This window comes from Roseibium sp. QJM3NY_11, from assembly GCF_056173175.1.
Genome location: NZ_CM149660.1, coordinates 1,754,870 through 1,868,765, shown reverse-complemented (window position 1 = coordinate 1,868,765; position 113,896 = coordinate 1,754,870). Strand labels below are relative to the sequence as shown.

Below are 113,896 nucleotides of genomic sequence, written 5' to 3'. Positions count from 1 at the left end.
ACACGTCCGGAGCGAACGAAGCCAGCCCGCGCAGAGCGCAATAGTCCTCGATGCGGGCAAGGCCGCCTGTGGCGATTTCCCAGAGACCGCTGTCGTTCATCATCCGGAGCGCCGCCGCCGCCAGGGGCGCACGCAGCAGGCGCCGCATCTCGTGTCCGATCCGTTCCGCGGACAAGTGCCGCAGGCCGTCGCGCTGGCGCAGACACGCGTCGCGCCCCGCCGCATCGATGGCGCCTTCACCATAGGCGGCATAAATCCGGAAGAACCGCAGAATGCGCAAATAGTCCTCCCTGATCCTGCTGTCCGGATCCCCGATAAAGCGGACCCGGCGGGCCAGGCAGTCCGCCAGTCCGCCGAGCGGATCGAACAGCTGGCCCCGCCGGTCCGAATAGAGGGCATTCAAGGTGAAGTCCCGGCGCTCCGCGTCCCGGACCCAGTCCCTCCCGAACACCACCTTCGCCTGACGCCCGAAGGTCTCCACATCCTGGCGAAGCGTGGTGACTTCATAGGGAACCCCGCGGCTGATCACGGTCACCGTACCGTGGTCGATGCCTGTGCCCACAGGCTTCAGACCCGCGTCGAGCGCGCGCTGCATGACGGTTTCGGGCCGCGCCGTGGTCGCGATATCGATGTCTGGCACCGGATGCCCCAGCAGCGTGTTGCGGACCGCGCCTCCGACCACGCGGGCCTGATCGCCCTCCAGTTCGAGGGCGGAAAACACCGCCTGGATGCCGGGCGTGTTCAGCCAGTCGGCCCGGCCGAGCATATGATTGACGTCCGCGGTCATGCCTCTATTCGAACCGGCCCGGGACAAACACGCCATCGCGCATATGGGAGGGAATGAAGTTGGCTTCTTCCGGGCTCTTGCCGAGCGTCGCCATGCTTACGAGGCCCGCGATGACCAGGGCGAGCCCGGCGAAGGTGAGCCAGGCGATCGGCCCCCGCGACCAGCGTTCCGGATGGTTGCTCTTCTGGCTCATCCAGAGCCAGAGCGCGTAACCGAAAAAAGGCAGCAGGAACAGCAGCAGATGTGCCAGAAAAACACGAAGCATCAGCGATAGACCGTTTCGTACAAGGAGCGGATAATCCCCGCGGTGACGCCCCATATATGGCGCTCACCGAAGGGCATGGCATAAAAGTATCTCTGTCGGCCCTGCCATTCACGGCTGAGCTTCTGGTGGTTTGCAGGATCCATCAGGAACCCCAGCGGCACTTCGAAGACAGCCTCGACCTCGCCCGGATTCGGCAGGAAGGGCGCGTCGCCGCTGATCACCCCGACCACCGGAACGACCCGGTAGCCGGATCCGGTCAGATAGGGAGCAAGGTTGCCGAGCGTTTCCACCCGCGTCGGTGTCAGGCCGATCTCTTCATCCGCCTCGCGCAACGCCGCGGCAACGGGGCCGCTGTCGACAGGATCGATCTTGCCGCCCGGGAAAGCCACCTGGCCGGCATGGGACTTGAGGTGCCCGGTCCGCTGCGTCAGCACGACACTGGGCCCGTCGTCACGGTCCAGAATACCGATCAGGACAGCCGCCTCACGCGGCGGCCCGTCCCACCTGGCGTAGGGGCCCAGATCCGGATTGAGCACATGATCGCCGGTTTCGTCGAGAGGGCTGCCGGCGGATTCCTTGAGGGTCTCGCGCAGCCGGTGCGACCAGTCGGTCAGCTCGAACCTGTTTCTTGTCAACGGTGCAGTCATGCGGTCGCGTCATCCGGTCGTTTGTTTGTCTTCATCCGGTCACCCCGTAGTTCCGTTGGCCCGTAGTTCCGGCGGGAAGTCACACAGCACCGTCCATGAGCTCGGGACTGACCGCGAAAAATCGTCCACCGCTCCAGACCCCCGTCTCCATGTCGTCATCGCTGCCACGCACTTCCATCAGGTCCGCCAACTGGTACATCAGGGCTCTGGTGAACAAGGCCTCCAGCCGTCCCCTGACCAGAACATAGGGTTTCAGTCCACCGCTGTCCGGTTCTTTTTCGAACCTGAGCGGGTGCTCCGGCCCGATCTTCACGAGATCACCCAGATTTGTACGCACTGTCAGCAACCGCGTCTCCAGCCGTCCCTCGCCGGCCGTCTCGACCGCCATTTCCACGGCAAGCAGCGGGGCGTCGTCAACGGTGATGCCGATTTTCTCCACCGGTGTCACCAGGTAGTGCCTGCCGTCTGCGTCCTTGCGCAGCACCGAGGCGAACAGCCGGACCAGCGCAGGCCGGCCGATCGGCGTGCCGAGATAGAACCAGGTGCCGTCCCGGGCGATCCTGATATCCAGATCCCCGCAAAACGGCGGATTCCACTTGTCCACAGGCGGCGGCGACCTGTCACCGGCATGCGCACGGCTCATCAGCGCCTTCAGACCTTCCGGCATTCCCGCCTGCGAATTCGCCGGACTTTCCGCCATTGTTCTCCTCGCTTTGGTCTTTTTCAATTCGGCCCACCGGAAAATCTGACAATTCCCGGACCGGGCAGATCGCTTTCACCCGAGACCCCGTCTTCCGGGGCCCCACCTTTTCCCCAGCGCATGAAAGAATCTTGGCGCTTTCCACTGTATGGCGCACAATTGCGCCTTATGTACTGAATTATATGGTGTCAGACTGGAAGAGTCGCAGCAACCGGGGATGCGGGCCCAAAAAGCTCGAAGCGGGATCCGGGCGCCGTGTCTGGAAGCCGAACGATTTTTACGGGAAAGGTGTTTCATGAGCGTTGTTTCTCACACGAACCCCAGCGAAGAAGACCTCGCCGCCGTTGCCGAAAACGCCGAGCGTGCGGTGAGCCGGATCAACGATGCCAAGACGGATATTGCCCGGATCATCTTTGGTCAGGAAAAGGTCGTCGAGCAGTCGATCGTCACCATCCTGGCCGGCGGCCACGGTCTGCTGGTCGGCGTTCCCGGCCTCGCCAAGACCAAACTGGTGGAAACGCTCGGCACCGTTCTGGGCTTGGATGCGCGCCGGATCCAGTTCACGCCGGACCTGATGCCTTCCGACATTCTCGGAGCCGAGGTGATGGAGCAGAGCGCCGACGGCAACCGTTCGTTCCGCTTCCTTCCCGGACCCGTGTTCTCGCAATTGCTGATGGCCGATGAAATCAACCGCGCCAGCCCGCGCACCCAGTCTGCCCTGCTGCAGGCCATGCAGGAATACCATGTCACCGTCGCCGGTCATCCCCACGACCTGCCGCGTCCGTTCCATGTGCTCGCGACCCAGAACCCGCTCGAGCAGGAAGGCACCTATCCGCTGCCCGAGGCCCAGCTCGACCGCTTTCTGATGCAGATCGACGTGCATTACCCGGACCTGGAAGCCGAGCGGCGCATCCTTGTAGAAACCACGGGAGCCGACCAGGCCCAGGCCCAGGTCGCCATGACCGCCGTGGAACTGCAGGAGTACCAGCAGCTCGTGCGCCGCATGCCCGTCGGCGAAACCGTCGTGGAGGCCATCCTGAAGCTCGTCCGGTCCGCAAGGCCCGAAGACGGCGGCGGCACCTCGGATGTCACCCGGCTGATTGCCTGGGGACCGGGCCCGCGCGCGAGCCAGGCGCTGATGCTGACCGTGCGCGCCCGCGCCCTGGTCGACGGCCGGCTTGCTCCCTCCGTCGACGATGTCCTGGCGCTGGCCGAACCGGTTCTTCAACACCGCATGGCCCTGACCTTCGCCGCGCGCGCGGATGGCCACACTGTGCGCAACGTCGTGCGCAGGGTGAAAGAGCAGATCGCCTGACACGCCCGGCTTCGCCCGGTTTCGCGTCGTGACCGCACCAGGAGAGAGAATGCATGGACGCCCCCAGCACCAACGCAGGCCTTGACCCGGCAACATGGCCGAACGTCATCGGCGAGGCCCGATCGGTCGCCGACGCCTTGCCTGCCCTGCTGGTGGAGGCAAGCCATGTCGCCAGTTCGATCATCGCCGGCTGGCACGGGCGCCGTCGGGCGGGGCCGGGCGAAAGCTTCTGGCAGTTCCGGCCGTTCAACATGGGCGAGCCCGCCAAGCGCATCGACTGGCGCCGCTCCGCCCGCGACGATCATCTTTATGTGCGCGAGCGCGAATGGGAGGCGGCCCACACGGTCTGGCTCTGGGCCGACCTGTCGCCCTCCATGGTGTTCCGCTCGCGCCTGTCGAATGTCACCAAACGTGACCGCGCCATCGTGCTCATGCTCGCCATGGCCGACATGCTGGCGGAGACCGGCGAGCGGATCGGCCTGCCTGGCCTGACCCGCGCCTTTTCGGACCGACGGGCCGCCGAGCGCCTTGCCGATGCGCTGGCACATCTGTCGAAGCCGGTCGCCCTGCCCGATACCGCTTCGGTGAAACGCTTCGCCGATGTGGTCGTCGTGTCGGACTTCCTGGATCCGCTGGAGGACATCGCCGCCTGGATTTCCCGCGTGGCCGCGACCGGCGCGCGCGGGCATCTCGTCCAGGTGCTCGACCCGATCGAGGAGACCTTTCCCTTTGACGGGCGGATCGAGTTCTCCGACCCCGAACTGGGTCTCCGCCTGACGGCCGGGCGCGCGGAACAGTGGCGCGAGGACTACCAGAACAGGCTGGAAGCCCACCGCGCGGAAGTGCGCGACATGGCCCGCCGGGCCGGCTGGACCTATTTTCTGCATCATACCGACCGCCCGGCATCGGAACCGCTGCTGGTCTTGCACAGTGCGCTGTCCGGCGCACTGGATGTCATGCAAAGCGGAGGTGCCTGAGCCGTGTTCGCAGGCCTGCCCCTGACCTTCATCACGCCCTGGATCCTCGCCGCGCTCGCCTTGCTGCCGGTCATCTGGTGGCTGCTGCGCCTGACCCCGCCACGCCCGCGGGAAATCCGCTTTCCGCCGACCCGCCTGCTGCTGGGCATCGACCAGCACGAGCAGACGCCCCAGCGCAGTCCCTGGTGGCTGACGCTGTTGCGCCTGACGCTGGCGGCGCTGCTGATCATCGCCCTCGCCGGCCCGATCTGGCGCTCGCCCGAACCCGTGCAGACCCAAGACGGTGTGTTGTGGGTTCTCATCGACAACGGCTGGACATCTGCGAAGGCCTGGGACGCCCAGACCGGCGCCGCCGAACAGATCCTGACCTCCGCCGAGCAGGAAGGCCGGCCGCTCCTGTTCGCCGCCACCGCGGAAGGCCCCGGACAGGCCTTCGCGCCGGAGGCTGCGACCGCAGCGCTGGAAAAGCTGCGCGCCCTCCAGCCGCGCCCCTATCCGCCGCAACGCGCGGAACTCGGCATCGGCCTGCGCAAGGCAGCGCAAAGCAACCCGCCGGGTGCGATCATATGGCTGTCGGACGGTGTCCGCTCGAACGGCGCTTTCGTTCGGGACCTCGCCGCTATTGCGGGTGACGCCCCCATCACAGTGTTCACCGGTCTCGACACCCCGATGGGACTGAAAGACCTGAGGAACGATGCCGAGGCCTTGTCCCTGACAGTGGTGCGGCATCCGGACCAGAAGCTCGGTACCGCAAATATCAGGGCCCTGGATCTGAAAGGTCTCGTGCTCGGCGAAGTGCCGGCCAGTTTCACAGCCGGCGCGACGGAAACCGAAGCCCGCTTCGAATTGCCGACAGAACTGCGCAACGACATTGCCCGGGTTGAAATTTCGGGCGAGGCGGCCGCGGGAGCGGTTCAACTGGTGGACGACAGCTGGCGCCGCCGCACGGTCGGCCTGATTTCCGGCCAGTCCGGCGATCTGGACCAGCCGCTGCTGTCGCCGGTCTATTATCTGGAACGGGCGCTGCTGCCGTTCTCCGACATCCGGCGGCCGCGGGTCAGCGACATTGCCGAAGCCGTGCCGTCCCTGATCGACCAGGGCATTTCCGTGCTCGTGCTGGCGGACGTCGGCCGGCTGCCCGACACGACCACGGAGATGCTCCGCGACTGGATCCGGAACGGCGGCACACTGGTTCGTTTCGCCGGTCCCAAGACCGCCGGCGGCAGCGACGATCTCATCCCCGTGCGCCTCAGGGCGGGCGACCGGTCGCTCGGCGGATCGCTCAGCTGGAAACAGCCGCAGCATCTGGCCGATTTTCCCGAGGGCTCCCCGTTTGCCGGCTTGAAGACACCCGAGGAGGTCACCGTGACCCGGCAGGTGCTGGCGGAACCGACCTCCGATCTTCCCGACCGGACCTGGGCCATGCTGGAGGACGGCACCCCGCTGGTGACGGCGTCACAGGTCGGCGCCGGCACTCTGGTGCTGTTTCATGTCACGGCGGACAGTTCTTGGTCCAACCTGCCCCTGTCAGGCGTTTTCCTCAACATGCTGCGCCGTGTCCTTTCGGTGTCCAACGTGGTTGCCGCTTCCGAATCTCCGGAAGACGGCAGCTCGACGACAAGCGTGTTGCCGCCGCTCAGGCTGCTGGACGGCTTTGGACGTTTCGGCTCGCCTCCGGTGGAAGTCACCCCCGTCAGCGCGATCGCCTTCCAGCAAGCTGCCGCCAGCCGCCGCACCCCCCCGGGCCTTTACGGTACGGAAGACGGCTTCCGGGCCCTCAACCTGATGGAAAAGGAGGACGAACTGGCCCCTCTTGACCTCAGCGCGCTCGGCGGCAAAGCAAGCGAAACGCCCTACCCGGCGACCGATCCGCTGGATCTCAGATCCGCGTTCTTCACGCTGGCCTTCCTTCTCATGATCGCCGATGCCATCGCCGTCTTCCTCCTTGCGGGCGGTCTCGGCCGGGTCGGCCTGCGCGGCCACGGCAGCAGCGCCGCCGTCGCCGTGATGATCGGCGTGGCCCTGCTGCTGGGCCCCGCCCTGGGGCCGGCCGACGCCCAGTCGGCCTCCAGCGATCTGGATGCGCTGGAATCGACGCTGGAAACCCGGCTGGCCTATGTGCTGACCGGCAATCCGGAGATCGACGACGCCAGCGCGGCGGGCCTTTCCGGGCTCTCCCAGTTTCTGTCCGAGCGCACCGCCCTGGAGCCCGGATCACCGAACGGGCTGAACATCGAAAGCGACGAACTGGCCTTCTATTCCCTGCTTTACTGGCCGATCGATCCGGCCGCGGACAAACCCGACGACCGGACGATCGCCCGCATCGACACCTTCATGCGCAATGGCGGCACGATCCTGTTCGACACCCGCGACCATATCAGCGCCTCGGCCAGCGGCTTTTCCTCCACACCGGCAACCCTCAAGCTGCGCGAGATCCTCGAGGATCTCGATGTGCCGCCCCTCGAGCCGGTGCCGCCCGATCACGTGCTGACAAAAGCCTTCTATCTGCTCGACACCTTTCCCGGACGCTACGCCACCAGCCCGCTGTGGGTCGAAAGCCTGGAGGAAATCACCGCCCGCGGCGATCGCCCCGTGCGCGCGGGCGACGGCGTTTCCCCGATCCTGATCACCGGCAACGACTTCGCCGCCGCCTGGGCGATCACCAACACGGGAGAATTCATGTATCCGACCGTGCCCAACAACCCGGTGCAGCGCGACTACGCCTTCCGCTCCGGTGTCAACATCGTCATGTACAGCCTGACCGGCAACTACAAGGCCGATCAGGTCCACATTCCCGCCCTGCTCGAACGACTCGGACAATAGGAGAAAACTGAAAACCTATGGTCTGGTCCCTCTCCTTCGATCCGCTTTTGCCCCTGTGGGCGCTCGCTGCCGGCGCCGTCGTCACGGTGCTGCTCACCGGCCTGACGGGCTTTCTCAAGCTGCGCGGCTGGCTGCTGCGCTCGCTGACCATGGCCCTGTTGCTGCTGGCCCTCGCCAATCCCGCCATCGAGCGGGAGGAGCGGGAACCGCTCTCCAGCGTCGTCGCGCTCGTCGTCGACAAGAGCCAGAGCCAGCGGCTTGGCGGACGCGAGACGACCACCGAGGAGACCGCCGCCGAAGTCCGCCGCCGGGTGGAGGCACTCGAGGGATTTGACCTGCGTGTTCTGGAGGCTCGCAATTCAGGCAGCGGCGACGGCACCCAGGTGTTCCAGACGTTGTCCAGCGGGCTCGCGGACGTTCCGCCGGAACGTGTCGGCGGCGCCATCATCATCACCGATGGCCAAATCCACGATATTCCGGAAAGCGCCGGGTCGCTCGGCTTCGACGCGCCCGTCCACGGTCTCATCACCGGCGAGGTGGGAGAGCTCGACCGCCGCATCGTCCTTGAAAAGACGCCCCGTTTCGGGCTCGTGGGCTCCGAGGAAACGGTCAGCCTGACCGTGGTTGATCAGGGCCGGGGCACCGGTCCGGGCGACCAGGTGCGCCTGAGCGTGAAACGCGACGGCGACATCGTCACCGAGCGGATGGCCCGTACCGGTGAAAAGATCGACATTCCCGTCGAGATCGCCCATGGCGGCGACAACATTTTCGAGTTCGAGGCAGCGCCGCTTTCAGGCGAACTGACAACGCTCAACAACCGGGCCGTCGTCACCATCGACGGCATTCGCGAGAACCTGCGCGTTCTGCTGGTGTCCGGCTCGCCCCATGCCGGCGAGCGCACGTGGCGCAATCTCCTGAAATCCGATGCCTCCGTCGATCTCGTGCATTTCACCATTCTGCGCCCGCCGGAAAAACAGGACGGCACACCGATCAACCAGTTGTCGCTGATCGCCTTTCCGACCCGCGAACTGTTTTCCGTCAAGATCGACGAATTCGACCTGATCATCTTCGACCGCTACGTGCGCCGCAATGTTCTGCCGATGCTCTATTTCGACAACATCGCGCGCTACGTGCGCAATGGCGGCGCGGTCCTGCTGGCCGGCGGCCCCGACTACGCCGAAGGCGGCAGCCTGTACCGCACACCGCTGGCGTCGATCCTTCCGGCACGGCCCACCGGAACCATCCTTGAACAACCCTTTCACGCAACCCTGGCCCATCTTGGAGAGCGTCACCCGGTGACCCGGGGACTGCCCGGTTCCGAACAGGATCCCCCCGCCTGGAGCCGGTGGTTCCGCGCGGTCGACACGGAACTCGATGCCGGCCAGGAACTGATGTCCGGCCCGAGCGACACACCGCTTCTGGTCCTGAACCGGGAAGGCGAAGGCCGGGTGGCCATGCTCCTGTCAGACCATGTCTGGCTGTGGGCGCGCGGTTTCGAGGGCGGCGGCCCCCATGTGCCGCTGTTGCGCCGTCTGGCCCACTGGCTGATGCAGGAGCCGGATCTGGAGGAAGAGGCGCTGAATGTCTCCCTGCGCGGCTCGGAACTGGTGATCGAACGCCAGTCGCTCGGCGAGTCCGTCGGCGATGTCACTGTGGTCTCACCGACCGGCGACCGCACCGAGTTCGCCTTGAGCGAACAGGACCCGGGCCTGTGGCGCGGCGGCCTGCCGATCTCGGAAACAGGGCTGTTCTCCATTTCCGAGGGAGAGATGAGCGCACTCATTCACGTGGGCCCGCCGAACCCGCGCGAATACACCGATGTGTTGTCGACGCCCGAGGCGCTGGCCCCCCTCAGCGAGGCCACCGGCGGCACTTCCGAGCGCCTGCGCGACGTTGGCGGTGCGTTGAACATACCCCGCATCGTGCCCGTCCGGCCGTCGGCGAGCTACGCGGGCAATGGCTGGGTCGGCCTGAAGGCGACCGAGGCCAGCGTTCTGAACGGCATTGACCGCTATCCGCTGATGATCGGCCTGTTCGGCCTCGTCCTCCTGCTCGGCGCTCTCTCCCTGACCTGGTACCGGGAAGGCCGGTAAACCGCATGTGATCCCGGCATTCGGAACCGGGCAGGCTGAGCCCGGTTTACTGTTCAGATGAAACAGTCAGGCCGGAGGTCACATGCTGTCTGCCACCCAGGAACAAATTTGCAGTCAGGCCGGAGAGATCGGCGCCGGACTGTCAGCGGTGCTGGTCAACGCGTCGCTGACGCATCCCTCGCAATCGTCCCACACCGACACGTTGCTTGATGTCGTCGCGGAGATCTTCAGGACCCAGGGCACGGCCGTCGACCGGGTCAGGCTCAGTCAGTACCGGCTCGCTCCCGGCGTATACCCGGACATGACGGACCATGGATGGGAGTTGGACGAGTGGCCGAAGATTTCCGATCGTGTCTTGGGCGCCGACATCTGCGTGCTCGGCACGCCCATCTGGCTCGGTGAAAAAAGCTCCCTTGCCCAGGCCTTCATCGAGAAGCTCTATGCCCATTCGGGACAGACCAACGACAAGGGCCAGTATCTGTTCTACGGCAAGGTGGGGGGATGTATCGTCACCGGCAACGAGGACGGCATCAAGCACGTCGGCATGGGCGTTCTGTATTCCATGCAGCATGTCGGCTACTCGATCCCGCCGCAGGCGGATGCCGGCTGGGTCGGCGAAGCGGGGCCCGGCGCATCTTACGGCGACGCCCGGGACGACGGCACCCGTGCAGGCTTCGACAATGCCTTTACCCAGCGCAATACGACATTCATGGCCTTCAATCTGATGCACCTTGCCAGGCTCTACAAGGAAAACGGCGGCCTGCCCGCGTGCGGCAATATCCGCGCGCAATGGGACGACGGCAGCAAGCCTGGCTGGCCCAACCCGGAACACCGGCTCGACACGTAGCCTCAGGCAGGTCCGTGCGCTGCGTCTCCGCTGCCCCCGTGGACCGGGCCTTCCGGCATGTCGGCCCCGTTCAGAAGCGCGACGAGCAGACGCGCCGGATCAACCGGGCCCGGCAGCGTGATCCGCCCGAAGGGAACCTGCTGAAAGCCGAAGGGGCTGTAATAGGGCGCATCGCCGACCAGCAACACCGTCGTGTCTCCCGCCCGGGCTGCCGCTTCCATGGCCGTGTTCATCAGGGCCTTGCCAAGGCCCCGGTTCTTGAAATCCGGTGACACCGTGAGCGGGCCGAGCAGAAGCGCGGCCGTTTGCCCGATCCGGATCGGGCTCAGCCGGATCGATCCGGCCACCTGCTGACCGGCAAGTCCGACGAAGGAAAGATCCACTCTGTGCGGCACGTTTTCACGAATGAGAAAGGCGGTGCGGGCAAACCGTCCAGGGCCGAAGGCATTGGCCTGCAGCGTGTCGATTGTGATCGTGTCGGCGGTGTGTTCGGGCCGAATGACCCATTGCATCTGTTTCATGTCTCTGGTTCCGGAAGGCTGTCTTTTTCAGAAAGCGCGCCTGCCGGCCCGGAAGAAAAGTGTCTTTGACAATCCGGGAACGGGTCAGCCGCGACGGCGCGGACGAGAAAAATCTCGTCGGCTGCTTCGTCGTCGGAGTGTCAGACCTGCGGTCATGATGCCCAGTTTCGATTTGCTGCCGGAAACCAACTGGGAACCCGGCGTTGTCTCAATGAGGAGAAGCGGTTACCACGCATTGGCGACACCGGTCCAGCGTTTTTTGCCTCGTCGGCCCAGCCGGTCGATTGTTCACCAATCCGGAACGGTGCATTCAGGCGATTGATTTCCGCACCCGCGGACCGACTTAGATCAATGGTGACGGAGCGTGCCGCGTCCAATCGGACGCAACATGCTCGTCAACGGGACTGCAACACAGGAGCACATTATGGGATTGCTGGTCGACGGTGTCTGGAAAGAGCAATGGTACGACACGTCATCGACCGGAGGCCGCTTCGTCCGAAAGGACGCTGCCTTCCGGAACTGGATCACCGCGGACGGGTCCCCCGGGCCGAACGGCGCCGGTGGCTTCAAGGCCGAGCCCGGACGCTATCACCTGTTCGTCTCCCATGCCTGCCCCTGGGCGCATCGCACCATGGTCTTCCGCAAGCTGAAAGGCCTGGAGGATCTGGTTTCCCTGTCTGCCGTTCAGCCCCTGATGCTGGAAAACGGGTGGGAATTTACCGAGATCGATCCGTTGACCGGGGCGAAATTCGCCTGGCACGTCTACCTCAAGGCCGATCCCCACTATACCGGCCGCGCAACCGTGCCGATCCTGTGGGACAAGCACCAGCAGACCATCGTCAGCAATGAGTCCTCCGAGATCATCCGGATGTTCAACTCCGCGTTCGACGGACTGACCGGGTCCGCTGCCGACTATTATCCGGAGGATCTGCGCACGGAAATCGACGACATCAACGAGCGCGTCTATCACACGGTCAACAACGGCGTTTACAAATCCGGCTTCGCGACCACGCAAGACGCGTATGAGGAAGCCGTCACAGCCGTGTTCGAGACCCTGGACGCCCTGGAAGATCGCCTGTCGCGGCAGCGCTATCTGGCGGGCGAGCGGCTGACGGAAGCCGACTGGCGCCTGTTCACCACGCTTGTGCGCTTCGACCCGGTCTATTTCGGCCATTTCAAATGCAACATTCGCCGGATAGTGGATTATCCGAACCTGTCGAACTACCTGCGCGAGCTCTACCAGGTGCCGGGCATCGCGGAGACCGTCGACATGACGACGATCAAGCAGCACTACTACGGCTCACATGAAAGCGTGAATCCGACCCGCATCGTGCCTGTCGGTCCCGAGCTCGACTTCACCCGCCCGCATGACCGGGACCGGCTGCAGGCAGCAGCCTGAGGGGCGGTTTTGTGGTTCTCCTGAAAACACCGCAGCCCGGGCGCTGAGCCGGGGCTGGTCCGGCCTGTGGGCCGGTTCCCGGTCACGGCCCCTCCAGGTGTCACCACCTGCCCGAGACCAGCAGTCCCGATCGAAACTCGATCAAGCGTTGCCCGGTGGCCCTGGTGAGGCCATCCGGCAGGGCATCCGGTGCGAAGAAACCGGCTTCGGCAATCTCTGAATTGGGCGCCAGGAAGCTTTCGGTTCCGGACCAGCTTGCCAGATGGAACAGGCCGACATGATCCCGGCCGGTTGCCCCTTCGTTCAGATAGACGCTCAGGAGCCGCGGGGCTTCTGCCGCGGCGATCCCGGCCTCCTCGTGAACCTCCCGGCGGGCCGCTTCCGCCATCGTCTCGCCCTTGTCGACACCGCCGCCCGGCAGATACCAGCCGTCGAGGTAACTGTGCCGCACCAGCAGCACCCTTTTGACCTCATCTTCCACGATCACACGGACACCAAGCGTGTACGGATTGCGGACCAGTCCGATCTGCTGAATAAGACGGCGTGTCCAGTGCGCAGGCAGGAGGGACAAGAACTTCAACATTTCCCGAAGGTTACTCCACGTATTTTGCAGATAAGACCTTGTTAACCCATGCAATCCCTGCAGGGCTGATCTCCAGTAATAACGCTCCTCCTTTTGGCAGCGCATGCATATATATCGTGCAAGTTGATTATTTTGAGGGCAAGGCGCCCTATCCCCTGAAGGAATATGTCCATGTTCAATGCTCTCTTTGGCAGACGCCGCCGCCGTGCCGCCCAATTCCACTGGAAGCCGGCTCTCGATCTCAGCAACCCGCGCGTTGCCAGCACCCTGACCACCTTCCCGACCAACTGATCCCCATCCTCGTTGGCAGCAGGTTCTGAACGGAGAAGAGAACATGTTCGGATTCGTTAATGTTGTTGGCGCGACACTGCGCGAAACCACCCGGACCACGGACAGCTCCGCACCGAAGGTGCGCAAGCCCGCCAAACCGGCAAGGTAACCACTCCGGCACGTTTTTGGCACATTGCATTCGTGCCGCGCATTCGGGCGTTGCGTCATTTATCCTTGACGCGGCGCCTTTTGCTTTGATGATGCGCCCCATGTTCAAACTCGCGCATCTTTCCGATCCCCATCTCGGCCCCCTTCCCGACCCGAAGCTTCTGCAGCTTTTCTCAAAGCGTCTGCTCGGCTATCTGAACTGGCACCGCAACCGGTCCCGGATCATGGGTGGCAGCTATCTCGACCAACTCGTCGCGGACATGAAGGCGAACCTTCCGGACCATATCGCGGTCACCGGCGATCTGGTCAACATCGCCCTGCCTCTGGAGATCTCCGGTGCCCGCACCTGGCTGGAGGAAATCGGCAAGCCGGAGGACGTCTCGGTCGTGCCGGGCAATCACGATGCCTATGTGCCGGGAGCTGTCCGCCGGGCCCGCGCCGCCTGGTGGCCCTACATGAGCGACGGCGACACCAAGGCACCGCCTGCCGGATCCCGCCCGGAAGCCACCTTTCCCTATGTCCGAAAGCGCGACGGCATCGCCCTGGTCGGCGTGACCACGGGTCGCGCCAGCGCGCCCTGGTTTGCCACCGGCCGGGTCGGCAGCGATCAGAGCAAGCGGCTGCGCGCGGTTCTGGAAGAACTCGGCAGGCAGGACCTGTTCCGCGTCGTGATGCTGCACCACCCGCCGTTCAGGCACGCAACGCGCTGGCACAAGCGCCTTTCCGACGCCTCTCGGGTGCGCGCGGTCGTCAAGCGGGCCGGTGCCGAACTGATTCTGCACGGACACACCCATGTCGACAGTTTCGAAGAGATCGACGGCCCGAACGGCCCCGTCTCGGTCGTCGGCGTTCCCTCGGCCACCAGCGCGCCCGGCGGCCATAAACCGGCGGCCCGCTACAATCTTTTCAGCATCGAGAAGACACAGGACGGCTGGAGTTGCGCAATGCAGGAACACGGCTTTGACGCGCCGGACGAACCGGTGAAATTGCTCAACGAGCGCAGCGTCGTGATACCTGTGGCAGGTCAGCTCACGGGTTCATAAATGAGCATGATATGGTCTGAAGCGCATTGCGCGTTCTCGGCGCCGCGAAAGATTTGAAAATGGACACCCGTCACATGGGGTTGGCGAACCAGGCATAGGCCATCAGTCCGACGATGCCGGCAGCAATGCCGATGCCGAAGGCGCCCGCCACCGCCAGCCACGGCGTGCGGCTTTCCCGGACCCGAACGACCTGGCTTTCGCGCGCCACTTCCCGCAAGCGGTTGTTGAGCCAGTCCCCTTCCAGGGCTTTCTCGCGTTCCAGCACCCGCTCGGCGATATATTCGGTGAGGCAATCGGCCATGTCGTCGATATTGGCGGTTTCCAGGATAACGACCCGTCCCAGGCGCGTGTCCTTCAGGAAACGATAGGTGCGCCGGTCTCCACCGACGGCGACATGGCTTGTGGCATCGATCCACAGCCGCGGTGTCGAACCGGAAATGATCTGAAGCGAAAACTGGTCGTCGTCTTCCGGGATCTCCCTGAAAACGTCCTTCAGTTCATCCGCGAGCATGTCGAGGCGGGCCCGTTCGGTATCCTGCAGTTCCACCACCACATCCGAACGCTCGACCTCGCCGAGCTGAACCTTCCGGATCGCATCGCGCAGGGAGCGCATGCGTGTATGGGGGACAACGTTATCCTGCATTTCAGACATGTGGTGCCCGACTCCGTTTCACTGCCTTGGCCGCGACCCGGGAGGGTCACGATTCGTCGTGGTCAATAGAGTCTTAACCGACTCTCACCCGGTCGAAACAGGCACACGGCCCTAACCGGCGGCTATCCACCGGCAATGCTTCGAAAATGGTTAACGCAGATTAAGGTATTTTTGAATGCCGTGCCAACGGTCATTGTTTTTATCCCGTCGGCCGCAATTCCGGTCCGTTCGGCACCGCCTGATTCGCGCACCTGTGCACCGGCTTGCGGCCTTGCCCCTCATGACCGGGCGGGCACCCGCGCTGGCCACCCGCCCCGGACATGGGGTATGCAGGTAGGATCGGCGCTTACCGGAGGGCTACGCCATGAATGTGGACGGCACGAAATATCGCACCATCTGGCTCGCCGAAGACGGCGCCTCGGTCGAGATCATCGACCAGACGAAATTTCCCCATGCTTTCGAGATCGCACGGCTTCACACGATGGAAGAGGCCGCCCACGCGATCCGCGTCATGCAGGTCCGGGGAGCGCCGCTGATCGGCGCAACCGCCGCCTATGGTGTCGCCCTGGCCATGCGCGCCGATTCGTCCGACGACAATCTGCATGCCGCGTGCTCGGCGCTTCTGGAAACCCGTCCGACCGCCGTCAATCTTCACTGGGCCCTCGACAAGGCGCGCAAGGCGTTGATCCAGGTCGCACCGGAGGTCCGCGAACAGGCCGCCTTCAAGTTCGCCGCCGATATCTGTGACGACGACATTGCCATCAACATGCTGATCGGAATGTACGGCATGGACCTGATCGCGGAGATCAGCCGGTCCAAGCGTCCCGGAGACCCGGTCAACATCCTGACCCACTGCAACGCGGGCTGGCTGGCCGCGGTCGACTGGGGCACGGCGACCGCCCCGATCTACATGTGCCATGACAGCGGTGTTCCGGTGCATGTCTGGGTCGACGAGACCCGTCCGCGCAATCAGGGCGCCTATCTGACCGCCTGGGAACTGGGTCAACACGGCGTTCCGCACACCGTGATCGTCGACAATGCCGGCGGGCATCTGATGCAGCATGGCGAGGTCGATATCGTCATCACGGGCACGGACCGGACCACGGCAACCGGCAACGTCTGCAACAAGATCGGCACCTATCTGAAGGCCCTCGCGGCAAGGGACAACGAGATCCCCTTCTATGTCGCCCTGCCTTCGCCGACCATCGATTTCTCGTTGTCGGACGGCCTGCGGGAAATACCGATCGAGGAGCGCGGCGGCGCGGAAGTCAGCCGGATGACCGGGCGGACCGACCAGGGCACCATCGAGACCATCAGCATCGTCGCCGATGGATCGGAGGTCGCCAATCCCGCCTTTGATGTCACCCCGTCCCGCCTTGTCACCGGACTGATCACCGAGCGCGGCGTTCTGGAAGCCAGCCGCAAGGCCATCGCGGACGCCTTTCCCGAGCGCGTCAGGGCAAGCGCGTGAAGCTCTGGGCCCACCGAACTTTCACCAGACGGTTTCGCACGCCACTGAATGCCTTGCGCCCTCACCCTGAACAGGGCGAAGCGGAAACCGGTGGCTGAACTTGAGGGCTTGGTCGAAGGTGTCTGTGTCGAGCCTATTCGATCACCGGCACATGAGACGCCCTGTCCCTCTGCAACAGGCCCAGCAGCCGCGGATCGTCAGCGACCTCTATCGACCGTTTGTAAGGCGTGAAGCCGCAGGAAATGTAGAAGCGGATTGCCTGCGGGCTGTCGCCGGTGCAGGTGTGCAGCAGCAGGCGTCTGGTTTCCGGCCGCGCCCAGGCCATTTCGGCCGCCTGGCTCATCAGCCAACGCCCCAGTCCGCCGCCAATGGCATCCGGCACCAGCCCGAAATAGGCGATTTCAGGTTCCTGCGGGTTTGCATAGTCGATTTCCAGCGTGCCGACGGGCCTGCCGTTCTTCACCGGCAGAAAATTCTCGCGCGTCGGCTCTGCAAGCAATGTCTCCAGCACCGCCGGTTCCTGGGCAAGGCGCCCGAACCAGAGCCAGTCCTCGCCGATGTCCCGGAACAGCTTTCGATAGGTGGCGACATCGGGCGCGCTCCAGCGCTCCAGTGTGACGTCTTCGCGCGGCGGCGCCAGAGGCTCGCCAGGCTGTTCCCGCATTTCCAGAAATGTCACCACGAACGCGATCTTGCCGTCGGGAATGTCTGTGTAGCCATTGAGGTCCAGCATCTGTCCCATCATCCTTTCTCCGGTATCCGCAAGACAACATGCGGGTTTTGCGCGGCGGCCGGCCCCGTCCGATACAGGGATCCCGGGTTGCGGAATGCGGCTGGTTAACCGCCTGTTAACCACGTCCTGACACAGTCGAACCCGTATCCAGGAAAGATGCTGACATGCCAAAAATCGGGAACTACGTCCAGCGCGACTATCACAGCCGCTATCGATCCCAGAAACAATCGACGTGGTCCGACTACAACAAGTCCTGGGCGTCGCGTCGTCAGGCATCTGCTCAGAAAATGCAGGAGCTGCGCACCATCGCTTCCAATTTCAACGTCATCGGAGTGCAGGCCTATCAGGCCAACACCATGTACGTGATGCAGAATCAGGGGTCGCTTGGCGTCAACGCCAACCAGACCGCGGCCATGGCCCGCATCAGCGTGCTGGTTTAGGATTCCAGCTTCCGGAACGACGGATCTCCGGCCTCTGGGTCTCCGGCGGTTTCAATGTTCAGCAGAAGCGCAAAACATCCAGCACGTCACAAAGCCATGCCATTGGTCTCATCCCCTTCTGCACAATCGTCGCAGGCGCTATCGTCACCTGCTCAATTGTCATCGGCCAGGGAGCCAAAGGGCGATCTGGGGAAAGGCGACCAGCAGCGCGACCAGCAGCAACGAACAGCCGATAAACGGAAAGGCTGAGGTGTAGATCGTTCGCATGGTCGTTCCGGGCGGCGCCACCCCTTTCATCACGAACAACAGGAGCCCGAACGGCGGGGTGGTGAAGCTGATCTCCAGGGCCAGAAGCATGATCAGGCCGAACCAGATCGGGTCAAATCCCAAGGTCAGTGCCAAAGGAAAGAAAATCGGAACGGTCAGGAGCATGATGGATATCTGTTCCATGAACATTCCCAGCAGCAACAGGACCGCAAACATCACCAGTAGCATGGCAATCGGTGCCAGTTCAAAGGATGTTGCCCAACTCACAAGACCGCGCGAGGCGCCGGAAAAGGCCAGAAGCTGACTGAAAGTGGCCGATCCGAACACAATCAGATAGGCCATCAGGGTCACTTTCAACGCTCCCTTGATGGACTTGTGCATGGCCTCCACGGTCAGACACCTGAACACCGCGGCCAGGATCAGCACACCAAGCGCACCGAAGGCAGCAGCCTCGGATGGCGTCACAAATCCGTTGATCATCAGGATGACAATCAGAACCATCACGCCGACCATCGGGACCACTTCCCGCAGGAGCAGGCCGAGCTTGCCTTTAAGGGACAGCGGCTCGACGTCATACGCCGGGGCCGCTGATGGATCGATCCTGGTCTGGAGCCAGATGGTCCCGATATAGAGCGCCGCAAGGATCAATCCGGGAATGATACCTGCGATCAGCAAGGCACCGACATCGATTTGAGCCAGGGTTGCGAGCAGAACGGCAAGAGCCGACGGCGGAATGATGATCGCCAGCCCGCCGGTGCCCAGGATGGGTCCTATGCTCATGTGAGGCTTGTAACCCCGCTGCCCCATCTCGGGCACCATCAGCGATCCGAGCAGGGCCGTTGATCCCATCGATGATCCGGACAAGGTCGAAAACGCGGTTCCTCCCAGAACAGTGACGTAGCTCAGCCGGCCGGGCAGCCGGCCAAGAAGCTGGTCAATGGCATTGAACATGCGTCCACCCAGGCCGGTATGGAAGAATATTTCTCCCATCAGCAAGAACAGGGGGATTGGAACCAACGCGAATTTGGTCAGGGATCCAAGACCATTGTTGAGCAACTGGCCGATACCGCGTTCGCCGCCCATGAAGACCCAGGCACCGATGATGTTCGCTGCCAGAAAAGCCAGCGCGATCGGCATGCCCATGGCCATGAAAAACACGATGACCCCGATAAGCAGGGCAAGCGCTTCATACCATTCCATTATTCGTGGATCCCTGCTTCGCCGGAGTGCATCAGCTCTGATCCGAAGACAAAGCGCAGAAATTCCACGGCCATCAGCCCGAAGCTGAGCGGAAAGGTGATCGTCAGCAGCCAGCGCGGATAATAGTAGGCGCGGGTGTCATAATCGCCCCGCTCGATGTTCTTCAAAAACAGTTCAAGCCCTTTCCAGGCGAGAATGACGCAGACGAGTACACAGGCGATCGCGACCAGCCGGCTGACCACATGGCGCGCTTTTTCGGGCAAGGTCGATGTCACCAGTTCGATGTGAACATGCCCCTTTTCCCGCACCAGCCAGGGGGCTCCGAGCATGGTCATGTACAACAATCCGTATTCGGAAGACGTGAAAAGCCAGGCAAATGGCTGCAAACCGAGGTTGCGCATCAGGACCGAGACCACAACCGAAATCATGAGCCAGACAAGCGTGGCTCCTGCCACAAAAGCCATGGCGTACAAGAATGTGGAATAGGTCTTCGCGATGGACGTCATGAAGTGGCTCCGGACCCCAGATGTGCAGACCCGCCGGAAGAGCGGGCCTGCGATTTCGTTATTTGGAGGCGTTCAGATCGTAAAACAGTTCGATCAACCGGTCATAGTTTCCGGTTCCACCGGGCTGTTCCGCCATCAGGCCCTTCATGCGCTCCCAGGTTTTGTCCCGGGCAGCCGCCAGATAGTTGGCCTTTGCTTCGCCTTCGAGAGAAATGGTTTCCATGCCTGCGGCATCCAGTGCGGCGAAATCCTCGTCGCGTTTGGCGCGCAAGGCTGCGACACTGTCGATCTCATGCTGAATGGCAACGTCCTGCAGGATCTTTCTGGATTCGTCAGAAAGTGAGTCCCATTTCTCCTGATTGACGATCACGCCGAGATCAGTCGAAAAGAAACAGGGTTCGATCCGGTAGTTCAGGAACTCGTTCCACTTCAGATCAATCAACCCGATCTGTGTCCAGCCGGTCGCATCGACCACTCCGCGCTGCAGCGCGGCATAGACTTCGCCGGTCGGCAGATCGATCACCTGAGCGCCAAGGTAGTTGGTGAAGAATGCATTGTAGACGTTGTTGCCGCGAAGCTTGATACCGTCCACCTCGAGGTTTCCGTCTGCATCGAAACTCGGTTTGTCGCGGGTCCACAAATTGTAGCACACGCCACTGTCGAACCAGCCAAGATACTTGAGGCCCATCTTCTCCTGATGGATCTCGTCGATCAGCGCAATACCACCGTTCTCGCGCGTTTCGACGGCTGTCAGGTTGGACGCCACCATCGCGTCTTTTTCCGGCAATGAACCGCCGTAGAAGGACCCGGGCGTGTAGACCATGTCGACAATGCCATCGCGGACGGCATCCGCCTGCTGGAACATCCCGATGGCTTCCGGTCCGCCCCTGACGTCAATCTGGATCACGCCTTTTCCGGCTTCATTCACCTTGTCGACGAACGACAGAAAGCTCTTGGTGTAGATCAGTGTTTCCGGAAACGCATGCACAGCGGAAATGGTGTCTTCCGCCTGCGCTGCTGCGCCGAAGAGAGTTGAACCGGCAACAAGCCCGGCAAGAACAGTTCTCATCATAGCCTTTCTCCACTTTTCGGGACCTGCTTTTGCAGTGTCCCATTGGCTGTGAGGCAACGTCCTTGATGCCTCACACTGAATTCCTCTACGGCCAAGACCGCCCCGCCTTGGGTCGCACCCAGGAATTGTCATGCATCTGGTTTGCCCTGTGACGCGCAATCTCGGGCAAGTGATGAAGCGTCAGGTCGATGTCGTCCCAGCCGTTGATCAGCTTGGTGCGCCAGCTGGGCTCCAGAGTGAACCCGAGGTCCAGATCCCCCAGGCTGATCCGGCCGGTTTCCAGCTGGATTCGCAAAGGTCCGGACGCTTCTTTCAGCCTGTCGATCAATGCGGTCGCATCGTCCTCAGATACCTGGGCCGGCAGCAGACCGTTGTTGACTGCATTCCCGGCAAAGATTTCACCAAAACTCGGGGCGATAACCGCGCGGATCCCCGCATCAACCAGTGCGTAGACAGCAGCCTCACGCGACGAACCGCAGCCGAAATTATGTCCGGCGACAACAACGCTGGCGTCCGGGTGTCGGTTCAACGGAAAGTCGGCAAGCTCATCTCCGCCCGCATCACGGCGCAGATCATGCAGAAGAAAGCGTCCATAACCTTCGCTGCGAGAATGCGTCATGAACCGGGCAGGGATAAGCTGGTCCGTATCCACGTTCTGCAGCGGCAGGGCGACCGCCTGGCCAGCATGTTCCGACCACCCCGCCATCACGCGGTTCTGCCTGTCAGGAGCGGACGAACATCCGTGATGGTGCCGGTTACGGCGGCGGCGGCAACCATGGCCGGTGACATCAGATGCGTGAGGGCACCGGGGCCCTGGCGGCCGCGGAAATTTCGATTTGTTGAAGATGCGCACCGTTTTCCGGGGGCCACCAGGTCGCCATTCATGCCGACACACATGGAGCAGCCCGAAGCAACCCACTCCAGTCCCGCCTGGATGAAGACCTGATCCAGTCCCTCTTGCTCGGCCTGCGCTTTCACCAGACTGGATCCGGGAGAAACCAGTCCGGGCACTTTCGATTTCCGCCCGGCCAGGACTGCCGCGGCCGCCCGCAGATCCTCAATCCGGCCGTTCGTGCACGACCCGACGAACACCTGGTCCACCGGAGTACCTTCGATGGGTCGCCCGGCTGAAAGACCCATATAGTCCAGTGCGTCGCGCACTGCCTGGGCATTGCCATGCACCTCGGATCCGGGGTCCGGGATATTGGCCGTGACCGGGAGCGCCTGTTCGGGGCTGGTGCCCCAGGTGACCGTCGGCGCAATGTCGGCGCCGTCGATATGGACATCCCTGTCGAATTCGGCGGCGTCATCGGAGCGCAACTGCGCCCAGGCTTCCACCGCCCTGTCCCACGCAGACCCACGAGGGCTGAACGCGCGCCCCTTCACATAAGAAGCCGTGGTCTCATCCGGTGCGATCATGCCCATCCGGGCACCGCCTTCGATGGACAGGTTGCAAAGCGTCATTCGCCCTTCCATCGACAGGTTCCGGATCGCGGTCCCGGCATATTCGATTGCGTGACCTTTTGCGCCGCCCGTACCGAGCCGGGCGATCCAGTTGAGAGCAATGTCCTTTGCACTCACCCCCGGTCCAAGCGCTCCGTCGATTTGCAGGCGCATCGCGGCGGGTTTCATCTGCCAGATCGTCTGGGTCGCCAGAACATGGGCGACCTCGGTTGCGCCGATGCCGAAGGCAAGAGCGCCAAATGCTCCGTGTGTCGACGTATGGCTGTCACCGCAATTGATCAACAGGCCCGGCAAGGTCAGCCCCTGTTCAGGCCCGATCACGTGGACAATGCCTTGCTCGGGATCGTCCAGATCAAACAGGCGTATCCCGTGATCTTCGGCATTGCGTCGCAGGGTTTGAAGCATGCGTTCAATTCGGGGATCGGCGATCTGTCCGTGCCGGCGTGTCGGGGCATAATGATCAACAACCGCAAACGTCAATTCCGGCTCGGCCAGTTTCGCACCGCGTGCCTTCAGTTTGGCGAACGCATGGTGGGAGCCTTCGTGCACCAGGTGGCGGTCGACCCACAGAAGCGACTTGCCATCCGCGTGCGAGACAATTTCATGAGCAGCCCACAACCGGTCCAGAAGCGTGCGCGGCGGGCTCACCGCGTGTCCTCCGAGGATTTGCCGATCGCAGGCTGCCAATGCCGCGCACCGCCGTCGCCAACCCGGGTCAGCGGCATTTCAAGCTGAAACATGTCGGGCCGGTAAAGTCCCGAGAGGTATTCAACACCGTTGCCATCGACATCGCGCACGACACGCCGCAAGGAAAGCAGCGCCGATCCGACGGCGATACCGAGCGCATCAGCGACCTCCGGACCCGCCAGGGACGCGGAAACGGATTGATGCGCATCGCGGATCTGAACGCCACTAAGCTCCAGCAGCTTGAACAGGGGCGTCGTCGCGAGATCATTTTCCGAATAATTGCTTGCGATCGCCGCGGGCACATAGGTTGTCAGGTGAGAGAAAGGTGTCCCGTCGGCGCTGCGCACCCGGATTGCGACCTGAACCTGCTCACCTGACTCGATCTGCAGTGCGCGGGCAACAAATTCAGGTGCGGTATCGTAGGAAAACGACAGAAGACGGGCTGTTGTGTTGCGCCCCATCTCGACGAGTTGCGGCATCAGGGTGGCCAGGTTCATCGCCATTGGCCTGTTCGGCTGACCCGAGGTGCTCACCGTCGTTCCGCTGCCCGCGCGGCGCGTCACCAGTCCGGCTTCGGCCAAGGCATCCAGCGCCCGCCGGATTGTCACGCGCGAGACCCCGAATATCTCGGTAAGCTTTTGTTCCGCAGGCAAGGTCACGCCGTCCGCCAAACGCCCATCGGCAATTTGGTCACGCAAAGACAGATAGACCCGACGCGCCTTGGCACCATCAGGAAGTCGCGATTTTGCCGGCTTGTTCACGCAACAAATTCCTTCCTAAGTCGGCCTCGATGTTACAGCTCGATTTTAAAAACTCAAGCTTCTGTCCGATAATTTTCTAATTTTCTGTATTAACAAGCGATTCAAATTGGTATTATAGATAGTACAAATTTCTCGGGAGGGCAGCATGCCGATCGTCGAACTACATGTCTTGCAAGGCTATGGGCCCGAAGAAAAGCGCCGGTTGTGCGAGGCCCTGACAGATGCGGTTCGTCTGGTCGTTCCCGCTGCGCCGGAGGCCATCACCGTCATGATCCATGAAATGCCACCGGAGAACTACGCGCGCGGCCGCAGGAGCCGTGCGGGGGCTCCGGCGCTTGCCGATCCGGCAGAGATCGTCAGGGACTATCTTCAGGCAATGGAGGCGCGTCAGACCGACGTTGCCCAGGGGTTTCTCGGGGACGGTTTCACCATGCGTTTTCCCGGCGCGCCACCGATGTCCCGATTGCAGGAGCTGATCGACTGGGCCAGACCGCGCTATCGCTTCGTCAAAAAGTCCTATGAAGGTTTCGACGCGATGCAGAGCTCCGGTTCGGCAGCATTGGTTTATTGTCGCGGATCCCTGTCGGGCGAGTGGCCCGATGGCACCGCTTTTGACGGCATCCGGTTTATTGACCGGTTTGAGATCGAGGCCGGCAAAATCACCCGTCAGGACGTTCTGGAACGACATTGCGGAGGTAAAGTCGACGGCATGAGCGAGATTGACCCAATCACATTGTCGGTTCTGGCCGGCCGCATGGAACAAATTGCCGATGAAATGGACGCGACCCTGTTTCGCGCGGCCTTCAACCCGATCATCGCCGAGGCTCACGATGCCAGTCACGGTCTTTATCATGCAACCAATGGGGACACCCTGGTTCAGGGCAAATCGGGTCTGCCCATCTTCGTGGGGGTCATGTCGTTCGCAGTCAAGGCCGTGATCGAGAAAGCGGGCGCGAGCGGCGATCTGCAGGACGGCGACATCTATATTTTCAATGACGCCCATATCGGCGGCACGCATCTGTCCGACATGCGTCTTGTCCGTCCCTATTTTCGTGATGGTGAGTTGTTCTGCTACCTCGCCTCGGTAGGTCATTGGCACGACGTCGGCGGTGCGGTGCCCGGCAATTATAATCCGGCGGCAACGGATGTCTTCCAGGAAGCGTTTGTCCTGCCTCCGGTGCGATTGGCCCGGGCCGGCGAAGTCAATCAGGACATCATCGACATTCTCCTGCGCAACACGCGCCTGCCGCAATCGGCCATGGGGGATCTGAACGGACAACTGGGTGCGCTCGATCTGGGAATAAGGCGCATGGATGAATTGCTGGATGAATATGGCGCCGCGACCGTCCATGCCGGGCTTGATGCCCTCGGACACCGGGCCGAGGCCTTGATGCGATCGGAGCTTGAAGAATTGCCCGATGGCCGCTGGGAAGCGGAAGACTTTCTCGACAATGATGGCATCACCGACGAACCGCTGGCAATCCGTGTTGCGCTGGAAATCAGCGGCGATCAGATGACACTCGATTTTGCCGGGTCCGCACCGCAATGCGCCGGGCCCGTCAACATTGCTCTGCCGACCACCGTCGCCACCGCATATGTGGCGATCAAGCACATCTTCCAGGATTTGCCGGCCAATGCGGGCGTGATGCGCCCCATCAGGGTGCTGGTTCCGCAGGGATCGCTTCTGTCCTCGGAATTTCCGGCTCCGACGGGCGGTTACACGGAAACAATTCTTCGGATGATCGACGTGATTTTCTGCGCCTTCGCCAAGGCTGCGCCCGATCGCGTCGTTGCCAATGCCTATGGGACGATCAATGCCTTGTCGATTGCCGGAAAACGCGACAATGGCCAACCCTGGGTGATGTTCAGTTTCTACGGTGGCGGCCATGGCGGATCGCCGGAATGCGACGGTCTGAACCACGGCAATGCGCCCATTTCCACCGCGACCATACCGCCAATGGAAATACTCGAAGCCGCTTATCCGGTGATGTTTCGGCAGTGGGCGCTGAGGCCGGACAGCGCCGGAGCCGGTGCCCATCGCGGTGGCATGGGGGCTATCTACGAAATCGAGGTTCTGGAAGAAAACGGAGCGGAAGCCTTCCTGTTTGGCGAACGTGGCCGTTTTGCCCCCCAGGGGATCGTAAACGGGCAAAGCGGAGCCCTCAACCGCTTCACCTACCAGCAGGACGATGGCTGGAAGACACCGCCCCTGGCCTCGAAGATGCGCGGGATCAAGCTCCGGAAGGGACAGGCTGTGCGCCTGGAAACACCCGGTGGCGGCGGCTATGGCGACGCTGCCGATCGCACGCCCCGCGACGTGGCCCGCGATGTGGCCCGCGGTCTGGTCAATGCGGAGGCTGCCGATGAGCACTACGGAAACGCCTGGCGCGAGGTAACGATATGAGCGGGCGCATGATTGGTGTCGATGTCGGCGGCACATTCACGGATGTTTTTGTCCTGAACGAATCCGACGGCAGCGCGTCCGTGGCCAAGGTGCCGACAACACGTCCGGACCAGTCCGGCGGGTTCCTCGACGGGATTGGACGTGAAGTGTCCGATCTTTCGAAAATCTCGGTTGTCGTGCACGGCACAACGGCCGGCACCAATGCCTTGCTGGAACGCAAAGGCGCGAAAACCGGCGTGATATGCACACAGGGCCTGCGCGACGTTCTGGAAATGCGCCGCCGGGACCGTCCGAGAACCTGGGGCCTGAGAGGTGATTTCGAACCGGTCGTCGATCGGAGAAATCGACTTGAGGTCCCTGAGCGCACGCTTGCGGACGGCTCCATCCGCACACCGGTGGATCTTGATGCTGTCCGGGCAGCGGCCGCCCGATTGCGCGATCAAGGCTGTGAAGCGGTTGCGATCCTTTTTGCCAATGCCTTCGCCAATCCGGAAAACGAAGCCGAAGCGGTCTCCGCCGTTCGCGCTATCTGGCCCAATCCGCATGTGTCGGCGTCGTCCGAGATCCTGCCGGAAATCCGCGAATTTGAACGTTTTTCCACCACGGCGCTCAACGCTTACCTGCAGCCCGAAGTGTCCGGCTATCTTGACCGGCTGGAACAGGCGCTCAAATCCGGCGGGTTTGACGGCGAATTCATGATTGTCCAGTCCAACGGTGGCGTCATGGCGGTCGATACCGCCTGCAGGCTTCCTGTCCGCACAGCGCTGTCGGGGCCGGCTGCCGGTGTCATTGCGGCGGGCTATATTGCGGAAACCGCCGGGTTCGACAACATCATCACCGGCGATATGGGGGGCACCAGTTTTGATGTGTCGCTGATTGCCGGGGGACAATCGATGTTGTCGCCGCAGACGTCCATCGACTTCGGCATGGTTGTCCGAAACCCCATGATCGAAATCACGACAATAGGCGCTGGCGGTGGCTCGATTGCCTGGGTCGACAAGGGGGGATTGCTCAACATCGGCCCCGAAAGCGCAGGCTCCGATCCCGGCCCTGTTGCCTACGGGCTCGGCAATGATCGGCCGACGGTAACCGACGCAAATGTGGTTCTCGGCCGGATCGATCCTGAAAATCCGATAGGCGGCAAGCTCGCGCGGCTGGATGTCGAGGCTGCTGCAAAAGCAATCGACACGCATGTGGGCGCTCCTTTGAAGCTCGATACGCTCCAGGCGGCCGAAGCCATTTTGCGGGTCGCGAATTCCCGCATGGCCGGTGCCATTCGCCTTGTCAGTATCGAACGTGGCTTCGATCCCAAACGGTTTGCTTTCATGCCCTTTGGCGGTGGCGGTGCCCTGCACGCAGGTGCAATGCTGGCGGACGTTGGCATCGCCCGCGCCATCGTCCCGCGTTATCCCGGCGTGACCTCCGCCATGGGCTGCGTGATCGCCGACATGCGTCAGGATTTCGTGCAGACGATAAACTCTCTCGTGAGTTCGCTCGACGAAAAATCTCTCGGAAGCTTCATGCAAAGCCATGCCGATCAGGGCATGGCCTTGCTGGATGCGGCACGCACCACTTTTGAAGCACGGCAGGTGAGCTTCGAACTGGACATGGCCTACATCGGCCAGACGCACACGGTCTCGGTCCCACTCGCTGTCACGGTCGAGGGCGGCAGGGTGATACCGCCGACCCGGGCGGAGATCGAAGCGGCCTTCGACGCTGCCTACCTGGCCACCTTCGGGCGGTTGCTGGACAAAGGCGTGCGCCGCATCCTGAACCTGCGCAGCGCAGTGACCGGCAAACGGCCCAAGTTCGATCTGCACACCCTGGCTCCGACCACGACCGGACCCGTTTCGGCCAAATCGAACCGCCCGGTTCATTTTGGTGGCTCCTGGCACGAGACAGCGATATACGACCGCCTCGATCTGCCGGTTGGCACCGTGATAAAAGGACCGGCGATTCTGGAACAGCCCGATACGACGGTGCTGGTGGAACCTGGTCTGCTCGCCCGGGTCGACACTTTCGGCAATACGATCATTGAACCTTCGGAGGATCTGTCATGAGCGATTGGAAATCATGGGACTTGACCCGCACCGCGCTCCTGACGATCGATCTCCAGAACGACTTTCTCCACCCGGAAGGTGCCTATGGACGCGCTGGCCAGTCCTCTGAAAACATCCTGTCGCTGCCGCGGCACATCGCCCCGATCGCAAAGGCGCTGCGGGCCAAGGGTGGCCACTACATCTCGGCTCAGTTCACATTGGTGCCGGATGCCAGTGGTGAACCTCTTGTTTCGCCGCATCTGAAAAAACTGCGCCCCTTTCTCGGCAAAGGCGATTTTGCGCCGGGCAAATTTGGACATGACCTGGTTGATGAGCTTGCGCCTGCCGACTATGTGGTCGAGAAGGTTGCCTATTCAGCCCTTTATCAGACACGGCTGGAATACATCCTCAAGGCGGCCGGCATCGACACTTTGATTGTCGGCGGCATCGTCACGAACGGCGGGGTGGCGTCCACCTTGCGTGACGCGCACCTGCGCAATATCGAAACGCTCATGTTGACGGATGGGTGTGCGGCTTTTCGGCAAGAGGTCCACGACGCAACGCTTCTGTCGCTGGCGACGGTCACCGAACAAATGAGCTGTGCTGATACGTTGGCATGGCTGGAGAGTGCAGCATGAGCCTGAAGACACGCCTTTTGCAAAAAGAGATTCTTCTGGCACCCGGTGTTTACGATGGTTTGACGGCCACTCTGGCCACCGATGCCGGCTTCGAGGCGCTTTATCTCAGCGGTGCTGCGGTTGCCTATACCCGTCTTGGCCGTCCGGACATCGGGCTTACGTCCGTAACCGAGATGGCGGACACCATGGCGCTGGTCGCTGACCGAACCGGGCTGCCGGTGATCATCGATGCGGATACCGGCTTCGGCAACGCGCTCAATGCACAGCGCACCATGAGGCTTTATGAGCGCTCTGGTGCATCCGCCCTGCAAATCGAGGACCAGACCTATCCGAAGCGCTGCGGTCACCTGGCCGACAAGTCCCTGATACCGGCAAGCGAAATGGCGGGGAAGGTGAAGGCCATGGCCGATGCCCGCAAATCCAGTGAAACGCTGATTATTGCACGCACCGACGCCATTGCCGTGGAAGGGTTCAATGCCGCGATCGATCGCGCCGAGGCTTATCTCGAAGCCGGCGCCGATGTGCTCTTCATAGAAGCCCCTCAGACGCGCGAGCAGCTGACGGACGTCGCGCAACACTTCGCCAATCGCGTTCCCTTGCTGGCAAACATGGTCGAAGGCGGGGCCACGCCGATCACGGGCGCTGACGATCTGGAAGAACAGGGCTTTTCGATCGTGATCTTTCCCGGCGGAATTGTGCGCGCCATCGCTCGAACGGCCTGTGAATACTATGAAAGCCTTCGCGACAATGGCAGCAACAGGCCGTTTTCTGACAGAATGTTCGATTTCGACGGCCTCAACAAAGTGATCGGCACGCCCGCGATGCTTGCCCAGGGCGTAAAATATGATCGAAACCAGAGCTGACACCGCGCCACCGCCTGCCGTATTCGACCTGTCATGTGAAACGCTGATCATTGGTGCAGGCGCAGGCGGGCTGGTTGCCGCACTTGCCGCCCATGAAGCCGGCCAGTCTGTCCTGGTGATAGAAGCCGATGCCGTCCCGAGCGGCTCCACGGCCCTGTCCGCCGGCCTCATCCCCGCTGCGGGTACCAGGGCGCAACAGGCAACCGGCATCGACGACAGTGCCGAGCTCTTTGCAATCGACATTCAGTCGAAAGCCAACGGCGAGAACCAGCAGGATCTCGTGGACCGGCTGGCCAGCCATTCAGGACCGTTGATCGACTGGCTCAGCGACACCTATGAATTGCCGTTTTCCGTTATCTCCAATTTTGACTATCCGGGCCACCGCAGACGGCGAATGCACGGTCTCCCGACACGGTCCGGGACGGAGCTGATCGACGCACTCCGCGCGGCCTGCGAGGCCTGCGGCATCGACATCATTTGCGAACGCAGGGCGCACCGTCTGTTTTACGAAAACGGCCACGTCCATGGCGTGTCGGTCACCCGGCCGGACGGCGGTGTCGAGACAATCGGCTGCGGGAGATTGATCCTTGCCTGCAATGGATTTGGCGGAAATCGCGAACTGGTCAGCCGCTTCATACCTTCGATTGAAAACGGGCTGTGGTTCGGTCACGACGGCAACCGCGGGGAAGCGCTGTTATGGGGTCAGGAGATCGGTGCCGATCTGGGTCACCTGGGATCGTATCAGGGCCATGGAAACGTCGCGCACCCGCACGCAATCCTGATCACATGGGCGGTGATTGCCGAGGGCGGTGTCCAGGTCAATTGCAGTGGCGAACGGTTCTGGAATGAATCGCAGGGCTACTCCGAGGCTGCGCGCGTTGTTCTGGCGCAGCCCGAAGGTCAGGCCTACTCGATTTTCGACAGCCGGATCGCCGCAGTGGCGCGCCAGTTCGAGGACTTCAAGCGGGCAGAAGCGGCCGGAGCGATCAAGACGAGCGATACGCTGGAGGGCCTGGCCCGGCAATTCGAACTGCCGACCGACGCCTTTCTGAAAACGATAGAAAGCATTCCCGAGAACGGGACCGATGCGTTCAATCGAAAGTTCGGAAACGAACCTCTCAGGCCACCCTATTGCGGTGTGCGCGTTACCGGGGCCCTGTTCCACACGCAAGGCGGCCTCAAGACAGATGAACACGCCCGGGTCTTGAACGAAAACGGCGTGCCTTTCCCCAATCTCTTCGCCTGCGGAGGCGCTGCCTGCGGTGTATCGGGACAGTCTGACAGCGGCTATCTCTCCGGAAACGGCCTCCTCAGTGCGGTCGTTCTGGGCAAGCTGGCCGGCCAGTCTGAATAGACGGACCGGTCTCTCACCGGACCTTCCGGGCGCTTCCAGCGCCATCTGAAATTCCCGCCACTTTGACCCCGGACGGGACCAAAGCCTCTCCCCTACCGGTCATCGCCGCATTGTTCTGTGGGTGGCGGTTCTGTCGCGAAGAGCGTCGTGTGCCCGGTCAACGGGCCCCGAGCCTGAAACAAACGCCCTGCCGGGCACAGGTATCGGATGTTCTGATACGCCGGCCCGTCCAGTCAGATCGAGCCGATGGTCTTCAGCTTGATGCGCGGATGCACTTCCGCCTGACTCATGATGGTCGTGTGCGCGCGGAAGCGTTCGACGATGGAGCGCACGAACGGGCGGGTCTGCGGTGAGGTCAAGAGCACCGGAACCTCGCCCTGCTGGGCGGCCTCCTCGAAGGCATCGCGCACGCGGCCGACGAATTCCTGGAGTTTGCTCGGCTGCATGGCAAGCTGCCGGTCGTCGCCCTCGCCGACGATCGCCTCGAGGAACGCCTGCTCCCATTGGGGCGACAGCGCGACCAGGGGCAGATATCCGCCCGGCGACAGATTGGCGGCGCAGATCTGGCGGCCCAGGCGGGTGCGCACGTGTTCGGCGATGGTATCGGTGTTCCGGGTCATGCCGGTGGCCTCCGAGACCCCTTCCAGGATGGTTCCCAGATCGCGCACGGAGATCCGCTCGTTGAGCAGGGTCTGCAGCACACGCTGCACACCGGACACCGTGATCTGCGACGGAATCAGATCCTCGACCAGCTTGGCCTGCTCGCCTTCCAGCTCCTTCAGGAGTTTCTGGACATCGCCATAGGTCAGCAGCTCGCTGATATTGGCCTTGATCGTTTCCGTCAGATGGGTGGACAGAACGGTGGCCGGATCGACCACGGTATAGCCGCGCAGGGACGCGTCCTCGCGGTACTGGGCCTCCACCCAGGTCGCAGGCAGGCCGAAGGTCGGCTCGGTGGTGTGCGTTCCCGGCAGCTTGACCTGACCACCGGCCGGATCCATCACCATGAAGTGGTTCGGATAGAGCACGCCGCGCCCGGCCTCGACCTCCTTGACCTTGATCACATAGTCGTTCGCGCCGAGCTGAATATTGTCGAGGATACGCACGGGCGGCATGATCACGCCCATGTCGCCGGCGACCTGGCGGCGCAGCGCCTTGATCTGTTCCGTCAGGATGTCGCCGTCGCCCTGGGCTTTGCCGTTGATCAGCGGCAGCAGCGCGTAGCCCAGCTCGATCCTGAGTTCGTCCATCTTCAGCGCATCGGTGATCGGCGGCTCGGGCGGTGGCTTGGGCGCTGCCTCGACCGCCTTGTCCTTGGCGACCTTGACAGCGTCCTGCTTCTTCTTCGAACTTGTCTTGTAGGCCAGATAGCCGGCCAGACCGGCCAGGCTGATGAACGGAAAGATCGGCATGCCCGGCAGCAGCGCCAGGACCACCATGACCGCCGCGGACATGCCGAGCGCCTTCGGATAGCCGGTGAACTGGCTCGTCAACGCCTTGTCGGCGGCACCATGGACGCCGGCCTTGGAGACCAGAAGGCCGGCCGCGGTCGACACGATGAGCGCCGGGATCTGGGAGACCAGACCGTCGCCGATGGTCAGCAGCGTGTAATTGTTGGCCGCCTCGCTGAAAGACAGCTCCATCTGGGCAACACCGATGAAGATGCCCCCCAGGATGTTGATGAAGGTGATCAGCAGACCAGCGATGGCATCGCCGCGCACGAATTTGGAGGCACCGTCCATGGCTCCGAAAAAGGAACTTTCGTCCTCCAGGGCCTTCCGGCGCGACTTGGCCTCGCCTTCGTCGATCAGGCCCGCGGACAGATCCGCGTCGATGGCCATCTGCTTGCCGGGCATGGCGTCCAGCGTGAACCGGGCCGCCACTTCTGCGATACGGCCCGAGCCCTTGGTGATCACGACGAAGTTCACGATCACCAGGATCGCGAACACGATGATCCCGATGACGAAATTCCCGCCCATGACCAGGTTGCCGAAGGACTGGATGACATTTCCCGCCGCCGCCGTCCCTTCGTGTCCGTTGGCCAGGATAAGCCGCGTCGAGGCAATGTTGAGACCGAGCCGCAACATGGTCGCGATCAGCAGAACGGTTGGAAACGACGAGAATTCCAGGGGTCTCTGGATGAACAGGCCGGTCATCAGGACCAGCACCGAAAAGATGATCGACACGGCCAGGAACATGTCCAGCATGACCGGCGGCATCGGCAGGATCAGGAGCGTCAGGATCACAAGGATGCCGGTCGCCAGACCGATATCGCCCTTGCGCAGGGTGTCGATCAGCTCCCGGAGGCTGGGCAGGCCGGAAAAGCCGCCCCCCTGCGGGGGAACGGCAACCGCTTTCTGCTCCGGTGCGGCTCCGTCTTGTCCGCCTGCTGCCGTGTCCGACATTCCGCTTCGGTATCCTCAACTGCGCCAAAAGGGTGTTCCCGGCGCCGATTTCATTGCCCCGGGGTCCGACCGGGCCGATTCTGTTGTTTCGGCCCTTACCGGGCCGGGGTCTCACATGCGGGCTTCGCCGGGAGCCGGAACGCTGACCCCTTCATCGGTATATTGATTCAGCTTGTTGCGCAGGGTGCGGATCGAGATTCCCAGAATTTTCGCCGCGTGGGTCCGGTTTCCGAGGCAGTGATCCAGCGTGTCCAGAATGAGATCCCGCTCCACGTCGGCGACGGTGCGCCCCACAAACGAGCGTGTCACCGCTTCCGCCGTCTGGGCGGCCCGCTCCGCCGCGCCCTTGGAGCCGCTCAGTGGCGAGCCGTCCGGCATGCGGATCGCCTCGACGCCGATATCTTCGCCGCTGGCCAGCAGGATGGCCCGGTGGATGGTGTTTTCCAGTTCGCGCACGTTGCCCGGCCACGGATTGGACATCAGCGCCTGGCGCGCCTCGGCGGAGACCGGCCTGATCGGCACCCCGTTCGCCTCGGAATAATGCTTGATGAAAAACTGGGCGAGTTCCATGATATCGGCCGGCCGCGCCCGCAGCGGAGGCAGCTTGAGGTTCACCACATTCAGCCGGAACAGAAGGTCTTCACGGAACTGGCCCTGACGGACGCTGTCGGCCAGATCCCGGTTGGAGGTCGCCAGGATACGGATGTTGACCGGCACCGGGCGGGTGCCACCGACGCGATCGATCACCCGCTCCTGGATGGCGCGCAGCAGTTTCGCCTGCAAGCGCACATCCATCTCGGAAATCTCGTCGAGCAGCAGCGTACCGCCGTCGGCTTCCTCGAACTTGCCGATCCGGCGCGCGACCGCTCCGGTGAACGCGCCCTTCTCGTGACCGAAAAGCTCGGACTCCAGAAGATGTTCGGGAATGGCGGCACAATTGATCGAAATATACGGCTTCGACGCTCGGTTGGAGCACTTGTGAACGTGCCGGGCGATCACTTCCTTGCCGGTCCCCGACTCGCCCGTGATCAGCACGGACGCCTCCGAGGGCGCGACCTGTTCCGCCAGTTTGACAACCGACGCCATGGAGTCGTCCCGGTAGATCAGGTCGCCGCGCTCCTGCGCGACCGCTGCCAGCACGGCGGCGATCAGTTCCGGATCCGGCGGCAACGGAATGTATTCCTTGGCCCCTGCCCGGATGGCGGACACGGCCGCCTGCGCATCCGTCTCGACGCCGCAGGCAACCACGGGCACATGCACGCGTTCGCTCTGGAGTTTGGCGATCAGGCCGGCAATATCGAGATGCACCTCGACCATCAGGAGATCCGCGCCACGCCCGGACCTGAGCACTTTCAACGCGCCCTCGACATCGTCCGCATGGGTGACCTGAGCCCCGCCCTGCATCGCGATCTTTGAGGCCATTGTCAGCTGGCCGCCGAGAGTTCCGACTATTAACAGACGCATCCGCTGTTCTTCCTATCGATCCGTCTTGATTATTTCCGTCATGGTCACGCCCAGCTTGTCCTCCACCAGGACAACTTCCCCGCGCGCGACCAGACGGTTGTTCACATAGATGTCGATGGCTTCACCGACTTTCCGGTCGAGTTCGAGAACGGTTCCGGACGCCAGTTTCAGAAGCTCGGACACATGCATTTTCGAATGCCCGAGAACCGCCGAGATCCGGACCGGGACGTCGAACACGGCTTCGAGATCCGCCGCAGACTGGGCCACGAGCGGCTCACCGTCATCGGCCGGACGCTCCGGTGCTTCCAGCTCGTCGAGCGGGATGTTTGTGTCCTGTTCGTCGCTCATTCGTCAGTTCCCTTTTCCGCCGGTGCGACGGGTGCCTTTGCGCGTTTTTCTGAACTTCGCGCCCGCAGGTAGGTGCGTATGCTCGCGTCGATCTCTGTCTCGAGTGCTTTCCGGTCCCGCCGGATGCCGCCGTCCGCCCATTCGATATGGCAGTCCCCGCGACTTATTTCGGGTTCTCCGAGGATCACCAGACGGCCTTCGAAGCCCTTCTCGTCCACGATGGGATCCACCTGGCTCTTGAGCGCCTCGACGTCTTTTTCCGCAATACGGATGACGAGATGCGGAGCATTGCGCAACGGTCCCAGGCATTCTGACACCAACGCCACCGTTTCCGCCAGCGGCTGGCGTGCAATCAGGTGTGCACACAGGCGTCTGGCCACAAGAAATGCGAGGCTGATGGCGTCTTTCTCGCGGGTGGCCTGCACGTCATCGAGAGTTTTCAGGACATCGCCGACCGCGGACACCAGGTGGCCGACTTCCGCGGTCAACAGAGTCTCCTGCTTGGTCTGCAGATCCTCAAGCGCCTTCGCCCGGCCTTCCTCGAAGGCCTGGGCCTTCGCCGTCTTCAAAAGCTGCTTGTGTTCACCGACCGGCATCATCGGGATTTCCGGTTCGGGCGGCGCAACCACTTCCGGCTCCTCCGGTTCGGAGAAGTCCATGTTGAACAGATATTTCGACGGGTTGGTCATGCTGCCCATTCTGTTGTAGCTACCTGCCGGCTCACGCATCAGTAAATGATCTCGTCATCGCTCTTGGATTTGGAAATCATGATCTCGCCCTTCGCGGCCAGATCCTTGGCCTTGTTCACCATGCTCGTCTGCACTTCGTCCACGTCGCGCAGCCGGACGGGTCCGAGCGCGTCCATGTCGTCCTGCAGCAACTTCGCCGCCCGCGACGACATGTTGCCGAAGAAGAAGTCCCTGGCCGCATCGGTGGAGCCCTTGAGCGCGATCGCCAGTTGGTCCTTTTCCACGTGGCGCAGCAGGGTCTGGGCGCTTGCCGCATCCAGCTTGAGCAAGTCGTCGAAGGTGAACATAAGCGTCTTGATGCGGTCGGCCGCCTCGCGATTGTCTTCCTCGAGCGCCGCCAGGAACCGGGCTTCCGTCTGCCGGTCGAAATTGTTGAAGATCTCGGCCATCATCTCGTGGCTGTCGCGCCGCGAGGTGTTGGTCAGGTTGGACATGAATTCGACCCGGAGCGTCTGCTCCACCTTTTCCAGAACATCCTTCTGCACCGCGTCCATGCGCAGCATGCGGCTGACCACTTCCAGCGCCAGCTCTTCCGGCAGAATGCCGAGCACCCGGGCCGCATGGTCGGAATTGATCTTCGACAGCACCACCGCAACCGTCTGCGGGTATTCGTTCTTCAGATAGTTCGCGAGAACGTTCTCCTGCACATTGGAGAGCTTCTCCCACATGTTGCGCCCGGCCGGACCCCGGATCTCCTCCATGATGACGGAGACCTTGTCGCCGGGAAGAAAACTGCCCAGTAGCCGCTCGGTGGCGTCCACGTTTCCGGTCAGGGCGCCGGTGGAACTCACACGCCGGACGAAGTCCTTGAACAGGTCCTCCAGCATGGTGGGGGTGACGGGACCGAGATTGGCAAGCGCGGCCGATACCTGGCGCACCTCGATCTCGTCCAGTTTCTGCCAGATCGGAGCGCCATGGGTTTCTCCGAGGGCCAACAGCAGAACAGCGGCCCGCTCCGCGCCCTTGAGCTCGCGATCCTCCTCGTCGGCATTGACCTGAAGCTGGTTCTGTAATTGATCGCTTGCCATCAGGCCGCCTGCTCATCCAGCCAGCCGCGGACGATGGTCACCGCTTCGGTCGGATGGTCCTTGATCATTTCGCCAACCTTGGTAATCGAGCTTGCCTGCATGGCGCCTTCCTGCTTGGCCTGTTCGAGCCATTCGATGACGAATGCGTCGTCTTCGGCGGCTTCCATAGGCACCTCCGTTTCGACCACAAGCGTGCCGTCCGGTCCAATCATCAGTTCCTGGGGCTGCTTTTCTTCCGGTGTGACGATCCGGCGAAGCAGCGGGCGGACCACGAACAGCAGCAGCAGCAGCGCGATCAGGAACAGGACGCCCAGTTCGGCAAACCGGATAATGTCGTCACGGGTGAACTCGAACAGGCCGTCTCCCTCGGCCAGAAGATCGCCCTGCGGCGGCATGGCAAACTGCAGGTTCACCACTTCGACACTGTCGCCCCGGCCCTGGTCGAAGCCGACTGCGGAGCGCACCAGAACGGCGATCCGGTCCAGGGTTTCCTGGGACCGGGGCGTGTAAACGTTGTCGCCGTCGCCGTTTGGCTCGTAGGTGCCGTCGACCAGGACGGCCACGGACAGGCGCTTGACCTGACCTGCCTCGACAATTTCCGTCCGGGTCGAGCGGGAAATCTCGTAGTTGACGATCTCTTCGGTCAGCGTCGCTGTATCGCGCTCGCCTTCGCCCTGCCCCGCGTCCGCATTGGGAAGCTGGTTGCCGACCGTCACCTGCCCGTTCCGGGACACGGCGGAGGAGGCCTCTTCCTTGGACTGGGTCGAGCGCACCACCTGGCCTTCCGGGTCGAAGGTTTCAGTCGTCTCGGTCAGGCGGTTGTAGTCGACTTCCGCATTGACCCGGACCCGGGCCCGGCCCGGACCGACCACCGAATTCAGGATCTCCTCGATCTGGTCGCGCAGCCGGGTCTCCACCGCCACGGTCCGCTCCTGCAGGGAGGCGGAAACCATGCCGTCCTCGTCGTTGCCCACGCCAGAGGCCAGCAGACGGCCGCTTTCGTCGACGATCGACACCCGGTCCGGGTCCATTCCGTCGACGGCCGTGGCGACCAGGTGTTGAACCGCGCGGATTTCTCCGGGGCCGAGAGCACCGCGCACATTCAGAACGATGGAGGCGGAGGGCGGACGGCGGTCCTTCTGGAACAGCTGCCGCTCCGGAATCACCAGGTGGACGCGGGCGGCACGAATGCGGTCAAGGGAGCTGATAGATCGGGCCAGCTCACCCTCGACGGCTCTGAGATGATTGATGTTCTGAACGAAACTGGTCGCGCCGAGCGTGTCGCTCCGGTCGAAGATCTCGTAACCGATGGAGCCGCCCGTCGGCAGGCCTTCAGCGGCCAATTGCATCCGCAGCCGGTCAACCTGCTCCCTCGGCACAAGAATGGTCGATCCCTGCCGCTTCAGCTGAAACTGCACGCCCTGGCTTTCCAGCTGGGAGACGACGCCCGCGGAATCCTCCAGCGTGAGTTCATTGTAGAGCGTGGTCATCTGAGGCGCCGTAACCCGGAAGATGATGAACGCGAACACACCGATCAGGATCGCGGCAACCGCGCCCATCGCAGCTATGCGCGTTGGCCCCAAGGCTTTTATGAAATCTGTCAGTCCGTTCACGAATGCCCGCCCGCATTTGAAACATGCCACTACCGTTATTAGGGGAGTCGGCTTGGCACGCCACACCTTCGATGGGCAAAATTTGCCGCCCAGACGGTTAACAAGAGGTTAACGACCCGGGCTGCGCGATCGCGAATTGGCGGCTTTCCGCGTTTTCGCTTAATGCAAAACGCAACTCAGGTGGGGAAAAACTGCCTACCGCGTTAATGTTTGGATAAGTTTTGCCCGGACTTCGCTCGGCGGCCCTGTCCGAACACACCGGGCATCACGGCTCCGAAGGCGCGCGCAAGCGACACGACCGCGCCTGGCCTGAAATCCATGTGGCCCCGGAAGTCACTTGAGCCCGGCGGCACACATGGCCGTCGGCGATGGCCCTGATTGCCTCGGCGCGGACAAAAACCGGACAAAAAAAAGGCCGGCACAGCCGACCCTTCCAAGGCGCAACGCGCGCCTTGTTTTCCGCAATGGTCCCGGTTAGTTCCGGTATTGCTGGACTCTCGTTGCCCGCAAACCGGCCAGGCCGTGCTTTTCGATGGAGCTCTGCCAGGAGAGGAATTCCTCCACTGTCAGAGTGTATCTCTGGCAGGCCTCCTCCAGAGACAGAAGACCACCGCGAACAGCAGCGACAACTTCCGCCTTCCGGCGGATGACCCACCGTTTTGTCAACGTCGGCGGCAGGTCCGCTATGGTGAGCGGGCTTCCGTCGGGTCCGATGACATATTTAACACGCGAACGAATTTGTTCGGTCATTGTACTCTCACACTAACCATGACCAAGGTTTAGAGAGATTACAGGATGTCGCTTAACAAACGACTAAAGCAAAATTGAGTTTTTATTAACTATAAAATCCAAATTTAATGAATAGTATTTACGATTTTACGAAAAGATATACTCCAATTGTAAATGCCCATAACAGGTTTTGTTAACCATGTTTACCTGCTCGTGCAATTTGCGAGGCAAAGCGAACAGACTCGCAAATTGCGCAAGCGCCATCCACGACCCCTGATCCAGATCCGTCTCATCATTTTCGGGAGTCAATCGAGCAGAAGGCCTTCAGCGCCCGGCCCGCCCTTGTCCGGCCGAAACGCCAGTTCTCCGGCCCTTCCGGTACGAAAGCCGTACCGACCGCCTTCAAACCGGTCGGCGGAGAGCGCCGCCCGGACGGACCCACGGAAAATTCAGGCGCGCCCGGGAAAGTGGCTCAGCTCCCGGGCAGGTCAGAATGCGGCAGGACGCGTCAGGACGGGCGAGCGACCGACATGACGGCACTGACGGGGAAACGCTGATTGCCCACCTGCAGGATGGGCTCGCCACTGGACCAGTCCACACTGTCGACAACCCCGGAAACGGTCGTCCGCACGGATTCCGACCGGCTGGACGCGTCCTTGACGTCGAAGGAGATGGTGTAGAGCCCGTCGACGGCGTCCTGACCGGAATCCGTCTGGCCGTTCCAGTGGAAGGTTCCACTGCCCGCGTCCAGCTCCACATCGCCGCTGTAGACGACCGCTCCACCCGAATTGCGGATCTCGAAGGTTCCGGTGGCGGCTTCGGTGATGTCGTAGTCCCAGCTTGCCTGGCTGCCCGAGAGCGCCGTGGTCGAGGCATCGGCCGTGACTTCATTGCCGATGTAGTTGACATAGCTGAGGCTCTGGCTGCTTTGCAGCGAAGCTATGATTTCCTCGAGATTCTTGTTCTGCTGAATCGACTGTTCAACATTCGAATATTCCACCAGCTGCGACGTGTATTCCGCCGAGTCCAGCGGATCGAGCGGATCCTGATTCTGGATCTGCGTCGTCAGAATGTTCAGAAACAGCTCGTAATTCGCGATCAGGCCCGACTGGCTGCCGGCGGCACTGCTGCCGGCGGCAGCTGCGGATGTCGAAGGTATTGTGGTCATGTTTCACTCCTGGGCCGGATACCGTGCCCTCTATACTTTCATGTCCAGGCCGCCGCGCTGTTCGGCGAGCATCAGCCGGACCCTGTCGCCGGCCTCCTGATCTGTGTCGGACGATCCGTCGGACGCGTCCTCTGCGGAAGCCGATTGCCGGTCGCCATCGCCCTGGCCGGAAGCGAAGTCACCGCCGCCGTCCTGTTTCAGGGAGAACTGCAGGTCTCCGGTGTCGGCGGACATGCCTGCGGCTTCCAGGGCCCGTTCCAGGCCCCGCTGGTCCCGCAGGAACATGTCGAGCGTCTCCGGCCGTTCAACGATCAGATGCGCCTGAACGCTGCCGTCGGCAGACACCTTCATGTTGACGTCCACACGACCGAGTTCCGGCGGGTCGAACCGCACCTGGAACCGGGTGTGTCCGTTTTTCAGGTTCCGGACGATTTCGGCCGCAACCTGTGTGGCCGCGTGAGAGGACTGGGTCTGGGTGGGCGTTTGCAGGCTTTCCGTGCGCATGGCGCCGTTCAGGTCGCCGCCGCGCACGCTCGCCGTGATGAATTCCGTGCCCGCTCCGGGCTCCGGTGTGCCGGCGGGAAGCTCGGCGTCCTCCGGCAGCAGAGCCGATGCTGCAGCAAGGGCGGCCTGAGGCCCGGCGGCACCGGCCTGAGCGTCGAGGCGCGCCGCCGGCCCCCGGCCGGTTTCAGCCCCGCCCTGACCGGCGCCGGGAGATGCCGGCCCGGTGGCCGTTTGCGACGTACCGGCCGCGAGCTTGTCGGACGCCCCGCTCTCGCCTCCGGCGGATGAACCGTTTTCAGGCAGCGGCGGCAACAGCCCGCTCGCCGCATCCCCGGAAGACGCCGCAGCCCCGGCCGCAACCGGAGCCGGCGCAGCGCCGGTCTGGGCAGGACCTGCCGTCGTCGCGGCAGCCTCACCCGTTGCGCTCCCGCCGGACGGCGCCGCCGTCACAGGTACGGTGGCAACCGGCACCGGCAGGGCCTGACCAGTGGCCGGACCGGCACCCGCCGGACCGGACTGGTCCGGTTTCGACCCGTTGCCGGCCGGCAGCGCTCCGGCATTCATCGTTGCGAGGGCGGCCTCACTGCCCACCGGCACACCCGCTGCTGCCAGGCCGGCAGCTGCAAGGCCGGCGGAAGCCGCCGCCGGAGTTGCAGGCACCTGAACCGGTGCGGGTGCCCTGAATTCCTGGGCCAGTTCGTTGGTCCAGCGCCGCCCGGCCTTGACCGCATCCTGACCGGAGGCATCCACCGAAACGGCCGGGCCTGCGCCCTCACCTGCCCCCTTCGTGCCTCCTGCGACCCCTGCCGCTGAAGACAGCTGCGGATCTGCGGCCCCGCCGCCGGCAGCAAGTGCAATCCCGCCGGCCGCGCCTGCCACTGAACCGGCGCCATTCCCAGTTCCATTCCCGGCGCCAGTGCCGGCACCCAAAGGCGCCGCGCCCGAAGGCACCGGCCCCGAAGATGCCAGACCCGGCGCAGATACAGATGAAGTTCCGGAACCGCCCCCCGGCACGGCCGCATCAGGCAACGCCGCTTCCGCGCCAGGAAATACCGGCGCCATCGCGGCTACGGCCGGAACGGCCTCGCCGGGCATCGGCATGTCGGAAGTCTGCTCGCCTGCCTGTTCTTCGCCCGGTACCGCATCACCCTCCGGCACCGCACCCGTCGCGGCCGCCTGCGCGGCCCCGTCCGGACCTGCCCCCTCGGCCGGATCTGTAAGCAGGGCCACCGTCAGCGGCTGAGACGGCGCCGCAGCGTCTCCGGCGGCCTCGCCCAGCACCCGGATCGCGTCATTCGCCGAGCTTGTCTGCGGCTGCCCCTGCGCGACGGCTCCAGCCTGAGTGGCCGCGCCCGGATCGGCTGCCGCAGCGTCCTGCGCGCCAAGCGCCTTCAGCTCGTCGGCAAAACCTGTCTCCCGCGCTCCGGGCCCGGAATTCGCGGCAAGCCCACCGGCGACCGCGCCCGCAGCCCCCGGCACTTGCCCGGCACCGGCAGCAAGCGCCCCGGCAGATACATCCGTTGTAAGTCCAAATGGCAGCACGTGCGCCCCCGAAATCTTCGCCCGTCACTGCGGGCACATGTCGTCGGAGGAACAGAAGCAAACATCGGGCCAACCTGATACTTTCAAAAGACGACTGAATTCATTGAGGAAATACTCACCTGCCTGCCCGGGAATGCGGGCGGCGGGCGGCAAGCTTTGCCGGTCAGGCAATGCGTGCCTGCCATGTTGGCCCCGTGTGCTGACCCCGCGTGCTGCCCTGTTATGCAGAGAGCGCATTTGGCATCCTCCGCCCATATCTGTATAGTGCCGTCAACGATACGTATTGGCCCGGGGAAGCGTCCCCGAGATCGGCCCGCGTCCTCCTGACCGGAGCGGGCGGCCCGGATGCGCAAAGCGTCCGGTGCGCATGATCGGCCAGGATTTCTGGAAGCTTGAGAGAATGCGAAACAGTCTGGATCTGCCCGGCCGCCCGGAAGACACGCGCGTTGTCGTCGCCATGTCCGGTGGTGTCGACAGCTCGGTCGTTGCCGCCCTGATGAAGCAGCAGGGCTATGATGTCGTCGGCGTCACGCTGCAGCTTTACGATCATGGCGCCCTGGTCGCCAAGGCGAAGTCCTGCTGCGCCGGGGTCGACATTCACGATGCCCGCCGGGCGGCGGAGACAATCGGCATTCCCCATTACGTTCTGGATTATGAAAGCCGGTTCAAGGAACAGGTGATGGACCGCTTCGCCGACAGCTATATTGCCGGCGAGACGCCGATCCCCTGCGTGTCCTGCAACCAGACGGTCAAATTCACCGACCTCCTGAAGACCGCGCGGGACCTGGGCGCAGACGCCCTGGCCACGGGCCATTACGTGCGCTCCGAGGCGGCGGGCAACAGGCGCGCGCTCTACCGGCCCGCCGATCTCGACCGGGACCAGAGCTATTTCCTGTTCGCCACAACCCAGGAGCAGCTCGACTTCGTCCGGTTTCCGCTCGGCGGCATGCCCAAGTCGAAAGTGCGCGAACTGGCCGCCGGATTCGGCCTGTCGGTTGCGGGCAAGCCGGACAGCCAGGACATCTGCTTCGTGCCGGACGGCGACTATGCCGCCGTCATCCGCAAGCTGCGCCCCAACGCGGCTGAACCGGGCGCGATCGTCCATATGGACGGCAGGACCCTCGGCCGGCACGACGGCATCATTCATTACACCATCGGCCAGCGCCGCGGCCTCGGCGTCGCCACCGGCGAGCCGCTGTATGTGGTTCGCCTCGACCCGGAGGAACGCCGTGTGGTGGTCGGCCCGCGCGCCGCGCTGGCGACCCGGACGATCCTTTTGCGCGAGATGAACTGGATCGGCGACCAGCCCCTCGACGAGGGCGACGAGATCGAGATCTTCGCCAAGGTCCGCTCCACCCGCCCGCCGGCGCCGGCGACCTTGCGGATCCTCAACGGCAAGGCCTTTGTCGACCTCTCCAGCGCGGAAACCGGCGTCGCCCCCGGCCAGGCCTGCGTCTTCTTCGACGGCGACGATGAAACCGCCCGTGTTCTGGGCGGCGGCTGGATCCACAAGACCGAGCGCACCGGCTCCTGGACCATCGATTTTCCACAGGACGAAGCGCCGGTTACGGCCGCCTGACGGGCCCGGCAAAAGAATGCGCGCGGGCGCAAGATCCACGCTTGACGCCCGCCCGCAGCCTCACTATAAGCACCCCACGTCGCGAGGGGCCTTCCACGGTCCTGCCGCATGGATGGCGGAGTAGCTCAGCTGGTTAGAGCAGCGGAATCATAATCCGCGTGTCGGGGGTTCAAGTCCCTCCTCCGCTACCATTTCCCTGAAAATATGGAAATTTCTGTTTTCGACGTCAAAACCGTGTTGCGCACCCACGTCAAAACGCGCGTTACAAAAACTGTTGCGAGCACCTCTTTCGTTGGCATAGACGTGTCCCGAAAAATGGACAGTGCCACCTATGTAGCCTCAAAATCCTTTCCCCCACGCCTCCCCCAGAGTTCTTTGATCATGGCGCAGCCCGCCCGCGTGCGTTTCCACAGCACAGAGACTGAGTGACAGGGTCCAGGGCATTGAAGCCGTTGAGGAACTGTAGGAAAGCAATCCTTTTGCCGCAGCCGCGACACTTGTAAAGTGTCCTGACATTGCTAGGCTTCGGATTGCAACCGGAATGAAGTGCCCGGGGAGGTACAAGGGCGCATAATCGGAACAGACCTGCAGGGGCGAACATGTGATCGACGAACGCGCTTCAAACGAAATGAAAACGCCAGCCGAAGAGGCAGGCCGGAAGGCCGGCGGTAGGGTGCACGGGCCTGCGAGGACCAGCGTCAAAATTCGGCTTGCGGATAGCTCGGAGGCGGATTGCCTTGCCGGGATCCATCTGGCGCGCGAGGCGCACGGGTGCACGATTTTCCGGGACATTCCGTTTTCCGAAGACAAGGCCCGGGCGATCTTTGACAAGGCCGTGGCGCAGCCGGAGCGGTTCGGGCTGATCTTTGCTGTGCCGGGCGGCGACATGCGGCTCGCCGAGGACGGTCTCCTGGGCTTTGCCTCGGTCCATGCGGGCGAGCATTTTCTGGGCACCGGCACGCTGATCGCGACGGTGCAGACGCTGAATATTTCCCAAAAACTTACCTGCACGCTGCTCGGCGGCAAGGTCGCCCTCCGACTCGTCCAGGCGGTGCGGCAATGGGCCAAGGAAAGGGGCTGCGCGCATCTGCTGGTGCATGTGACCAATGGTGAGAATGCGGAAGACGCGGACCGGTTTTTCCGGCGCTGCGGGATGGTCACGGTTGGGGGGAATTACTTCGACAAACTTAGAGTATTTTAGAGCTGAAAATTGAATTAATATTTGGGGAATGTAATTGAAATACGCTTGGATCATTGTTGCAATAAATGCTGCAATAGCAATTTTTTGGCTTAGCACAAATGTGGGCAGTTTTTTCTGCACGAACTATAATAGTGTTAATCATATTCCTGTTGTAGAAGAAAATTATAGAAGATATTTAAATTACGATCTTCTGAATGGAAGTGTTTGTTTTATTTCCTCATATTATATTATCCAAAGTTCTCTAGCAATTGCTACACCTATCATTTTGGCAATTGCATACCTAAGTATTTTCAAAAAAAGATATCAAATAACAATGGAAAGTATTATTTCGTCTATTTTTGCGACACTTCTATCATTTTTACTGTCATTTTTTGTTTGCTACAAATTATCAAATGAAACAGATTTAACAAAGCTTCAATTAACCTACGGATGGTATAGTATATTTCACTTTTTTATAACTTTTACAACTTTCTCAATATTCTTTTATGCATTTCTGTTGAACGTGTTCGGCGCAATTTCACACAAGGGTAGTAAAAATGGGTAGCGGCCTCGCAGTTATGGCGGACGACGCAAATGGTATGATCTCCTCAGTCTACGGAGCGGTTGGCGGTGCACTACATCACTTTAGTATGAGAGGGCTTGGTTATTCTATCGGGGCAATGGGTGTCACGGAGTCAATCGAAGTAATCGAAGTAATCGAAGTAATCGAAGCTTACAAATCGGGTATACCCGGACAAGCGCAAGTCCAGGCAGGTGGCTGGGTTGGGGGGCTTTCTGGGGCTACGCTTGGCGCTGCATTTGGCGCTGAATTTGGTGGCATCGCGACGGGGGGAGTCTGATTGGAGCAGTGTTTGGTGGAGCTTTCGGAGCATATCACGGGGGCAAGCATGGCGAAGCCGCGATGGAGCGGATTGTAAAACACGTTTATGAAGGCGGTCTTTCTGGACACCCAAATACCTTCCCTGACGCTTATGAAAATGTTCCACTACAGGAGCTCATCTGGTCCCAGTTTTTGCATGGAATTGAATTACGTTTTGTTGACTTCGGAACGCGATGTTTTGAGGCAGGAACGCGGATCTGCCTAGAGAATTGCGATACGAAAAACATTGAAAAAATTGTTCCCGGTGACAAAGTTATATCCTTCGACCCTATCGGAGACAACGGTCGCGGTGCCCTCGTTCCCAACAAAGTTCTCCGCACTTTCACAAACATCACCGAAGAGTGGCTACGTCTGACTTGGTCGGAAAATGGCGAGGCAAAAGAACTCGTCACCACTCCAAGTCATCAATTCCTGACCACCCATGGTGGATTTCGCGAAATCGAAAGCCTCGTTGCCGGCGGCAAAGGCACCGTGGTTCTGGCCGACGGCTCCGAGACAGTGGTCTCCTCCGAGCGCATCGTCTATTCCGCCGAAACCGCCGACATGTTCGAGCAGGCGGAAGGCTATGTGTACCCGGAAAACGGCAATCTGGCGCTGAAGCCGGTCTATAAAAAAGGCTGAAAGACCTACAATTTCGAGGTTGAGGACTTCCATACCTATGTCGCCGGCGGTGTGCGGGTGCACAACGATTCCTACAATAACGGCACAGGCTTTGAGTACCCCGGTTGGGAACAACTTGACGGCCAGGCGACTGTTGAGCTGAGCAATGGCGGCTTGATGCCACTGAACGGAAATCTTGTCATCGGATACCGCTTCGGGCAGGCCGAGACTTACAGAAACACCCCGACCGCGATAGCGGAATCCGTCGCATTCGGAATGGGTGCCGCGGGGGCTTCCGGTACCGACATAGCTTTTGCCTCTTGGCGAGAACAAACGTTGCATCGTCAGACGGCAAAGCAGAAAGATGCAGGACTGCTTCCGGAGCCGATCACCGACCCACACGAATTTTCCAAAATCGAAGCTGCAATCAAGCACGCTCGCAACAAGGGTGAGAGCGTTGCCGCCGCGTCCGGCGCGGATCAGAATTCGGGACAGGATCCCGAAGGTGCGCGCGTCGATACCAGCCAGTCGCGCACGACGGGCCAAGGCACTGGCGGTCTAGGAGACTATGACAATAACGGTGTTGTCAGCGCGAAGGAATTCCGTCGGGCGGAGCAGGAAGATCTTTACGACAACAAGAAAACCAAGAAGTCGGGCGGAGAGAGTGACACCAGCACAAAGCCCGTCCTCCTCGACCTGGACGGCGACGGCCTTGAGGTCACGGCCCTGGACCGCTCGACGGTGTTCCTCGACACCGGCGGCGACGGCTTTTTGCATCGCACGGCCTGGGCCGGCGAAGGCGACGGGGTGCTTTATTTCGACCCGGACGGGCGCGACGAGATCACGGAAAAGCGCCAGTTCGTCTTCACCGAATGGGACCCGACGGCGACCAGCGACTTGGAAGCTCTGGCCTCGGTTTTTGACAGCAACGGCGACGGTGTGCTGAACGCGAGCGACACGGATTTCCAGAAATTCAAGGTGATGGTCACCCTGCCGGATGGGTCAACCGTTTCCAAAACACTCGCCGAACTCGGCATCACCGAGATCGACCTGACGGCGGATGCGAGCAACATTGAGCTTTCCGACGGGTCCGTGATCACCGGCAAGACGACCTTTACCCGCTCGGACGGCACCACCGGCACGGTCGGCGACATGCTGCTGGCCTCGGAGGCCGAGGGTCACCGGGTGGAGCAGGTGGAGGCCGTCAATGGCGACCGGCCGGTCTGTGGAAGGAGACGCAGACGGGATCTGAGGGCTGGCCGGCAGCGCGCCCGGCGCCAGGTCGAGACCGGAACGTTGAACCAAAACCGGCGAAGCATCCCTGGAAATGGCGTGGCTCGCGTGCGCGCGTTTCCACAGCGCAGGAGCGGTGCGGCGGGGTCCGGGACATGGAAGACGCCGGGGAATGGGTGGAAGACAGCGTTTCCGGGGCAGCCGGGGTGCTTGTAAACAGTCCCAACATTGCTAAGGTCCGGATTGCAACCGGAATGAAGTGCCCGGGGCGGTACAAGGGCGCATAATCGGGACAGACCTGCAGAGGCGAACACGTGATCGGCGAATGCGCTTCAAACGAAATGAAAACGCCGGCCGGCGTAGCGGGCCGGCAGGCCGCCAGTAGGCCGCACAGGCCTGCGAGGACCAGCGTGAAGGTTCGGCTTGCGGATGGCTCGGAGAGCGATTGCCGGGCCGGGATCCATCTGGCGCGCGAGGCGCACGGGTGCACGATTTTCCGGGACATTCCGTTTTCCGAAGACAAGGCCCGGGCGATCTTCAAGACGGCGACCGGCCAGCCGGACCGCTTCGGGCTGATCTACGCCGTGCCGGGGGTGGACGAACCGCTTGCCGAAGACGGGCTTCTGGGTTTTGCATCGGCGCAAGCGGGTGAGCATTTCCTGGGCACCGGCACGCTGATCGCGACGGTGCAGACGCTGAACATTTCCCAAAGGCTCTCCGGCACCCTGCTCGGCGGCAGGGTTGCCCTGCGGCTGGTGCAGGCGGTGCGGCAATGGGCCAGGGAAAGGGACTGCCGGCACCTGCTGGTGCATGTCACTAGCGGCGAAAACGCGGAGGATGCGGACCGGTTCTTCCGCCGCTGCGGGATGGTGACGGTTGGGGGGAATTATTCTGATTTGTCGGCGGAATTCTAAAATACTTCGTCGTATTTCAATCGATAATTCTTGGCACATTCGAGTTAAAGAAAAGAATGTGGCAAGCATCTTGAATATGGGAGTGTTGCCTTGAGGAACCATCTATCAACATTAATACTATCAATTTTATTCGCCATGAGCGTAAGTGCGGGAGGTGCCCGCGGCGATGTTAAACCAATCAACCCTGTTTGGTCTGTCGACGAAGACTATATTCGGAACTTTCTGATTTCTATGATCCGCGTCTATTCGTTTTATGGCGAGGTAAAGGAGAAACCAAATTCTTCCGATTTCATATTCGTATCGGGTGACCATTACTTAAAAGAAGGGAAGATGAACTTACAAAAGGTAGCAAAATTTTTTCCGGATTTGAGGCCTGAAGTAGCGCTTAAGTTCCAAGGAGAATCGGATTTTTGTTTGATCATCAAGTTGCAGAACGAAAATTTAGTTAGAATTGTTGGCATAAACGATTCAAGCGCTGGTGACAGACCGCAAAATTTAAGCTGTGTTTTGCAGGTTTTTGCATACAAGCTTACAGAAAACAAAGATTTTCTTCTTTCTGGAAATAGCGTTGAGGGCAAGGCAAGAAATTTCATTGATCTATTGAGAGAGAAATACTGATGGAAGGTATATTTACTAGGACGCAGTCCTACGATCCCTATGATTACCATGATTTTAGATTTTACTCGCCGGGAGATGCAGGAATATTCACTAATCAAACGCGCTCCAAAGAAGCAGGACCATTTGAATTTGGAATAAACAACGAAACAAAATTCTCAATAACAGGCGACGTAAAGAAGAGTACTAAGTACGAAGGTTCTTTAGATTTTAAGGCTATTAATGGAACTGTAGCAACCGATGGGAAGGTCACGGAGTTGGGTCTAGGGAAAGGCCCTCTTAGCGTTACCATCGATACCGATGCTACTCTAGGACTCACTGCGCAGCTTCCGATTGCAAAAAATATTGATTTTGGCGCCTATGTGGAAGTAAAAATCAGGAGCTTCTATGATAATTTTTTAAGTTTTTCAAATATACTGGTTGCGCTTGATAAGGCGCTTAATAAAGCAATTCGTGAAAAGGCCTTTGAGAGCGCGATAAACCATTGCTTTGCACAGGGAACCAAAGTCTTACTTTGCGAAGGGGAATCGATTTCAATTGAGGAAATAGAGGCTGGGGACCGTATATCCGCGTTTAATCCAAGCAATGGAGACGGTCGCAGTGCCCTCGTTCCTAAAAAAGTTGTCCGCACCTTCACCAACATCACCGAAGAGTGGCTGCGCCTGACGTGGATCGAAGATGGCGCCGAAAGAGAACTCGTCACCACGCCGGGGCACCAGTTCCTGACCGCCCATGGCGGCTTCCGTGAGATCGAAGGCCTCGTTGCAAGAGGCAAAGGCACCGTGGTGCTTGCCGACGGGTCCGAGGCCGAAGTGACCTCCGAGCGCATCGTTTATTCCGCTGCAACCGCCGACATGTTCGAGCAGGCCGAAGGCTACGTTACCCCGGAAAACGGCAACCTGGCACTGAAGCCGGTCTACAAAAAAGGCTGGAAGACCTACAATTTCGAGGTCGAGGACTTCCATACCTATGTCGCCGGCGGCGTGCGGGTGCATAACGATTCCTGGACCGATCGCCAAGGATTTGACTTTGGTCCTCATACTGAATTTGACGGCCAAGTATGGACGTTGAGCTATGGGCAGGTCGACAAGGACGGCAACCCTACGCTTGCTTCTCTCGATGGGAGGGCATTGAGTGTCGACGTAAAGGACGTCACAGATTACTTGACGGATCTCGACCCCGGTTATCGCGACAGCCGATATGGCCGCGCGGAAGCAGCCGGATATGCGACTGCAAAAGCCGGTTACGACAATGCCTCGGTTCGGGCTGCGGTCGTTGCCGAATACATGGCAAGAGGGGGCGGGAACGAGAGCCCCATCGACATCATTTTTCAGGATAGAGCCCATCGGAATGCTACCGCAGCCGCGTCCGGCGCGGATCAGAATTCGGGACGGGATCCCGAAGGTGCGCGCGTCGATACCAGCCAGTCCCGCACGACGGGTCAAGGGAGCGGCGGTCTCGGCGACTATGACAACAACGGTGTTGTCAGCGCGAAGGAATTCCGTCGGGCGGAACAGGAAGAGCTCTACGACAACAAGAAAACCAAGAAGTCGAGCGGCGAGAGTGACACCAGCACAAAGCCCGTCCTGCTCGACCTGGACGGCGACGGCCTCGAGGTCACCGCTCTGGACCGGTCCACCGTGTTCCTCGACACCGGCGGCGACGGCTTTCTGCATCGCACGGCCTGGGCCGGCGAAGGCGACGGGGTTTTGTACTTCGACCCGGACGGGCGCAACGAGATCACGGAAAAGCGCCAGTTCGTGTTCACAGAATGGGACCCGACCTCGACCAGCGATCTGGAAGCCCTGGCCTCGGTGTTTGACTCCAATGGCGACGGCGTTCTGAACGCCGGCGATGCCGACTTCGGCAAGTTCAAGGTGCTGGTGACCAATGCGGACGGGTCGACCACCTCAAAGACCCTGGCCGAACTCGGCATCACCGAGATCGACCTCACTGCCGACGCCTCCCAGATTGAACTTTCCGACGGGTCCGTGATTACCGGCAAGACGACCTTTACCCGCAGCGACGGCACCACCGGCACGGTCGGCGACATGTTGCTGGCCTCGGAGGCCGAGGGCCACCGGGTGGAGCAGGTGGAGGCCGTCAATGGCGACCGACCGGTCTGTGGAAGGAGACGCAGACGGGATCTGAGGGCTGGCCGGCAGCGCGCCCGGCGCCAGGTCGCGACCGGAACGTTGAACCAAAACCGGCGAGGCATCCCTGGAAATGGCGTGGCTCGCGTGCGCACGTTTCCACAGCGCAGGAGCGGTGCGGCGGGGTCCGGGACATGGAAGACGCCGGGGAATGGCTGGAAGACAGCGTTTCCGGGGCAGCCGGGGTGCTTGTAAACAGTCCCGACATTGCTAAAGTCCGGATTGCAACCGGAATGAAGCGCCGGGGCGGTGCAAAGGCGCACAATCGGGACAGACCGGCAGGGACGAACGTGTGACGGGCGAACGCGTTTCAAACGAAATGAAAACGCCGGCCGACGCGGCGGCCCGGAAGGCCAGTGGTGCGGACGCGCCCTTGCGGACCAGCGTCAAAATCCGGCTGGCGGATGGCTCGGATGCGAATTGCCTTGCCGGGGTCCATCTGGCGCGCGAGGCGCATGGGCGTACAATCTTCCGGGACATTCCGTTCTCCGAAGCCAAGGCCCGGGCGATCTTCGACAAGGCCATGGCCGAGCCGGAGCGGATCGGGCTGATCTATGCTGTGCCGGGGGCGGGTGAGCCGCTCGCCGAAGACGGTCTTCTGGGTTTTGCCTCGATCTATGCGGACGAGCATTTTTTAGGGCAAGGCACGCTGATCGCGACAGTGCAAATACAGCAAAGTAGAGTGCAATGAGAAATTTTAAGCAGAGAGTGCCTGATGCAGTATTTCTGACTATTTCTATTTTTTTTCTAATTTTAGTGATGTCAGGGATCTATGGTTTTTTTTATGTTCCGCAAGATGAAATAGAGATATATCATATTCTCCTGGCTTTACTGATGTCTTTTATTTGCTTTATTTACTCGCGGCGTGAAATTCTGGTGCAGGTAGATGAGGAAAAGCATGAGTTGAGTATTATGGAAAACGATGAGGTTATTTTAGATGCAAAAATTGAGAGTGGCCTGATCAATGTGAACTTGTCTTCGGCAAAGTATTCTGTTTCAGAATATAGAGTGGAGAAAATTCCCATAATATACAGATACAACTTCATTATGCCGAAATCAAAAGAACTGATTTTCAGCAGGTTTTTTCTTAAGGAAATTTCAAAATGAGTATTTTTGGCGCCGCTTTTTCTTTTGCCTTGGGTAAATTTGCTCAAGGCGCGGCAAGTAAAGTGGCTGCGCGCATCTGCTGGTGCATATCACCAATGGCGAGAACGCGGAAGACGCGGACAGGTTCTTCCGGCGTTGCGGTATGGTGACGGTTGGGGGAAATTACGTAGACACAAGCCCTTAGCGTTGAAGCCAACAAAGAAAATTACAGGCAAATTTTATGAGTGATATAAGTTTTTTAGGTATTTGGGAGGCCGCATTCCCATATATGCCTGTTGTATTTTTTAGTTCTTTTGTGATAATTTTCGTAATTATATATAAGTTATTTGGAAGAATATTAAAAATTCAAGAAAAATATGGAGTCAATAAATGGATATACAGGATTATTTCTTTTACAATTACTGTGATCGTTCTGGATGCTGCGATTTTTGCGTTCGTTATCGTCGTTAAATTTTATCTCACAGGAGAATTTGGTTTATGAGTTCTGAATCAATCAATTGACCTGCCACGGGATTCTCCCTCGACCTTTGATGAAAGGCTGACCCAATTTGACAAATTCCCCGGCGTGTCCCGGGGCCGGACTGGAATTTTCCGGTATCAAGGCAGCGACTGGTTTGATCCGGAACCAGGTTTCGTCGAGCTTTGTTTTCCGCCGTCGTTCCGTCGGCAGAGCTTTGCCTGATCGATAAAGTCGCAAGGCAATCCGTTCGGGGCGGCACCACGGGGCAATTCCCGGTCCAGATGCGTTTCGATGAAGGCCTTCACGACGTCTTCTGAAAGCATGTAGTCGCTGAATTTCAGATGCCGGTGCACTTCGGTATGCTGATTGAGGGCGCACAGGTGTGCGAGATGCTCCGGACAATTCAAAACCTGCGCATAGGATCGATCGCCACTTTGCCCGGAGCCGCAAACCGCGGATTTTCCCGGGTCTCTCGGAACCGTTTTTTTCGGCTCATCACAACGGACTGTCTTGCGCCCGCCAGGGCTGTAGCGCTGTGTTTTTCCCGCCTGGGCACATTTCAGCTTTGCGGAAAGATCCTCCGGGAAAGTCAGGCTTGTCACGCTGTCATTGCCTGCGAAGGGAAGTTCGCTGTTCCAGCCGAACGGATCGCAGGGAAACGACATGACAAGCGCGCGCAAATCGGGCGGCTGACCGGCATCCATGGCAAGATGGGTGTCGTGCTGCCGCCGCATTTCGTTTTTCCAGGTTTTTCCTACCTCGTCTTTCTTCTTTCCATTTTCAGGGTTCACATCACAAACCGGGTGCCGGCACTGCCGCGAGCTGCGCTTGCCTTCGAAAGCGGGGGCCGTGACGATGACACCGTTGAAAAGACCGGGATGCCAGCGTTTGATCAGCAGGCTGGCCCAGCCTCCCGCTGAATGTCCGCCCACGAAGATCCGTTCGGGCGGATAGCCACGCTTTTTAGCATCTTCGATTGTTTGCAAGATCAGTTCAATCCGTTTGCAGACCCAGATTTTGCCGCCACAACCGTCTTCGTCGTGAGATGTGCCCAGCACGGTGCCAGTGCAAGGTGTCTCGACCCGAACCCTCAAACCTCGAATGATCTTCCCGTCGAGATGCCGAACCCAGTGTGGTCTTGAGTTGAGCAGCCAGTAGCAATCATGGCCGAAGTTCTTGTTGAACACTTCGGTCAGGACGTTCGTCGACGACCCGTGATTGAATATGAACAGAATTTCGTTCGAGCTGTTCGATCGGGCCAGTGCGGGACCCGGGTTCCCAAGACCGGTCAAAACCAGCACACATGTCAGGAAAAGCAAAATCAGGTTCGCTCTGCAGCTCATCTACCCCCCATGGCACGTCTTCAAAGGTCCCGTGTTCTGCCGACCCGCCTGTATTTTACGCTTCAACGCGTCCTGCGCCCCGCAAGTGACCTACCCGCCCTGCCCGTTTCCGCAGTCTCGCCAATTGATTGAAAATTGCAACTTTCAAGTTTTCTTGGCACTGCCTTTTTCGGCGCCTGTGCCTTCACAGGGTCCCGAACGGGCATCCTCCGGCAAGGTACTTTTCGATCTGCCGCCCCCGTCAGCGAGAATTTTCCACCCCCGGCGACCGCGCCGCCGGGTCTCCGGTCGCGGCACCCCGACTGGAGACCGCCAACCATCGTCCGGATACGCGAAAAGCGCGCAAATCCGCGCGTTGCCACCGGTCTCGCTCCGGTATTCATGCCATTGAATTCCAGTCGGAAACGGCCGTGTCACTTCGCCTGATCCGGATCGCGGAAGCCTGGGGTGCGTGACCCCCGTCCCCATTTGGGGATCGAATTAAGTTCAAATTTTCTGCATTTCAGGTTTGCAACCACGAACCTTCATACGGCCGGAACAGGTCGAAGCAAGGTCGCAACGACAACAAAGCTTCAGGCTTGCCCCGTCCGTTTACTGTGCAGGACGTGCTGGCCACCTTGACAAGAAGGATGCCCGAATTGGCACGCAAGGACCCCATCGATCACGCTCTCATGGCCGGCGAACCGCTGGCCCCCACGGCCTATCGGCTCGTACCGGTCGCGGCAACCGGGCTGCACGAAGTCCCGGGCGCCGCCGTGCTGGCGGCTTTTGTGACCGGCGATGCCGGCGGCACGGACCCGGCGCCGGTTTCCGCGCAGGATCACACGGCCCCCGAACCGGACATGAGCGAGGCCTATCAGAGCTGGCTCTCGCTCCTGTCCCGCTACACCGGCGGCCTCCACTGAGCCGTCCGGGGCTTTTCCCGATCCTTTGACAAGAAAACAAGCGCAAGTCCGAAACCTGCAGGTTTTCAGGCCTCCGGCCGATCCCGGCCGGAGGAATGCGGACACGAATGCGCATCGGAGGCGACATGACCTGGTTCTATAATCTGCGACTGACAAACAAGCTTTTTTGCGCCTTCGGCGTTCTTCTGACCCTGTTCGCGTTTCTGGGCGGCACCTTCGTGGTGACCCTGAGCGTGCTTGACAAGGAATTTACCGAATTCTCCGATCAGGGCAACGTTCTGGCGGCCACCGCGGAAATCACGCGTTCTTTCGCGAACCTCGAGGGAAGCACCAAGGAATTCATTTCCCGCTCCAGCTCCGAAAAAATGTCGGAGGCCGTGGCCGCCTATCATGAAGCCACCGTCCTGATCGAAAACAAGCTGAAGATCATGCACGATCCCCGCGAACTCGATCGGCTCAAGGATGCCCGCAAACATATCGATGCCTATTGGACGAACTTTCTGAAGCTCGCGGAGGAAAGAGGGCAGCAGAGCGAACTGATCGACGACAGGCTGCACAAGGCCGGCGACACCCTGCAGGAAGATTTGGAACTCGTTTTCGAACATGTTCTTGCAGGCGAACTGAAAGGCAGCAAACCGTCCGGGGCGCTCTCACTCGTGACAGATGCAATCATTCATCTTCTGATCGCCCGCGATCACGCCAACAGGTTTGTCTATGCCCACCAGAACACGAATCTGGACTACGCCCTCGCGGAAATGGACCGGGTAAGAAGAGATCTGACCGACAGTGCCATCGACAATATTTCCTCCAAGGACCGCGCCCTGATCGAGGACGCCATCAAACAGCTCGACATCTATATCGACGCCCTCGGGACATTCGAGATGCTTGATGACGACATCCGCCGGCTTGAACATGAGGTCATGGTCGAGGAAGCAAGTATCATTTCCAAAGACCTTGAGGAAATCAATGCCATCGCGGTCGCGTCGGAGCACGCGATCGAGGAACTGGTGCATGCCCAGACGAGCACCGCCATCGTGTTTGCGTCCGCCGCCACCCTCGCCGGCCTCATCATCGGCTTCGTGACGGCCTTCAGCCTCGGGCGGCTGATCAGCCGGCCCGTGGTCCGGCTGGTGCAGGTCATGCAGGACCTGACGAACAACCGTCTCGACGTCAAGATCGACACCCCCCGGGGCCGGGACGAAATCGCGGAGATGAGCCGTTCGGTGATCGTCTTCCATGAAGCCCTGGTCGAGCGCCAGAGACTGCGCGACGAACAGGCAGCAACCGAAGAGACCGTCGCGCGCCGCCGCTACGAACTGGACCAGATGATCGACGTGTTTGGAAACACCATTCGCGGCATCTTCCAGCGCATGTCCCGGTCTTCGTCGGACATGTCGGCATCCGCCGGGTCGCTCACCGAGATGTCCGCGATTACCGTCGACCAGTCCGCGGTTCTCGACAAGGACGCAACCGAAACCTCGAGCATGGTCCAGACCGTCTCTTCGGCGGCAGAGGAGCTGATTTCGTCGATCGAGGAAATCAGGCGCAACGCGGATCAGTCGGCGGAGATCGCCTCCGGTGCCTCCACCAAGGCCGAACAGACCCGCGACAACTTCAATCGCCTTCTGACCGTCGCCGGCCAGATCACCAGTGTGGTCGACCTGATCCGCGAAATTGCCGATCAGACCAACCTTCTGGCACTGAACGCGACGATCGAAGCCGCCCGTGCGGGCGAAGCCGGCAAGGGGTTCGCGGTGGTGGCCGCGGAAGTCAAGGAACTGGCGGCACAGACCGCCCGGGCGACCGCAGATATCAGCGAACAGGTCGGCGCCGTCCAGGAGACCGCTCAGAGCGCCGAAATGTCCATGAGCGAAATCTACGAAGCGATCGGCAACGTGACGGAAACCGCCGTCAGCATCGCCGCGTCGGTCAGTCAGCAGAAGGATGCCACCACGGAGATCGCGCGCAGCATGGAAACCGTCTCCCAGAATGCCTCCCGGGTGCAGGACAGCGTCTCGCTGATGCGAAGCAACGCCGACACCAGTTCCGAGACGGCGGACCACGTCATGACCGGCAGCAATGTGGTCTATGACGAGGCCGTCGTGCTCGGCTCGGAGGTGGAAACCTTCCTTGAGGCCATTGCCAGCCGCGGGGATGAAGAGACCTACCAGGTGCATGAGGTGAACTGGCCGGCGCGGGTCACCATGGACGCGCACACCGACACCGTGACGATGCGCAAGGTGACGTCCGCATATTGCGTGATCGACGTTGCCCTGGAAGGGGACGTTGGAACCCCGGTCCTGTTGCAGGCCGACGCACTGTCCGCACCGCTCGACGCCCGCATCGCAAAGGTGGAGGACGGCACCACCACGCTGCAATTCCCGCTCAAGCGCGACCATATCGAAAAACTGCACGCGGAACTCGAGCACAGGCTGCGGCAAGCCGCCTAGAGCATCTGCCCGCATGCGGGCGCATGAAGCCCAGGCGTCAGGGACGCCGTTCGGGACCGCGCATCGAGGCCACCGCCTCGTCGCAACAAACGGAGGGACCTTCCCCCACAAGGGACCTCCGGCTCCGGGGCCGGCAATTGTTCAGGCAAGCGCCGGCCCCGGGGCACCTTTCAGGAATGAAAACAGATCCGACTGCCGGGAGACGACAAGATGGTGACCATTGCATCCGCCTCGAGCCTGGACCGGGACCCGCGCACCGCGGTCCGGGACTGTCTCAGCCAGCTTGAAGCAGGCGCTGCGCCGGATCCGGGCCAGGACCCGGACAAGGCCCCGGACAAGGCCCCGGATCCGGATCCGGACCTTGTCATGATCCAGGTGAACGCCGCGCTCGACGTCGACATCATCCGGGAATGCCTGCGCGATCGTTATCCGTCCGCCGCCCTTCACGGCGCAACCTCCTGCCAGGGAACCATGACCGACAAGCGTCTTTGCTCGGCACCGGACGCGGGCATGGCGATCTGGACCTTTCGTGATGGCGAAGGAGACACCGGCACCGGCCTGCGCGACTACAACGGCGACCCTGGAGAGGCCGCGGCACATGCGATCCGGGACGCCATGGCATCCGTCGACCGGTTCGGAGAAATCCCGCAACTGGTGTGGGTGAGCGCCGCTCCGGGAGACGAGGAGGCGATCATTGCCGGCATTCAGTCCGTGGTCGGCGGCGGCGTGCCGATTGTCGGCGGCTCGGCGGCGGACAACACGGTTTCCGGCGGCTGGCAGGTCTTTGACAGGGACAGCACCACCGCGGCCGGTCTCGTCGTCAGCGCCTGGTTTTCCCCTCTGCGGATCGGCACGGCGTTTCACAGCGGATACCGGCCGACGGACCGCAAGGCGACGGTCACCAGCGCCCGCGGCAGGGTGGTCTACAGCCTGGACAACCGCCCCGCCCTCGATCTCTACCGGGAATGGAACGGCCCGGCGATGGACGCTCCCGGCGCAAATCCGATCCCCGATCCGGCTTCGCACACCGTCAATATCCTGCAGGCAACGACGCTTTCGCCGCTCGGGCGGCGCAGGGGCAATCTGGCCGGTGCGTCCATGTTCGTGCTGAGCCATCCGGAAACCGCACGGCCCGACGGCGGCATCAGCCTGTCCACGAATGTGGCCGAGGGCGAGGAATTGCACCTGATGGAGGGCACCGTTGAATCGCTCATTCACAGGCCCGGGAATGTCTGCAGGTCGGCGATGGACATGATTGAGCTCAACCCCGGCGACATCAAGGGCGCAATCCTTGTCTATTGCGCCGGCTGCATGCTCACCGTCAGGGACCGGATGAACGAGGTCCACGGCCAGATCACCCAGGCCCTTCCCGGCGTCCCCTTCATCACCGCATTCACTTTCGGAGAACAGGGGCCTGTTCTCGACGCGGAAACCCGGCACGGCAATCTGATGATTTCCGCCGCGCTGTTCGGAGAAACATGATGACCTGTCATGAGGAAGATTTGCGGGACGCCCTGCTGGAACTGGACCGTTTGGGCAAGAAGGAGACCTTGCGCAGGCGCGAGAGCGAATGCGTGATGCAGGTTCTCAAGGTGCTCACGGACGAGTCCGACGAGGAAGGCCTGCCGCAAATCATGCTGAACTGCCTGTGCCGGCTGTTCGAACTCGACGAGGCCGCCATCGTCTTCGACCCGGATGCACCCTTGGCCGCCGCGGACAGCCATGGAACCACGCCCGCCCTGACTTCGCCCGAAACCGCCGACTACTGCTTCTGGCCGGAGTTGCCCGCCTTTCGCAAGTACCTTGAAAAGGCGCCCCGCATCATCGCGGACAGCACTCGGGTGCCCGGCCTCCAGGACACCAGGACCAGGCACGGCTCCTTTCTGGCCGGCAGGCTGGGCTTGAGCGACGCGCGCGCGCTTCTCGTACTCTACAGGTCGCCCGGCCGGACACTTTTCAATTCGCAGGATCTCAGCCTGTTCCTGCGCATCGTCCCGATTGTCGACCAGGCTCTGAAACGCCGGCAACAGGGAGAGATCAGGTCGCGGCTGGAACTCGAATTGAGCGACCGGCAGAAGATGGAAAGCCTCGGCACGCTTGCCGGCGGCGTCGCCCACGAGATCAACACGCCGCTGCAGTATGTGACCAACAATCTCAGCTATCTGGCTGATGCGGCGGATCAACTGCTCACCTATGCCGGCGATCTGCGGACCGCCTTGGCCGAGGCACCGGCGGATGCGGCGGCGCTTTCCGGCCTGAAACAGTGCGCCGACCGGAAATGGACCGAAATGGACGGCGACTTCCTCACCGAGGATCTGCCGGACGCTCTCGACCAGTCCCAGGTCGGGCTGGAACGGATCAGCAAGATCGTCCGCGCCATCCGCGAATTCTCGCATCCGGCGGGCGACAGCGACGGTGAAATCGACATCAACCGCGAAATAGAAAACGCGGTCACGGTTTCCGAGAACCAGTGGAAATATGTGGCCGGCGTCGATCTGGACCTGTTCGGTGACCTGCCGTTCATCAGGGGCGCGTCGGACCATATGCGGCAGGTGCTGATCAACCTGATCGTCAACGCGACACACGCGATCGAGGACCGCAAGGAAGCCGGCCTCGAGGCACACGGCAAGATCGGCATCTCGACCTTCGTGACCAAACGCAACGCCGTGGTGACCGTGACGGACAATGGTGCGGGCATGCCCGAAAGCGTGCTTGCGAGGGTGTTCGACCCGTTCTTCACGACCAAGGCACCCGGCCGGGGAACGGGACAGGGGCTCTCGCTCTGCTACACCATGATCGTGCAGAACCTGAAAGGCCGGATCGACATGGAGTCAACGCCGGACAAGGGCACCACGGTCCGCCTGACCCTGCCCCTTCGCGCGGAAAAAGCGTTCGCCGACCAGGTCACGCACTCCTGAATGAAGACGACATGGCGTCGGCAATGTCGGAACCCCGCCAACAAGCGTGCAGAAAGCGGGCCCGTGCCCGGTCAAACACTCTGACACCGCGAGGCGACGCCATTTCCTTGTTCTCCGCAGTTGACCTATGTGTACGCAGTGGGCTTACCCGGTTCATGCGCGGTCCCGAAATGCGCAGGACCAGGGCCACAGGACGTGGGACCAGGGCCTGGGCCAGAGCCTCTAGGGTCACGGTACGAAGGACGGTGGACGAGGGATTGAGGACTGTGGAGCCGGAACGGCTCCGTCCCGCAAGATCCGCTCTCATGGAAGCCTGAAAATGACGGAAGGCCTGAAGCGGCCCGCCGGAAGACTTTCACTGGGACCCTTGCGCCGCGCGCGCGATCCACCCCACCGCGATTCGCGGCACCGATCATGCCGAGTGCCTCTTTCCAAGCTGCAAACCGGTTCCGGTCAATTGCAAAAGGCTTCGCAGTATTTCGTTGGCCCGGCCTCTGCCGGCCGGGTGTCAGGCGGCCTCGGAGCGTGCTGTGCCGGTCAGGTTCGGGCTGCCCGGCGTGACCGGGATCTTGACCACGAATGCGCTGCCTTCACCGCCATCGGACCGCACACGCAGCTTGCCGCGGTGCTTGATTTCGACAATGGATTTGCAGATGGCCAGCCCCTGACCGGTGCCCTTGCCCGGCGGCTTCGTCGTGAAGAACATGTCGAAGATCCGGCGCAGGTCGTCCGCCTGAATGCCCGGCCCGTTGTCCCGCACACTGATCGTGCAGACCTCCTCGTCCCGTTTCAGATCGATCCTGATCTCGCCCTTGCCGCCGGCGTAGTCCTGGCTCTGGGAATGTTCGGAGATCGCGTCGGCCGCATTCACGATCAGATTGATGATCACCTGCGACATGTCCCCCGGATAACACGGAACGATCATTTCCGAGCAATCAGGCTCAAACACCAGATCGGCGCTGTGGCGCCATTGGGACCGTGAGACGGTGGCGGCGTTCTCGATCAGCTTGACCAGGTCGGTCTCCGTGCATTCCGTGTCGTCCGGATGCGCGAATTCCTTGATCGACCGCACGATCTTTCCGATCGACTCGACACCTTCGGCCGCTTCCCCGAGCGCTGCGGGAATTTCATCCTTCAGGAAGGACCAGTCCATGTCTTCGAGCCGGGCGGCCCTGTCCGCCGGAGACTGCGTGTCCGCCACATCTATGAAGTCAGCCAGGTCCGTGAAGGACTCGCGCAGAAACTTGAGATTGTCGCCGATGAACTGGGTCGGCGTGTTGATCTCATGAGCGACACCGCTCGCCAGCGTACCGAGTGACTCCAGTTTGTGCGTTTCCATGAGTTCCAGCTCCAGCCTCCGGTTCTTCTCGTTGGCTTCGTAAAGTTCGCTCACATCCGTGTCGACCATGACAAAACCGCCGGAAACGATCGGCCTCTGTGTATGCAGCAGGGCCCTGCCCTCCATCCAGACGCTTTGCCAGCTTTGCACCGTTCCGCTTTCAAGCCGGCTGAGGCGGTCCTGGACGACCTCGGCCTGACCGTCGGCCTCCGCGGCCGGAGCCGCCGCATAGGCGGTCAGCAGAACATCTTCGAACAGATCGCCCGGTTTGCAGCGCTCGCTGTCGAGATCGTAAAGATCCAGCGCGGCCCTGTTGACGAACCGGAGTTCTCCGGATTCTCCTACGATGAAAATGGCTTGCGACACGCTGTTGATGGCATTGTGCAACAGGGTTTCGGCGAACTTCCGGCCGGCTTCCGCCTCGTCCTTCTCGTTCTTCGAGATCCGGTCATAATCCGCCAGTGCGGTCGACATCTTGTTGAACGCCCTGGCCGTGTGCGCCAGTTCGTCATTGCCCCTGACCGGCATGTGATAGCCGAATTCACCTGCCGCGACGCGCACGGCTCCGTCCCTGAGATGACTGAGTTGCCGCGTCAGGACCGTGCCGAGCAAATAGCCGAAAATGGCGACCAGCAACACTTCAAGACCCGCGATCGTCAGCATTCTGCGCGTGCCGGCCGCAACCACATCGTTCAAAAGAGAGGTCGACAAACCGATCCGGACCGAACCGAAGCCGGTCTGGCCGACTTCGATCGGCACGCTGACATCGAACCGCTCGTCTTCCACGTGGATGTCCTCAAGGGTGCCGACGTCATCCGGCAGGCCGACGGGAACACTGCCGCCTTCGGCAAGCACCAGCCCGTTCGAATTGCGGATCTGGACATAGATCAGTCCGTCATTGGCAAGCGCCTGGTCCACGAGCACGTCCAGGGTCGCCAGATCGAGTGCCACCACCGCATCGCTGGTCATCGTCGCAAGAAGCTTGGCGGAGGTCTGCGCCCGGGTGCGCAGTTCATTCTGGTTCGAGGACCGCAAGTCGTTGAGGCTGGTCAGGACAAGAATGCCCAGAACGAACACCTCGATCAGGGCAATGCCGAGAATGGTCTTCAGTTTGAATGACATGTCTCTTCTCCTGCCGACGCGATCTCCGTCTGGCCGGCGGTCAGGTTCAACGCACGCACATCATCCCAGGCGGCATCTCCGGCCGGGACGAAACCGGACATTCCGAGCGCTCCGAGCACGGCATCGTCGGCCAGGCCTGTCATGGCCGCCGCAACCGTTTCACGCACGTCAGCCGGCACGGCCGGCGCGGCCGCGAAAGCATGCGGCGTATAACCCTCGGTCCGGTAGAACACACGGAGCTGCGATTTGAGATCTTCGGGAAGATTGCCGAAGGTTCTCAGCACACCGCCGCCGGCCGGAAAGACGCCAAGCGCCACGGCACGATAGACCGAGTCGTGTGACTTTACATAGGCCGCTTCGAAACTGACGCCTGCCGCGCTCAGTTCGGCTCTCGGTATGACACTCGCGCCAAAGGCCGCCGGCGACGGAAACGCCAGGGTGTGACCCTCGAGATCTTCCAGTGCGGCCACGGAACTGTCGGACCGGGTCACAAGGATCCCCTTCAGTTTCTTGTCGGCCTGATGCGCGAACGCTTCATAGCCGGCCGTCTCGTGGACGACCGTGTAGTGATAGGGATTCATATAGGCAAAATCATAGGACTGGTCCGAAAGGCAGGCCTCGAATGTCGGGATATCCTTGGCGGTCGCGAACTTGAACTTGTAACCCGTTTCGCGCTCGAGCCGGTCCAGAAACGGGATCCAGATCTGGGCGAGACGGGTCGCCGACTGCTGCGGGACGACACCGAGGGAATAGACCTTTTCGGCGGTCGCTGTCCGTCCACCGGAAAAAAAGACTGCGGACGCACCCAGGAGCAGGGCGCAAATCCGCAAAGAGTTGAGAGGCTTGGAGAGTGTAAAATGATGCCGCATGGGGGTTCCTTCCGGTTTTCAGAAGCGTATCAACCGGTCTCCTGTGGAACGATCCCCATTTAGGGATAGATTGTCCTCCTTTCTGTGATGGTGAATTTTCAGGTAACGGAGGCCGGGTCGCTTTCGGTCTCGGACGGCGCCACGCTCTGGCGCCAGACCACGATCTGGGCATCCTGCTCGCCCAGGGATTCCACCGAGCGCAATCTCTTGATGGTCACTGCGCTCAACGGGCTGCCCGCGGCCAGCAGAAGCCGTCCTTCCGCATCGCGAATATCGGAGGCAAGCGTGTCGCCGGCAGCAAGTTCCGTGACCGAAACCTTCACTTTTTCCGCTTCTGCATTCCCGGCGAACACCTGATCTCCGCCGAGAGCCTGGTGCATGGCTTCCAGGATGGCCGGATCGTAGCGCGGCGCATTTTGTTCCAGCTCCGCCATGCACTCCTCGAACGAAGGTGCAGGCCCTGTCGCCACTTCGGCGAGATCGATGAGCGCGCACAGGATCCTGGCCGCCTCCGGCAGGTTTTCCCCTGCCACATCATCCGCCGGAAAGCCGCTGCCGTCATAGCCTTTCCTGCAGTAGTAGATGGCATCTGCGATGCCTTCCATGCGGGGAATGTTCAGCACCAGGTCGCGCGCCTGGGCCGCCGCCTCGTTGACGACACGCTTTTCCTCAGGTGTCAGGCTGTCGCCGTTCAGGTAGCGGTCGGCAAGACTGTCCGGCAGTGTCAGATAACCGAGTGTGCACAGCATGGCCGAGATTCCCTGCTCCAGGGAGGGTTTCGATCCGAGCGCCTTGTTGACCATGCGCGTCCACCGTTGAATGAGCGAGGCCCTGAGATGTGCGTGGGGGCGGGACATGGCGACAATCTCGACCAGCATCTTGATGCTGCCCGACAGGGTCTGTTCGAGCAGTTCGCGCTCCGCGACCATGGCCTGATGATGATCGATCCCCGCTTCGATGACCTTTTTCAGATCCTCGGAATCGCAAGGTTTCGTCACGAAGCGGAAGATGCGGCCGTCGTTCACGGCGCTCACCGCCGTTTGTTGGTCGTTGTTGCCCGTCAGCATGACCCGCGTGGTCGACGGTGCTTTCCGGGCGATGATCCCGAGCAGCTTTATGCCGTCGACCCCCGGCATGTTCTGGTCGCTCACCACAACCGCGAACGGCCCGTTGGTCTGTATCTGCTTGAGGGCTTCCTGGGGACCGTCCGCGGTCGTCACGTCGACGAATTTCCGCAGGACCCGGCTTGCCGCGTGAAGGACGTGAACTTCGTCGTCCACCAGAAGGACTTTGCGGTTCTCGCTCATGTGACTGCCTCGCTCGATAGGGTCTGGAATTCTTGCGCGGCGATGGCGCCCGCGATCAGTTTCGGCCAGTGTTCCTGGGGAGCTTGCGCATTGGTTTCGGCAAGCCCGAGAAGCGTTTTTCTCAGAATTTCCGGCAGTCCGAGAAGAACCGTCAGAAAGGCGGCGCGCAACGCGGCCTGCGCAAGCGTGCCGGAGGCATCGACCGCGCTGCAGCGAAGCCCCAGGCCGACCACATAGGCCGCCGACAGCGAGTCGGGCTTTTGTGTCAGCTCGGCGCAGGCGTCCATCGTCGCCCTGGCCAGGCAATGCGCTTCCGTAACGGCAGCGTTTTCGCCCGCTTTCGCCCGGCTCTGCTGACCGAGCCTGCCGGCCTCGAGCAACTCCCGCAGCCTGTCTGCGCCCACATGCGAGACGGCCTTTCGGATGCTGCACGTCGGGAAGGGTTGCTTGAAATAGGCCGAGTTGCACAACTGCAGCATGCGCAGGGACAGGCTCGGGTCCTTGCGGACGATATCGGCGATCCGGTCCAGGCAAGGTTCCTCCTGTTCCAGATGCGCCTGCAGTTCGGTGACGATGCCCGGCGGGGTTCCGAGCCTGTCCAGCATCGACATCTCGACCGCGCCGTTTTCGAGCTGGTCGTGAAGCTGGGCATCGACGACATCACGAATGCCCGCCACGATGGCTTCCGGGGAGCAGGGTTTGGCAAGAAAACGGTGACTGCGCCCGACGATGCGGTAGATCTCGTCGGGCTTCGCTTCGCCCGACAGCACGAAGCGGATAATCTTCGGGTGATGTTCGGAGATCCACTCGAGCAGCCGGGTGCCGTCGACTTCCGGCATCTTCATGTCCGTCACGATGATGTCGACGGTCTCGCAGGTGATCACCCTGACCGCTTCGACGCCGCCCTGCGCGAAATGGAGATCCCATTCATCGCGGTATCGGCGAACATGCCGGCGCACCGCGCTCAGGATGTTCGGCTCGTCATCGACAAACAGGACGCTCACCTTTCTCGTCATCGCAGTTCTCACGCTCCTTCAGGGTTGTTGCGCGCGAAGATAGCGGGGACGGGAAGCTCTGCGTATCCCCAATTGGGGACGGTCCGCAGGCAAGCTCCTAACGGGACCGGATCAGAGCCGCCGGCGTTGTCAGGATCAGCTGCACCAGGTCGACCTGACGTCTCACGCCCAGTTTCTGGAAAATGCGTTTCAGGTAGGTCCGAGCGGTCTCCAGGGTCACATTGCAGTTCGTCGCCGCGTCCTCGACGGTTCCCCCGCTTGCGATGGTCTGGGCAAGCACCGCTTCAACACGGGTCAGGCCGAACAATTCGACAAGGCTGTCGACGGACGGCGGCACGGACCGGCCGGGAACGGTGAACATGATCGCTGCCCGACCCTGGCCCACCGGCGTGATCACCGCCATCAGCGGTTCGAAATCCTCCGGATCGGACACCGTGACGAACTTCGGCGACACGTCCATTTCCTCGGCGGCTTTTTTCACCGCCTCGCGGAATTCGGTGCGGGCCTGGGTCCCGGACACGTACACCGTGCCGTTCCTGTCGACCACGATGCCCCGGTGGGACTTCAGAACCTCATCGGCGCTTTCATTGAAATAGACGACCTTGCCGGCACCGTCGACGACCGCAACGGCGGGGGTCATGGCCGCAAGAGCCGCCGTCGCCATGTGGCCCGGTTGCTCCCGCCGGGCCGCCACCGCGGCCAGGGCCACCTCGATGGCCTCGATCAGGTTCTCCGACGCACAGGGCTTTGTCAGGAACCGGAACACCCCCGTTTCATTGATCGCATCGATCGCGGAGGCAAGGTCGGCGTTGCCGGTCAGCAACATGTATTCGGTGTCGTTCGAGCCTGTCTCGCGCATTCGGCCGATCATCTCGATGCCGTTCAATACCGGCATCCTGAGATCGCTGACGATCACGTCGAACCGCGTTTCTCTCGCAAGCTCGATTGCCGCGCGCGGATCGCTCTCGAAGCGCATGTCCCAGCGTTCCTGCTGCGGTCTCAGGACCCGCCGCAGGGAACTCAGCATCATCGCCTCGTCGTCAACGAAAAGAACAAGCTTCCTGTCACCACTCATCCCGCGACGTTAGCTTCACAAGGTAAGCAATTGTATAATGATCGACCTCTCCTGAACCGAAACCTGTTTGCCTGTGTTGCCGGCCTGTGTTGCCGGCCTGTTTTTACGGCCTGGGTTGACGGGACCCTGTCCGACCTGTTTTCGTTCCGTCTTTCCGGATTTCCGGCTTTCCGGAAAGCTGGAACGGTCTGCGGGAGTGGTCGGACAAGGTCCCATCAAGCTCGAGTGTTCTCAGTTGAGCCGATCACGGGTGGTCAGCACATAAGGCGAATTGTTCATTTTACCGAAGGACAGCGGCTTGCTGTAGAAGTACCCTTGGGCAACCTGATAGCCGATCGAGGCGAACAGGTCCCGCTGGCCGGATGTTTCGATCCCTTCCACGGTCAGGCGCGCATCCATCTGCTTCGCCAGCGCGCCGACCGTCCTGGCAACGTCCCGCGCCCGGTTGCTCTGCAGCGCCTTGGCGACGAAACTGCGATCGATCTTCAATTCGTTCCAGTCGAAGTCGGTCAGATAGGACAGCGCGGAATAGCCCGTGCCGAAATCGTCCAGCGAAATGGCGATACCGAGCCTCTTCAACCGGGTCAGCGTTTCGTAGACCGTTCTGCTGTCGCCGATAATGACCGATTCCGTGACTTCCAGCTTCAGCCGTCCCGGATCCAGGCCGGTCTCCAGAAGCACGCTCCTGGCGAATTCGGGCACATCGTCCTGAACGATCTGCAGGACGGACAGATTGACGGAAACACACGGGTTGCCGCGCATGGTCACTGCATCCTCGCAGGCCGTCTTCAGGATATGCCGGCCGATCTGCACAATGCCGCCGACCCGCTCGGATGCGGCGATGAATTCCGGCGGCGGGATCATGCCGAGTTCGGGGTGGTTCCAGCGCGCAAGTGCCTCCATACCGACCATCTTGCCGGTCCGCAGGTCGAATTGCGGCTGATAGACCGGGTAGATGTGATTGAATTCAATTGCCGACTGCAGCTCGTCCTCGATCTTTTTCTTGCGCAGCTGAGCCGCCCGCAAGGGCTGGGAATAGACCGCGACACCGTCGGCGCTTTCAGTGGCGGCCTCCTGCATGGCAAGGTCCGCCCGCAACAACAGGTCGCGCGCGCAGCCCACCGCCGGGCCGCCAAGCGCGACGCCCGCATGCCCCTGCAGACTGATACACATGTCGCCGCACTGTTTGGCCGCGCTGACGATCGCAAGCAGCATCAGCGCCAGAATGCGCAACTCGGTGACGGTCTCCACGCCCCGGACCAGCAGAGAGAATTCCGCCCCGCCGGTCCGCGCGATCATGTTGCGATGATGCAGCAACCCGGCATAGTCCGACAGGTCCTGGCCGAGCATCCCGATCACCCGATCTCCGAAACTGTAGCCGAACTGGACATTGAGATTGTTCAGGCCGCTGATTTTCAGAACAACCACGCCATAGCCCTGTGCCTCCGGCCGGTCCGTGAACGCTTCGTTGACCCGTTCCAGGAATGCTTCCCTGTTCTCCAGACCGGTAAGCGTGTCGGTATTGCACATCTGGCGAAACCGGATGTCGCTGCGTTCAAGCGCCCGCCGCTGCTGCCGGATACTCCAGCCCTGAAACAGGCTCACCAGCAGCAGCACCGGAATGACCAGAAGGATCGCGATCAGCAGCAGGAGCTGCCGGTCGGCCCGGTTGTCGAATGCTTCCTGGTTTTGCGCGGCAAGGGTCTCGATCCGGTCCCAGTCGACGGCATCGAACTTCTCGCCGGCGTCACCGATCCTCCCGGCAAGACCAACGACATCGGCCTTCGGGCCGGAATGTTCGAGAACTGCAACGTCCTCGCGGACCTTTTTCAGGTCATCGGCGATGCCTGACAGGAGGTCCCGGAGGTCGCCGTGAGGTGCCATGGGCAAAGGCGGTGCCTGGGCGGCCACGGCCTGAAAACCGTCCAGCGTCTTCTGGAAATGCTGCTGCGCTTCGCGGGCGCCATTGCGATTCGCGTCACCGGAGGCGGTCAGCAGGACAGACTGAAGGCTGGTCAGTTCGGACGGCGCATGGAACAGATAGGCCAAGGCCTGCTGACGCGCGTTTTGTGTCCTGAGCGCGTCGGTCGAGCTCAGGAAACCGAGTACACCGCCCAGCAACACAACGGCACCGATCCCGCAAATCAAAAGGGCTGCGCTTCCGGGCGCACCGGGAAGGAGATTTCTGCCGACCATGTTCATGTCTCCGCTGCTGCCCGAAAGGTCCTGAAGATCCTGCGTGGCATCGGCGGCTATATGCGCCTATCGTCTTCCGGACCGATATCCTCATTTGGGGACGATGTTTTCGAAGACCGGGCCGGCAGGCCTGTCCCGGCCCGACCGGTCTTCGAACATGAACCACGCCGGAGACCGGATCCGGTTCGTTCAACCGGGCAGCCATTGAAGAAAACCGCTTCGGATGGAATAACTTCAGTCAAATTCAATCGCATCATTTCGCGATACGTTGTGAAAGGAATGAAGGATGGGCAGAACTACCTGATCCCGGTGGATGCGGATTTGTGCACTCCAACGTCGATCGAGCGGGAAATAACGCAGCTGAAATCCATCATGACCGTCATGGAGGAGGTCCCGATCAGCCTCCTCTTCATCGATGCCTGCCGGAACAATCCGTTCGCCGAGAAATTCCGGAACTACGCGGCCATGTTCAAAAGCATCCCCGCCAGTCTCGCATTGAGTGGTGTTCCCGGGGAATTCTGCGGCCAGGTTGACGAATACGATGCCGGGCTGGTGCGCAAGGTGCAGGCGTCCATGAACGCGAAAGGCATCACTTCGGGCAAGCCGGACGGATCGCTCGGCCCCAATACCAGGAAAGCCATCAGGCGCACCGGCAAGGAGCTTCTCGGCCGGGACGTTGCCGGCATCAAACCGGACCTGCTGCTTGCACTGGGCCTGCCGGAAGAGGAGTTCAGGCAATACGTCCTGTGCCGGTGAGCCGGCGGCAAGGGCGCCTTTGAAGGCCCTTCCCCGTCAGCCCTCGCTTCGCGGCAAACGGATGGTGAAAGTGGTGCCCTCGCCCCAGGTGCTGTCGACCGAGATCTGGCCGCCATGGCCGACATTCACGATCTTGAAGACGATCGCCAGGCCCTGACCGGTACCCTTTCCCGGGGCTTTGGTCGTGAAAAACGGATCGAAAACACGGGTCCTGTCCGTATCCTTGATCCCGGTGCCGTTGTCCTGCACACGGATGACGACATTGTTCCGTTCCAGACCGGTCGAGATGCGGATTTTCCCGCCGCCGGCGGGGGCCCGTTCGGCGATCGCGTCGGTGGCGTTGCCGATCAGGTTCAGGATCAGCTGATGCAGGTCCCCCGCGTGGCCGAGCAAGCCCGGAAGATCGGGATCCAGCTCGTGCTCGACCTCGGCAATGTTTTTCCAGCTGTTGCGGGTAACGGACAGGGTGGTGTCGATCACCGCGTTCAGATCCACCGGCGTCATTTCCGTGTCGCCGGGATGCGAGAACTCGCGGATGGCGGACACGATCGAGGCAACCTGTTTCAGTCCGTGAAGGGATTGCGCGATTGCCGAGGGGGTTTCCTCCAGCAGGTAATCGATGTCGAGTTCCGCGCGCTTGCCGGCCAGGGTCGCCGCCAGCTGCTCTCGGCTGACCGGCTCCCCCTCCGCTGCCAGCGCGCCGTCGACAGCGCCGAGAAACGCGCCGACGGCCCCGCACACTTCCTGAAGGAAACTGACGTTGTCGCCGATATACTGGATCGGCGTGTTGATCTCATGCGCGACGCCGCTGGCGAGCGTGCCCAGCGCTTCCATCTTCTGCGCTTGAACAAGGCTGCGTTCCAGAACCTTCTTTTCCTCCTTGGCGGCAAGATGCCGCCGAATGTCGAGAATGATCCAGAGCCTGAGGTCATTGTATCCTATGAGCGAACAGGAGATCCTGACCGGAATCTCTTCGCCGGACGCCTGCCTGGCAAATCCCTCTACGGTGCTGTCATCGATCTCCGGCTGCGCCCCGGCACGTGCCCGGACCCAGTCCAGAAAGCCGGCGGATCCCGAAAGCAGGTCCGGCAGCGACTGGCCCGGCGCAGCTCCGTCCGGCAAGGCGAACAGCCCCCGTGCGACCGGATTCAGGCGTTCGACCTCAAGCGCGCTGTTGGTCAGGATGAGTGCGGCGGGACGTGCATCGAAAACGGCGCCAAGGACCGCGCGCTCGCGGCCGATCAGTTCGGCCTGCTCCGCGACGTCCTGATTGGCCTGAAAGAGCTCGAGGCTCTTTTTCTCCAGCAGCCCTTCCGCGGCCAGGCGGGCTTGTTTCTCACGGGCGAGGCGGCGCTCCAGGGCTTCATAGGAAAGCTGCTCCAGGGTCATCTCCTCCTGAGCGTGAACCGCGCGACCTGATCGCCGTCTTCATCGGGCAGATCGGTGCGTTCCAGATCGACAGTCTCGCCGTAGTGCTCAATGGCCCCCAGCAGCAGGCCTTCCGCCAGATCGGCCATGTGCCGGCTGGAGCGGTACAGAAGCGAAAGCCTGGTTTCGCTTTCCAGAGTTGGCGCAAGACGCGGCAATTCGGCATCCGGGTAAAGCTTGAGCACATCCACGTGGATCTGGTGCTCAATGGCCTGAGCGAACTGGAAAATGTCGCTGCAGGACTGAAAGTAATTTGCATGGTTCCGGCTGAACGATTTCAGCAGGTATTTTCCGAAGGCAAGCAGCAGGTCCCGGACCGGGACCTCGGTGCGGGCACTCAGGTGCCCGACAAGCGCCTGCATTTCGGAGGCATCGTAATGGCCGACCCCGGTATACCCGCCTTCGTTCGGAAGGTCCGCATCGACAATTATTGTCTCGGTCATGTTCGGACCGAAGGTTTCATCCACCAGTCCGAAAAATTCGTTGAAGACAATTCCCTTCATTGCCAGCTCTCCAGCATTGTTTCGAGGGAAATTATCACGCACAGGTGAACGGAACCTATCCCCGTTTGGGAACCCTGTTTCAGGTCGCCGCAGCCAGCTGTTCCGGTTTCCGGTTCATGATCGACAGGGCCGCGCACATCATCAGCGGGCCCACGCCCTTTGAATCGTCATCGACGACCGGCTCGCTGAGGTAGTAGCCGGATGTCCCGTCCCGGTAAGTCCCCTCGAAACCGCCAAGACCCGCGACCTCGCAGATGCCCGTCATGTACTGCCTGCCGTCGCTGTCCGTCTTGACGGCCCGTTTACACAGCCGGGAAAAGAGGTCCTCATGGATCGGTGCCATCAGTCCGAGCATCTGCGCCCGTTCCAGGGCATAGACAAACATCGCCGACGCGGACATTTCCGGATAGTTGCTGGCAAGGTCGGGCGCATCGATCACCTGGAGCCACAGGCCGGAGGACGTCTGCAGTTCGAGAATCCGTTTCATGAGGGCGGTCGTTTCCACTTCCAGCGGCGAAAACGCCTCCGGGCCGACCAGGTCGGCAACGTCGACCAGACACATGGCCAGCCAGCCGAGCGCGCGGGCCCAGTGCGCCCTGGAACGACCGGTCTCGCGGTCGGCCCATTTCTGCTGCCGGGCTTCGTCGACACCATGCGCGTAGAGCCCGGTTTCAGGCACGAAGGTTTCCCTGAGCGCCGTCTTGATCTGCGCAAGCGCGTCCGTCACCAGCTCCTGCCGGCCACTCACATGCGCGTAGCCGATCTGAAAGGGGGCGGCCATGTAGAGACCATCCAGCCAGATCTGCCAGGGGTAGCGGAGCTTGTGCCAGTAGACGCCCGACCGGGTCCTGGGCTGGGAGGCCAGTTGCGCGGCAAGAAGCTCCGCGCAGCGCATGTATTTCGCATTGCCGGTCAGCGCGTGAAGATACAGCAGCGTGCCGCCGGACTTCACGTTGTCGATATTGTATTCGGACAGGTTGTAGCCCGCGAGCCGGGGGCCGGAGAGGATCTGCCGATCGGCGAGGCGTTTGACATGGGCAAGCCAGCGGTCCTCGCCGGTCACCATGTGAAGCAGTTCCAGGCCCCTGTAGATCAGGCCGTCCTCATAGCACCAGTTGCCGCCCTTGTAAGGCTTGTAGGCCGCCGCGTAGTGGTCGAAAAACTCAGTCAGCATCAAGAGGGTCCCCGTCGATTATGCTTACGCTGCCGGTGACTTCGGCAAATTCGGAAACAAGACGCGCGTGGCGGCAGGCCGCGACACCGGCCGCCATGAGTGGAACACCGGCCTCCGCTTGCGGATCGAAACTCACCTGCATGTTCTCGATGCGAATGCCGGCAAACGGGGCTTCGGGCAGTCCCAGCAGGGCGACCGCGGCAAGCTGAACGTTCAACGCCACGACATTCGCGATGGTGATGTCCTCGACACACGGCGTGCTGCTGGTCACTTTTCCCGGAAGGCGGGACTGGACCTGATCGCTCATGCCGTCAGCGTCGCAGAAATAGAAGGCATTGGCGGAGACTGCTGTCGCGACCCGGTCCATCGAGACATCGGACATCACAACGCGCGCCACCTTGCCGCCCCGGCCCCGGCGCGTCTTGATGCGCAATCCGCGGTCGGTGCCGAAAAAGTGGCAGTTCCTGATCGAGACATCGGTGATCTCGCCGCTCATTTCAGAGCCCAGCACGACCGCGCCATGGCCCCGTTCCATGAGGCAATGCGAGACGGTGAGGTTTCGTGTCGGGGCGAGATGATCGGTGCGCGCACCGTGCCGCTTGCCCGCTTTCACCGCGATGCAGTCATCGCCGACGGAAAAATGAAGTCCCGTCAGAGAAACGTTCTCGCAACTCTCCGGGTTGAGACCATCCGTGTTCGGGCTGTCCGGCGGATTGACGATCTTCAGGGCCGCGGCCACGACATTGCGGCAGCAATAGGGATGGATTGTCCACGACGGGGCGTTGCGCACCGTCAATCCGGTCAGCTCGACATCGCTGCAATGGGCCAGGAAAACCGTCCGGGGCCTGCGGGCATCGCGGCGCGTTTCCTTGGGCCAGCGCCACCAGTCCCCCCTGTCGCCGCCGCCATCGAGAATGCCCTCCCCCGTCAGCGTGACGTTGGCACACCCGATCGCGTTGACGAGCGCGGCGAAGCTTTTTTCCGGAAGTCCTTCCCAGGTGCCGATGACCCGCCCCGCGTCGTCCCTTTCCGGCAGGATCGGCCATTCACGCCAGTCGCTGACTGCCGCAAGTTCAGCGCCTTTCCGCAAGTAGACCGTCATGCGCGACTGCAGGAAAAGCGGTCCCGTGCAAAACCTGCCGGCAGGAACCACAAGGGTGCCGCCGGGCGGCAACGCGTCGATGGCGCGCTGAAGGGAACCGGCATTGTCCGGAACGCCGGGATCGGCCCCGAAATCGGTAATGTCGACTTGGCCGGAACAGGGCCGCGTGGTGAAGGTCACCTCGCCCTGCGCGGTTGCCAGCGTGTAGGTCGTATCGGGATCGAGCCCGTCAAGCTGAAGCACCGTCCTGTCGGCGGCACTGGCGTGGACCGTGACGCCGTCTTCGGACGTCACGGCATAGGGGACCGTCTCGGGCAGCCAGAAAGCCGCGCCGTCAGGTGCAAGAAGCAGCGTCGCGGTCCGCGAGGACCGTGCGATGAGGGACATGTGCATGGAAAAGGACACTTCGTTTGAAGCCTGGCGGCCGGGCACTCCGGCCGCCAGGCAGTCAGTCGGTCACCCGGTCAGGAACGGTAGTCTTCGATGGCTTCATTGACGCCGTCGATGATTTCCTGTGCCGCTTCGGCAGCTTCGAGCCGGCCGTAGGCGTACATTTCCAACGTGTCCAGGAAGACGGTGCGCACATCCGGGTGCTCGTTGAGCGGCGACACCGTCGGCCCCGTGCTTTCCATGATGATGGCGTTGGCGGCCGCCAGTTCGGGACGGATGTTGCCGGCTTCCGAAAGCTGGCTCGCCGCGGCTTTCGACGCCGGCAGGCCACGGGTGGTGCCGAGAGCAGAAATCCCCTCCGGTTCGTTCAGCAGGCAGTTGAGGATCTGCGCCGCCGCCTCCTTGTTCTCCGACCGTTTGGAGATCGAGAACATCATGGACGGCTTGCGGTAGACCCCTTCCGTGACGGCTCCATCTTCCTTCAGGAGTTTCACCGGAACAAGTTCCTGGCCTTCCTGCAGCGGGTCGGAATACTTGAAGAAGGTGGAATCCCATTCATAGGATCCCGCAATCCGGCCGTCGGTCCATTCCGGCTTTTCATAAAGCCGCGCGTTGCCGGCCGCGTTTGCGGCCTCCTGGGTCATGGTGACACCGGTTTCCATCATCCTGCCGTAGAACTCGATGGCCCTGGTCAGCTCTTTGGGTGTCCAGGCCACGGTGACCGTTTCGGGATCGATCAGGTCCTTGCCCGTCATCTGGGTGGTCTGCAGGGACACCAGCAGCGCCGCGGTTTCCGCGATGGCATTCATCGGGAAATATGCGTCGCCGAGCTTCTCGCGGATCTGCGTTGCCGCCGTGAAGAGTTCGTCCCAGTTCGTCGGCAGCGCCACACCGGCCTTGTCGAAGGTGGTCTTGTTGAAGAAGAACACCCGCCCCGTCGTGGAGACCGGCAGGCCGTTGAGGTGGCCGTTCACCGTGGTGGAGGCAAGTTGCCCGTCCGTCCAGTTGTCCAGCTCAAGCGTGCCGGACAGGTCGTTGAGATCCGCGAACCCATCCCCGTTGGCGGAAAACAGCGGCAGCCAGGGCCAGTTGATCTGCATGATGTCGGCTTCGGTACCGCCGGCGATCTGGGTCGTGACCTTTTCCAGATGTCCGGACCAGCCGGTGAATTCCGGCTTGATCGTGTGGCCGTGCTTCTCGCCGCAGACCTTCAGGGCCGCCTGCGTCGCTTCGTGGCGGCTGTCGCCGCCCCACCAGCTCATGCGCAGTTCGGCGGCATTGGCGCTGAACCCGAAACTCGTGATCGATGTTGCTGCCAGCAACACGCTCAGGCTCTGTTTCAATCGTGTCATTTCATCCTCCCATGACAGAATTTTTCGGGGTTATCCGAGCGAGATGTTTTCTTCGCTGTACCGGTCGAAAAGATGAACCTTCGCTCCGGTGGGTTTGACCGCGACACGATCGCCGCGTCGTGGCATGGCGTCGAGGTGATCGCTGGGGACCACCGCGACGAAATCGGCATCCGCCGCCCTCAAATGGACATTGATTTCATGGCCGAGAAACTCGACTGCGGTGACCTCGCCCTGCAGGGCGTTATCGGTTCCCGGCGTGAGCAGTTGCAGATGCTGCGGCCGGATGCCGAGCTTGACCGGCCCTTCGGTCAAGCTCAGCCGGTCGGCGAGACCGGTCTCAATGCTGATCGTCTGGTCACCGACGGTCAGATGCGGCACGTCCTGTGTCGTCAGCACCGCGTCGACAAGGTTCATCTCCGGCATGCCGATGAAGCCCGCGACAAAGGCATTCGCCGGCCTCTGGTAGAGCGTTGTCGGATCGGCGACCTGCATGATGTGCCCTTCGCGCATGACGCAGATGCGGTCCCCCATCGTCATGGCTTCCACCTGGTCATGGGTAACGTAGACGACCGTGGCCGGGCGGCCCTCGGCCCTGAGCCGCTTGTGCAGATCGGTGATCCTGACCCGCATCGACGCGCGCAGTTTCGCGTCCAGGTTCGACAGCGGCTCATCGAACAGAAACACCTCGGGCTGCTTGATCAGCGCCCGGCCGACGGCCACGCGCTGCGCCTGTCCGCCCGAAAGCTGCTTGGGCAGGCGTTCCAGCAGCTCCTCGATTTCAAGCACCCTGGAAACATCTCCGGTCGCACCCGCGATTTCCTGTTTCGGCCGCCTCTTGAGACGCAAGCCGAACGACAGGTTGCTGCGGACCTTCAAGTGCGGATAGAGCGCGTAGTTCTGGAACACCATCGCGATCCCGCGCTTGCCGGGAACAACGTCGTTGACAAGCCGGTCGCCGATGCGGATCTCCCCTCCGGTGATGGTTTCCAGGCCCGCGATCATCCGCAGGGTCGTCGACTTGGCACAGCCGGACGGGCCGACCAGCACCATGAACTCGCCTTCCGCCACGGTCAGGTCGATGCCGTGGACCGCCTTGAAGCCGCCGCCATAGGTCTTTTCGACCGATTTGAGTTGAAGCTCAGCCATTAGCCTTTGACCCCTCCGGTGGAGATCCCCTCGATGAAGTATTTCTGGGCGATGAAGAACACCACCAGCGACGGCGCCAGCGTGAGCACAGACATTGCCAGGATCTGGTTCCAGTCGAACGCCTCGGTGGTGTCGATGGACAATTTGAGCGCCAGGCTGACCGGGTAGTTTTCGACCGACGAGATGTAGATCAGCGGCCCGAGGAAGTCGTTCATGGTCCACATGAACTGAAACAGGCAGACCGAAATGATCGCCGGCATCAGCAGCGGCACCACGATATAGACCAGCGTCTGCAGCGTGTTCGCCCCGTCGACCCGCGCGGCTTCCTCCATGTCGCGCGGGATCGCGCGCAGGAACTGGATCAGCATGAACACGAAGAACGCATCTCCGGCAACGGCGGACGGCACCCACAGGGGCAGGAAGCTGTCCAGCCAGCCGATGTCCCGAAACAGCAGGTACTGCGGGATCCGGGTGACCACATTCGGCAGGAGAAGCGTCGCGATCACAGTCGCGAACAGGATCTTCTTGCCGGGAAAGTCGAACCGGGCAAAGCCGTAGGCGACCAGCGTGCAGGAAATCGCGGTTCCGATGACCTTGGGCGTGATGATCAGGAACGTGTTCCAGAAGAACCGGGCGAAGGTGTAGGGCGTCGAGGTTTCCCAGCCGTTGATGTAGCCCGACAGCGTCGGCTGATCCGGCCAGAAGGACGGACTGGCGAAGATTTCCGCGTTGGTCTTGAACGACGCGCCGATCAGCCAGATCAGCGGATACAGCATGACCAGCCCGACGATGGTCAGGACCGAATAGCGAAGGACACTCGAAACCAGACGGCGGCGGCGCAGCTTGATGTTGATGGCCGTTGCCGGTTCGTCGCCGCGCACCGCCCTGCCTGTGTTGAAATCGACGGATGACGTCATGATCAGCTCCTCCTGTCGCCGGCGTAATAGACCCACTTCCTGGAGGACCAGAAGGCGACGACGGTCAGAACCATGATGATGACGAACAGAACCCAGGCGATCGCGGAGGCATAGCCCATGTCGAAACTCTTGAACGCCTTGTCGTAGATGTAGAGCGGCAGCAGGTAGGTCGACTTCAACGGCCCGCCCCCGGTGATGATGTAGGGCCCGTTGAACTCCTGAAACGCCTGCACGGTCTGCATGATCAGGTTGAAGAAGATCACCGGCGTGATCAGCGGCAGCGTGATGTAGCGGAACAGGTGCCAGTGGTTGGCTCCGTCGATCGAGGCGGCTTCGTACAGGGACTTGTCGACCGACTGGAGCGCGGCGAGAAAGATCACCATTGCGGAGCCGAACTGCCAGCATCTCAGCATCGTGATGGTGATCAGGGCGTTCTGCGGATCGCCGAACCAGTTGATCGGCTCGATGCCGACGGCGCCAAGGATCATGTTGACGAGCCCGGCTTCGGCGAAGATGTAGCGCCACAGAACCGCGATCGCGATCGAGCCTCCCAGAATGGACGGCACGTAGTAGGCCGTGCGGAACAGGTTGATCGCCTTCAGCCGGTAATTGAGGATCACCGCGATCAACAGCGCGAACACCAGCTTGATCGGCACGGTCAGGAACACGTAGAGCAGCGTCACGCTCAGGGACCTTTCAAAGGTCCGGTCCCGCGTCAGGAGCTTGGTGTAATTGTCGAGACCCGTCCATTTCGGCGAGGACAACAGGTCATAGTCGGTAAAGCTCAGGTAGAAGGACGCGACGAAGGGAAACGCCGTGAACAGGAGCAGGCCGGCGACATAGGGCGCAACGTAAAAATAGCCGAGATATCTGCTGTCCCCTCCCATCATGCGGTCTCCGCCGGGTTTGCCGTCTCGGCGGAAACCCGGATCACCGGTGCAGAACGGGTATCATGGCGCAGCCCGGAAACCGGCATCGGATCTGCAGTTTCGGCGGCCGGGACGTGACCGCCTGCCCTTTCGCCGGAGCGGAGAGCCAGTCCGGACTTTGAATATTCGAAATATTTCATGTCTTTTCGCAAAATAGCACCAGACGACCGGTGACAGGCATTGCCGCCACGGTGCGCGAATGGCACATTCTCCCCCCAGAACAGGCGGCATTTCGTGAAAATGCCTGCCGTTTCAGTTTTCATTGTAGCGTTCACGATCAGCAACCCGAATGAAGGCTAACAAACAATAACATGGAGAAAACCGAACAAAATCCCTTTTACCGGATTCCGGTGCAGGCCTTTTCGCTGCGCCTGGCCCGCACCCCCATTCGCATGCAGCACTCGCCCAGCTGGCGGATCGACAAGGTCAACCCGGTCCACGATCTGGTTTTCTGTCTGACGGGCAACGCGCAATACACGATCGGCGCGGAAAGCATTGCCCTCAAGGAGGGCGAAGCAATTCTGATCCATGCAAGAGAGCGGTTTCGGGGCGTCAATACGGGCAGGGAGGACTACACCGGGGTCGCCCAGCACTTCACTCTTGACCTGTTCGGACGCGCCGACCTTGTCGACCAGATGACGCTTGACCGCAAGGTCGTGCTCAGCAACTGGCCGGTGCTGCGGCCGCTGGTCCGGCACTACCGCGAAACGGCCGCCACCACCAGCCCGACGCTTGTCCAGCATCACCAGTTCATGGTGATGCTGCTCGCCTTTCTGGACGACGCTTTCCTGGGATGGCGGGAGGAGGTCGAGCTGCTCGCGAACCAGGGGCAGCTTTCCCTGCAGATCATGTTGCTTGCCTCGAAACTCGCCGCGGACCCGCTCAATGACGGCGGGCTGGAGCAGGCGCTCGCCGAAGTGCCCTACAACCGCGACTATTTCCGGCGGGCCTTCCGGGACCGCATCGGCATGACCCCGCAAAAGTACCTTGAGCTGAAACGCATGGAATACGCGGTTCACCGGCTCGGGCTGGGTCAGACCGTCAAGGAAACCGCGGCTGAACTGGGATACTCGGACCCCTATTTCTTCAGCCGCATGTTCAAGCAGTATATCGGCGCCAGCCCGTCGAGCTACCGGCTGAAGCAGACCGCCAGGTCCAGATACAGATACGTGGAGTGAGGGGGCGCCGCCGCCCCTTCAACACCGCGCGGCGTGGCCCAGTCCCGCGATGACGCCGCGAAGTTCCGCAAGGCCGCGCAGGCGTCCCACCAGCGGATATCCCGGATGCGTGTCCCGGGTGCCGTCATCCAGCAGTTCATGGCCGTGGTCGGGCCGGAAGACGATGCTGTCATCCGCGCGTCCCTGCTCCCGCCTGCGCGCCTCTTCACCAAGCAATGCCGCGATCAATGCGGGCATGTCCGTATCGCCGCCCAGATGCGCGGCTTCCTCGAACGAGCCGTCCGGATCCTTGGCCACATTGCGCAGATGGGCGAAATGGATCCGGTCGGCAAATCTCGCTGCGATTGCCGGCACGTCGTTGGCCGGATTGGCCCCGAGAGATCCGGCACAGAGCGTCAGACCGTTGGCCCGGCTGTTGTTTGCCGACAGGATCCAGCCGATATCCTCCCCATCGCAGACGATGCGGGGCAGTCCGAGAATGTCGCGCGGCGGGTCGTCCGCATGGATGGCGAAGCGCAGACCGAGGTCTTCCGCCGCCGGGACGACCTCCTCCAGGAAGCGCTTGAGATTGCGTCTCAGCGTGTCCCGGTCGATGCCGTCATAGCGGGCAAGCGCGTCGCGCAGGGCGGCGATGCCGTAGCGGTCGAACGCCCCCGGCAAGCCCGCCATGATCGCGGTGTGAAGCCGGTCGAACTCTTCCTGCGTCGCCGCTTCGTGCCAGGCCCGGGCAGCGGCGACGGTCTCCGCCGGATAATCCGCTTCCGCTCCCTTGCGCTTGACCATCAGGATTTCAAAAGCCGCCATTTTGGTGAGCGAAAACCGCAGACAGGTGCCGCCTCGGGTCGCCGGGGCGGCCAGGTCCGTCCGCGTCCAGTCGAGCAGCGGCATGAAATTGTAACAGATGACCTTGATGCCTTCCGCGGCAAGATTGGCCATGGACTGCCGGTAGTTCGCGAACAGTCCGGCGAGATCCCCCTCGCCGCGCTTGATCGCTTCGTGGACCGGCAGGCTTTCGACCACCGTCCAGTCGAACCCCGCGGACCGGATCCGGTCCCGTGTCCCGGCAACAGACTGTCGCGGCCAGACCTCGCCATAGGGAATTTCGTGCAAGGCGGTGACGATGGCGGCGGCCCCCGTCTGCGCGATTTCATTCAGGGAGATCCGGTCGTAGGCTCCGTACCATCGCCAGCCTTCGATCATTCCAGACCCTCGAGCGTGGCCTGCACACCGTTTTCCCGCAGGCTCCCGCAGGCGCTGATCAGACCGGGCCGAAGTGCACCGGCCAGGCCGGGTTCGAAGATTTCGGTGACGCCCAGAAGAGCCTCGACCCCGCCGGCCGTGTCCTTGGCCGCCTCCGACAGCGCATGCAGGCGCTCCGCCAGCGGGTCGCGCACGTCGATCGGCCGGCCGCCGAGATCCGTGCCGCTCACATAAATCATCCAGGCCGCCACGGCGGTCGTCAGGCCCGGTGAGCTGCGCCCGGCCGCCAGATTGTCCGAAAGCGTCCCGAGAATGCGCTGCGGCAGCTTCTGGCTGCCGTCCATGGCGATCTGCCAGGTGCGGTGCCGGATACCCGGATTGGCATAACGGGCGAAAAGCGCGTCGGCATAGTTGGTCAGATCGACCCCCGGCGGCGCCTGGAACGAGGGAATGATCTCGGCCCGCCACAGGGCTTTCACGAACCGCTCGAACACCGGATCCGCAACCGTCTCAGCAATGGTTTCATGTCCGGCCAGATAGCCGAGATAGGCCAGAGAGGAATGCGTGCCGTTGAGCATGCGCAGTTTCATATGCTCATACGGGGTCACATTCGCGACGAGTTCCACACCGACAGCGCCCAGATCCGGCCGCGCATCGGCGCCGTAAGCGGCAACAAAATCGTCCTCGATCACCCATTGCCGAAACGGCTCGTGCAGGACCGGCGCTGCATCCATCACACCGGTCTTGCCCGCGAGAGCGTCCACGTCTTCCGGTTTGGTGGCCGGCACGATGCGGTCGACCATTGTGGCGGGAAATTTCCCCTCGCTTTCGATCCAGACCGCGAGGTCCGGATCGATCGCCTGCGCGAATTCAAGGACGATGCCGCGCACCAGCCGGCCGTTTTCAGGCAGGTTGTCGCAGGTCAGGACGGTAAAGGGCGGCAGTCCGGCCGCCTTGCGCCGGGCCAGTGCGCGCACCAGATATCCCGGAGCGGAAACGGGCACGGGATTGACCAGATCCGCCCTGATGTCGGCATGCTCAAGGTTCAGCCGCCCGGTGGCCGGGTCGTGGCAATAGCCCTTTTCCGTAACGGTCAGGCTGACGATCCGGATGGCCGGATCCGCCATCGCGACCAGCACCGCCTCCGGGTTTTCCGGCGCGACCAGAACATCGACCACGGATTCCACCTGGCGCAGCGTCTCGCCGTCCGGACCCAGTTCCTGGGCGGTATAGACGAAGTCCTGCGGCGCAAGCTGGTCATGCATGCGCGGGCTCTTCAGGCTGACGCCGATGATGCCCCAATCGCCGCCGGATCTGGCCATGGCCTCTTGAATATAGAGCGCGCCAAAGGCCCTGAAGAAGGCCCCCAGGCCCAGGTGAACGATACCGGCCTTCGGCGCCGGATTTATCTTGCGGAACAGGCGGGGAAGATCAGCGGGCAAGCCAGCCTCCATCGACGTTGAGCACGGTGCCGTGAATGTATTTCGCCGCCGGCGAGGCGAGGAACACGGCCGCCTCCCCGATATCGCCGGCCTCACCCCAGCGGCCTGCCGGAATACGTTCCAGGATCTGCCGGTTTCGGTCCGGATCGTTCCTGAGGGCCTCGGTGTTGTTGGTTGCGATATAACCCGGTGCGATGGCGTTGACGTTGATGCCCTTCGCCGCCCACTCGTTGGCCAGCAGCTTGGTGATGCCGGCAACGCCATGCTTGGAGGCGGTGTAGGACGGCACCCGGATGCCGCCCTGGAAGGAGAGCAACGAGGCGATGTTCACGATCGCGCCCGGACGCTCCGCATTCAGCGCGGCTTTTCCGAACGCCTGACAGGTGAAGAACACGGCCTTCAGGTTGACGTCCATGACCGCGTCCCAGTCGGCCTCGGTGAAGTCGACGGAATCGGCCCGGCGGATGATCCCGGCATTGTTCACCAGGATATCGATTGCCTCGTTCTCGAACAGTGGCGCGGCCGCCATCGGGTCGGCGAAATCCACCGCCACGTGGCGCCCCTTGTCGATCTTTGAAAGCGTGTCGTCACAATCCCGGCGCGCAGCGCAAAGCACCTCCGCACCGGCGGCACCCATGGCGATCGCGATCGCCTGGCCGATGCCCGTATTGGCACCGGTCACGAGGGCCCGCTTGCCCTGAAGCGAAAATGCGTTCATCGCAGATCCCCCATGGCAACCATGTCCATGTCCGTGAAATCGACGTTGTCACCGGCCATGGCCCAGCAGAAGGTATAGGCCCCCGTGCCGGCGCCGCAGTGGATAGACCATGGCGGCGAGATCACGGCCTCCTCGTTGGCCATCACCAGGTGCCGGGTTTCCTCGGGCTTGCCCATGAAATGGAACACGCGCTGGTCGGGACCCAGTTCGAAATAAAGATAAGCCTCCATGCGCCGGTCATGCACGTGGGCGGGCATGGTGTTCCAGACCGATCCCGGCGCGAACTGGGTATAGCCCATCAGCAACTGGCAGCTCTCGGCGACATCCGGATGCAGGAACTGCAGGATGACCCGCTCGTTGGAGGTTTCCGCCGAACCGAGTTCGACACGGCGCGCGTCCTTCACGGTGATCAGCTTTGTCGGACAGGCCCTGTGGGCCGGTGCGGACAGGATGTAGAACCGGCCCTTGCCGGAAAACGTCACCGGGCCCGACCCCATGCCGACGTAAAGCACGTCTCCCCGGGCGACCTCGTAACTCTTGCCGCCGGCACTCACGGTGCCGGTCTCGCCGATATTCAGGACACCGAGTTCTCGCCGGTCGAGCAGCGAGGCGGTCCCCGCTTCCTTGACCTGATCGAGAACCAGATCGCCGCCGGCCGGAACCGCGCCACCCAGGATCAGGCGGTCATAGTGGGTGTAGACAAGATTGATCTTGCCGTCCTCGAACAGGCCGTCCGCATGAAAGTGATCGCGCAGACCCTGGGTATCGAGGGACTTGGCCGTTTCCGGATCGATGGCATAGCGGGTTTCTACGTTTGGCATGAGACTTCTCCGGTCTGGAGTTGAGTTAAAGAAAATCGTCGCGGCGCGGCGTGAAAGTGTCGATCAGGGTGCCGGGCGTCAGGCAGACGCAGCCGTGGGTGGCCCCGGACGGGATGACGAAGCTGTCGCCCGCACCGACCTCGAATTCCTCGCCGTCGATCGAGAAGCGGAACGCGCCGCTCTCCACGTAGGTGGACTGGACATGCGGGTGATTGTGCAGCTTGCCTTCGGCCCCCTGTTCCTGAAAACGGAACGCCACCATCATCAGGTCGGCACTGTCCGAGAGCACCTGGCGGCGGATGCCGGGATCGGCAGAGACTTCGGGAAACGATTTTACGAACATGGCTTCACCTTCAGGTTCGTGACCTAGTGGAACAGGGACGGCAGCCAGAGTGACAGTGCCGGAACATAAGTGACCAGGAGCAGCGTGAAAACAGCCGCACCATAGAAGGGCCAGATCGTCCGCACCGCATCCCAGACGGAAATGCGACCGACGGCACAGCCGACGAAAAGAACCGTGCCCACCGGCGGTGTGCACAGGCCGATGCCGAGATTGAGCACCAGGATGACACCGAAATGGACGGGATCGACACCGAAGGCGGTGGCGACCGGCAGGAAGATCGGCGTAGTGATCACGATCAGGGGCGACATGTCCATGAAGGTGCCGAGAAACAAGAGCATAATGTTGATCATCAACAGGATGACCAGCGGGTTCTCCGACACGCTCTTCATGAACACGACCAGTTCCGCCGGGATCTTCAGGAACGCCAGCAGCCAGCCGAAGGCGGCCGCACAGCCGATGACAAGCAGCACCATCGCCGTGGTCCTGACCGCCGCCTTTGTCGCTCCGACGAATTCCGGCCAGTGCATGGTGCGATAGGCAAGCGTTGTCACCAGCAAGGCATAGACGGCAGCGATGCAGGAGCTTTCGGAGGCGGTGAACACGCCCGAGCGCACGCCGCCGAAAATGATGCCGATCAGGAGAAGCCCCGGAATGGCGTTGACGAACAGGGTGCCGAGTGCGGCCATGCCGGGAAAGCGTTCCGTCGGATAGCCTGCCCGTCTGGCGACGAACCAGGCGGTGATCATCAGGGACGCGGCCAGCAACAGGCCCGGCAGAATACCCGCGGTGAAGAGGTCGGCGATGGACAGCCGTCCGCCTGCAGAGATCGAGTAGATGATCATGTTGTGGGACGGCGGCAGCATCAGCGCGATGATCGACGACATCACGGTGATGTTGACGCCGTATTCGACGGAATAGCCTTTTTCCTTCATTTGCGGAATCATCAGCCCGCCGATGGCGGTCGCATCGGCCGCGGCCGACCCGGATATGCCGCCGAACAGCACCGAGGCGGTGATGTTGACCTGCCCGAGACCGCCACGCAGATGTCCGACCACCGCCCCTGCCAGGGCGACCAGGCGGCGGGCAATGTCGCCGCGCACCATCAGTTCGCCGGCAAAGATGAAGAACGGAATAGCCATCAGCGCGAACACCGAGACGCCGGAATTCAGGCGCTGGAAGACGATGACCGGCGGCAGGTCCATGTAAAGCACGGTCGCAAGCGAAGCCGCGCCGAGGCAGAAGGCGACGGGCGTGCCGATCAGCAGGAGAATCGTGAAAGTGCCGAAAAGGATCAGGGGTTCCAACTCACGCCTCCTCAGGTTCGGTTTCGCCGAAGCGCGCGGTCGGCAGCCCGGCGGCGCGCCGTAACAGGCGTTCGATTGAAAAGATGAAGACCAGGCAGCCACCAACGACCAGCGGCAGGAAGTCGACCGCTCCGGAAACGCCGAGCGAAGGCAGTTTCACCTCCCAGGCGGACAGGGCCAGCTCTGCACCGTACCACGCCATGCCGGCCCCGAAGGCGGTCACGACAAGGTCGGAAATGCTGAACAGGATCAGCTTCGTCCCCTGGGGCAGAAAATACAGCAGCACGTCGAAACTGAGATGATAGCCTTCCCGGATACCGACAGCAGCCCCGAGAAAGATGAACCAGCCCATGAGGATAACGGAAGCCGGTTCGGACCAGACCAGACTGTCGTTCATCACGTAGCGCATGAACACCTGCGCGGTGATGAAAACGGTCATCAGAACGAGGCCGCCTCCGGCAAGCCAGAGGGCTGCCGTGGAGACGTGGCGCATCACTTGCGCGGTGAGGATCAGGTGAGGTTGCACGTCGGAATCCTGAAAAAGAACCTGCGGCCGGAACCGGCCGCAGGTGAGAGATGATCAGTTGGTCGCGCGGATACGGGCGACCAGGTCTTTCAGCTTGTCCGATGTGACGTGCTTTTCGTAAACGCTGTCCATGGCTGCCATGAACGGCTCCTTGTCGATTTCGGTGATGACCTCGACACCGGCCGCGCGGACCTTTTCCTCGGACGCCTTTTCACGGGCTTGCCACTGTTCACGCATCACCGGCACGGAGTCCCTCGCCGCCTGACGGACCGCAGCCTGATCTTCGGCCGACAACCCGTCCCAGGACTTTTTGGACATCACCAGAACTTCCGGAACGATCAGGTGTTCGTCCAGGGTGTAGTAGCCGGCAACCTCGAAGTGACCGGAAGACTCGTAGGAGGGCCAGTTGTTTTCGGCACCGTCGATGACGCCCGTCTGAATCGACGAGTAGACTTCGCCGTAAGGCATCGGGGTCGCGTTGGCGCCAAGAGCGGACATCATGTCGACGAAGATGTCGGACTGCATGACCCGCACCTTCATGCCATCAAGGTCTTCAATCGATTTAATCGGCTTGACCTTGTTGTAGAAACTGCGGGATCCGCCATCGAAAAAGGCCAGGCCGACATAGCCGTGCGGTTCGAACGCGGCCAGGATGTCATCGCCGATCGGACCGTCCATGACGGTGTGCATGTGATCGACGCCCTTGAACACGTAAGGCAGCGAAACGACCTTGGTTTCCTCGACCAGATTGTTGAACGGACCCATGGACACGCGGTTCAGGTCGATAACGCCGAACTTGGTCTGTTCGATCGTGTCTTTTTCCTCGCCAAGCTGCGCGGAATGGAACACTTCAACGCAGATGCGGCCGTCGGTGCGCTCTTCCAGCAGCTTGCCCATGTGCTCCACCGCCGTGACGGTCGGATAGCCAGCCGGATGCGTGTCCGAAGATTTCAGTGTCACTTCACACGCGAACGCGGCGCTGGTAAGTGCGGCAGTCGCTAGCAGCGATGCCGTCAGGGTTTTCAGTACAGTCATTTCTTCCTCCCAAAATGGCTCATCAGAGCCGATAGGCTTGCTTCACAAGCCTGTAACTGAGGTCTTGTGCGACCTCATATGCCTCGTCCTCGTCGAGCCTCCCGGTTCTGACGAGGGATGCGAGGTATCCGCAGTCGACCCTGCGGGCCACATCGTGCCGGGCAGGGATCGAGGAGAAGGCGCGGGTGTCGTCGTTGAAGCCGACGGTGTTGTAGAACCCGGCCGTTTCGGTGGTCTGCTCCCGGAAACGGCGCATGCCTTCGGGACTGTCGTGGAACCACCACGCCGGACCCAGCTTGAGGGTTGGATAAACCCCTGCAAGCGGCGCCAGTTCGCGCGCATAGGCGGTTTCGTCCAGCGTGAACAGGATGATGGAGAGGTCCTTCTCCAGGCCGACGGCGTCGAGCATCGGCTTGAGCGCGCGCACATAGTCGGTCCGGGTCGGGATGTCGAAGCCCTTGTCCCGGCCGAAGCTGCTCAACACCTGCCCGGAATGATTGCGGAAGCTGCCCGGATGGATCTGCAGGACCAGGCCGTCGTCCAGGCTCATCCTTGCCATTTCGGTCAGCATGTGTCCGCGGAAGGCATCGGCTTCCTCCGGCGTGCAGGTGTCGCCGAGCGCTTTCTGGAACAGGTCCTCGGCCTTCGCCGCCGACAGGTTCTCGGTGCGGGCGTTGGGATGGCCATGGTCGGACGAGGTGGCGCCGAAGGACTTGAAATAGGCCCGCCGGGCCCGATGCGCCCTGAGGTAGCCCTGCCAGGTGGTCGCGTCTTCGCCGGCAAGCCCACCGAAAGTCTCGACATTCTCCGCAAAACCTTCAAACTCCGGATCGACCACGGCGTCCGGCCGGTAGGCGGTCACGACGCGGCCGCTCCAGCCGCTGTCGCGGGTCATGCGGTGCCATTTCAGGTCGTCCAGGGGCGATTCCGTCGTGGCGATGACTTCGATGTTGAACCGTTCGAACAAGGCACGCGGACGGAAGTCCGGGCGGGTCAGGCAATCGGCGATGTGGTCATAGGCCTCATCCGCCGTTTCCGCCGAAAGCCGCCCGGTCCAGCCGAAGACCTCCTGGAAGGAGTGGTCCAGCCACATGCGCGACGGCGTGGCGCGCAACAGATGGAAGTTCTCGGCAAAGACCCGCCAGATTTTCCGGCTGTCTGTTTCGCTCCAGCCCCCGTCCTGTCGCGCCACGCCCAGCGCACTCAGGTCAATGCCTTGGGAAAACAGCATCCGGAACACATAATGGTCCGGCACGATGAACAGTTGGGAAGGATCGGGAAAGGCATCATTTTCAGCGAACCAGCGCGGATCCGTATGCCCGTGCGGGCTGACGATCGGCAGCGACTTTACGCTGTCGTAGAGATCCCGGGCGATGGCGCGGACTTCCGGTTCAACCGGAAAAAGACGGTCCGGGGACAATCGGTTTTCCGATGTGCCGGGCGTTCCCGCTTTCCCAAGTGCCATTCTGGCCTCCTAACTACCTTGGTGGTCCTGCCGATGTTGCAGCTAGCAAACTGATATGCTAGATGATCAGATAAGTCAAACGAGAGAAATGCGATGACAGACAGCGGTGCCCTGAAGGTGCTCGAGCCCATAAAGATCCCGTCGGTTACCGATACGGTCTTTGCGGAATTGCACCAGCAGATCCTGTCCCTGGAGCTGCCGCCGGGCACGAAAGTGTCTGAAGTCGAGGTCGCGAAAGCCCTTGGGATTTCCCGCCAGCCGGTCAGGGACGCCTTTTTCCGCCTGTCTCGACTCGGCTTTCTGCTGATCCGGCCACAACGCGCAACGGTGATTTCGAAGATTTCCGAGGCAGCGGTTCTCAGAGCGAAGTTCGTTCGCACGGCCCTCGAGATGGCCTGCTGGACCGCAGCCCTCCCATTGATTTCGGACAGCCAGATAGAAGAGCTCGCCAGGACCCTCGGGGATCAGAAAGCGGCGGTGGACGCCAACGACCAGAAACTGTTCCATGCGCTGGACGATGACTTTCACCGGCGCATCTGCGAGATCGCCGGGCATGAATATGTCTGGGCGCTCATCAGGGAGCAGAAGGCCCACATGGACCGGGTGCGGTTCATTTCCCTGACAATCGGCGCTGCACAGAAGGCTTATGACGACCACATCGACCTGATCGACGCACTTCGGCAACGCGACCGGTCACGTCTGGAAACGGTCCTGACCGAACATCTCGGGCGGATCGAATTCATTTTGGGCAAGATCCGGGCGGAAAAGCCCGAATATTTTCAGGAATGATCCTGAAACGGCCTGTTCCGGTGCCCGGCCGCTGTGCCGCTCGCGGCTGGTCAAAACCGCCCCGGCGTCACCCGGACTTGCTCCCTGCCGGGTTTTTTTCCGGCAGCCACCGCTCTCGTCACAACAGCGCCGCGATGACGACAGGAACCAGCACACTCGTCAGGAGAGCGTTCAGCGCCATGCCGATCCCGGCGAAGGCACCGGCGACTTCGTTCACCTGAAACGCCCGGGCGGTGCCGATACCGTGCGCGGCCACGCCCACGGCAAATCCACGTGCACGCCAGTCGCTGATCTTCAGCACGTTCATCAGCGGGGTCACCACGACCGCGCCGATTATTCCCGTCAGGATGACCAGAACCGCGGTCAGCGTCGGCAGTCCTCCGAGGGCCTCGGAAATACCGATCGCCACAGGGGCCGTGGTCGATTTCGGACTGATGGAGACGATGATCTGTTCGGGAAGACCGAATGCCATCGACAGGAGCACCGTCGACACCACCGCGGCGACCGAGCCGGCAACAAGCGCGGCCAGCATCGGTGCGGCGAACTTGCGGATGGCCGGCAGGTTGGCATGAAGCGGAACGGCGAGCGCGACCGTTGCCGGTCCCAGCAGGAAATGGATGAACTGCGCGCCCTCGAAATAGGTCTGATAGGACGTCCGCGTCAGCCAGATGAGCGCTGCCAGAAGGCAGACGGCGATCAGGACCGGATTGGCCAGCGCATTGCGGCCCGCGAGCCGGGAGATCCAGTCCGCCAGAAGGTAGACCAGGATCGTGCAGCTCAGCCACCACAGCGGCTCTGTCGACAGGTAGCTCCAGATGCCGGCCGCGTCACGCATCCTCGCCTCCCGTCACCCGGACCACCAGAAGAAAGGTTCCGACACTGACCAGCAGCGTGATCACCGTGCTGGCGACCAGCACGACGCAGATCGCGAGCCATTTGTCCGCCAGCAGATCAAGATTGGCGACAACGCCGACCCCTGCCGGAACAAACAGCAGCGACAGGTGGGACAGGATGGTCCTTGCGGTGCCCTCCACCGAAGGCACCAGATCCGGCCTGAGCGCAAGCAGCGCGGCAAACAGCGCCAGCCCGATCACGGGTCCGGGGACCGGCAGGCCCAGAAAGCGGGCAATCACCTCCCCTGCGAGCTGAAACGAAAACAAGACCGCGATCGCACCGAGCATTGCATAGTTTCTCCTGAAAAACGGGGAATCAGCCATTTGCCGAACGGCGTTCCGGCAGCGGCAAATCCTCCCCTCACGGGCGCTACTATGACCTTGACCAACGCCGATCGTCAAAATGACCGTGCGGTCCCGTCCGCGCCTCGGTCATGGCCTCCCTGCGACCGCGGCCCCGCACTGGAATGAACGCCGTGTCGTGGCGATAATGCCCCATGACGCAATTACGCTATTTTGCCCCGCAATCAGCCGCGATACTGCCGACACGAAACGGCGGTCCGGCCCGCAAGGCACGGGTCGCCGGGAACAGCCTGTGTTCCCGCCGGCGGCCTCACGGATCGGCTCCACCGGAGGAACGCGGCATCGGTACGCTGCTCCCGGCCCATTGAAAAGGAATGAGACATGTCAGCTTTTCCTGACAAGGCACAAATCGTCATCGTCGGTCTGGGCGGCATAGTCGGCGCCTCGGTGGCGCATCATCTCATCGAGCGCGGCTGGACCGACATCGTCGGCATCGACAAGTCGGGCATTCCGACCGACATCGGGTCGACCGCCCACGCCTCCGACTTCTGCTACACCACCAGCCACGATTACCTGTCTGTCTGGACCACCCAGTATTCGATCGATTTCTTCGAAAGGATGGGCCACTACGCCCGTGTCGGCGGCCTGGAGGTCGCGCGCACCGGCGACGATGCCTGGATGGAGGAAATCAAGCGCAAGGTGACGTTCCGGCAAGGCCTTCGGCACCAATGTGCGCCTGGTCTCCCCTGCCGAGATCAAGGAAAAATTCCCCCTGATCGAGGAGAACATGGTCCAGGGCGGCATGTGGGATCCGGACGCCGGCCTCGTCATTCCGCGCTCGCAGACCGTCGCCGGCAAACTGGTCGATGACGGTGAGAAGACCGGCAAGCTGAAGGCCTTTGCCAACACGCCGGCCCTGTCGTTGATCGTCGAGGACGGCCATATCAAGGGCGTCAAGACCCACCGCGGCACGGTCATGGCCGATCACGTCATCGTCTGCGCCGGCCTCTGGGGCCGCCTCATCGCCGACATGGTCGGAGAGGATCTCCCCGTGATGCCGGTCGACCACCCGCTCACTTTCTTCGGCCCCTACAATGAATTCGAGGGCACCGGCAAGGAGATCGGCTACCCGCTGCTGCGCGACCAGGGCAATTCCGCCTATATGCGCGACACCGGCGATCCGAAAACCGCCGAAGGCGGCCAGATCGAATGGGGCTACTACGAGCCGGACCAGCCGCGCCTGTGCCACCCGCGCGATCTTCTGGAAAAGGACCAGGCCCGCCTGTCGCCGTCCCAGCGCGACCTGGAAATGGAGCAGGTCATCGAGCCGCTGGAACGCGCCATGGAACTGACGCCGATCCTGGGCGAGATCGGCTACAACGAAAGCCATTCCTTCAACGGCCTCTTGCAGGTTTCTGCGGCCGGCGGCCCGTCCTGCGGCGAAAGCCAGAAGGTGCGCGGCCTGTGGTATTGCGTCGCCATCTGGGTCAAGGACGGTCCCGGTTACGGCAAGCTGATCGCCGACTGGATCACCGACGGACGCACCGAAATCGACCACGCTTCCATCGACTACACCCGGTTCTACGGACACCAGCTCACCGAGGACTTCATCGAGAACCGCTGCACCGAGGCGGCCCAGAAGATCTATTTCCCGGCGATCCACCCGCGTGAGCCCTATGCCTCGAGCCGCGGCGTCAAGCGCTCGCCGTTTTACGAGCGCGAGGTCGAACTCGGCGGGTATTTCATGGAACTCGGCGGCTGGGAACGCGCCCATGGCTATGCCGCCAACGAGCACCTGCTTGAAAAATACGGCGACAAGGTCCCGGTGCGCGAAAACGAGTGGGACAGCCGTCATTTCTGGCGGGTCTCCAACGCCGAACAACTGGCGCTCAGCGAGGATTGCGGCCTCATCAACCTGTCGCATTTCTACATGTTCGACGTGGAAGGCCCCGACCATGTGGCGCTGCTGGAATGGCTGTGCGCGGCCAGGATCGGCGGCGACGCCAATATCGGCAAGGGCATCTACACCCATTTCCTCGACGACGAGGGCAATGTCCGCGCCGACCTGACCGTGTTCCGCATGGAAGATCGCTGCCGCATCGTCGACGGCGCCGATGCCGGCCCGCGCGACCTTCACTATGTCAGGCGCGTCGCCGAGGACAAGGGCTTCGACGTTACCGTGAGAGATGTCAGCGAGACCTTTACCACCATCGGCATCTGGGGCCCCAATGCCCGCGACAACCTCCAGAAGGTCGTCGCCGATCCGGCGGCGCTGGAACCGGACAACTTCCCCTTCGCGGCCATCCGGCAGATCGAGATCGCCGGCAAACCCGTCTCCGCCCTCCGGCTGTCCTATGTCGGCGAACAGGGCTGGGAGCTGCACATGAAATACGAGGACGGCCTCGCCGTCTGGGATGCGCTGCGCGCGCTCGGCATCATGGCCGTCGGCGTCGAGACATACGCCAACTCGCGCCGCCTGGAGAAATCCCTGCGCCTGCAGAACGCCGATCTTCTGACTCAATACAATCTCTATGAGGCGGATCTCGCCCGGCCGAAAGTCAAGGAAGCCGACTTCCGTGGCAAGGCGAAGCATCTGGAATACCGGGCCCGGGACAAGCAGCCGGCCATGTTGTGCACGCTGGTCATGAGCGAGAACACCGATGCGAGCGGTGTCAAACGCTACCCTGTCGGCGCCTTGCCGGTGATGGACCCGGACACCGGAAAGACCCTGGTCGACAGTCTGGGCCGGATTTCCTACACCACTTCCGTGGCCTTCGGCCCGACCATCGGCAGCAACATTGCGCTGGCCTACCTGCCGCAAGACTACTGTCAGGTCGGCCGCAAGCTGAACGTTGAATATTTCTCCGAAACCTACCCGGTCGAAGTTGCCGGCGTCGGCTACGCCCCACTCTACGACCCGGAAAACCTCAAGCCCCGCTCCTGAGCGGGGTGACGGGGGCGAACTGACGCGATCGCGGGAAAAGGCGCCCCCCATTCGCCTCGCCCTCCCCCCGTCACCTTCCCCGACTTGATCGGGAACCCACACATTCGCAGAGCGGCCGGGAAAGGGCCGTGCGGCTCGTCATTGCACCTGTCAGGCTTTTGGCCGGGGGCGGCGTGGTATGGATCCCCGATCAAGTCGGGGAAGGCCCGAGGGAGGAGAGGTGGCAGCAGAGCTCCGGCTCCGTGTCTGAGTACCGGCCCCGTGTCTGAGCGTATGGCTCTCTTAAACCGCCGAGCGGGCATTGACCGCGATCATGTAGATCGAGGTCGTCCCGGCGATGAACAGGCGGTTGCCGCGCGGGCCGCCGAAACACAGGTTGGCGACGACTTCCGGCACCAGGATCTTGCCCAGCCGTGTTCCGTCGGCATGGAAACAGTGGATGCCGTCGGCAGCCGAACTCCACACGCGCCCTTCGCTGTCCACGCGCATGCCGTCGGGCAGTCCCTTGTCGATGGTGGCGAACACCCGGTCGCCGGTGATCCGGCCGGCATCATCCAGATCGAACGCGCGGATGACCGACGGCACGTCCGGGTCGTGGCTGGAGCCGGATTCGGCCACATAGAGAATGCGCTCGTCCGGCGAGAACGCCAGCCCGTTCGGCTGAACGAAATCCGCGATCATCACCTCGGCGGCGCCCGTTGACGGAACGATGCGGAAGACGTTGTGCGTCTGTTGTTCCGGGTCCGCCTTGTAGCCCTCGTAGTCGCTCAGGATGCCGTAGGTCGGATCGGTGAACCAGACCGCACCGGTCGATTGCACGACGACGTTGTTCGGTGAATTCAGCCGCTTTCCCTGATAGCTGTCGGCCAGCACCGTGACACTGCCGTCAATCTCGGTCCGCGTCACCGAGCGTGAGCCGTGCTGGCAAGTCACCAGCCGGCCCTGACGGTCTCGGATGTTGCCGTTGCTGTAGTTGCTGGGCTGGCGGTAGGTGCTGACATGACCGTCCAGGGTGAGCCGCATCATGCGGTTGGCCGGAATGTCCGAGAACAGCAGCACCTGCTGATCGGCAAACCAGACCGGACCTTCGGTCCATTCGAACCCCGTCGCGATCCGGTGCAGACCGGCATTTTTCTGGATCAGGGACCTGAAACGCGGGTCATCGATCTGGTAGCAGGAAAACATCTGGCTCATACGGCCCTTCCTTTGCCCGAAGCGGCTGCGACAATCGCAATGATGATGGTTCCGGTCATGATCAGGCGGACCCCTGCCCCAAGACCGTATGAATTGAGCATCGACACGACCAGGAACATGAGCAGGGCACCGCCCCAGATACCCGGCACGTTCGAGTTCCCGCCCGCGATGGAGCTGCCGCCGATCACCACCACGGCAATCGAGATCAGCAGATACTCCGCGCCCATGTTCAGCGCGGCCCCGCCTGAAAAACTCGCCAGCAGATAGCCCGTGAGAGACGCCAGCACGGCGCAGGAAATGTAGGTGACGGCCCTGACCGTCTCGACCGGAACGCCGCTCAGCCGTGCCGCGCGGGTGTTCTGGCCGAAGGCGGAAAGCCACCGGCCCGCAAGCGAGCGCTCAAGGATGAGCCAGCCGAAAAGGGCGATGACAATGCCGATGACAGCAAGATTGGGAACGCCCGCGAATGACCCCGTGGTGAATTCCGCCAGCACTTCCGGTGGTTTGATCCGCAGTCCCCGGTTCCACCAGATCGCAAGCGACTGGTAGAGGAAGGACGCGGACAGGGTGGCTATGATCGGCGGGATCCGCAGCAGTCGGATCAGCAGGTAGTTGAAACAGCCGGCCCCCAGCCCCACCAGGAGCGCGATCCCCAGACCGGGCAGCACAAGGCTCGATGCCCCGTCCATGAATTTCAGTGCCAGGGTCCCGGCCAGGGTCATCGTCGCCGGGATCGACAGGTCGACATTGCCCGGGCCGAGGGTGATCACGAACATCTGGCCGATGCCGACGATCGCGGAAAACGACGCGAATGTGAGCGCCGCCGAGAGCAGCCCGCCGCCGCCGCGACCGTCTGTCAGGTAAAGGGTCGCGGCGAAGGCAAGCGCGCTCGCGGCAAACGCCCAGAACCAGGGCCTGCGCGCCAGGGAGCCGATCATGTCAGCCATCCGATGAGCCATTGCCGGCCTCCTTCCATTTCCGCCCCTTGCGGGCGAACACCAGTCGCACGGCAAGCACCAGGATCAGGATTGCCCCCTGCGCGCCGATCTGCCAGTCGGGCGACAGGCGCATGAAGGACAGCAGACTGGCGGCAAGGGTCAGCGTCAGCGCGCCCAGGACGGCACCGACGGGGGAGACTTTCCCGCCGGTGAATTCGCCGCCCCCCAGAATGACGCCCGCGATCGAGAGCAGCGTGTAGCGCAGCGCGATGTTGGCGTCCGCGGACGTGGCCAGGCCGACAAGGCACATGCCCGACAGCACACCGAACAGGCCCGCCAGCGCGTAGGCGCCCGCCTTCAGTCTGACAACCGACCAGCCCGACCGGAACACCGCCTGCGCATTGCCGCCGACTGCCCGCAGCAACGTGCCGGTCGAGGACCGCATGATCAGCAAGTGCGTCAGCCCCGCGATCAGCACGCATGCCACCACCGCCATGGGCACCAGGGGAGGCTTCACCGTCATGACCGCGCGGATCCACTCGGGTGCGGAACCGCCCGGCGACGGCAGGATCAGCACCGCAAGACCGGCCCAGACGAAGGACATTCCGAGGGTGACGACAATGGCCGGCAGGTCACGAAGGTGGATCAGCGCCCCCAGAGCCGCATAGGCAAGGATCGACGCCAGCAGGATCAGCACCCCGATCAGGGGCGCGTCATTGAGATAGGTCGCCGTCACGCAGGCCACAAAACTGACGAAGGCACCGATCGACAGGTCGATGTCGTTGACCATGATGATCATCATCTGGGCAATGGTCGCCAGGGCGATCGGAACTGCCAGGTTGAACAAGAGGTTGAGGCCGAAGTAGCTCATGGCACGCGGCTGCAGATAGAACACCGCCGCCAGCAGCACCGCAAGGGACAGCACCGGCAGCAGGATCCTGAAACGTCCGTTCATCGGCCGGCCTCCCGGTTCTCGCCCGTTTCCGGCACTTCACCCGTTTCCTGCATTTCAAACGACGCGGAGAGGATGTTTTCCTCCGTGATCTCCGCCCCGGACAGCTCGGCCGAGATCCGGCCGTTGCGAAACACGAACACCCGGTCGCACTGGCAGACTTCCTCGGTTTCCGTCGAATACCAGAGGAATGTGCGCGCCGCGGCCGCCTCGCGCCGGATCAGGTCGTAGGCTTCGCGTTTTGTCCCCACATCGACCCCGCGCATCGGATCGTCCATGACCACGATGGGGGCGGTGGAGGCAAGCGCGCGGGCAAACAGGGCCTTCTGCTGGTTGCCTCCGGAAAGGGACAGGATCGGATTGTCCATGCTGGCGGTTCTGATACCGATCCTGGACTTCCATTCGTTGCCGAGCGCCTGCTCGGCCGCCCCATCGACCAACCCGCGGCGGACCAGGCGCGGCAGGTGCGTCAGCGAGAGATTGCGCAGGATCGACCAGAGCGGAAGAACCCCGTCGCGGCCCCGGTCACCGGCCACGAAGGCGACTTCCGGCGCGCGGACCCGGCGTGTGCTTCCCGAGCGCGAGAAATAGAACCGTGCCAGCGCTTCCGCCTGACCGTGTCCGGCAAGTCCGGCCAGCCCGACGATCTCGCCCTTTCTGGCGGCAAGCCCTTCCGGGGTCCGCAACACCTCTTCACCGATCCGCTCCGGGTCGCTATCCCGGGTCTGCTTTTGCGCGTCGTCGCCGACGACATGCCCCATCGCGTCGATCACCCCCTTCTGGGTGAAGTCCCCGGCCGGTCTGCTTGCAATGATCTTGCCGTCCTTCATCACGTCGATCCGTGTTGCCACGTCGAAGATCTCGTTGAGCATGTGCGAGATGAAGATGACGGCCCCGCCGCCGGCGCAGAAGGCGCGCACGTGATCCAGCAGCTGACGGGCGATCGAGGCATCAAGCGAGGAGGTCGGTTCATCGAGAATGACCAGCCGGGTCGCGTCGCTGCCGTCGGCGAAGGCGGAGGCGATCTCGACCATCTGCCGTTCCGCGATGGTGAGGTCTCCGACGGTCATGCCCGGTTTGATCCTGTGTCCGGAAAAAATCGTGTCGAGGGACTGCAGGATGCGCGCGCCCGCGCGCTGCCGCCATCCGGATCCGGTCAGATCGCGATGCGGGATCCTCAGGTTCTCCAGAACGGTCAGGTTGGGACACAGGGAGAGTTCCTGGAACACGCTGCGAATGCCGCTGGCCCGGGCCGCCAGGCGGCCGGTTGCTGTGCTGCCGTCAGGCATTGTGTATTCGATGCGGCCGGTTGTCGGCGTCAGCCCCCCGTTTATGACATTGACCGCAGTGGATTTTCCCGCCCCGTTGTGTCCGATCAGCCCGAGGCATTCGCCCGGGCTGATGGACAAGCTGACCCCGTCCAGGGCGCGAACGGCACCGAAGTGCACGCTCGCCCCGGACAAGGCAACCAGCGGGACATCCGGCTTTTGCTCACCGGCGCCGGTTGCTTGCTGCAAGATGGCGTCTCCCCTACTGCGCGGACGCGATGGCGGCCTGGGCATCTTCCAGGCTGTATTCGACGTTCGCAACGGACCCTTCAGGGGTTGCCGCAAGGGTTTCGTCAAGCGTGTCCTGGGTCACCTTCAAATAGGGAACCGTCAGATCCTTGGGCACATCGGCACCGTCCAGGACCTGCTGGGCCACCCACATCGCAAGCGTGCTGACACCGGGCGCGATGGACAGGGACAGGGTCTCGTAGCCGTCGGCGTCACGTGCCTCGGCCCACCACTTCATCTCGTCCTGGCGGTTGCCCATAACGATGATCGGGATATCCCGGTCGGCTGCCTTGATGGCCTGCGCGGCACCGTAGCCGTCGCCGCCCTGGGTCACCACACCGGCGATTTCGGGAAGGCTGGGCAGAATGCCTGCGACCGCCTTTTGCGCGACATCCTGCGCCCAGTCGCCGTGAACCGAACCGACGATCTTGAATTTCGGAAATTCCTCGACGCCCTGAGCGATGCCCGCATGGATTTCATCGTCCACGAAAACCCCGGCCAGCCCGCGAATTTCCAGGAGATTGCCGCCGTCCGGCAGCCGTGACGACAGGTATTCCACCTGCTGGCGGCCCATTTCCTTGAAATCGACCGCGATGCGCCAGGCGCAGGGTTCGGTCACGATGCCGTCGAAGGAGACGACGACGATGCCGGCATCGCAAGCTTCCTTGACGGCACCGTTGATCGCCGTCGGCGATGCGGCGTTGACGACAATGGCGTCATAGCCCTGCAGGATCATGTTCTGGATCTGGGCGGCCTGCTCGGTCGCCTGGTTCTCTGACGTGGTGAAGGCGTCCGCCGCTGCGACAACGCCGTCCTCCACGGCCTTGTTACCGACTTTTTCCCAACTGGTGAGCATCGCCTGTCGCCAGGAATTTCCGGCATAATTGTTGGAAAGTGCAATCCGTTTGTCTGCGGTATCGGCAATCGAATGTCCCGGAAGGACAACCGCGGCGATTGCGGCAGCCCCCAGAAGCTTGGCTTTGATATTCATTTTTCCTCCCTGGCGCAGATTTGCGCCGTCCTTATGCGGAAACGGTTCTCCAGCCGCCTCCATCCATCAGATTGCTTGGTGAAAAGCAGCCGGTAAAGCCGCACACGCGCACCGCAGTTGCGGGTTCCCGCATCTGCGCTGCGTCTGCGCCCCATATAGATGCCTTGCCGTCGGCGCCGGGCTGCCGCAAACTGCATGGCAATAACGGGAGGAGCTTGTTGTTGCCATGCGACAGGAAGCCGACTGCAAGGGGAAAGAGAGCGACCCCAATCCGCTCTTCTCCCTGCTGCGCATATCAAGACACCTGGCCGGGCAGGTCGAAATTCGCTCCGCCTTGCGTTCGGTCAAGGCGGAAATCGAGAACCTGTTGCCGATCGATCATCTGGATGTCTGCCTCGTGGATGAGGCCGTCACCTGGAACACGAGCTATGAAGTCGGCCTGAAAACCCGCTGGAGCCTGTCGCGGACACCGGTCGTCAATTCGCCGATCCGCAGCATTCTGCTGGGCGAGACCGACTACATGCTCACCGGCAACGCGATCGAGGATCCGCGCTACACCTATGAAGGGTCGCTGGCGCAGCCGATCATCAAACACAAGCTGCGCAGCCGGGTGAATGTGGCCATGAAGGTGCTCGGGCGCACCATCGGGGCACTGAACTGCTCCTCGCGCACCCCGGGCATCTACGACATGGATACCGTGGAACGGGTCCACCAGATCGCCGACGTGCTGGCACCCTATTTCTATTCGCTCAAGTCCAACGAAAAGGCAAAGCAGGCGGCCGTGGTCCGGGCCGAGGCTCAGGCCAGGGAAGAAGGTTTGCGGCAGGGGGCGTTCGAGCTGACCCGGGTTCTGGAACAGGAACGCCAGCGCATCGGCATGGATCTGCATGACCAGACGCTGGCCGACCTGACCCGCATCATGCGCGCGCTGGAAAAGGCGGACACCGAAGCCGACAAGGCGCGGGTGATCTCAAGCATCCGGGACTGCATCCAGGATCTGCGCGGCATCATCGACACAGCCGTTCCCAGCGTGCTGGACATGTTCGGCTTCGCACACGCCCTCAGAATTCATCTCGAGCGCGCCGTGGAAGACGTTGAGGCGACCACCCTGCAGATCACCGATGACACGGACGGCCTGATCGACCGGCTGGATTCGAGCACCCGGATTTCGCTGTTCCGGATCGCGCAGGAGGCCATCAATAACGCCGGTCGCCATGCGCGCGCAGATCGGATCGGCGTCACCCTGACAAGCGACGGCGGCGAACTCATCATGGTCATCGCCGACAATGGCGTGGGGCTATCGGCCAGCCGGGCCGGATCCCTGCCCCTCAAGGCGACCGGAGGCATTGCGCACATGCGGACGCGGGCACGGCTGGTGGCTGCCGAATTCACCATGTCCTGCGAATCCGGCACCCGGATCGTTGTCAGGCTGCCTCTGGACCCGCCTGCCATGCCGGAAGACATGACCGGCGCATCCACGGAGGAGATCGCATGAAGGTGCTTCTCGTCGAGGATGACCAGTTCCACGCCGAATTCATGAGCGACGCCCTGCGCCAGGCCCTGCCGGAAGTCGACGAGATCCTCCATGCGGTCAACGGCGTCGAAGGCGAGGCCCTCGCGCGCCGGGAAGTCGTCTCCGCGATCGTGATGGACCTGCAGATGAAGGAGCGCAACGGCATCGACGCGGCGCGCACGATCTGGCGGGAGCGGCCGCAGACACGCATCCTGTTCTGGTCGAACTATTCCGACGAGGCCTACATGCGCGGCATCGCCCGGATCGTTCCCAACGAGGCCTCCTATGGCTATGTCCTGAAGACGGCGACCAGGGAGCGTCTCCAGCTCGCCCTGCGCGCGGTTCTTCTGGAATCCCAGATCGTCGTCGATCAGGAAATTCACAGGGTCCAGCAGCGCAATGTCAGAACCCACGACACATTGACCGACAGCGAATACGCCGTGTTGCTGGATCTGGCGCTCGGTCTGTCCGACAAGATGATCTCCAGACGCCAGGGCCTGTCCCTTCGAACGGTCCAGAACCGGCTGCTGTCGCTCTACGACAAGCTCGGCGTGGACAGCATCGAGGCCGGCACCCGTGATTTTGCCATCAACAAGCGCACCCGCGCGATCACGCGCGCCCTGAACCTGAGGGCAATCAACGCGGAGAGCCTGGAAAGCGCCGAACGCGACCTGCAGAAATGGCTGAGCGAGGCCTAGCCGGTTTGCCCCTGCAAGGCGCCATGTCGACGGGACTTGCGGCAGGGCCGGATGTTGCGCCATAGGTTATACCAATCGCAATTGAAAGGAACCCGTTTGACCGCGTTTGGTATAAAGACATGAACTGGACCGACTTTGCCGGCTGGGGCCGGCGCATCGCCGACTGGGCCGCGGATTATCACCGCACCCTGCGCGACCGTCCCGTCCGCGCGCAGGTCGCGCCGGGCGAGATCCTCGATGCCCTGCCGGCGGCGGCGCCCGAGATCGCCGGGGAAATGGAGCGGATCTTCGCCGATTTCGAGAAGATCGTGCTGCCGGGCATGACCCACTGGCAACACCCGCGTTTCTTTGCCTACTTTCCGGCCAATGCCGCGCCGGTGTCGATGCTGGCGGAACAGCTCGTCTCCGCCATGGCCGCCCAATGCATGCTCTGGCAGACATCGCCGGCGGCGACCGAACTGGAAACCCGGATGATGGACTGGCTGCGCCAGGCCGTCGGCCTGCCCGAGAGCTTCACCGGCGTCATTCAGGACAGCGCCTCGAGCGCGACGCTGGCCGCCATCCTGACCATGCGCGAGCGCACGCTGAACTGGCAAGGCAACCAGGCAGGACTGTCCGGCCAGCCCCGGCTGCGGGTCTATTCCTCCAACGAGGTGCATACCTCGATCGACCGTGCGATCTGGATCTCCGGCATCGGCCAGGACAATCTGGTTCGCATTCCGGTGGAAGGGCCCCGGCGGGCCATGAACCCGGACGCCTTGCGCGCCGCCATCGAGGCGGATCTGGCTGCGGGCCACACACCCGCCGGCATCATTGCCTGCACCGGCGGGACCGGCGTCGGCGGCTCCGACGATGTCGCCGCCGTTGTCGCGGTCGCACGGGACCACGGCCTCTATGTGCATCTCGACGCCGCCTGGGCCGGGGCGGCCATGATCGTTCCGGAGTTCCGGGACCTCTGGTCCGGTGTGGACGGCGTCGATTCCATGGTATTCAACCCGCACAAGTGGCTGGGCGCGCAGTTCGATTGCTCCGCCCATTTCGTCCGCGACCCGGAAGACCTGGTCCGCACGCTGGCGATCCGTCCGGAATTCCTCAAGACCCACGGCCATGACGGCGTCGTCAACTATTCGGAATGGTCGATCCCCCTGGGCCGCCGGTTCCGGGCGCTCAAGTTGTGGTTCCTTTTACGTTACCACGGCCTGGAAGATCTGCGCGCGCGCATCCGCAACCATGTCGCCTGGTCGGTGACGCTTGCCGGGCGCCTGCGCGCGGAGCCGGATTTCGAGATCACGTCCGAGCCGGTTCTGTCGCTGTTCACATTCCGCCATGCGCCTGCCGGCGTGGACGATCTCGACACCTTGAACCAGGCACTGGTCGACGCCATCAACGACGACGGCAGGATCTACCTGACCCAGACGCTGCTGGAGGGCCGCAAGGTGATCCGCTTCCAGGTCGGCCAGTTCGACTGCACCGCCGCCGATGTCGACACCGCCTTCGACGTCATCACAGAAATTGCCCGCAGACCGCCGATCTGACCGGGCACGGGTGGCCACGGGCGGGCACGGGCGGACAGGCCCGCCGGCTGCGTCCCTGCCCCGGATGCGCGGGCTCAGTCCCGAAACGCCGCGCGGATGGCAGCCGTCATCGTGCCGGCCAGGGTCTCGTCGGCATGCGCCGCCGTGGCAACGACAAGCCGGGAGACCGGCGTTTCGGGAAAGCCCTGCCCGGCGCCCAGCACCCTCATGTGATCCGTGATCGAAGACCGGCCCAGCAGGCCAACGGCGATACCCGCCTCCACGGCCGCCGTCACGCCGGCAACGCTCTGGCTTGAAAACACGATCCGGTAAGGCTTGCCGCGGATTTCCAGCGCGGCAAGCGCCGCATCGCGCCACCAGCAGGCCCGGTCGAACAGGGCAACCGGCACCGGATCGGCTGCCGCGAGATCCTGAAAACTGGACGTGACCCAGCAGGTCGGGTCTCCGTGGATCACCTCTTCCCGGGGGCTTGGCGTCTCGACTTCATGGACCGCCAGATCGAGCTGCCCGCGCGACAGCAGTGCGGGAAACTCCGTGCTCAGCGAACAGGTGACCTCCAGCTCCACCTGCGGATGGGATTGCGCGAACGCTCCCAGGATCTGCGCCAGTTTCGCCCGCCCGTGATCGTCCGGGATGCCGAGGCGCAGTTTGCCACGCAACCCGTCGGACGTGATATCGCGCAAGGCAACGTCCAGCCGCCCGGTCACTTCTCTTGCGACCGGCATCAGGCGCTGCCCGGTCTCCGTCAGCGTCACGCCGCGCCCGGTGCGCGCGAACACCTTGCGTCCGAGCACCTCTTCCAGCCGCATGACCTGGAGACTGGTTGCCGATTGCGACCGACCGATCCGGCGCGCGCCCTCGGTGACGCTGCCCGTGCCGGCGACGGCGAGAAAAGTTCTGAGAAGGTCGCTGTCCAGATTTTCCATTGAAAAATCACATATCTGATATTAAAGATATTCGTTTTATTTATAAATTGACACCTCCTACTCTGCAAGCCGGAAACAGCGGAGGCAGACATGAACACCCGGCAATCGATCCTGACCGACAAGCGGCGGTCCCGGTGGCGCCTGACCATTGCCGCGGGGCTCGCCCTGACTGCCCTGCTGGCCGGTCTGTGGCCGGACTTCTTTTCCGGCATGATGGTTTCGGTGATCCTCGGTCTGGTCGAGGTGGCTCCCATCGTCCTGTTGGGTATCGTCTTGACCGCATGGATCATCGCCAGCGGCGCCGACAGTCACGTCGCCGGTGCGTTCGAGGGCCGGACGCTGCCGGCCATCGTGATTGCTTCCACCATCGGCGCGCTGACACCGGTCTGCGGTGTCACCGTTCTGCCCCTGATGACCGGCCTGCTGGCCGCCGGCATTCCTCTGGCTCCGGTGATGGCTTTCTGGCTGTCGTCACCGGTGACCGATCCGGCCATGCTGGCAACCACGGCGGCAACGCTCGGGCCGGCTTTCGCGGTCGGCAAGACGCTGGCGGCGTTTGCCCTCGGGATCTATGGCGGAACCGTCACGGCGGTGCTATCGGGGAAAGGTGGCGGCGACCCGGTACTGCGTGAGACCGGTCTGGCGAAACGGTTGGCCGCACCTCGGTGCGGACCCGCAAGAGCCTTCACCCCGGTCGTCTGGAAGGATGCCGACAGGCGCCGCCTGTTCGCCGGTCAGGCCATTGCCACCACCCGCCTGATCCTGCTGTGCCTGATTCCGGCGTTCGCCGCCGAATACGCCCTCAACGCGGCGCTGACACCCGGATCCCTGGCGGCCTACGCGGGGGCGGACAAATGGTGGTCCATCCCGGTTGCCGTGCTGATCGGCGCGCCCGCCTATATCGATGGCTATGCCGCCCTGCCCCTGACGCGCAGCCTCATCGACAACGGAATGTCTCCCGGGGCGGCACTTGCCTTTCTCGTCTCCGGAGGCGTCGTCAGCATCTGGGGCGCGGTCGTGATCTTCCCGGTTCTCAAGTTGCGGCCATTCCTGCTCTACCTGCTGCTGGCGGTCACCGGATCGCTTTTCGCCGGCTATGCATTCGAATGGCTGTACCGGGGATGACCCGGCCCCGGCCACTCTCGGCCGTTCTGACGATTATGGCCGGTCCGGACCGTTTTGGCCGATCAGCCCAGCACCACGACCTTGGTTCCCAGGCTCACCCGGTCGTAAAGATCGATGACGTCCTGGTGCCACATGCGGATGCAGCCGCTGGAGGCATTGGTGCCGATACTGCTCGGCTGATTGGTGCTGTGAATGCGGTACAGCGTGTCCTTGTTGCCCTGCCACAGGTAAAGACCGCGGGCGCCGATCGGGTTGCGCGGCCCGCCGTCCTGGCCGTCCCGGTATTTCTCCAATTTGGGATCGCGCTCGATCATCTCGTCCGGCGGAAACCATTTCGGCCATTCCCGCTTGAAGCGGATCACCGCCTCCCCCTTCCAGGCGAACCCGGCCCGGCCGACCCCGATCCCGTAGCGGATCGCGCGTCCCCCCGGCTGGGTCAGATAGAGAAACCTGTTTTTCGGATCGACGACAATCGTGTCCGGCGGATATTTGCTCGGATAGTAGACGACCTGCCTGAGATATTGCGGATCGAATTTCTGGTACTGGATCCCGGGAAGGGAAAATCCCCCGTCGGTCACGGGCGCATAGGCCGACGCGTAATCCGGTGTGCCGTCCGCAAGGGGCGTCAGGCCGGCTTGCAATATCGAGCTTTGCTTGCTCTGGCAGCCTGCCAGAAGCAGCCCGACCCCCGCTGCAAATGTGCGGCGGTTCATCATCAACGCCATGTCGCGTCCTTTCAGCGCTCCTGTACCGGCCTCGCGGCGGCGTGGAAACGCACGGTCAATAAGTTCAAAAAGCCAAGGAACTAATCACTCTATCCTGCAGGGAAGGCAACATGATTATGGTAAACAGGCGCTTAACGGCAGCGACCGGGCGCAAGCACCAATTGCTGGCCGTCCCGGCCTTGAGCCGGGACCCTCCCCTTATGCGAATTGGTCCCGGCTCAAGAACGGGACGGCAGACGCGAAGAAAGCTTGGCGGTCGACCGCTCCGTCGGCCCGGTTATTGCGCCGCCTGCAGGCGACCGGTTTCGATCCCGCTGAGCACCCGGTCGGTGAGACCCGCCGAAAACCAGATCGCGGTCAGCGTGATCCAGGCCGTGACCGCGAAAATGGACGCTCCGGTGATGCCCGCGCCGACGGCGCAGCCCCCCGCCAGCATGCCGCCAAATCCCATCAGCGTGGCGCCGGTCAGATAGCGGGCCATCGACCTGCCACCCTCGAAGCCCTGCAGTTTCAGTTCGCGGGTCAAAAGCGCGGCCAGGAAAGACCCGAGGAAGACCCCCGGCACCAGCCCGATATCGAAATCCAGCACGTCGCCCGGCGGCGACAGCAGCAGCATCAGCGTGTCCGCCGACGGTCCGGTAAAGGTGACCCCTTCCACCTGAACAGGATCGAAGGCCTGCCGCGCCATGGACGACGTGAACCACCAGGCAAGCGGGATCGCAAGGCCGGCACCGACGGCCGCAACCGATTGCCAGAGCTTCAGTCTGGCGCGCCAGGCAAACACCAGCCCGGCGGCAAGCCAGAGGCAGGCGAACGCAATCGTCATGGCGGACGTCAGTCCCAGATGGGCGGCCAGATCGTTGCCGCCGATATCCCCGGTGGTCCACAGGCCCGCGAGCCATTCGCGCAGCGGCCGGAACAGGCCGCGCAGGCTCGCCTGCGCGATCACGGCAAAGACCAGACCCGACAGCAGCGCGCGCAGGTTTCCAGTCGCCGACAGCACCAGAAGGCGGCTGGCACAGCCCCGTGCGAGCACCATGCCCGTCCCGAACATCAGCCCGCCCAGCAACGCGCCCGACAGGCTTTGAGGCGAGGCCAGTTGACGCGCCTCACTGGCCTGAACCTCATTGATCGCGGCAAGGACCTGGGTCACGAGAACAGCGGCGGAAAACGCCAGCAGCCAGACCGGCAGGCGGTCATTCGGCGTGCCTCTTGAAAACTCCAGACTGGCCGCGCGCAGGCAGAACCGGCTTTGCTGGGCGAAAGCGCCGAACAGAACACCGACCACAAGGCCACCAAACGCGAGCAGCCAGGGTTCGGAGATCGCCTCCAGCAGGAATGTCAGATCCATCGCCCCCTCCAGAACGGCCGCTTCGGCAACCGGAAGGGCTGTTCTGCCTCATTTCCGGCCATGAGGCATTGACCTCTCTCAAGGAAACATAGATAAATTCAAAAGTTTGAATATGTGGAGGAAGACATGTCCGGATCATCGCGCAAAGACCTTTCCAGGCGCTCCGTTCTCGCAGGAGGACTGACCGTGGCGGCGGCCGGACTGGCCGGTGCGGCGCGCACGGCGTCCGCCGAGGCACAGCTGACCCTCGGCGATCACGACATCACGGTGTTCTCGGACGGCCACCTGTCGCTGCCGATGAATTTCGTCCTGCCCGAACAGAGCGAGGAAGACATCGCCGCCCTGCTGAATCCGCACGGCATGGCGACCAACATGCTGACCCCGGACTGCAACGTCACCCTGCTCAGGACAGGAGACCGTGTGGTGCTGTTCGACGTTGGCGCAGGGGCCAACTTTCAGCCGAGTGCGGGCGAACTGCCGGGCAAGCTGGAAGACGCCGGGATCGATCCTTCGGAAATCACCGACGTCGTCCTGACCCACGCCCATCCGGATCACCTGTGGGGCATCCTCGATGATTTCGACGATCCGTTTTATCCGGAGGCCAGCATCTGGGTACCCCAGGGCGAATGGGACTACTGGCGTGCCGACGGCACGCTGTCCGCGACGCCGGAGGAACGCAAGAGCTTCGTGGTCGGCGCCCAGTCACGCTTCGAGGTGATCGAGGATCAGGTTTCCATGATCCGCCCCGGACAGGAAGTCCTGCCGGGCGTGGAGGCCGTCGACACCGCCGGCCATACGCCCGGCCACATGTCCTATGTCATCCACGGCGGCTCGGAAAGCGTCATGGTCATCGGCGACGCGATCACCAATTCGGTCATCTCGTTCGAAAAACCGGACTGGGCATCCGGATCCGATCAGGACCGCGACATGGGCATAAAGACTCGCAGGCAGCTCCTGGACCGTCTGGCCCAGGATCGCATGCGGGTGATCGGGTTTCATTTCCCCCACCCCGGCAGTGGCCGCGTGGAAAAAGCCGGCGGCGCCTACAGGTTTGCCGCCGGATGAAACTCCGGTGAATCAATCCGTTTAACGACCCCGGGGAACGAAGGGATTATTCCGCGGCGGCCTGACGGGCTCCGTCATGGCTGCGGCGGAACACGCCGCGAACCGATCCTTCCAGAAGCCAGGCAAGACCGACCCTGGCGCCAAGCGCCATGGACACCATCACGACCGGCGCGGAAATGGCGAGTGTCGAGAACCCGGTGATACCCTGGCCGACGGTGCACCCCATCGCGAAGACGCCGCCGACCCCCATGAACGTGCCGCCCAGAATGTGCCGGCCGAGTTCGCGGGCGTCGTCACACGCCTCCCAGCGAATGTCCCGCTTCCACAGGGCTGCGGCGACGGCGCCAAACAGGGTGCCGACGATCAGCCCGACGCCATAGTCGGGCCAGGTGCCCGTATAGGTGATCAGTTGCAGGATGGTGTCGCCGACCGGCACGACAAACGATCCGGCCTCGATCTGCACCTCCTGGAAGGAACGCGCAGCAACAAAGGTGGTCGCCCACCAGCCGAAGGTGATGACGCTTCCGATAATCACGGCAGCCAGAATGCTGCTGCCCTGCCTGCGGTAGGCGGCCGACTTGAAGATCCAGAAAAGCCCGGCCAGCGCGATTGTGACCGCCAAGGCAGTGCGCAGATCGAGGCCGGTCCAGGCGGACAGGATGTCGCCCATCGACTGGCTGCCGCTGCCCGCCAGGGACACGGCCAAGTCGTCGACAAGCGGAACACGCAGGACCCCGACAATGCCGCGCTGCGCGGCAAGGGCGGACAGGCCGATGACGGTCAGCACCACCAGCGCCCGCAGACTGCCGCCGCCCAGGCGCAACACGGCCCCAAAGCCGCAGGTGCCGACCAGCGCCATGCCGATCCCGAACATGAAGCCGCCGAGAATGGCTCCGGTCCAGGCAAATTCGGGGGACAGATAAAAAGACGCACCTATGTCGGCCAGCCCGAAGGCGGCCAGTACCTGGGTGCCGATCAGAGCGGAAACCGAGGCCAGAACCCAGGTCCTGAGACTGTTGCCGTCCCCCGCATACCAGTAGCGCTCGAGCGCAGACAGCGTGCAGAAGTGGGTCGCGCGGGCGGCAAACCCCAGAACGCATCCCGCCAGCACCCCCAGGAGCGGCGCCAGCAGCACCGGATCCGAAACGATCATGCCCGTTTTCCCTCCCACGGTGGTGACCTGAACAAAGGTGCCAGGCCACGTTTTCCGGCCGCCGCGTTGACACGGCTTGTGTGAAAGAGCCTAACAGGCGGCGAAATCAGCGGCAATCGCAGTCGATGCTGCAGCGCACCCGGCCGCGTGACAGGACACCGTGTCACTCGGCTTTCGGCCGGACATCCTTGCAGAAAAGCTCGTACAGGCTGGTGATGATCGAATTCACCTCGTCGTCCATGAGCTTGTAGTAGATCATGCGGCCGTCACGGCGCGACTGGACCAGGCCTTCCAGGCGCAGCCGCGCGAGCTGCTGCGAGACGGCCGCCTGCGGCATGGTCAGGATGTCCTCGATCTCGGAAACGGATTTTTCCCCTTCCGACAGCAAGCACAGGATGACGAGCCGGACTTCATGCGACAGGGCCTTCAGAAGATCGCTGGCTTTGCGCGCCTGCGCCAGAAGCTGGTCGAGGTCCTTCTTATTCATGTCTTTGTCGAAGACCGGTAAGTCCATGAACGCCTTAAACTCCATCCACGCGCTGCGCCGCGCCGCACAATACGGAACATCCCTGATACATGCCCGATGTTCTTGCCCGGATCAACAAGATCAGTTGATCTTTTCGGGAAGCTTTTCAAGCATGTCCGACAGCAGGGGCCAGAAGAAATGCGCGCCGGGATACCCCCGCAACCGGCCGTATTCAACCCCGTCCGCCACAAGTATGAAAGTCGGCGTGAGCCGCTCGCGCGCAATCCCGGACAGATCTTCCGGCCAGGCGCCGGTTATGTCGACCCGCCGCAACGGCGCCGTCTTGCCCTCTTCGGTCTTCGGGTAGGCAACACCGATGTCCTCGTTCCAGCGCTTGCACCAGACGCAGCCCGGCTGCTCCAGCATGATCAGCTCCGCAGCCGCCGCGGGCAGCGCAACCAGACACCCCGCAATCAGGGCTCCGGCAAGTGCCGGAAAGCGATTTGTGAAGGCCATTTTGCCATCTCCGAATTTCTCTGATTGCAATATATAGTATTTTTTGAATATTTTAAAGCATCCGAGCTCGAGACTCACAGGGAGGTGATGAATGCTGGATGTTTCTCTCGGCGGGGCGTTTCTGGCCGGGCTGCTTTCTTTCGTCTCGCCCTGTGTGCTGCCGATCGTGCCGCCCTATCTGTGCTATCTCGCTGGTGTCAGCGTCGACGAACTGAAGGGCGATGCCGCCACGGCGGAGACCGGCCGGCGCGTCATATTCGCCGCCATCGCCTTTGTCTTCGGCTTCACCGTGGTGTTCGTGGCCCTCGGCGCGACAGCCAGTGTCGTCGGCCAGCAGATCGCCCGCTACTACGACGTCCTGTCCTATATCGCGGGCGCCATCATCATCCTCATGGGCCTGCACTTCCTCGGCGTGCTCCGTCTCGGCCTGCTCCTGCGCGAGGCCCGTGTCCATGTGGAGAGCAAGCCGGCGGGCCTTGCAGGTGCCTTCCTCATGGGGCTGGCCTTCGCCTTCGGCTGGACGCCCTGCGTCGGTCCGGTCTTGGCCGCCATCCTGTTTGTCGCGGGCTCTTCCGGCTCGGCCTGGCAGGGCGCCGGCCTTCTGGCCGTCTACGCCCTGGGCATCGGCCTGCCTTTCGTGCTGGCCGCGGCGTTCGCAAGCCGGTTTCTGAAATTCGCCGGCCGGTTCCGAAAACACATGGGCACGGTTGAAAAGATCATGGGTGGCTTCCTGGTCCTCACCGGTCTGCTGTTCATCACCGGCCAGATGTCCGCCATTGCCTTCTGGTTGCTCGAAACCTTCCCGGTTTTCATGCAGATCGGCTGACATCAAAAGAGTTCTATTGGGAGGATTGTGACATGCGTATCTGGAAATATCTGATCCTGGCACTCGAGATCTCGGTCGCGGTCGGCACGACGGTCCTTGCCGCTACGGCCTTTGCCGCCACCATGGGTGAAGACGGCCTGCACAAGCAGCCCTGGTTCACCGTGACCTTTCGCGACATCGCCGAGGACATCGAGACCGCCTCGGACGAGGGCAAGCGCCTTGCCATCATTTTTGAACAGCGCGGCTGCATCTACTGCCGGCAGATGCATGAAAAGCTGCTCTCCGACCCGGAAGTGAGCGACTACATCAAAGAGAATTTCATGGTCGTCCAGTACAACATGTTCGGCGACGAGGAGGTGATCGACCTGGACGGCGAGGAGCTGACGGAAAAGACCGCCGCGCGCAAATGGGGCTATGTCTTCACCCCCACCATCGTGTTTCTTCCCGAGGACGTGCCGGCGGACGGAACCGTCTCGGACGCCGCCGTCGCGACTATGCCGGGCGCCTTCGGCAAGTGGACTTTCCTGAACATGTTCCGCTGGGTTCATGACAAGGGCTACGACAGCGACGAGCATTTTCAGAAGTATCATGCCCGTATTATCAATGAGTTACGGGAAGAAGGCCGGCTTGGATCCGAGTAGCTGCGGGTCTGGACCCGGCAATCCGGAGCATGCTAGTAAAAAGACCTATTGCATAACATATGCAAAAAATCATATCTTTTAATATGAGGAGGACAGGCAGGCTCGGGAATCGGACCTGCCGCAGAAACGGAACCGGGCCGGAACCGGACGTTTCGCTTTGAGGAGGAAAGCCGACACAATGACGAAGGTCGCGACATTCAAAGCCTTGCCGGCGGCACTGGCCGGCATGGCTCTCATGGCCGCATCCGTGGCATCCGCCGGAACGGTGGCACCCGACAGTGTCCCGATCGTGGACATGGAACTCGGCCAATCGCTGACGGGAGCCCCGGGTGACGCGGTTGCCGGGCGGGAAGCCTTTGCCGACCGCAAGCAGGGCAACTGCCTTGCCTGCCATGCCAACGCCGATCTGAACGACCAGTTGTTCCACGGCGAAGTCGGTCCGGTTCTGGACGGCGTCGCCGACCGCTGGAGCGAAGCCCAGCTGCGCGCCATCGTCGTGAACAGCAAGGACGTGTTCGGCGAACAATCCATCATGCCCGGTTTCTACACCATGAAAGTGGGCATCAACGTTGCCGGGGATCACCAGGGCAAGACCATTTTGAACGCGCAGCAGGTGGAAGACGTTGTCGCCTACCTGCTGACACTCAAAGAAAACTGATCTCGGGTTTCAAGGAGCAAGAGATGACCTTTACCAGACGCCAAGTTTTCGGTCTGACGGCAGGCGCCGCGACCGTACTGGCATTCAATCCCACGCTTTCGTTCGCCATGACGGACAAGACGGATGCCGCCATCAAGGCCTTCACCGGCGGGGCGGCCCCGACAGAAGGCACCGTGTCCCTGGACACGCCTGAAATCGCGGAAAACGGCAACACGGTTCCCGTCGGCGTTTCTGTCGACAGCCCGATGACGGCCGACAGCTATGTCGAATCCGTTCTCATCCTGGCGGACGGCAACCCCAGCCCGGCCGTTGCCACCTTTCATTTCACCGCGATGAGCGGTGCTGCGGAAGCCAAGACCCGGATCCGGCTGGCCAAGACCCAGGACGTCATCGCTGTCGCCCGGATGAACGATGGCTCGACCTTCATCGACCGCAAGGAAGTCAAGGTCACCATTGGCGGCTGCGGCGGCTAATCGAACGGATCAGGACACGAAGGACACACCATGGCATCCCCCAAACCACGCGTGAAAGTGCCCAAGAAGGCATCTCAAGGCGAAGTCATCACGATCAAGACCCTGATCAGCCATC

Annotated in this window: 101 protein-coding genes, 1 tRNA gene and 1 pseudogene (2 of these 103 cut by a window edge); 42 read left to right on the top strand and 61 right to left on the bottom strand. The window is 62.1% G+C overall.

The window, feature by feature from the left end:
• From AC0VX3_RS08510 to AC0VX3_RS08495, 4 genes are all read right to left on the bottom strand, one after another.
• On the bottom strand, positions 1-787 hold the 5' portion of the coding sequence (locus AC0VX3_RS08510; RefSeq protein WP_475524343.1) for a CCA tRNA nucleotidyltransferase. It extends 203 nt beyond the left edge of the window; 787 of the gene's 990 nt are visible here — the first part of the coding sequence; its start codon is at positions 785-787; its stop codon lies off the left edge, out of view.
• Between the two features lie 4 nt (positions 788-791).
• Positions 792-1,052 carry a DUF6111 family protein gene (locus tag AC0VX3_RS08505; RefSeq protein WP_342895473.1) on the bottom strand — a complete coding sequence of 87 codons (261 nt, stop codon included), beginning with the start codon at positions 1,050-1,052 and terminating at the stop codon, positions 792-794.
• Positions 1,052-1,699: a CoA pyrophosphatase gene (locus AC0VX3_RS08500; RefSeq protein WP_475524342.1), complete on the bottom strand. Its 648-nt coding sequence runs from the start codon at positions 1,697-1,699 to the stop codon at positions 1,052-1,054. Before AC0VX3_RS08500 ends, AC0VX3_RS08505 begins: the two co-directional genes overlap by 1 nt.
• 79 nt (positions 1,700-1,778) lie before the next feature.
• Positions 1,779-2,399: a DUF1285 domain-containing protein gene (locus tag AC0VX3_RS08495; protein ID WP_475524341.1), complete on the bottom strand. Its 621-nt coding sequence runs from the start codon at positions 2,397-2,399 to the stop codon at positions 1,779-1,781.
• A 295-nt stretch (positions 2,400-2,694) separates the two neighbouring features.
• Between AC0VX3_RS08495 and AC0VX3_RS08490 the strand changes: the two genes are divergently transcribed.
• The 5 genes from AC0VX3_RS08490 to AC0VX3_RS08470 all read left to right on the top strand — a co-directional run bounded on the left by AC0VX3_RS08490 (position 2,695) and on the right by AC0VX3_RS08470 (position 10,454).
• Positions 2,695-3,714 (top strand): AAA family ATPase, encoded by a 1,020-nt coding sequence (locus AC0VX3_RS08490; RefSeq protein ID WP_475524340.1) that lies wholly within the window; start codon positions 2,695-2,697, stop codon positions 3,712-3,714.
• Between the two features lie 53 nt (positions 3,715-3,767).
• On the top strand, positions 3,768-4,691 hold the full coding sequence (locus AC0VX3_RS08485; RefSeq protein ID WP_348150048.1) for a DUF58 domain-containing protein: 924 nt from the start codon (positions 3,768-3,770) through the stop codon (positions 4,689-4,691).
• A gap of 3 nt (positions 4,692-4,694) precedes the next feature.
• Positions 4,695-7,514, top strand: a complete 2,820-nt coding sequence (locus AC0VX3_RS08480) for a DUF4159 domain-containing protein (protein ID WP_475524339.1) — start codon at positions 4,695-4,697, stop codon at positions 7,512-7,514.
• A 17-nt stretch (positions 7,515-7,531) separates the two neighbouring features.
• Positions 7,532-9,607, top strand: a complete 2,076-nt coding sequence (locus AC0VX3_RS08475) for a hypothetical protein (RefSeq protein ID WP_475524338.1) — start codon at positions 7,532-7,534, stop codon at positions 9,605-9,607.
• Between the two features lie 82 nt (positions 9,608-9,689).
• Positions 9,690-10,454, top strand: a complete 765-nt coding sequence (locus AC0VX3_RS08470) for a flavodoxin family protein (RefSeq protein ID WP_475524337.1) — start codon at positions 9,690-9,692, stop codon at positions 10,452-10,454.
• Between the two features lie 2 nt (positions 10,455-10,456).
• On the opposite strand, the gene AC0VX3_RS08465 is transcribed toward AC0VX3_RS08470, so the two are convergent.
• Positions 10,457-10,975, bottom strand: coding sequence for a GNAT family N-acetyltransferase (locus AC0VX3_RS08465; protein ID WP_475524336.1), 519 nt, complete (start codon positions 10,973-10,975; stop codon positions 10,457-10,459).
• A gap of 424 nt (positions 10,976-11,399) precedes the next feature.
• Here AC0VX3_RS08465 and AC0VX3_RS08460 point away from each other — a divergent pair, with 424 nt between their 5' ends.
• A complete protein-coding gene (locus tag AC0VX3_RS08460) occupies positions 11,400-12,374 on the top strand; it encodes a glutathione S-transferase family protein (protein ID WP_475524335.1) in 975 nt (324 codons plus the stop codon).
• Positions 12,375-12,474: 100 nt separating this feature from the next.
• Here the strand turns inward: AC0VX3_RS08460 and AC0VX3_RS08455 are convergent, their stop codons facing one another.
• Entirely contained in the window at positions 12,475-12,957 is a 483-nt protein-coding gene (locus AC0VX3_RS08455) for an NUDIX domain-containing protein (protein WP_475524333.1), read from the bottom strand.
• A gap of 539 nt (positions 12,958-13,496) precedes the next feature.
• Between AC0VX3_RS08455 and AC0VX3_RS08450 the strand changes: the two genes are divergently transcribed.
• On the top strand, positions 13,497-14,438 hold the full coding sequence (locus AC0VX3_RS08450; protein ID WP_475524332.1) for a metallophosphoesterase family protein: 942 nt from the start codon (positions 13,497-13,499) through the stop codon (positions 14,436-14,438).
• 70 nt (positions 14,439-14,508) lie between these two features.
• Here AC0VX3_RS08450 and AC0VX3_RS08445 read toward each other — a convergent pair whose 3' ends face one another.
• Positions 14,509-15,090 (bottom strand): hypothetical protein, encoded by a 582-nt coding sequence (locus tag AC0VX3_RS08445; protein WP_342895486.1) that lies wholly within the window; start codon positions 15,088-15,090, stop codon positions 14,509-14,511.
• A gap of 364 nt (positions 15,091-15,454) precedes the next feature.
• Between AC0VX3_RS08445 and mtnA the strand changes: the two genes are divergently transcribed.
• Positions 15,455-16,561 (top strand): S-methyl-5-thioribose-1-phosphate isomerase, encoded by a 1,107-nt coding sequence (mtnA, locus tag AC0VX3_RS08440; RefSeq protein ID WP_475524331.1) that lies wholly within the window; start codon positions 15,455-15,457, stop codon positions 16,559-16,561.
• 133 nt (positions 16,562-16,694) lie between these two features.
• Here the strand turns inward: mtnA and AC0VX3_RS08435 are convergent, their stop codons facing one another.
• Positions 16,695-17,306, bottom strand: coding sequence for a GNAT family N-acetyltransferase (locus AC0VX3_RS08435; protein WP_475524330.1), 612 nt, complete (start codon positions 17,304-17,306; stop codon positions 16,695-16,697).
• Positions 17,307-17,458: 152 nt separating this feature from the next.
• Between AC0VX3_RS08435 and AC0VX3_RS08430 the strand changes: the two genes are divergently transcribed.
• Positions 17,459-17,734: a flagellar biosynthesis protein gene (locus AC0VX3_RS08430; protein WP_342895491.1), complete on the top strand. Its 276-nt coding sequence runs from the start codon at positions 17,459-17,461 to the stop codon at positions 17,732-17,734.
• A gap of 159 nt (positions 17,735-17,893) precedes the next feature.
• Here AC0VX3_RS08430 and AC0VX3_RS08425 read toward each other — a convergent pair whose 3' ends face one another.
• The 6 genes from AC0VX3_RS08425 to AC0VX3_RS08400 form a co-directional block, all read right to left on the bottom strand.
• Complete coding sequence (locus AC0VX3_RS08425) at positions 17,894-19,201, bottom strand: TRAP transporter large permease (RefSeq protein ID WP_475524329.1); 1,308 nt, start codon at positions 19,199-19,201, stop codon at positions 17,894-17,896.
• Complete coding sequence (locus AC0VX3_RS08420) at positions 19,201-19,707, bottom strand: TRAP transporter small permease (protein WP_475524328.1); 507 nt, start codon at positions 19,705-19,707, stop codon at positions 19,201-19,203. The genes AC0VX3_RS08425 and AC0VX3_RS08420 overlap by 1 nt, the downstream gene beginning before the upstream one ends.
• A 58-nt stretch (positions 19,708-19,765) precedes the next feature.
• Positions 19,766-20,779 (bottom strand): TRAP transporter substrate-binding protein DctP, encoded by a 1,014-nt coding sequence (gene dctP / locus AC0VX3_RS08415; RefSeq protein WP_475524327.1) that lies wholly within the window; start codon positions 20,777-20,779, stop codon positions 19,766-19,768.
• 85 nt (positions 20,780-20,864) lie between these two features.
• On the bottom strand, positions 20,865-21,485 hold the full coding sequence (gene leuD / locus AC0VX3_RS08410; protein WP_475524326.1) for a 3-isopropylmalate dehydratase small subunit: 621 nt from the start codon (positions 21,483-21,485) through the stop codon (positions 20,865-20,867).
• Positions 21,485-22,891, bottom strand: coding sequence for a 3-isopropylmalate dehydratase large subunit (gene leuC / locus AC0VX3_RS08405; protein WP_475524325.1), 1,407 nt, complete (start codon positions 22,889-22,891; stop codon positions 21,485-21,487). The genes leuD and leuC overlap by 1 nt, the downstream gene beginning before the upstream one ends.
• Positions 22,888-23,589: a GntR family transcriptional regulator gene (locus AC0VX3_RS08400; RefSeq protein ID WP_475524324.1), complete on the bottom strand. Its 702-nt coding sequence runs from the start codon at positions 23,587-23,589 to the stop codon at positions 22,888-22,890. The genes leuC and AC0VX3_RS08400 overlap by 4 nt, the downstream gene beginning before the upstream one ends.
• A gap of 247 nt (positions 23,590-23,836) precedes the next feature.
• Between AC0VX3_RS08400 and AC0VX3_RS08395 the strand changes: the two genes are divergently transcribed.
• The 5 genes from AC0VX3_RS08395 to AC0VX3_RS08375 are packed head-to-tail and all read left to right on the top strand — an operon-like array spanning position 23,837 to position 30,989.
• Positions 23,837-26,095, top strand: a complete 2,259-nt coding sequence (locus tag AC0VX3_RS08395) for a hydantoinase B/oxoprolinase family protein (RefSeq protein WP_475524323.1) — start codon at positions 23,837-23,839, stop codon at positions 26,093-26,095.
• An 8-nt stretch (positions 26,096-26,103) separates the two neighbouring features.
• Entirely contained in the window at positions 26,104-28,155 is a 2,052-nt protein-coding gene (locus AC0VX3_RS08390; RefSeq protein ID WP_475524322.1) for a hydantoinase/oxoprolinase family protein, read from the top strand.
• On the top strand, positions 28,152-28,772 hold the full coding sequence (locus tag AC0VX3_RS08385; protein ID WP_475524321.1) for a cysteine hydrolase family protein: 621 nt from the start codon (positions 28,152-28,154) through the stop codon (positions 28,770-28,772). Before AC0VX3_RS08390 ends, AC0VX3_RS08385 begins: the two co-directional genes overlap by 4 nt.
• Positions 28,769-29,635 carry an isocitrate lyase/PEP mutase family protein gene (locus AC0VX3_RS08380; RefSeq protein ID WP_475524320.1) on the top strand — a complete coding sequence of 289 codons (867 nt, stop codon included), beginning with the start codon at positions 28,769-28,771 and terminating at the stop codon, positions 29,633-29,635. Before AC0VX3_RS08385 ends, AC0VX3_RS08380 begins: the two co-directional genes overlap by 4 nt.
• Positions 29,616-30,989, top strand: coding sequence for an FAD-dependent oxidoreductase (locus tag AC0VX3_RS08375; protein ID WP_475524319.1), 1,374 nt, complete (start codon positions 29,616-29,618; stop codon positions 30,987-30,989). Before AC0VX3_RS08380 ends, AC0VX3_RS08375 begins: the two co-directional genes overlap by 20 nt.
• 233 nt (positions 30,990-31,222) lie before the next feature.
• On the opposite strand, the gene flhA is transcribed toward AC0VX3_RS08375, so the two are convergent.
• The 9 genes from flhA to AC0VX3_RS08330 all read right to left on the bottom strand — a co-directional run bounded on the left by flhA (position 31,223) and on the right by AC0VX3_RS08330 (position 42,539).
• Complete coding sequence (gene flhA, locus AC0VX3_RS08370; protein ID WP_475524318.1) at positions 31,223-33,394, bottom strand: flagellar biosynthesis protein FlhA; 2,172 nt, start codon at positions 33,392-33,394, stop codon at positions 31,223-31,225.
• Between the two features lie 111 nt (positions 33,395-33,505).
• Positions 33,506-34,858: a sigma-54-dependent transcriptional regulator FlbD gene (gene flbD, locus AC0VX3_RS08365; RefSeq protein WP_342895508.1), complete on the bottom strand. Its 1,353-nt coding sequence runs from the start codon at positions 34,856-34,858 to the stop codon at positions 33,506-33,508.
• Positions 34,859-34,870: 12 nt separating this feature from the next.
• Entirely contained in the window at positions 34,871-35,206 is a 336-nt protein-coding gene (fliN, locus tag AC0VX3_RS08360; protein WP_342895509.1) for a flagellar motor switch protein FliN, read from the bottom strand.
• Positions 35,203-35,934 (bottom strand): FliH/SctL family protein, encoded by a 732-nt coding sequence (locus tag AC0VX3_RS08355; protein ID WP_475524317.1) that lies wholly within the window; start codon positions 35,932-35,934, stop codon positions 35,203-35,205. Before AC0VX3_RS08355 ends, fliN begins: the two co-directional genes overlap by 4 nt.
• Complete coding sequence (gene fliG, locus AC0VX3_RS08350) at positions 35,934-36,983, bottom strand: flagellar motor switch protein FliG (protein WP_342895511.1); 1,050 nt, start codon at positions 36,981-36,983, stop codon at positions 35,934-35,936. The genes AC0VX3_RS08355 and fliG overlap by 1 nt, the downstream gene beginning before the upstream one ends.
• Positions 36,983-38,596, bottom strand: a complete 1,614-nt coding sequence (gene fliF, locus AC0VX3_RS08345) for a flagellar basal-body MS-ring/collar protein FliF (protein WP_342895512.1) — start codon at positions 38,594-38,596, stop codon at positions 36,983-36,985. The genes fliG and fliF overlap by 1 nt, the downstream gene beginning before the upstream one ends.
• 474 nt (positions 38,597-39,070) lie before the next feature.
• Positions 39,071-39,346, bottom strand: coding sequence for a CtrA inhibitor SciP (gene sciP, locus AC0VX3_RS08340; protein ID WP_475524316.1), 276 nt, complete (start codon positions 39,344-39,346; stop codon positions 39,071-39,073).
• Positions 39,347-39,833: 487 nt separating this feature from the next.
• On the bottom strand, positions 39,834-40,493 hold the full coding sequence (locus AC0VX3_RS08335; RefSeq protein ID WP_475524315.1) for a flagellar hook assembly protein FlgD: 660 nt from the start codon (positions 40,491-40,493) through the stop codon (positions 39,834-39,836).
• A gap of 30 nt (positions 40,494-40,523) precedes the next feature.
• Entirely contained in the window at positions 40,524-42,539 is a 2,016-nt protein-coding gene (locus tag AC0VX3_RS08330) for a flagellar hook-length control protein FliK (protein ID WP_475524314.1), read from the bottom strand.
• A gap of 400 nt (positions 42,540-42,939) precedes the next feature.
• Here AC0VX3_RS08330 and mnmA point away from each other — a divergent pair, with 400 nt between their 5' ends.
• From mnmA to AC0VX3_RS08280, 10 genes are all read left to right on the top strand, one after another.
• Entirely contained in the window at positions 42,940-44,118 is a 1,179-nt protein-coding gene (mnmA, locus tag AC0VX3_RS08325) for a tRNA 2-thiouridine(34) synthase MnmA (protein WP_475524313.1), read from the top strand.
• A 114-nt stretch (positions 44,119-44,232) separates the two neighbouring features.
• Positions 44,233-44,309: transfer RNA gene (locus tag AC0VX3_RS08320), tRNA-Met, on the top strand.
• A 644-nt stretch (positions 44,310-44,953) separates the two neighbouring features.
• Complete coding sequence (locus tag AC0VX3_RS08315) at positions 44,954-45,319, top strand: N-acetyltransferase (protein ID WP_475524312.1); 366 nt, start codon at positions 44,954-44,956, stop codon at positions 45,317-45,319.
• A gap of 847 nt (positions 45,320-46,166) precedes the next feature.
• Positions 46,167-46,820: a Hint domain-containing protein gene (locus AC0VX3_RS08310; protein ID WP_475524311.1), complete on the top strand. Its 654-nt coding sequence runs from the start codon at positions 46,167-46,169 to the stop codon at positions 46,818-46,820.
• A 57-nt stretch (positions 46,821-46,877) separates the two neighbouring features.
• Positions 46,878-48,248, top strand: a complete 1,371-nt coding sequence (locus AC0VX3_RS08305; RefSeq protein WP_475524310.1) for an EF-hand domain-containing protein — start codon at positions 46,878-46,880, stop codon at positions 48,246-48,248.
• A 194-nt stretch (positions 48,249-48,442) separates the two neighbouring features.
• The gene (locus AC0VX3_RS08300; RefSeq protein ID WP_475524309.1) at positions 48,443-48,946 is read left to right on the top strand and encodes a GNAT family N-acetyltransferase; all 504 of its coding nucleotides are present in this window, start codon (positions 48,443-48,445) and stop codon (positions 48,944-48,946) included.
• Between the two features lie 135 nt (positions 48,947-49,081).
• The gene (locus tag AC0VX3_RS08295; protein WP_342895996.1) at positions 49,082-49,564 is read left to right on the top strand and encodes a hypothetical protein; all 483 of its coding nucleotides are present in this window, start codon (positions 49,082-49,084) and stop codon (positions 49,562-49,564) included.
• Positions 49,564-51,909 carry a hypothetical protein gene (locus AC0VX3_RS08290; RefSeq protein ID WP_475524308.1) on the top strand — a complete coding sequence of 782 codons (2,346 nt, stop codon included), beginning with the start codon at positions 49,564-49,566 and terminating at the stop codon, positions 51,907-51,909. Before AC0VX3_RS08295 ends, AC0VX3_RS08290 begins: the two co-directional genes overlap by 1 nt.
• Before the next feature lie 97 nt (positions 51,910-52,006).
• A complete protein-coding gene (locus tag AC0VX3_RS08285; RefSeq protein WP_475524307.1) occupies positions 52,007-52,405 on the top strand; it encodes a hypothetical protein in 399 nt (132 codons plus the stop codon).
• A gap of 17 nt (positions 52,406-52,422) precedes the next feature.
• The gene (locus AC0VX3_RS08280; protein WP_475524306.1) at positions 52,423-52,821 is read left to right on the top strand and encodes a hypothetical protein; all 399 of its coding nucleotides are present in this window, start codon (positions 52,423-52,425) and stop codon (positions 52,819-52,821) included.
• Positions 52,822-53,418: 597 nt separating this feature from the next.
• Here AC0VX3_RS08280 and AC0VX3_RS08275 read toward each other — a convergent pair.
• Positions 53,419-54,624 carry a hypothetical protein gene (locus AC0VX3_RS08275; protein ID WP_475524305.1) on the bottom strand — a complete coding sequence of 402 codons (1,206 nt, stop codon included), beginning with the start codon at positions 54,622-54,624 and terminating at the stop codon, positions 53,419-53,421.
• A gap of 638 nt (positions 54,625-55,262) precedes the next feature.
• On the opposite strand from AC0VX3_RS08275, the gene AC0VX3_RS08270 reads away from it, so the two are divergent.
• The 4 genes from AC0VX3_RS08270 to AC0VX3_RS08255 all read left to right on the top strand — a co-directional run bounded on the left by AC0VX3_RS08270 (position 55,263) and on the right by AC0VX3_RS08255 (position 60,897).
• Positions 55,263-55,529: a hypothetical protein gene (locus tag AC0VX3_RS08270; RefSeq protein WP_475524304.1), complete on the top strand. Its 267-nt coding sequence runs from the start codon at positions 55,263-55,265 to the stop codon at positions 55,527-55,529.
• 125 nt (positions 55,530-55,654) lie between these two features.
• Entirely contained in the window at positions 55,655-57,979 is a 2,325-nt protein-coding gene (locus AC0VX3_RS08265) for a methyl-accepting chemotaxis protein (RefSeq protein WP_475524303.1), read from the top strand.
• 210 nt (positions 57,980-58,189) lie between these two features.
• Positions 58,190-59,461, top strand: a complete 1,272-nt coding sequence (locus AC0VX3_RS08260; RefSeq protein WP_475524302.1) for an FIST signal transduction protein — start codon at positions 58,190-58,192, stop codon at positions 59,459-59,461.
• A complete protein-coding gene (locus tag AC0VX3_RS08255; RefSeq protein WP_475524301.1) occupies positions 59,458-60,897 on the top strand; it encodes a sensor histidine kinase in 1,440 nt (479 codons plus the stop codon). The genes AC0VX3_RS08260 and AC0VX3_RS08255 overlap by 4 nt, the downstream gene beginning before the upstream one ends.
• Before the next feature lie 508 nt (positions 60,898-61,405).
• On the opposite strand, the gene AC0VX3_RS08250 is transcribed toward AC0VX3_RS08255, so the two are convergent.
• From AC0VX3_RS08250 to AC0VX3_RS08225, 6 genes are all read right to left on the bottom strand, one after another.
• Entirely contained in the window at positions 61,406-63,358 is a 1,953-nt protein-coding gene (locus AC0VX3_RS08250) for an ATP-binding protein (protein ID WP_475524300.1), read from the bottom strand.
• The gene (locus AC0VX3_RS08245) at positions 63,343-64,227 is read right to left on the bottom strand and encodes a phosphate/phosphite/phosphonate ABC transporter substrate-binding protein (protein ID WP_475524299.1); all 885 of its coding nucleotides are present in this window, start codon (positions 64,225-64,227) and stop codon (positions 63,343-63,345) included. The genes AC0VX3_RS08250 and AC0VX3_RS08245 overlap by 16 nt, the downstream gene beginning before the upstream one ends.
• A 98-nt stretch (positions 64,228-64,325) precedes the next feature.
• The gene (locus tag AC0VX3_RS08240) at positions 64,326-65,534 is read right to left on the bottom strand and encodes an HD domain-containing phosphohydrolase (protein ID WP_475524298.1); all 1,209 of its coding nucleotides are present in this window, start codon (positions 65,532-65,534) and stop codon (positions 64,326-64,328) included.
• The gene (locus AC0VX3_RS08235; protein WP_475524297.1) at positions 65,531-66,550 is read right to left on the bottom strand and encodes a response regulator; all 1,020 of its coding nucleotides are present in this window, start codon (positions 66,548-66,550) and stop codon (positions 65,531-65,533) included. The genes AC0VX3_RS08240 and AC0VX3_RS08235 overlap by 4 nt, the downstream gene beginning before the upstream one ends.
• Before the next feature lie 97 nt (positions 66,551-66,647).
• Entirely contained in the window at positions 66,648-67,625 is a 978-nt protein-coding gene (locus AC0VX3_RS08230) for a DNA-binding response regulator (protein ID WP_348150135.1), read from the bottom strand.
• A gap of 231 nt (positions 67,626-67,856) precedes the next feature.
• A complete protein-coding gene (locus tag AC0VX3_RS08225; RefSeq protein ID WP_475524296.1) occupies positions 67,857-69,821 on the bottom strand; it encodes a putative bifunctional diguanylate cyclase/phosphodiesterase in 1,965 nt (654 codons plus the stop codon).
• A gap of 279 nt (positions 69,822-70,100) precedes the next feature.
• Here AC0VX3_RS08225 and AC0VX3_RS08220 point away from each other — a divergent pair, with 279 nt between their 5' ends.
• The gene (locus tag AC0VX3_RS08220; protein ID WP_475524295.1) at positions 70,101-70,577 is read left to right on the top strand and encodes a peptidoglycan-binding domain-containing protein; all 477 of its coding nucleotides are present in this window, start codon (positions 70,101-70,103) and stop codon (positions 70,575-70,577) included.
• 36 nt (positions 70,578-70,613) lie between these two features.
• Here the strand turns inward: AC0VX3_RS08220 and AC0VX3_RS08215 are convergent, their stop codons facing one another.
• From AC0VX3_RS08215 to AC0VX3_RS08175, 9 genes are all read right to left on the bottom strand, one after another.
• A complete protein-coding gene (locus AC0VX3_RS08215) occupies positions 70,614-71,966 on the bottom strand; it encodes a sensor histidine kinase (protein ID WP_475524294.1) in 1,353 nt (450 codons plus the stop codon).
• Positions 71,963-72,508 carry a heme NO-binding domain-containing protein gene (locus AC0VX3_RS08210; protein ID WP_475524293.1) on the bottom strand — a complete coding sequence of 182 codons (546 nt, stop codon included), beginning with the start codon at positions 72,506-72,508 and terminating at the stop codon, positions 71,963-71,965. The genes AC0VX3_RS08215 and AC0VX3_RS08210 overlap by 4 nt, the downstream gene beginning before the upstream one ends.
• 79 nt (positions 72,509-72,587) lie before the next feature.
• Complete coding sequence (locus AC0VX3_RS08205; protein ID WP_475524292.1) at positions 72,588-73,682, bottom strand: glycoside hydrolase family 88/105 protein; 1,095 nt, start codon at positions 73,680-73,682, stop codon at positions 72,588-72,590.
• The gene (gene pglA / locus AC0VX3_RS08200; RefSeq protein ID WP_475524291.1) at positions 73,672-75,177 is read right to left on the bottom strand and encodes a polygalacturonase PglA; all 1,506 of its coding nucleotides are present in this window, start codon (positions 75,175-75,177) and stop codon (positions 73,672-73,674) included. Before pglA ends, AC0VX3_RS08205 begins: the two co-directional genes overlap by 11 nt.
• Before the next feature lie 71 nt (positions 75,178-75,248).
• The gene (locus tag AC0VX3_RS08195; protein ID WP_475524290.1) at positions 75,249-76,526 is read right to left on the bottom strand and encodes an ABC transporter substrate-binding protein; all 1,278 of its coding nucleotides are present in this window, start codon (positions 76,524-76,526) and stop codon (positions 75,249-75,251) included.
• A gap of 30 nt (positions 76,527-76,556) precedes the next feature.
• Positions 76,557-77,672, bottom strand: coding sequence for an ABC transporter ATP-binding protein (locus tag AC0VX3_RS08190; RefSeq protein WP_475524289.1), 1,116 nt, complete (start codon positions 77,670-77,672; stop codon positions 76,557-76,559).
• The gene (locus AC0VX3_RS08185) at positions 77,672-78,589 is read right to left on the bottom strand and encodes a carbohydrate ABC transporter permease (protein WP_475524288.1); all 918 of its coding nucleotides are present in this window, start codon (positions 78,587-78,589) and stop codon (positions 77,672-77,674) included. The genes AC0VX3_RS08190 and AC0VX3_RS08185 overlap by 1 nt, the downstream gene beginning before the upstream one ends.
• A gap of 2 nt (positions 78,590-78,591) precedes the next feature.
• Positions 78,592-79,476 carry a carbohydrate ABC transporter permease gene (locus tag AC0VX3_RS08180; protein ID WP_348150424.1) on the bottom strand — a complete coding sequence of 295 codons (885 nt, stop codon included), beginning with the start codon at positions 79,474-79,476 and terminating at the stop codon, positions 78,592-78,594.
• Positions 79,476-79,802 carry a hypothetical protein gene (locus AC0VX3_RS08175; RefSeq protein ID WP_475524287.1) on the bottom strand — a complete coding sequence of 109 codons (327 nt, stop codon included), beginning with the start codon at positions 79,800-79,802 and terminating at the stop codon, positions 79,476-79,478. The genes AC0VX3_RS08180 and AC0VX3_RS08175 overlap by 1 nt, the downstream gene beginning before the upstream one ends.
• A gap of 27 nt (positions 79,803-79,829) precedes the next feature.
• Here AC0VX3_RS08175 and AC0VX3_RS08170 point away from each other — a divergent pair, with 27 nt between their 5' ends.
• Positions 79,830-80,696 carry a helix-turn-helix domain-containing protein gene (locus tag AC0VX3_RS08170; protein WP_475524286.1) on the top strand — a complete coding sequence of 289 codons (867 nt, stop codon included), beginning with the start codon at positions 79,830-79,832 and terminating at the stop codon, positions 80,694-80,696.
• Positions 80,697-80,714: 18 nt separating this feature from the next.
• On the opposite strand, the gene uxuA is transcribed toward AC0VX3_RS08170, so the two are convergent.
• From uxuA to uxaC, 9 genes are all read right to left on the bottom strand, one after another.
• Positions 80,715-81,896, bottom strand: a complete 1,182-nt coding sequence (gene uxuA, locus AC0VX3_RS08165) for a mannonate dehydratase (RefSeq protein WP_475524285.1) — start codon at positions 81,894-81,896, stop codon at positions 80,715-80,717.
• Positions 81,893-83,338, bottom strand: a complete 1,446-nt coding sequence (locus tag AC0VX3_RS08160) for a mannitol dehydrogenase family protein (protein WP_475524284.1) — start codon at positions 83,336-83,338, stop codon at positions 81,893-81,895. Before AC0VX3_RS08160 ends, uxuA begins: the two co-directional genes overlap by 4 nt.
• Positions 83,328-84,056, bottom strand: a complete 729-nt coding sequence (kduD, locus tag AC0VX3_RS08155; RefSeq protein ID WP_348150161.1) for a 2-dehydro-3-deoxy-D-gluconate 5-dehydrogenase KduD — start codon at positions 84,054-84,056, stop codon at positions 83,328-83,330. Before kduD ends, AC0VX3_RS08160 begins: the two co-directional genes overlap by 11 nt.
• A complete protein-coding gene (kduI, locus tag AC0VX3_RS08150) occupies positions 84,053-84,877 on the bottom strand; it encodes a 5-dehydro-4-deoxy-D-glucuronate isomerase (protein ID WP_475524283.1) in 825 nt (274 codons plus the stop codon). Before kduI ends, kduD begins: the two co-directional genes overlap by 4 nt.
• A 25-nt stretch (positions 84,878-84,902) precedes the next feature.
• Positions 84,903-85,220, bottom strand: coding sequence for a cupin domain-containing protein (locus AC0VX3_RS08145; RefSeq protein ID WP_475524282.1), 318 nt, complete (start codon positions 85,218-85,220; stop codon positions 84,903-84,905).
• Between the two features lie 23 nt (positions 85,221-85,243).
• Positions 85,244-86,524: a TRAP transporter large permease gene (locus tag AC0VX3_RS08140; RefSeq protein WP_475524281.1), complete on the bottom strand. Its 1,281-nt coding sequence runs from the start codon at positions 86,522-86,524 to the stop codon at positions 85,244-85,246.
• Between the two features lies 1 nt (position 86,525).
• Positions 86,526-87,017 carry a TRAP transporter small permease gene (locus AC0VX3_RS08135; RefSeq protein ID WP_475525156.1) on the bottom strand — a complete coding sequence of 164 codons (492 nt, stop codon included), beginning with the start codon at positions 87,015-87,017 and terminating at the stop codon, positions 86,526-86,528.
• 87 nt (positions 87,018-87,104) lie between these two features.
• The gene (locus AC0VX3_RS08130; protein WP_475524280.1) at positions 87,105-88,085 is read right to left on the bottom strand and encodes a TRAP transporter substrate-binding protein; all 981 of its coding nucleotides are present in this window, start codon (positions 88,083-88,085) and stop codon (positions 87,105-87,107) included.
• Between the two features lie 22 nt (positions 88,086-88,107).
• The gene (gene uxaC, locus AC0VX3_RS08125; RefSeq protein ID WP_475524279.1) at positions 88,108-89,550 is read right to left on the bottom strand and encodes a glucuronate isomerase; all 1,443 of its coding nucleotides are present in this window, start codon (positions 89,548-89,550) and stop codon (positions 88,108-88,110) included.
• 93 nt (positions 89,551-89,643) lie between these two features.
• Between uxaC and AC0VX3_RS08120 the strand changes: the two genes are divergently transcribed.
• Positions 89,644-90,339 (top strand): GntR family transcriptional regulator, encoded by a 696-nt coding sequence (locus tag AC0VX3_RS08120; protein ID WP_475524278.1) that lies wholly within the window; start codon positions 89,644-89,646, stop codon positions 90,337-90,339.
• A gap of 118 nt (positions 90,340-90,457) precedes the next feature.
• On the opposite strand, the gene AC0VX3_RS08115 is transcribed toward AC0VX3_RS08120, so the two are convergent.
• The gene (locus tag AC0VX3_RS08115) at positions 90,458-91,174 is read right to left on the bottom strand and encodes an LrgB family protein (protein WP_475524277.1); all 717 of its coding nucleotides are present in this window, start codon (positions 91,172-91,174) and stop codon (positions 90,458-90,460) included.
• Positions 91,167-91,520, bottom strand: coding sequence for a CidA/LrgA family protein (locus AC0VX3_RS08110; RefSeq protein ID WP_475524276.1), 354 nt, complete (start codon positions 91,518-91,520; stop codon positions 91,167-91,169). The genes AC0VX3_RS08115 and AC0VX3_RS08110 overlap by 8 nt, the downstream gene beginning before the upstream one ends.
• Before the next feature lie 396 nt (positions 91,521-91,916).
• On the opposite strand from AC0VX3_RS08110, the pseudogene AC0VX3_RS08105 reads away from it, so the two are divergent.
• Positions 91,917-94,479, top strand: a pseudogene (locus tag AC0VX3_RS08105) (GcvT family protein).
• A 282-nt stretch (positions 94,480-94,761) separates the two neighbouring features.
• Here the strand turns inward: AC0VX3_RS08105 and AC0VX3_RS08100 are convergent.
• From AC0VX3_RS08100 to AC0VX3_RS08080, 5 genes are read right to left on the bottom strand one after another with little or no spacing between them, the layout of a single operon-like run.
• Positions 94,762-95,673 (bottom strand): SMP-30/gluconolactonase/LRE family protein, encoded by a 912-nt coding sequence (locus tag AC0VX3_RS08100; protein WP_475524275.1) that lies wholly within the window; start codon positions 95,671-95,673, stop codon positions 94,762-94,764.
• Positions 95,670-96,632, bottom strand: a complete 963-nt coding sequence (locus AC0VX3_RS08095) for an ABC transporter permease (protein ID WP_342892661.1) — start codon at positions 96,630-96,632, stop codon at positions 95,670-95,672. The genes AC0VX3_RS08100 and AC0VX3_RS08095 overlap by 4 nt, the downstream gene beginning before the upstream one ends.
• Positions 96,613-97,566: an ABC transporter permease gene (locus AC0VX3_RS08090; RefSeq protein ID WP_475524274.1), complete on the bottom strand. Its 954-nt coding sequence runs from the start codon at positions 97,564-97,566 to the stop codon at positions 96,613-96,615. The genes AC0VX3_RS08095 and AC0VX3_RS08090 overlap by 20 nt, the downstream gene beginning before the upstream one ends.
• On the bottom strand, positions 97,563-99,125 hold the full coding sequence (locus AC0VX3_RS08085; protein ID WP_475524273.1) for a sugar ABC transporter ATP-binding protein: 1,563 nt from the start codon (positions 99,123-99,125) through the stop codon (positions 97,563-97,565). Before AC0VX3_RS08085 ends, AC0VX3_RS08090 begins: the two co-directional genes overlap by 4 nt.
• Positions 99,094-100,110 carry a substrate-binding domain-containing protein gene (locus tag AC0VX3_RS08080; RefSeq protein WP_475524272.1) on the bottom strand — a complete coding sequence of 339 codons (1,017 nt, stop codon included), beginning with the start codon at positions 100,108-100,110 and terminating at the stop codon, positions 99,094-99,096. The genes AC0VX3_RS08085 and AC0VX3_RS08080 overlap by 32 nt, the downstream gene beginning before the upstream one ends.
• A gap of 226 nt (positions 100,111-100,336) precedes the next feature.
• On the opposite strand from AC0VX3_RS08080, the gene AC0VX3_RS08075 reads away from it, so the two are divergent.
• From AC0VX3_RS08075 to AC0VX3_RS08065, 3 genes are all read left to right on the top strand, one after another.
• Positions 100,337-101,605, top strand: a complete 1,269-nt coding sequence (locus AC0VX3_RS08075; RefSeq protein ID WP_342892665.1) for a sensor histidine kinase — start codon at positions 100,337-100,339, stop codon at positions 101,603-101,605.
• Positions 101,602-102,321, top strand: coding sequence for a response regulator transcription factor (locus AC0VX3_RS08070; RefSeq protein WP_342892666.1), 720 nt, complete (start codon positions 101,602-101,604; stop codon positions 102,319-102,321). Before AC0VX3_RS08075 ends, AC0VX3_RS08070 begins: the two co-directional genes overlap by 4 nt.
• 119 nt (positions 102,322-102,440) lie before the next feature.
• Positions 102,441-103,856, top strand: a complete 1,416-nt coding sequence (locus tag AC0VX3_RS08065) for a pyridoxal phosphate-dependent decarboxylase family protein (protein ID WP_475524271.1) — start codon at positions 102,441-102,443, stop codon at positions 103,854-103,856.
• 74 nt (positions 103,857-103,930) lie between these two features.
• Here AC0VX3_RS08065 and AC0VX3_RS08060 read toward each other — a convergent pair whose 3' ends face one another.
• Positions 103,931-104,782, bottom strand: coding sequence for a LysR substrate-binding domain-containing protein (locus AC0VX3_RS08060; RefSeq protein WP_475524270.1), 852 nt, complete (start codon positions 104,780-104,782; stop codon positions 103,931-103,933).
• Positions 104,783-104,872: 90 nt separating this feature from the next.
• Between AC0VX3_RS08060 and AC0VX3_RS08055 the strand changes: the two genes are divergently transcribed.
• The gene (locus AC0VX3_RS08055; RefSeq protein ID WP_475524269.1) at positions 104,873-105,907 is read left to right on the top strand and encodes a permease; all 1,035 of its coding nucleotides are present in this window, start codon (positions 104,873-104,875) and stop codon (positions 105,905-105,907) included.
• A gap of 62 nt (positions 105,908-105,969) precedes the next feature.
• Here the strand turns inward: AC0VX3_RS08055 and AC0VX3_RS08050 are convergent, their stop codons facing one another.
• A complete protein-coding gene (locus tag AC0VX3_RS08050; RefSeq protein ID WP_475524268.1) occupies positions 105,970-106,632 on the bottom strand; it encodes a L,D-transpeptidase in 663 nt (220 codons plus the stop codon).
• A 277-nt stretch (positions 106,633-106,909) separates the two neighbouring features.
• Positions 106,910-107,983 carry a YeeE/YedE family protein gene (locus AC0VX3_RS08045; RefSeq protein WP_475524267.1) on the bottom strand — a complete coding sequence of 358 codons (1,074 nt, stop codon included), beginning with the start codon at positions 107,981-107,983 and terminating at the stop codon, positions 106,910-106,912.
• A 126-nt stretch (positions 107,984-108,109) separates the two neighbouring features.
• On the opposite strand from AC0VX3_RS08045, the gene AC0VX3_RS08040 reads away from it, so the two are divergent.
• Positions 108,110-109,048, top strand: coding sequence for an MBL fold metallo-hydrolase (locus AC0VX3_RS08040; protein WP_475524266.1), 939 nt, complete (start codon positions 108,110-108,112; stop codon positions 109,046-109,048).
• Positions 109,049-109,094: 46 nt separating this feature from the next.
• On the opposite strand, the gene AC0VX3_RS08035 is transcribed toward AC0VX3_RS08040, so the two are convergent.
• The 3 genes from AC0VX3_RS08035 to AC0VX3_RS08025 form a co-directional block, all read right to left on the bottom strand.
• Positions 109,095-110,201, bottom strand: a complete 1,107-nt coding sequence (locus AC0VX3_RS08035) for a YeeE/YedE family protein (RefSeq protein WP_475524265.1) — start codon at positions 110,199-110,201, stop codon at positions 109,095-109,097.
• Positions 110,202-110,364: 163 nt separating this feature from the next.
• On the bottom strand, positions 110,365-110,715 hold the full coding sequence (locus tag AC0VX3_RS08030) for an ArsR/SmtB family transcription factor (RefSeq protein WP_475524264.1): 351 nt from the start codon (positions 110,713-110,715) through the stop codon (positions 110,365-110,367).
• Positions 110,716-110,808: 93 nt separating this feature from the next.
• A complete protein-coding gene (locus AC0VX3_RS08025; protein WP_475524263.1) occupies positions 110,809-111,183 on the bottom strand; it encodes a thioredoxin domain-containing protein in 375 nt (124 codons plus the stop codon).
• A 91-nt stretch (positions 111,184-111,274) separates the two neighbouring features.
• Here AC0VX3_RS08025 and AC0VX3_RS08020 point away from each other — a divergent pair, with 91 nt between their 5' ends.
• The 5 genes from AC0VX3_RS08020 to soxZ form a co-directional block, all read left to right on the top strand.
• Complete coding sequence (locus tag AC0VX3_RS08020) at positions 111,275-112,009, top strand: cytochrome c biogenesis CcdA family protein (RefSeq protein ID WP_475524262.1); 735 nt, start codon at positions 111,275-111,277, stop codon at positions 112,007-112,009.
• A gap of 32 nt (positions 112,010-112,041) precedes the next feature.
• Positions 112,042-112,650, top strand: coding sequence for a SoxW family protein (locus AC0VX3_RS08015; protein ID WP_475524261.1), 609 nt, complete (start codon positions 112,042-112,044; stop codon positions 112,648-112,650).
• Between the two features lie 178 nt (positions 112,651-112,828).
• Positions 112,829-113,308, top strand: a complete 480-nt coding sequence (gene soxX / locus AC0VX3_RS08010; RefSeq protein WP_475524260.1) for a sulfur oxidation c-type cytochrome SoxX — start codon at positions 112,829-112,831, stop codon at positions 113,306-113,308.
• A 23-nt stretch (positions 113,309-113,331) separates the two neighbouring features.
• A complete protein-coding gene (soxY, locus tag AC0VX3_RS08005; RefSeq protein ID WP_342892678.1) occupies positions 113,332-113,781 on the top strand; it encodes a thiosulfate oxidation carrier protein SoxY in 450 nt (149 codons plus the stop codon).
• A gap of 30 nt (positions 113,782-113,811) precedes the next feature.
• Positions 113,812-113,896: the 5' end (the start) of a thiosulfate oxidation carrier complex protein SoxZ gene (gene soxZ / locus AC0VX3_RS08000; protein ID WP_475524259.1), read on the top strand. Its footprint extends 242 nt past the window's final position; 85 of the gene's 327 nt are visible here — the first part of the coding sequence; it begins with the start codon at positions 113,812-113,814; its stop codon lies beyond the right edge, outside the window.

What these genes read in the sequence shown, in the direction of transcription:
- AC0VX3_RS08060 (WP_475524270.1), bottom strand. Translation starts at nt 104,782, where the DNA reads ATGGAAAATCTGGACAGCGACCTTCTCAGAACTTTTCTCGCCGTCGCC.
- AC0VX3_RS08295 (WP_342895996.1), top strand. Translation starts at nt 49,082, where the DNA reads ATGAGCGTAAGTGCGGGAGGTGCCCGCGGCGATGTTAAACCAATCAAC.
- mnmA (WP_475524313.1), top strand. Translation starts at nt 42,940, where the DNA reads ATGCGAAACAGTCTGGATCTGCCCGGCCGCCCGGAAGACACGCGCGTT.
- AC0VX3_RS08100 (WP_475524275.1), bottom strand. Translation starts at nt 95,673, where the DNA reads ATGAGCCAGATGTTTTCCTGCTACCAGATCGATGACCCGCGTTTCAGG.
- AC0VX3_RS08130 (WP_475524280.1), bottom strand. Translation starts at nt 88,085, where the DNA reads ATGACTGTACTGAAAACCCTGACGGCATCGCTGCTAGCGACTGCCGCA.
- soxY (WP_342892678.1), top strand. Translation starts at nt 113,332, where the DNA reads ATGACCTTTACCAGACGCCAAGTTTTCGGTCTGACGGCAGGCGCCGCG.
- AC0VX3_RS08025 (WP_475524263.1), bottom strand. Translation starts at nt 111,183, where the DNA reads ATGGCCTTCACAAATCGCTTTCCGGCACTTGCCGGAGCCCTGATTGCG.
- AC0VX3_RS08250 (WP_475524300.1), bottom strand. Translation starts at nt 63,358, where the DNA reads ATGTCATTCAAACTGAAGACCATTCTCGGCATTGCCCTGATCGAGGTG.
- AC0VX3_RS08120 (WP_475524278.1), top strand. Translation starts at nt 89,644, where the DNA reads ATGACAGACAGCGGTGCCCTGAAGGTGCTCGAGCCCATAAAGATCCCG.
- uxuA (WP_475524285.1), bottom strand. Translation starts at nt 81,896, where the DNA reads ATGATCGAAGGCTGGCGATGGTACGGAGCCTACGACCGGATCTCCCTG.
- AC0VX3_RS08240 (WP_475524298.1), bottom strand. Translation starts at nt 65,534, where the DNA reads ATGAGCGAGAACCGCAAAGTCCTTCTGGTGGACGACGAAGTTCACGTC.
- AC0VX3_RS08495 (WP_475524341.1), bottom strand. Translation starts at nt 2,399, where the DNA reads ATGGCGGAAAGTCCGGCGAATTCGCAGGCGGGAATGCCGGAAGGTCTG.
- AC0VX3_RS08065 (WP_475524271.1), top strand. Translation starts at nt 102,441, where the DNA reads ATGAACTGGACCGACTTTGCCGGCTGGGGCCGGCGCATCGCCGACTGG.
- AC0VX3_RS08420 (WP_475524328.1), bottom strand. Translation starts at nt 19,707, where the DNA reads ATGACGTCCATCGCGAAGACCTATTCCACATTCTTGTACGCCATGGCT.
- mtnA (WP_475524331.1), top strand. Translation starts at nt 15,455, where the DNA reads ATGAATGTGGACGGCACGAAATATCGCACCATCTGGCTCGCCGAAGAC.
- AC0VX3_RS08135 (WP_475525156.1), bottom strand. Translation starts at nt 87,017, where the DNA reads ATGCGCCACGTCTCCACGGCAGCCCTCTGGCTTGCCGGAGGCGGCCTC.
- AC0VX3_RS08255 (WP_475524301.1), top strand. Translation starts at nt 59,458, where the DNA reads ATGATGACCTGTCATGAGGAAGATTTGCGGGACGCCCTGCTGGAACTG.
- kduI (WP_475524283.1), bottom strand. Translation starts at nt 84,877, where the DNA reads ATGCCAAACGTAGAAACCCGCTATGCCATCGATCCGGAAACGGCCAAG.
- AC0VX3_RS08035 (WP_475524265.1), bottom strand. Translation starts at nt 110,201, where the DNA reads ATGATCGTTTCGGATCCGGTGCTGCTGGCGCCGCTCCTGGGGGTGCTG.
- AC0VX3_RS08180 (WP_348150424.1), bottom strand. Translation starts at nt 79,476, where the DNA reads ATGGGAGGGGACAGCAGATATCTCGGCTATTTTTACGTTGCGCCCTAT.
- AC0VX3_RS08185 (WP_475524288.1), bottom strand. Translation starts at nt 78,589, where the DNA reads ATGACGTCATCCGTCGATTTCAACACAGGCAGGGCGGTGCGCGGCGAC.
- AC0VX3_RS08070 (WP_342892666.1), top strand. Translation starts at nt 101,602, where the DNA reads ATGAAGGTGCTTCTCGTCGAGGATGACCAGTTCCACGCCGAATTCATG.
- AC0VX3_RS08505 (WP_342895473.1), bottom strand. Translation starts at nt 1,052, where the DNA reads ATGCTTCGTGTTTTTCTGGCACATCTGCTGCTGTTCCTGCTGCCTTTT.
- AC0VX3_RS08095 (WP_342892661.1), bottom strand. Translation starts at nt 96,632, where the DNA reads ATGGCTCATCGGATGGCTGACATGATCGGCTCCCTGGCGCGCAGGCCC.
- AC0VX3_RS08115 (WP_475524277.1), bottom strand. Translation starts at nt 91,174, where the DNA reads ATGCGTGACGCGGCCGGCATCTGGAGCTACCTGTCGACAGAGCCGCTG.
- soxX (WP_475524260.1), top strand. Translation starts at nt 112,829, where the DNA reads ATGACGAAGGTCGCGACATTCAAAGCCTTGCCGGCGGCACTGGCCGGC.
- AC0VX3_RS08195 (WP_475524290.1), bottom strand. Translation starts at nt 76,526, where the DNA reads ATGACACGATTGAAACAGAGCCTGAGCGTGTTGCTGGCAGCAACATCG.
- AC0VX3_RS08190 (WP_475524289.1), bottom strand. Translation starts at nt 77,672, where the DNA reads ATGGCTGAGCTTCAACTCAAATCGGTCGAAAAGACCTATGGCGGCGGC.
- flhA (WP_475524318.1), bottom strand. Translation starts at nt 33,394, where the DNA reads ATGTCGGACACGGCAGCAGGCGGACAAGACGGAGCCGCACCGGAGCAG.
- fliN (WP_342895509.1), bottom strand. Translation starts at nt 35,206, where the DNA reads ATGAGCGACGAACAGGACACAAACATCCCGCTCGACGAGCTGGAAGCA.
- AC0VX3_RS08445 (WP_342895486.1), bottom strand. Translation starts at nt 15,090, where the DNA reads ATGTCTGAAATGCAGGATAACGTTGTCCCCCATACACGCATGCGCTCC.
- AC0VX3_RS08220 (WP_475524295.1), top strand. Translation starts at nt 70,101, where the DNA reads ATGAAGGATGGGCAGAACTACCTGATCCCGGTGGATGCGGATTTGTGC.
- AC0VX3_RS08485 (WP_348150048.1), top strand. Translation starts at nt 3,768, where the DNA reads ATGGACGCCCCCAGCACCAACGCAGGCCTTGACCCGGCAACATGGCCG.
- AC0VX3_RS08020 (WP_475524262.1), top strand. Translation starts at nt 111,275, where the DNA reads ATGCTGGATGTTTCTCTCGGCGGGGCGTTTCTGGCCGGGCTGCTTTCT.
- AC0VX3_RS08425 (WP_475524329.1), bottom strand. Translation starts at nt 19,201, where the DNA reads ATGGAATGGTATGAAGCGCTTGCCCTGCTTATCGGGGTCATCGTGTTT.
- AC0VX3_RS08260 (WP_475524302.1), top strand. Translation starts at nt 58,190, where the DNA reads ATGGTGACCATTGCATCCGCCTCGAGCCTGGACCGGGACCCGCGCACC.
- leuD (WP_475524326.1), bottom strand. Translation starts at nt 21,485, where the DNA reads ATGGCGGGGTGGTCGGAACATGCTGGCCAGGCGGTCGCCCTGCCGCTG.
- AC0VX3_RS08015 (WP_475524261.1), top strand. Translation starts at nt 112,042, where the DNA reads ATGCGTATCTGGAAATATCTGATCCTGGCACTCGAGATCTCGGTCGCG.
- AC0VX3_RS08030 (WP_475524264.1), bottom strand. Translation starts at nt 110,715, where the DNA reads ATGGACTTACCGGTCTTCGACAAAGACATGAATAAGAAGGACCTCGAC.
- AC0VX3_RS08460 (WP_475524335.1), top strand. Translation starts at nt 11,400, where the DNA reads ATGGGATTGCTGGTCGACGGTGTCTGGAAAGAGCAATGGTACGACACG.
- fliG (WP_342895511.1), bottom strand. Translation starts at nt 36,983, where the DNA reads ATGGCAAGCGATCAATTACAGAACCAGCTTCAGGTCAATGCCGACGAG.
- flbD (WP_342895508.1), bottom strand. Translation starts at nt 34,858, where the DNA reads ATGCGTCTGTTAATAGTCGGAACTCTCGGCGGCCAGCTGACAATGGCC.
- AC0VX3_RS08435 (WP_475524330.1), bottom strand. Translation starts at nt 17,306, where the DNA reads ATGATGGGACAGATGCTGGACCTCAATGGCTACACAGACATTCCCGAC.
- AC0VX3_RS08335 (WP_475524315.1), bottom strand. Translation starts at nt 40,493, where the DNA reads ATGACCACAATACCTTCGACATCCGCAGCTGCCGCCGGCAGCAGTGCC.
- AC0VX3_RS08380 (WP_475524320.1), top strand. Translation starts at nt 28,769, where the DNA reads ATGAGCCTGAAGACACGCCTTTTGCAAAAAGAGATTCTTCTGGCACCC.
- AC0VX3_RS08205 (WP_475524292.1), bottom strand. Translation starts at nt 73,682, where the DNA reads ATGCTGACTGAGTTTTTCGACCACTACGCGGCGGCCTACAAGCCTTAC.
- AC0VX3_RS08475 (WP_475524338.1), top strand. Translation starts at nt 7,532, where the DNA reads ATGGTCTGGTCCCTCTCCTTCGATCCGCTTTTGCCCCTGTGGGCGCTC.
- AC0VX3_RS08290 (WP_475524308.1), top strand. Translation starts at nt 49,564, where the DNA reads ATGGAAGGTATATTTACTAGGACGCAGTCCTACGATCCCTATGATTAC.
- AC0VX3_RS08265 (WP_475524303.1), top strand. Translation starts at nt 55,655, where the DNA reads ATGACCTGGTTCTATAATCTGCGACTGACAAACAAGCTTTTTTGCGCC.
- AC0VX3_RS08245 (WP_475524299.1), bottom strand. Translation starts at nt 64,227, where the DNA reads ATGCGGCATCATTTTACACTCTCCAAGCCTCTCAACTCTTTGCGGATT.
- AC0VX3_RS08430 (WP_342895491.1), top strand. Translation starts at nt 17,459, where the DNA reads ATGCCAAAAATCGGGAACTACGTCCAGCGCGACTATCACAGCCGCTAT.
- AC0VX3_RS08500 (WP_475524342.1), bottom strand. Translation starts at nt 1,699, where the DNA reads ATGACTGCACCGTTGACAAGAAACAGGTTCGAGCTGACCGACTGGTCG.
- AC0VX3_RS08080 (WP_475524272.1), bottom strand. Translation starts at nt 100,110, where the DNA reads ATGAATATCAAAGCCAAGCTTCTGGGGGCTGCCGCAATCGCCGCGGTT.
- AC0VX3_RS08450 (WP_475524332.1), top strand. Translation starts at nt 13,497, where the DNA reads ATGTTCAAACTCGCGCATCTTTCCGATCCCCATCTCGGCCCCCTTCCC.
- AC0VX3_RS08275 (WP_475524305.1), bottom strand. Translation starts at nt 54,624, where the DNA reads ATGAGCTGCAGAGCGAACCTGATTTTGCTTTTCCTGACATGTGTGCTG.
- AC0VX3_RS08050 (WP_475524268.1), bottom strand. Translation starts at nt 106,632, where the DNA reads ATGGCGTTGATGATGAACCGCCGCACATTTGCAGCGGGGGTCGGGCTG.
- AC0VX3_RS08490 (WP_475524340.1), top strand. Translation starts at nt 2,695, where the DNA reads ATGAGCGTTGTTTCTCACACGAACCCCAGCGAAGAAGACCTCGCCGCC.
- AC0VX3_RS08215 (WP_475524294.1), bottom strand. Translation starts at nt 71,966, where the DNA reads ATGACCCTGGAGCAGCTTTCCTATGAAGCCCTGGAGCGCCGCCTCGCC.
- AC0VX3_RS08385 (WP_475524321.1), top strand. Translation starts at nt 28,152, where the DNA reads ATGAGCGATTGGAAATCATGGGACTTGACCCGCACCGCGCTCCTGACG.
- AC0VX3_RS08040 (WP_475524266.1), top strand. Translation starts at nt 108,110, where the DNA reads ATGTCCGGATCATCGCGCAAAGACCTTTCCAGGCGCTCCGTTCTCGCA.
- AC0VX3_RS08225 (WP_475524296.1), bottom strand. Translation starts at nt 69,821, where the DNA reads ATGGTCGGCAGAAATCTCCTTCCCGGTGCGCCCGGAAGCGCAGCCCTT.
- AC0VX3_RS08170 (WP_475524286.1), top strand. Translation starts at nt 79,830, where the DNA reads ATGGAGAAAACCGAACAAAATCCCTTTTACCGGATTCCGGTGCAGGCC.
- AC0VX3_RS08055 (WP_475524269.1), top strand. Translation starts at nt 104,873, where the DNA reads ATGAACACCCGGCAATCGATCCTGACCGACAAGCGGCGGTCCCGGTGG.
- dctP (WP_475524327.1), bottom strand. Translation starts at nt 20,779, where the DNA reads ATGATGAGAACTGTTCTTGCCGGGCTTGTTGCCGGTTCAACTCTCTTC.
- AC0VX3_RS08375 (WP_475524319.1), top strand. Translation starts at nt 29,616, where the DNA reads ATGATCGAAACCAGAGCTGACACCGCGCCACCGCCTGCCGTATTCGAC.
- AC0VX3_RS08470 (WP_475524337.1), top strand. Translation starts at nt 9,690, where the DNA reads ATGCTGTCTGCCACCCAGGAACAAATTTGCAGTCAGGCCGGAGAGATC.
- AC0VX3_RS08085 (WP_475524273.1), bottom strand. Translation starts at nt 99,125, where the DNA reads ATGCCCAGGCCGCCATCGCGTCCGCGCAGTAGGGGAGACGCCATCTTG.
- kduD (WP_348150161.1), bottom strand. Translation starts at nt 84,056, where the DNA reads ATGAACGCATTTTCGCTTCAGGGCAAGCGGGCCCTCGTGACCGGTGCC.
- AC0VX3_RS08465 (WP_475524336.1), bottom strand. Translation starts at nt 10,975, where the DNA reads ATGAAACAGATGCAATGGGTCATTCGGCCCGAACACACCGCCGACACG.
- pglA (WP_475524291.1), bottom strand. Translation starts at nt 75,177, where the DNA reads ATGCACATGTCCCTCATCGCACGGTCCTCGCGGACCGCGACGCTGCTT.
- sciP (WP_475524316.1), bottom strand. Translation starts at nt 39,346, where the DNA reads ATGACCGAACAAATTCGTTCGCGTGTTAAATATGTCATCGGACCCGAC.
- AC0VX3_RS08045 (WP_475524267.1), bottom strand. Translation starts at nt 107,983, where the DNA reads ATGGATCTGACATTCCTGCTGGAGGCGATCTCCGAACCCTGGCTGCTC.
- AC0VX3_RS08210 (WP_475524293.1), bottom strand. Translation starts at nt 72,508, where the DNA reads ATGAAGGGAATTGTCTTCAACGAATTTTTCGGACTGGTGGATGAAACC.
- AC0VX3_RS08090 (WP_475524274.1), bottom strand. Translation starts at nt 97,566, where the DNA reads ATGAACGGACGTTTCAGGATCCTGCTGCCGGTGCTGTCCCTTGCGGTG.
- AC0VX3_RS08455 (WP_475524333.1), bottom strand. Translation starts at nt 12,957, where the DNA reads ATGTTGAAGTTCTTGTCCCTCCTGCCTGCGCACTGGACACGCCGTCTT.
- AC0VX3_RS08355 (WP_475524317.1), bottom strand. Translation starts at nt 35,934, where the DNA reads ATGCGTGAGCCGGCAGGTAGCTACAACAGAATGGGCAGCATGACCAAC.
- uxaC (WP_475524279.1), bottom strand. Translation starts at nt 89,550, where the DNA reads ATGGCACTTGGGAAAGCGGGAACGCCCGGCACATCGGAAAACCGATTG.
- AC0VX3_RS08395 (WP_475524323.1), top strand. Translation starts at nt 23,837, where the DNA reads ATGCCGATCGTCGAACTACATGTCTTGCAAGGCTATGGGCCCGAAGAA.
- AC0VX3_RS08235 (WP_475524297.1), bottom strand. Translation starts at nt 66,550, where the DNA reads ATGACGAGAAAGGTGAGCGTCCTGTTTGTCGATGACGAGCCGAACATC.
- AC0VX3_RS08230 (WP_348150135.1), bottom strand. Translation starts at nt 67,625, where the DNA reads ATGAGTGGTGACAGGAAGCTTGTTCTTTTCGTTGACGACGAGGCGATG.
- AC0VX3_RS08390 (WP_475524322.1), top strand. Translation starts at nt 26,104, where the DNA reads ATGATTGGTGTCGATGTCGGCGGCACATTCACGGATGTTTTTGTCCTG.
- AC0VX3_RS08145 (WP_475524282.1), bottom strand. Translation starts at nt 85,220, where the DNA reads ATGTTCGTAAAATCGTTTCCCGAAGTCTCTGCCGATCCCGGCATCCGC.
- AC0VX3_RS08110 (WP_475524276.1), bottom strand. Translation starts at nt 91,520, where the DNA reads ATGCTCGGTGCGATCGCGGTCTTGTTTTCGTTTCAGCTCGCAGGGGAG.
- AC0VX3_RS08075 (WP_342892665.1), top strand. Translation starts at nt 100,337, where the DNA reads ATGCGACAGGAAGCCGACTGCAAGGGGAAAGAGAGCGACCCCAATCCG.